This is a genomic window from Lentzea waywayandensis, from assembly GCF_900115955.1.
Classification (GTDB): Bacteria; Actinomycetota; Actinomycetes; order Mycobacteriales; family Pseudonocardiaceae; genus Lentzea; species Lentzea waywayandensis.
The window spans coordinates 401,645-514,409 of sequence record NZ_FOYL01000001.1; the positions used below are offsets into that span (position 1 = coordinate 401,645).

Genomic DNA, 112,765 nt, shown 5'->3' on the forward strand with positions numbered 1-112,765 from the left:
AGTCCAGGATGGACGGTGAACGACAGGTCCTCGACCGCCTTGGTGTCGCCGTATCTCTTCGTCAGGTTCCGCACCTCGATCATGCGGAGAAGGTTGGCTCCCGGCGGCCTTCCGCGGATCGGCCCGTGCTCCGATCCCGGGAATCGGACCGTGGTCCGAGGCGCACCGCGCGGAAGCTCGTTTACCGTCGATGCCGTGATCGCGAAACTGCACCTCTACCTGGTCGACCTGACCGCGGCCGTCGTCATCGGCGTGCTCGTCGGCTACGCCATGGTGGAGAACCAGGACAAGCCGTGGTGGCTCGTCCTGCCCGGCGCCGCGCTGGTCGCGCTGCCGGTCGCGGTGCGCCGCCTGTGGCCGGTGACCACTCTGGTGATCACCACGCTGGCGACGGTGGCGGTGGTGATCGGCCAGCTGCTGCCGGTCCAGGCGCTCGGAGCCCCGATCGGCGCGATCTGCTTCGCTCTCTACACCGTGGCGGTCGAGCGCACCCGTGCGTGGTCGCTGGCCGGGCTCGTGGCCACCGTCGTCGCGGTCTCCGGCGTGTCCGGGGGCGAGCCCGAGAACGTGCTGGTCGGCGTGGCCGTGCTCGGCGCGGTGTGGGTGATCGGCTACACCACCCGGCTGCGCCGGTCGATGCTCGAACGGGAGACGGCCCAGGTCGCCGAACAGATGCTGACCGACGAACGCCTGCGCATCGCCCGCGAACTGCACGACGTGGTGGCGCACAACCTGTCCCTGATCGCCGTGCAGGCCGGCAACGCCGCACACGTGCGCTCACCCGAACACGCCTACGAGGCGTTGGAAGTGATCTCCGAGACGAGCCGCGCGGCGCTGGCCGAGATGCGGGGACTGCTCGGCGTGCTGCGGGCCGACGCCGATCTCGCGCCCTCCCCCGGCCTCGGCGGGCTGGCCGACCTCGCCGACCGGGCGTCGCTCGCCGGGGTGCGCGTGTCGCTGGACGTGCGGGGCGATGCCGTCGTGCCGGAAGGAGTCGGGCTGTCGGCGTACCGGATCGTGCAGGAGGCGCTGACGAACGTCGTGAAGCACGCGGCGCCCGCGTCGTGCACGGTGCTGGTAGAGGTGACGCCGGAAGCCGTCCGCGTCGACGTGGCGGACGACGGGCCTGGGGTGAGGGAGCTCGGAGTGGGACACGGGTTGATCGGCATGCGCGAACGCGTGGCCGTGTACGGCGGCACGTTCAGCGCGGGCCCCGGTGAGACCGGCGGTTTCCGGGTCGTCGCGGAACTGCCGCACCGATGATCCGCGTGCTGATCGCCGACGACCAGGCGTTGCTGCGCGCCAGCTTCCGCCTGCTCCTCGACAACGAACCGGACCTGACCGTGGTCGGCGAGGCCGGCACCGGTGCCGAGGCCGTCGCGCTGGCGTCCGAGGTGAAGCCGGACGTCGTGCTGATGGACATCCGCATGCCCGAGATGGACGGCATCGAGGCCACGCGGCTGCTGGACGGGCCGCGCGTGCTGGTGCTGACGACGTTCGACCTGGACGAGTACGTCTTCGGGGCGTTGCGCGCCGGGGCTTCGGGGTTCCTGCTCAAGGACACGCCCCCCGCCGAACTGCTGGCCGCCGTCAGGGTCGTGGCGTCCGGCGAGTCGCTGCTGTCGCCGACGGTCACGCGCCGGCTGATCTCCGAGTTCGTCCGGCAGCCCGCCTCGCCCGTGGTGCGCGGGCTGGAGCGCGTGACCGAGCGCGAGAAGGAGGTCCTGCTGCTGATCGCCCGCGGCCGGTCCAACGCGGAGATCATGGCCGAGCTGCACGTCAGCCCCGGCACGGTGAAGACGCACATCGGGAACCTGCTGGCGAAGCTGCACGCCCGCGACCGCGCCCAGCTGGTGATCGCGGCCTACGAGTCCGGCCTGGTCTGAAACGGCGAACCGCCCCGGCCGTGTGCAGCGACCGGGGCGGTTCGGTGAAGCGGTACTACAGGTACGTGCCGGTGTTCGTGGCCGTGTCGATCGCGCGGCCGGCGTCCTGGTTCTTCCCGGTGACGAGCGTGCGGATGTAGACGATCCGCTCGCCCTTCTTGCCCGAGATGCGAGCCCAGTCGTCCGGGTTCGTCGTGTTCGGCAGGTCCTCGTTCTCGGCGAACTCGTCGAGGATGGCGGCCTGCAGGTGCCGGACGGAGAGTCCGGGCTGCTTGGTGTCCAGCAGCGACTTGATCGCCGCCTTCTTCGCCCTGTCGACGATGTTCTGGATCATGGCACCGGAGTTGAAGTCCCGGAAGTACAGGACCTCCTTGTCACCGTTGGCGTAGGTGACCTCCAGGAACCGGTTGTCCTCGGACTCCTCGTACATGCGCTCCACGGTGTGCTGCACCATGCCCTCGATGCAGGCCTTCGGGTCCCCGCCGAACTCGGCGAGGTCGTCGGCGTGCAGCGGGAGGTTGGGCGTCAGGTACTTGTTGAAGATGTCCTTCGCGCCCTCGGCGTCCGGTCGCTCGATCTTGATCTTCACGTCGAGTCGGCCGGGGCGGAGGATCGCCGGGTCGATCATGTCCTCACGGTTGGAGGCGCCGATGACGATGACGTTCTCCAGGCCCTCGACGCCGTCGATCTCGGCGAGGAGCTGGGGCACGATCGTCGTCTCGACGTCGGACGACACACCCGAACCACGCGTGCGGAAGATCGAGTCCATCTCGTCGAAGAACACGATCACCGGGGTGCCGTCGGACGCCTTCTCACGAGCCCGCTGGAAGATCAGGCGGATGTGCCGCTCGGTCTCACCGACGAACTTGTTGAGGAGCTCGGGGCCCTTGATGTTGAGGAAGTAGGACTTGGCCTGCTTGTCGGTCTCGCCGCGGATCTCCCGCACCTTCTTGGCCAGGGAGTTCGCCACCGCCTTGGCGATGAGCGTCTTGCCGCAACCGGGAGGGCCGTAGAGCAGCACGCCCTTGGGCGGGCGCAGCTCGTACTCGCGGAACAGGTCGGCGTGCAGGAACGGCAGCTCCACGGCGTCGCGGATCTGCTCGATCTGCCGGGAGAGGCCACCGATGTCGCTGTAGTCGATGTCCGGGACCTCCTCGAGCACGAGGTCCTCGACCTCGGCCTTGGGGACCCGTTCGTAGGCGAAACCCGCCTTCGAGTCGACCAGCAGCGAGTCGCCGGGCTTCAGCGGCGAGTCGAGCAGTGGCTGGGCGAGCCAGACCACCCTCTCCTCGTCCGCGTGGCCGACGACCAGCGCGCGGGAAATGGTGTCCAGACCGTCGTCGTCGGTCAGCACCTCCCGCAGAGAGCAGACCTCACCGGAACGCTCGAACCCGCCGGCCTCGACGACCGTCAGCGCCTCGTTGAGACGCACGGACTGGCCGTAGGCGATCTTCTCCGGCTCGACCGCGGGGGACACGGCTACGCGCATCCTGCGGCCGGACGTGAAGACGTCCACGGTCCCGTCGTCGAAACGTGCCATGAAGACGCCGTACCCGCTGGGCGGTTGCGCCAGCCGGTCGACTTCCTCACGCAGCGCGAGCAGCTGGCTTCGTGCTTCGCGGAGGGTGTCTATGAGCTTCGTGTTTCGCTCGGTCAGCTGGCTGACGCGCTCTGTCGCCTCAGCCAAGCGCTGCTCGAGCAACCGCGTGTGCCGCGGCGACTCGGTCAGCTTGCGACGCAACGACGCGATCTCGTCCTCGAGGAACCTGATCTGCGCAGTCAGCTCAGCAGAATTGTTGCCCTGGTTCAGCTCGCCACCCTCATCGGGTTGGCTGCCGGGATGACCGTGCTGCATGTCGGCACCCTCCTCCCGTGTTCGTACCGATTACGGTACCGGCGATCACCGACAAAATGGGGTACTCACAACATCATCTTCGCTCGTGTGGTGCAACGGTGAACCCTCCAACTGAGGTCAACTGCTCCATCTCGGTGTCCGCTCCGGCCACCCACCCGCTACGGTGCGTCTCAGAAACCACCACCGGCGTTTCGCGCCGCGACACGCCAGACGACCTGCGAGAAGTCCGAGGAGAGGGTCATGGGAGCACCTGGGCGGCAGCCCGGCCCCTACGGTCCGCGACCCCCCTCGGACGACCGTGGACACGCCTGGTATGGCTCACGACCCGGCGACGGGCGGCAATCCGCCGTCGTCCCACCAGGTGGACCAAGGACTGGTCCGATCGGCGGTCACGCACCGCAACCCACCCCGTTCGTGCCCGTCGGAGGACCCGCGCGAGCGAGGCTCCGATGCCTCCGGAGGGCGTGCGGCCAACCGGGTGGTTTCGCCGACGCGACCGGCGCACCACCCCGACAGCGCAGAGCATCGCGCTCGATTCCCGGTGGAGTTGCCACAATCGTTATCAGACACGACCTTGGCGCGGCCAGATCGCGGGTACAGGGCGTGTGCATAACCACTCGTGCGTGTCGATAGACCCCATTCGCCCGCGAGTTGTCCGGCGAAGTACGACAATGTCCAGCGAAAGATCACCTCATCCGCATCGGGGGAAGTTTCATGACCTACCCGCCGCAGCAGCCCGGGCCCTACGGGCAGCAGCCGCCGCAGCCCGGAGGTCCGTACGGGCAGCAGCCGCCGCAGCAGCCGGGGTACGGCCAGCAGCCCCCACCCGGCTACGGCCAGCAGCCGCCACCGGGATACGGGCAGCAGCCCGGTCAGCAGCCCGGTCAGTACGGCCAGCCGCAGCAGGACCCGTTCGGCCAGCAGGGACCGCCCAGCGGCGGCTTCCAGCAGCAGGGCCAGTACGGGCAGCCTGGCCAGTACGGCCAGCCTGGCCAGTACGGCCAGCAGCCCTACGGTCAGCAGCCGTTCGGCCAGCCCGGCGGGTTCGGCGGCCCTCCGCCTCCCAAGAAGAGCAACACCGGCCTGATCATCGGTGTCGTCATCGGCGTGCTGGTCCTCGTCGGCGGTGGCGTCACGGCCGCGGTCATGCTCACCGGCAACAGCTCGAGCAACTCCAGCAGCTCGTCGCCGGACTCGGGTTCGAGCGACAACGGCAGCAGCGGTGGCGACGAGGCCGACGTCAAGAAGGCGGCCGAGGAGTACATCGCGGCGGCGACCGCCAAGAACGAGAGCAAGGCCAAGTCGATGGCCTGCCAGGAGATGCTCGACGAGGCCGCCGAGGCCGAGCGGAAGGCCACCCCCGAGCAGAAGAAGCTCGCCGAGGAGATGAAGAAGCTCCCGGTCCCCAAGATGGTGTACAAGAGCGCGACCGTCTCCGGCAACGAGGCGACCGTCAAGATCACCATCACCGCGGACTACGGCGGCCAGACCCAGACCATCGACTCCGACACGAAGTTCAAGAAGGTGTCGGGCAAGTGGAAGGTCTGCATCCTGGCCAAGGACATCAAGGTGCCGACGACCCGCTAGCCGGGACGCAGTCGGTTCATCCGCTTCGGGGGAAGTCGTCATGACCTGTCCGCCGCAGCAGCCGGGGCCCTACGGGCAACAGCCGCCGCAGCAACCCGGTTACGGCCAGCAGCCGCAGCCGGGGTACGGACAGCAACCCGGCCAGCCCGGCCAGCAGCCCCAGCCCGGCTACGGCCAGCAGCCGCCACCGGGACAGGGGCAGCAGTACGGGCAGCCGCCGCAGGACCCGTTCGGCCAGCAGGGACCGCCCAGCGGCGGCTTCCAGCAGCAGGGCCAGTACGGCCAGCAGGGACCGCCCAGCGGCGGTTTCCAGCAGCAGGGCCATCAGGGGCCGCCCAACGGCGGCTTCGGGCAGCAGGGCCATCAGGGACCGCCCAACGGCGGCTTCGGGCAGCAGGGCCATCAGGGACCGCCCAACGGCGGCTTCCAGCAGGGCCAGTACGGCCAGCCCGGCCCTTACGGCGACCGGCAACCGTTCGGGCAGCCGGGAGGGTTCGGGGGACCCCCGACCTCCAAGCGGAACAACGCCCTGGTCGCAGTGGTCGCCGGATTCGCCGTGCTGCTCATCGGCGGCTTCTTCGCCTACCAGTACCTGCTCGACGCCGGCGACTCGGACAACAGCGACACCGCGGCGACGAACACCGGCACGAGCTCGGAGCCGACGAGCGGCAGCACGAAGCCGGCCTCACCGTCGTCGAAGAGCTCGTCGAACTCCTCGGGCAGCGCCGACGCGGACGCCCAGGAGGTCGCGGAGCTGTTCACCGAGAAGATCCTGCAGGGCGCTCGGTCGGGCAACGGCGACCCGAACGACGTCAAGGACCTGGTCTGCGCCGAGGCGTTCGCCACCATGAAGCCCCAGAACAAGGCCCAGCCGAACGCCAGGGCCACGGTGTCCGACGTCAAGGTGTCCGGCAGCACCGGCTCGTTCAAGCAGTCGCTGGAGGGGCTCGAGGGCCAGGGCACCCAGACCGCCGCCATCATCTACAAGCTGTCCAAGGCGGGCGGCAACTGGCAGGTCTGCGGCATCGACAGAGTCGAGTGACGCGAGAGGGCCCCGCATCGCGGGGCCCTCTCGTCGTTTCAGCCCTTGCTGGGGCGGCGCTGCGGCCGCGGAGCCGTCACACCGTCCGCGAGCTTGCGCGTGGTCAGCAGGAACGCCGTGTGCCCGATCATCCGGTGCTCCGGCCGCACGGCCAGGCCGACGACGTGCCACGGGCGGACGAGCGTCTCCCACGCGTGGGGTTCGGTGAAGCACGTCATCTCCCGCAGCGCCTCGGTGACGACGGAGAGCTGCGTGGTGGTGGCGACGTAGACGACCAGGACGCCGCCGGGGATGAGGTTCTTCGCGATCGTGGGCAGGACCTCCCACGGCGAGAGCATGTCGAGGATGACGCGGTCGACCTCGCCCTCGTGGTTCTTCACGTCGTCGACGGTGATCGACCAGTTGCCGGGGCGTTCGCCGAAGAACGTCTCCACGTTGCGGATGGCGTGCACCGCGTGGTCGTCGCGCACCTCGTAGGACTGGACGCTGCCCTTCTCCCCCACCGCGCGCAGCAGCGAGCACGACAACGCGCCGGAGCCCGCGCCCGCCTCCAGGACACGCGCGCCTGGGAAGATGTCGCCGTACATGCAGATCTGCGCGGCGTCCTTCGGGTAGATGACCTGCGCGCCGCGCGGCATCGACAGCACGTAGTCCGGCAGCAGCGGGCGCAGCGCCAGGAAGTTCGTGCCGCCCACCGACGCGACGACCGAGCCCTCGGGCTGGCCGATGAGGTTGTCGTGCGGGATGGCGCCGCGGTGGGTGTGGTACTCCTTGCCGGGTTCGAGAACGACCGTGTAGTGCCGGCCCTTGGGGTCGGTCAGCTGTACCCGGTCACCCGGCTGGAACGGTCCACTTGCGCTAATCACCGCGCAATGGTGTCAAACACCCTTCTCAATGGCCGCACGCAGGTCCTCCCTGCGCAGCACACCCGCCGGGCGGCCCTCCATGTCGACGACGAGGAACTGCCACGCGGCGGTGCCCTGGACGCGCTCGACGATCTCCTCGCCGGGCTCGTCGGCGAGGAGCACGGTCTCGGGCAGGATCGGCTCGGCCGCCTGCTCCGCCGGTGCGAAAGGACTTGCGGCGGCGAGCTTTCGCGCCAGTTCGGTGTCGAGCAGCCCGGCCGCCACGCCGTCGGCCCGCACCAGCACCACACCCCGGCCGGCCGACGTGCTCAGCGCGTCCGCGACGGGGCTCTCCGCCGGCAGCTGGAGCACGGGGAGGATGAGGTCGCTCAGGGTGACACCGGCCGGCCACGTGCGGCGGCGTTCGCTCGCGAGTTCGCTTCTCGCGCCGGCGACGACGACCCACGCCGTCAGCACGCACACGCCGAAACGAAGCCAACGGTCCTCCGCGCCTTCCGCGACGCCGTACAACGCCCACGCCACCAACGCGATGGCCACGGCGAAACCACCGACGACGGCGACACGCGTGCCCATCGCCCGTTGCCCCGTCATGGCCCACACGCCCGCCCTCACGATCCGTCCGCCGTCCAGCGGCAGGCCGGGCAGGAGGTTGAAGACGGCGACGGCGACGTTCGCGGCGGCGATCTGGAAGACGAGCACCCACACGACGTCGCCGGGTTCCATGACCAGCGCGCCGATGCCGAAGACGACCGCCAGCGCGACGGACACGAGCGGCCCGGCGCCCGCGACCACACCTTCGTGGCTGGGTTTGCCGGGCGTGCGCATGATCTCGGACAGCCCGCCCAGCAGGTACAGCCGCAGTCTTCTGACCGGCAGGCCGAGTCGCAGCGCCGCGACGCAGTGGCCGAGTTCGTGGGCGAGCACGCTCAGGCCGAGGAAGATCGCGAAGAGCGCGGCGAGCAGCAGGCCGATGCCCGGTGGCGTACCGGGGGCGAGGTCGTCGACGAGCGGCGCGTAGAAGGCCACCACGATCGCCGAGCCGATCCACCAGGACGGCGCGAGGATCACCGGGATGCCCGCCACCCGGAACAGCAGCAGGCCGCCCTCTCGTTCGCTGATCCGCGCGGCCACGGGTGCACTGTAGAGCTCCGGGTGTGATCCCGCGGTCTGGTGGGCGTCGCCTTACCGGTGGCGAGAACAGAATTGTCAGACCTCTGTCCTAGGGTGCGAACCATGAGCACCACGTTGCGCAGGCCCGCGCTCTCGCCTTCCCGGGCAGGGGACTTCAAGCAGTGCCCGCTGCTCTACCGGTTCCGCGCGGTCGACCGGCTGCCGGAGAGGCCGACGAAGGCGCAGGTGCGCGGCACGGTGGTGCACGCGGTGCTGGAAGACCTGTTCGCCCTGCCCGCCGTCGACCGCGTGCCCGACCGCGCGCGTTCGATGATCACGCCGGCCTGGGAGCGCGTGAAGGCCGAGCGCCCGGAGTTCTCGACGCTGTTCGAGGTCGAGGGCAGCGAGGAGGAGGCGGAGTGGCTGGCGTCCGCCACGAAGCTGCTCGACGGCTACTTCGGCCTGGAGGATCCCCGGCGCCTGGAACCGGAGTCGCGCGAGCTCCTCGTCGAGTCCGAACTCCCGTCCGGCGTGCTGCTGCGCGGCTACATCGACCGCGTGGACGTGGCCCCGACGGGTGAGATCCGCGTCGTGGACTACAAGACCGGCGCCGCCCCTCGCGAGGTGGGCGAGGCGAAGGCGTTGTTCCAGATGAAGTTCTACGCGCTGGTCCTGTGGAAGCTGCGCGGCGTCGTCCCCCGCCAGCTGCGCCTGATGTACCTGGCCGACCGCCAGGCCCTCGCCTACACCCCGGACGAGTCCGAACTGGCCCGCTTCGAACGCACCCTCGACGCGATCTGGCAGGCCATCATGCGCGCGGCCCCGACGGGCGACTTCCGCCCCAACCCCAGCCGCCTGTGCGACTACTGCGACCACAAGGCCTTCTGCCCGGCGTTCGACGGCACCCCGCCGCCCTACCCCGGCTGGCCGGAGCCCGACGACACCGAGACCCTCCAGGACCGCGACTGATGACGGCCTTCTACCTGCCGCTGGGCAACGACACGTTCCGCTCCACCGAGCACACCGTGGGCCCGTGGGGCCCGGACAGCCAGCACCTCGGCCCACCCTCGGCGTTGCTGGTGCGCTCCTTGCTTGCGCTGGGCAACCCGTCGTCCGCGCTGGCCCGCGTGACGTTCGAGGTGCTGGGCCCGGTCCCGGTGGCCGACCTGACGGTGTCCACTTCGGTCGAACGCCCAGGCCGCTCGGTAGAACTGCTGGCGGCTTCGCTCTCCCACGAAGGCCGTGCGGTGCTGACGGCACGTGCGTGGCGCATCGTCGGCTCGGACACCACAGCCGTTGCGGGAGGCGAAGTCCCCGCGATGGCACCACCCGCTTCCGCCGTACCGATGGAGATCCCGGACTTCTGGGGCGGCGGCTACCTGGCGGCCGTCGAGTGGCTTTCCGTGTCAGGCGGCATCTTCACGCCCGGCGACGCCCAGGTGTGGGCCCGCCCGCGCGTGGCCGTGGTCGAGGGCTTCGAACCCTCCCCGGAAGAGCGCGTGTTCTCCGTAGTGGACTCGGCCAGCGGCGTTTCGTCCCGTGTGGACATTCGCAAGTGGTACGCCATCAACACCGACCTGACGGTCCACCTGCACCGCCGTCCCACCGGCGAGTGGGTGGGCATGGACGCGCGGACGACCATCGGGCCGGACGGGGTCGGGCTCGCGACCAGCGTGGTGCACGACGGAGAGGGGCCGGTGGGCACGACGGCGCAGGCGCTGTTCGTGCGCGAGCGCTGATACCTCACAGGACACAACGGGAGTCGCAGCCTCACCGGCAACCCCAGTGATCGCGACGCCCTGCGATCCCTCTGCCGCCGCACACGTGCGGGCAGCCAGGGTGGAAGCCTGCCGTGCCGGAACGCGGCGAACGGCGTCCAGTTCGGTTGCAGTCAGGCCGGCCAGTTCCGCGCGCACTGCGGCCGACATGAACGCGTCGCGGTCTCCACGCGGCGCGCGGTGGAAGTCGCCGAGCCCAGACGCGCCACCGTGCTGTTCCGGCTCGGTCCCGATGGCCACCGACGTCATCGGTCTGTTCGGCTGAGCAGGAGAAGGCGTAGCGTCAGCGAGACTGTGAAGAGGTTCGCGAACCGGCAGGAAGCGGGCCGCGCCCTGGCAGCGCGACTCGCGGACCTCCCGTGGCACGACCCGCTGATCCTGGGCCTCCCCCGCGGCGGCGTCCCGGTCGCCAAAGAGGTCGCACGACACCTCAACGCCGAACTCGACGTCGTCGTGGCGCGCAAGATCGGCGCCCCGGGCCATCCCGAGTACGGCGTGGGCGCGGTCACCGCGGACAGCGAGCCCATCTACGACCCGAGAGTGCTCCGAGCCCTGAACCTCACCGAGGAGCAACTGGGCCGCACCTGCGACGAGGAACGAGCGGAAGCCAAGAGACGCACCGCCCTCTACCGCGGTGACAAGCCGCTCACGCTCAAGGATCGCGACGTGATCCTCGTGGACGACGGCCTGGCCACGGGCGTCACGGCCAAGGCGGCGCTGCACTGGATCGCCCAGCGCGAACCGCGGACCACGACCCTCGCCGTCCCCGTGGCCGCGAAGGAATCGCTCGCCACCTTCACGACACCGGTGGTCGCCATCCTCGTCCCACGCCGGTTCGGCGCGGTCAGCCGCTGGTACGAGAGCTTCGATCAGACCACGGACGAAGAGGTGCTCAGCGCGCTCTCGTAGTGCTCCACCACGGGGAACGGCGAGTAGAAGCGGTGCAGCAAAGCCGACCACTTCGCATAGTCAGGACCCTGCCGGAAGCCGACGGTGTGCGCTTCGACCGAGTCCCAGCGCACGAGCAGCAGGTAGCGCGACGGCGTCTCCAGGCACCGCAGCAGTTCGAGGCCGCGGAAGCCCGGCGAGGCGGAGATCAGCTCCCGCGCCTCGCCGAACGCCCACTCGAACTCCTCGGCACTGCCCGGCAGCACGTCCAGCAGGGCGTGCTCCGTGATCACAGCCGGCAGAACCTGATGTCCGAGGCCAGCACGGCCTTGGCACCGATCGCGGCCAGCTCGTCCATCACCTGGTTCGCCTCCTTGCGCGACACCATCGCCCGCACGGCCGCCCAGTCGGGGTTGGCCAGCGGCGCGACGGTCGGCGACTCCAGGCCCGGAGTCAGCGCGATGGCGTCGTCCAGGAGCGAACGCGGGCAGTCGTAGTCGAGCATCAGGTACTGCTGCGCGAACACGACGCCCTGAAGGCGTGCTGTCAGCTGCTTCTTGGCGGCCGTGCGCTCCGAGCCGTTGCGGTGGATGAGGACCGCCTCGGACTCGCAGATCGGCTCGCCGAACGGCACCAGGTCGTGCTGGCGCAGGGTGCGGCCGGAGCCCACCACGTCGGCGATCAGGTCGGCCACGCCCAGCTGGATCGAGATCTCCACAGCGCCGTCGAGTCGGATCACCTTCGCGGTGATGCCGCGGGCCTTGAGGTCGCGGCCCACCAGCTTCGGGTACGCGGTGGCGAGGCGCTTGCCCTCGAGGTCGGAGACCTTCCAGTCGGTGCCGCGAGGCCCCGCGTAGCGGAAGGTCGACGAACCGAAGCCCAGTGCCAGCAGCTCCTCGACCGAGTTGCCGTTGTCGTCGGCGCCCGAGTCGGCGGCCAGGTCCCGGCCGGTGATGCCGAGATCCAGGTCACCGGACGCCACGTAGATCGCGATGTCCTTGGGGCGCAGGAAGAAGAACTCGACGTCGTTGTTGTTGTCGAGCACGGTCAGATCGCGCGGCTCGTGCCTCTGCCGGTAGCCGGCCTCGGTGAGCATGGCGGAGGCGCGTTCGGCGAGCGCGCCCTTGTTCGGGACTGCAACGCGCAGCATGTGAAAGTCTTCCGTCAGAGGTATTTGTAGACGTCTTCGAGGGTGAGCCCACGGCCCAGCATGAGCACCTGGAGGCGGTAGAGCAGCTGCGAGATCTCTTCGGAGAGCTTCTCGTCGGACTCGTACTCGGCGGCGATCCAGACCTCGCCCGCCTCCTCCAGGACCTTCTTGCCCTGCGCATGGACCCCGGCCTCGAGCGCGGCGACGGTGCCAGAACCTTCCGGCTTGGTGGCGGCTCGTTCGGTCAGTTCAGCGAACAGGGAATCGAAGGTCTTCACGGCATGACATCCTCCCATCCCGGCGACCCCCGTCCACACCGCGGTCGCATCTGTCCCAGGCGGTGGACGTGATCTGTCCTGCATGGACACCCAGTAGCGTGAACTTCTGTGTCTGAGTTCGCCGAGGTCCTCGAAGCACTCCGCCGGGTGCGCGGAATCAACCCGTTCTTCGCGCTCGACGTGGGCCGCCCGGACGAGTCCTGGCTGCCGGGAACGGCGCTGCTGGAGGGCCCGGCGCTCAAGACCACCATCGACGCGATCGCGATCCGGTACAAAGCGGAGGAACCACGCGTAGCGGCCAGCCTGTTCTTCCTCAGCTACACGGCACGGCTGCTCAGCCCGCTCACGGCCGCGGGCATCCCGATCGACGTCCGCCCGGAGAACCTCTGGTGGCAGCACCACCCCACGAACGGCCTGAGCGTCCGCATCGACCAGCCACGACTGGGCCCGAAGGCCGCCGAGGCACTCGAACCGGTGGTGGAAGCGATCCAGAGCGTCGCTCCAGTGGCGCGCGGATTGTTGTGGGGCAACGCGATGTCGAACATCGCGGGCGCGCTCAAAATGGTTGTGCGCGCACGCATGCTCACCGTCGAGGAAGCGGAAGAACGCGGCGAACGGCTCATGAGCGCCCCGCCGTTCGAACAGGCGGGAGAATTTCTGAGTTTTCCCGGCGAGGTCACGTTCCGGCGTCGGTCGTGTTGTCTCTACTACCGCGTCGCCGCAGGTGGGAAGTGTGGTGACTGTCCACTCGTGAAGTGAGGAACGCAACAACTCTTATGGCCGGTTGTGCTTAACCGATGGATCAACTTACGGTGCACGCGCCGCAGTGACGGGAAGCCGGTGAAAATCCGGCGCGGTCCTCGCCACTGTGACCGGGAAGCGATCCCCGCCGAGCACGTCACTGGTCCTCGCGAGAGGGCTGGGAAGACGCGGGGGCAGCGTTGATCCGGGAGTCAGGAGACCGGCTGCGGCGCCGCAAGGAGAGTTGACCTTCCACGAGGTATGGAGGAGCCCGTCATGACGAGCCCCGCAGCAAGCCTGTCCGCCGTCCGCGTGCCCAAATGGGCCTTCGCCGTCTCAGTGCTCGGCCTGATCGTCACCTACCTGGTCCTGCAGGAGAACGGTCTCGCGCTCGGCGCGGGTTCCGAGTTGCTGCACGAGTTCTTCCACGACGGCCGCCACGCGCTCGGCGTCCCCTGCCACTGATCTCCGATCCCCGGGCAGGGAAGACATGACAACGACGTACAAGTCCCTTGCGCTGCGCGGAGTCGCGGCCGGCGGTATCGCCGGTGTCGCGTCCGCGCTCGTGCAGCTCCTGGTGACCGAGATCCCGATTCGCGCCGCGCTCGCGGTCGAGGAGGCCCGGGCACCCGCCGGTGAGGCCGGCCACACGCACGGCGGCGAGGAAGAGCTCGTCAGCCGCGGCGCCCAGATCGTGGGCGGCATGCTCGGCGTGGTGATCGTCGGCATCGCCGTGGGCCTGGTGTTCGCCACGGCCTACGCGCTGTCGAAGCGCTGGTTCGCCGACCGCACGCCGTTCAGCCGCAGCTTCGCGTTCGGTGCCGCGGTGTTCGGTGCCGTGGCGCTGCTGCCGTGGATCAAGTACCCCGCCAACCCGCCCGCCGTGGGCGACCCGGAGACGGTGAACTACCGGACCGCGCTCTACCTCGGTGTGGTGGTGGCCGGTCTGGTGATCGTGTGGGCCGCGAGCTGGCTCGCCGAGCAGCTGCGCGCGCAGTCGCAGCCGGTGCGGACCACGGCCGTCCTGCTCGCGGTGGCCGCGGCCACCGCGGTGGTGCTGCTGGCGTTCCCCGCGCCGCCGGACACGATCCCCGCGGACATGCCGGTGAACGTGCTGTGGCAGTTCCGCCTCAGTTCGCTCGCCCAGCTCGCCACGCTCTACGTCGGCATCGGCGTGGTGTTCGGTCTGCTGATCGACCCGGCGTCGCGCAAGGCCAAGGCCCCTGAGAAGGCCGCTGTCGCCTGATGGTGCGGGGTGGCCGCGAGGCCACCCCGCACCACCATCGGCTAGATGTGATGTCCAGGGACGTTGTTCCGGGTTGGGTGTGTGACGGCCTGTCGTGAAGACAGGCGAAGGCCTCTGGATGTGAAGTGGAGCTGTCTAGGAACCGCTTCACATGTCCGGAGGCCTTCGTGTCCCACCCTAACGCGGCGCTGACGCCACGTACCCGGCTACGCCTGGCGCGTCTGATCGTCGAGCAGAACTGGCGGCCCGCCGAGGCGGCGAAACTGTTCATGGTCGCGGACAGAACCGCACGCAAATGGGCCCAGCGCTACCGCGACGAGGGCGTAGCCGGGATGAACGACCGCAGCTCGCGCCCGCACCACAGCCCGAACCGGACACCCGAGATCATGACGCGGCGGATCGCGGGTCTGCGATGGCGGCACCGGCTCGGCCCGGTCCAGATCGCCGGCCGGCTAGGTATTCCGGCCTCGACCGTGCACGCGGTGCTGGTGCGATGCCGGATCAACCGGCTCTCCCGCATCGACCGGGTCACCGGCGAACCGTTGCGCCGCTACGAACACCCGCATCCCGGCTCACTGATCCACGTCGATGTCACCAAGTTCGGCAACATCCCCGACGGCGGCGGACACCGATTCGTCGGACGACAGCAAGGCGACCGCAACAAACGCCTCACCCCAGGCCCCAAAGGCAGCAACTACCTGCCACGCAACGGCAAAGCCTTCCCGCACACCGTCGTCGACGACCACTCCCGCGTCGCCTACGCCGAGATCCACACCGACGAACGAGGCGACACCGCGACCGCCGTCCTGCGGCGAGCGGTCACCTGGTTCCGCGAACACGGAGTCGCCGTCGAACGAGTCCTGTCCGACAACGGCTCCGCCTACCGCTCCTTCGCCTACCGCTCCTTCGCCTGGCGCGACGCCTGCTCCGAGCTCGGCATCCGACACAAACGCACCAGGCCCTACCGGCCACAGACCAACGGCAAGGTCGAACGATTCCACCGCACCCTGGCCGACGGCTGGGCCTACGCCCGCCACTACCAGTCAGAAACCGAACGCCGAACCGCCCTCCCCGGCTGGATCCATTTCTACAATCACCACCGAGCCCACTCCGCCCTCGGAGGCCAGCCACCCATCACCCGGCTGACCAACCTCCCTGGACATCACAGCTAGAGGGTGACGCGGACGTAGAACGGGTCGCCGTCAACGATCCGGTCGTACGAGTACCACGCGCTGAGCCAAGTCCCCGCAGCCTCGTTGTCATCCCCCAGGATCGACTTCACCGAGAAGTTGCGCAGCGGGTTGTAGGTCGCGGACGCCCCCTCCCTCGTCGTGGCGAACGGGTACTCGTCGCACTGGTGGTCCGGCTTCGGGTACTCGCCGGGAGGCAGCTCGGTCGTGCAAGCGGCGTTGGCGGTGGCCCGGTTCTCCTTCCGGCGGTCCGTGTCGTAGTAGAGGCGGTGCAGCGGCGAGCCCCCGACGGCACCGGGGATGCTCTTGCCCGCCACTCTCGGATAGGTCTCGCCCGGCCGTTCCATGGCCTGCTCGTAGTGCAGTCCGGACGCCTGCATCGCCGCGAACTCCGGCGTGCCCACCGGGAAGTTGATCACCGCGTTGACGTCGGGGAAGATCGCGCCCTGGCCGCCGGTGAACGCGTTGTACTTGAGGTAGTCGGCGGAGTCGAAACGCACGCGGTTCTTGGGGGTGTCGAGCTCCCGCCGGCTGTTGTTCGGCCCGGTCGCGGTCACGTGCACCCACGCGTTGCCGTACCCGAGCCGGTCGGGGTTGTGCTCCGCGACCGGCGGTTCGGCGCCGACCACCTTCATGCGCGCCTCGTCGTTCGTCTCCCAGTCGGCGATCGAGCGTTCCGCCTGCGAGCCGCTCTCCGGCTTGCAGTCGTCCGGCTGCACCAGGGAGTCGCAGCGCATCTCGACCTTGATCCTGATCAGGCGATCTGCGGGCGTGACGTCCTCGAAGTCCGAGAGGAAGACCCGGTAGAGCGACTCGCGGAAGTGCGTGTTGCCCTCGCCGATCACCGTCACGAGGTAGACGACGCGGCGACCGAAGCACAGCAGCACCCAGCAGTTCGTCTTGTAGCTGATGGAGGCGTTGCCGCTCCAGCAGTACGAGTAGTGGTTCTTGATCTTGCCCGGCGGCTCGGCCCCGGCCTCGGGGTCGCGGCACTGCTCGAAGGTGAAGTGGTCGTACTTGAAGTCCGGCGGTGTCCAGGCCGCACTCTTCTGGGCCGCACTCTTCTGGGCCGCACTCTTCTGGGGTGCCGACGTGGACTGCCCCTCGGCATACGTACCGCTACGGCCGTGTTCAGCCTGCAACGACGCCAGGTCGCGCAGCTTCGGCGCCTGCTGTGGCGGCGTCGCGTCCTTCGCGTCCCCGCCACCGGAGTCGACCTCGGCCAGTGCTCCGCCGTTGTCGAGGTACACCGCGGCCCAGGTGCCGTTCGCCAGCCCGGCGCCGTAGATCTCGTCGTTCCCGCCGGCGAGCGGCGCTCCGTGCTGACCCAGGTCGTCCCAGCCCGCCGTCGCCGTGGGATCGACGCCGAACCGGCCGCGGCTGATCTTGGCGCCGGAGCCGACCGAGAGGACCGTGAGCATCCCGTTGGGTTCGAGAACCACCGCGGGACGCCCGCTACCGGTGTGCCCCGCCAGCGTCTCCCAGTCCTGCCACGGTCCCGCCGGCCTCGCCTGACGGCGAGTCGCGATCGTGCCGTCCGCGCGCCGCAGGACGACCTCGAGACTCCGGTCGGACCGCGTGACCACCTGCGGGTCGTTGCGGTAGCCGTCGGTGAAGCCCGGCTCGCTGAACCGCTGCCACGCCCCGAAGTCACCCCCACCGGTGGTCTGGCCGATCTTCCACACCGCGCCGTCGCTCGCGTTGACGAGCACCTCCAGCGCGTCACCTGCTCCCCGGCCCACGGACGGCGCCGAGGTCAGCCGGGTTCCGCCCAGCGACACCCACGACGACCAGGGCTCGCTGGGACCGCGTTGCGACGACGTCCAGAGCGTGCCGTCCGTGCCGGTGCTGAACAGCGACAGCGCCTCGTTCTTGCCCCTGGTGACGGCGATCGGAAGCCCGTAGGAGTTCCCGCCGAGCAGGCTCCAGCCGGACCACTCGCCGTTGCGGCCCTGTTGCCGCGTCGTCCAGACCGCGCCGTCCGCGGACGCGAACAGCTGGAGCGAACCGTCGTGCGTCTCCACCACGCTCGCGTTGTTCATGCCCACGTCCTCGTGGCTCGGGATCGTGCGATAGGTCGCCGCTCCTCCGACGCCGTCGACCGACGCGTGCAGCCACCGGCTCGTGTGCCGGTAGACGTACTCCAGCCTGTTGTCCGTCGTTCCGATCACCAGTGGCGGATGGCCCGCCGGCCTCATCGGCCTGACCTCGTCGGCGGCAGCCGTGGCGACCGCCGCCGCCAGGGTTCCCGCCCCGAGAGCGGTGACCACGACCATTCGCAGAATGCGCCCAGAAAATGGGCGCGACAAATTCTTTGTTCTCGAAATCACGAGCCCCCCAAATAGAGTGTCGTTGTACTCCGACACCTCCCCCGAACTCATGCTGTTGGCTCGTCACAACAAGATCTACCGCCGTCCGGCGTAACGTCGGCGGTGCCGGTGCGGCATCATGGCGCCATGACGAAGAACGGTCTTCAGCCGTGGGAACGCATCCACAACTGGTTGCGCGTCAACGCATCCCGCACTTTCGACCAGATCACCGCCGGATCCGGGGCGACGGGTTTCCGGGGTCTCGCCGGGGCGGAGAACCTGATTCCGACGCGATACACCCCGTTGTCCTTGGAGGACTCCCAGCGAGAGCGGACCCGGAAGCGGACCGAACTCGAAATCGAGGCGGAACCGGCGGGAACGACGTCGGGAATCTTCCTCGGCGAATTCGTTCCCATCGCCGCGGACGGCATGGGCGACTACCTGTTCGTCGACGAACGTCCGGGGCCGGAGTCCGGGTGCGTCCGCGAGTGGGACGTGGACGAGGGCAGCCGGCTGCCCTCCCTGTGGCCCAGTCTGGACGCGATGCTCACCGACATCGCGCACTCACTCGACACCGGCGAACCGGCTCTCCACTGGCACGCGGACGCCGCCAGGGCCAAGTTCTTCACGGTCTCCGTCTACGTGCCCGAGGTGCACGACGCCAGGCTGAGCTGGCAGCGGTCGCGGAGCTAGAGGGCCTTCAGGACGTCCGCGTCCACGCCCACGAGCGAGTCGCGGAAGATCCGCCGCTCCCCCTCCGCCACCTCGACGTCGCAGGGCACCACCAGCACGGTGCACCCGGCCGCCACCGCCGCGGCCACCCCGGTGGGCGAGTCCTCGATCGCGACACAGCTCGCAGCGTCCACACCCAGCAGCCGGGCGGCCTTCAGGTACGGCTCGGGCAGCGGCTTGTTCAGCCCGTCCACCTCGTCACCGCACACGGTGACGTCGAACAGGTCCCGGCCGATCGTGTCCAGCGCGACCTCGGTCAGCGAACGCTCGGTCGACGTCACGAGAGCCATCGGCACACCGGAGGAACGCACCGCGCGCAGGGCCTCGGCAGCGCCCGGACGCCACGGCAGGCCGGCGCGGAACACCTCCTCGGTGCGGCGCGAGATCCACGCGGCGCCGTCCACCAGGTCGGCCGCGGTGGGCTCGATGCCGATGTCGGCGAACAGCAGACGCATCGTCGTGGGCACGTTGGTGCCGACCATGCTCTCCCGCGTCTCCAGGGAGAGCGTGCCGCCCAGCTTCTCCGCGTACTCGTAGAGCGGGATGTCCCACAGCTTCTCGGAGTCGAGCAGCGTGCCGTCCATGTCCCACAGGACAGCGTGCAGGTCAGACATTGAAGTACTTCGCCTCCGGATGGTGCGCCACGAAGGCGTCGGTGGACTGTTCCGGGTGGAGCTGAAGTTCCTCGGACAGTGAGACCCCGATGCGCGAAGGCTCCAGGAGCTCGACGATGCGCTTGCGGTCTTCCATTTCCGGGCAGGCGCCGTAGCCGAACGAGTAACGCGCGCCGCGGTAGCCGAGTTTGAAGTACTCCTCGACGTCGGCCGGGTCCTCAGCGGCAACAGACTCGCCGCTGGGCCACACGAGCTCCTCGCGGACCCGCTTGTGCCAGTACTCGGCCAGCGCTTCGGTGAGCTGGACCCCCAGTCCGTGGACTTCCAGGTACTCACGATACGCGTTCTTGCCGAACAGCTCGTTCGCGTAGTCGGCGATCGGCTGGCCCATCGTCACGAGGTGGAACGCGATGACGTCGACCTCGCCGGAGTCCCGCGGACGCCAGAAGTCCGACAGGCACAGCCTGCGATCCCTTTTCTGGCGCGGAAAAGTGAACCGGAAGCGCTCCGGAGAGGAGCCGTCGGGCTCTTCCAGGATGACGAGATCGTCGCCGTCGGAGACGCACGGGAAGTAGCCGTAGACGACGGCGGCGTGGGCAAGAACACCTTCGGTGGCAAGGCGTTCCATCCAGTAACGCAGGCGTGGGCGGCCCTCGGTCTCGACCAGTTCCTCGTAGGTCGGGCCGCCACCGCGCGTGCCCTTCAAGCCCCATTGGCCCATGAACGTCGCGCGCTCGTCCAGCAGCGCCGAGTAGTCCGCGACCGGGATGCCCTTCACCACGCGGCTGCCCCAGAACGGCGGCGCCGGGATCGGGTTGTCCACAACGACGTTGGAGCGGCCGGTCACGACTTCTTCTTCCACCGCAACGGCTTTGCGGGCCGCGGCGATGCGCAGGGAACGTTCGCGACGGGCCTTGCGTTCGGCGGCCTTCTCGCGTTCCTCGGCGTCGACGAGAGGAGCATCGCCGCGCTTGGCGCCCATGATCGCGTCCATCAGACGCAGGCCCTCGAAGGCATCGCGGGCGTAGCGGACGTCACCGAAGTACATCTCCGTCAGGTCGTTCTCGACGTACGCGCGCGTCAACGCCGCGCCGCCCAGCAACACCGGCCACCGTGCCGCCACACCCCGGGAGTTCATCTCCTCGAGGTTCTCCTTCATGATCACGGTCGACTTGACCAGCAGGCCGGACATGCCGATCGCGTCCGCGCGGTGCTCCTCGGCGGCCTCCAGGATGGTGTTGATCGGCTGCTTGATGCCGATGTTCACGACCTCGTAGCCGTTGTTGGACAGGATGATGTCCACCAGGTTCTTGCCGATGTCGTGGACGTCGCCCTTCACGGTGGCGAGCACGATCCGGCCCTTGCCGCCGTCGTCGGACCGTTCCATGTGCGGTTCGAGGTGCGCGACGGCGGTCTTCATGACCTCGGCGGACTGGAGCACGAACGGCAGCTGCATCTGGCCGGAGCCGAAGAGCTCGCCGACGGTCTTCATACCCGCCAGCAACGTGTCGTTGATGATCTGCAACGCCGGGCGCTCGTCCAGAGCGAGATCGAGGTCGGCTTCCAGACCGTTGCGCTCGCCGTCCACGATCCGGCGCTGCAGGCGTTCGAACAACGGCAGCGCGGCCAGTTCCTGGGCCCGCGTGGCGGAGTTCGACTTCGTCGTGACGCCCTCGAACAGCTCCATCAGCTTCTGCAACGGGTCGTAACCCTCGCGGCGGCGGTCGTAGACCAGGTCCAGCGCGACGGCGCGCTGCTCGTCCGGGATGCGCGCCATCGGCACGATCTTGGAGGCGTGCACGATCGCGGTGTCGAGGCCCGCCTGCACGCATTCGTGCAGGAACACGGAGTTCAGCACCTGACGCGCGGCCGGGTTCAGTCCGAAGGAGACGTTCGACAGGCCCAGAGTCGTTTGCACGTCCGGATAACGGCGCTTGAGCTCGCGGATCGCCTCGATGGTCTCGACGGCGTCGCGGCGGACCTCCTCCTGGCCGGTGGAGATCGGGAACGTCAGGCAGTCGACGATGATGTCGTCGACGCGCATGCCCCAGTTGGTCGTCAGGTCCTCGATCAGGCGCGCCGCGACGCGGACCTTCCACTCGGCGGTGCGGGCCTGGCCCTCCTCGTCGATGCACAGCGCCACGACCGCCGCGCCGTGCTCCGAGGCGAGCCGCATGATCTTCTGGAACCGGGAGTCCGGGCCGTCGCCGTCCTCGTAGTTGACCGAGTTGACCGCGCAGCGGCCGCCGAGACACTCCAGACCGGCCTGGAGCACCCCGGGCTCGGTCGAGTCGAGCATGATCGGCAACGTCGACGCGGTGGCCAGCCGGGAGGCCAGCGCGCGCATGTCCGTCTCGCCGTCGCGGCCCACGTAGTCGATGCAGAGGTCGATCAGGTGGGCGCCCTCGCGCGTCTGGTCGCGCGCGATCTCGATGCAGTCGTCCCACTTCTCGACGAGCATCGCCTCGCGGAACGCCTTGGAGCCGTTGGCGTTCGTGCGCTCGCCGATCATCAGCACCGAGGCGTCCTGGGTGAACGGGACGGCCTGGTACAGAGAGGACACACCGGGCTCCGGACGCGGCCGGCGCGGCGACGGTCCCAGGTCGCGCACCGCCTCGGCCACCTGCCGCAGGTGCTCGGACGTCGTGCCGCAGCAACCGCCGACAAGCCGCGTGCCGAACTCACGAACGAACCCGGACAGCGCCTGGGCCAGTTCCTCCGGGCTCAGCGGGTAGACCGCGCCGTTCGGGCCCAGCTCGGGGAGTCCGGCGTTCGGCATCACCGAGAGCGGGACGCGGGCGTGCTTGGACAACGTGCGCAGGTGCTCGCTCATCTCGGCCGGGCCGGTGGCGCAGTTGAGTCCGATCAGGTCGATGCCCAGCGGCTCCAGCGCGGTCAGCGCGGCGCCGATCTCCGAGCCGAGCAGCATCGTGCCGGTCGTCTCGACGGTGACCTGGGCGATGATCGGGACGTGGCGGCCCTCGGCGGTCATCGCGCGCTTGGCGCCGACGACGGACGCCTTGGTCTGGAGCAGGTCCTGCGAGGTCTCGACGATGATCGCGTCCACACCGCCGACGAGCAGGCCCTTGCACTGCTCCTGGTAGGCGTCGCGCAACGTCGCATAGGGAGCGTGGCCGAGCGTCGGCAGCTTGGTGCCGGGACCCACTGACCCGAGCACGAACCGGGGTTGCCCGGAGGTGCCGAACTCGTCCGCGACCTCGCGCGCCAACGCCGCGCCGCGCTCGGAGAGGTGGAAGATCTGGTCCGGAATGTCGTACTCGGCCAGGTTTGCGAGGTTCGCGCCGAACGTGTTGGTCTCCACGGCGTCGCAGCCGGCTTCCAGATAGCCGCGATGCACTGCCTTCACGACGTCCGGGCGTGTGACGTTCAGGATCTCGTTGCAGCCCTCTAGACCGTTGAAATCGTCAAGAGAGAGGTCAACGGCCTGAAGCATGGTGCCCATGGCGCCGTCAGCGACGACAACACGGTTCACCAGCGCTTCCAGCAACGGCGACTCTCCGCGATCACGCATGGGCCAAGCCTACGATGAGTTAGATAGGGGAGGCCGTAGTCTGGCGCCGTGAACGATCCGTCCCAGGAATCCCCGACCCCTTCGAACCCGCGCATCCCGCTCACGGCTCCGATCATGGTCTGTGCGTTCGAAGGATGGAACGACGCCGGCGACGCCGCCAGCACCGCGATCGAGCACCTCCAACTCACCTGGGACGCCACCCCGCTCGCCGAGATCGACCCGGACGACTACTACGACTTCCAGGTGACGCGCCCCACCGTGCGCATGGTGGACGGCGTCACGCGAAGGGTCGACTGGCCGACGACGCGGCTGTCGGTGTGCCGCCCTCCCGGCTCTGACGTGGACGTGATCCTCGTGCACGGCATCGAGCCGAACATGCGGTGGCGCAAGTTCGCCGCCGAACTGCTGGGCCACATCGACGCTCTCGGGGTGACGACGGTGGTGACGCTGGGTGCCCTGCTGATGGACACGCCCCACACGCGGCCGGTCCCGGTGACCGGCACGGCCTACGACGCGGACGCCGCCGAGAAGTTCGGCCTGGAGCACTCGAAGTACGAGGGCCCCACCGGCATCGTCGGTGTGTTCCAGGACGCGTGCGTGCAGGCGGGCATCCCGGCGATCTCGTTCTGGGCCGCCGTGCCGCACTACGTGTCGCAGCCTCCCTCCCCCAAGGCCACGCTGGCCCTGCTGCACCGGGTGGAGGAGGTGCTCGACATCGAGGTCCCGCTCGGCGCGTTGCCGGAGCAGGCCGAGGAGTGGGAGCGCACGGTCACCGAGATGGCCGACGAGGACGAGGACGTGCGCAACTACGTGCGCGCCCTGGAGGAGCGCGGCGACGCGGAGCTCCAGATCACCGAGGCGTCGGGTGACGACATCGCCGCGGAGTTCGAGCGCTACCTGCGCCGCCGCGGGCGCGGTCCGGGCTGGCCGTCGACCGGCCCTCGCTAGCACGACCTTCACGCAGGTCAGAAGCCGTCTCGGTCATTTGGACCGGGACGGCTTTTTCACGCTTCCGAGTGATCGAGTTGGGGATTCCAGACGCCGAGGAATGGGTATCAAGATCCACCTCCAGACAGGAACCACCGTGTCTCTCGTGCGCAAGATCGTTGTCGGCCTTGCTGCGGGCGGCGGCGTGCTGTTGGCCGTGTCTCCCGCCAGTGCAGCTCCCCTCTCCTCCGTCGACTCCCTCGGGGAGAACGGCCCTCACACGACCGTCAGCGACGTCAGGGAGTCGTTCCAGGGCAACCTCTTCAGCGTGCAGGAGAAGACGCAGAAGCTCGCCGCAGGACTAGACAGCTAGCGGCGCGGCGTGGAACGTCGGCGGTGAATTCACGCTCAGCAGGGCACCTCGCGGCGCCTGACCGCGAATTCCCACGGCAACGTTCCACACCACACCGCTAAAACTTAGCGACAACAACCACCTTTCGGCACTCTCCGCCGCTCACCCGCCATAGGGTGAGCGGCGGAGGTGTCAGTTGGGACGGTTGGCACGCGCCGGGCTGTACGCGGGCGCATTGATCGGGCCGTTCGGCGGCGCCATCACCACGTCGATCCTGCCGGAGATCGGCGCCAGCTTCGGCCGCTCCGCGGGGTCCGCTGCCTCGACGCTGACGTACTACCTCGTGCCGTTCGCCGTGCTGATGCTGGCTTCCGGCACGCTCGCGCAACGCTGGGTCCACAACGGACTGTCCGGATCGCGTACATCGCCTACGCCGTCACGTCCGCGCTGGCCGCCTCCTCGTGGACGTTCGAGGTGCTGCTCGCCTCCCGCGCGTTGCAAGGCGCGGCGAACTCGTTCACGACGCCGGTGCTGCTGGCCGTGATCGCGGCCTCGACGCCGAAGGAGAAGCTCGGGCGTGCGCTCGGGCTGTTCGGGTCGATGCAGGCGGCCGGGCAGACGTCCGCGCCGCTCGTCGGTGGCCTGACCGCCGAGATCGACTGGCGGCTGGCGTTCGTGGTGATCTCCGTGGTGGCCGTGGGGCTCGCGATCCTGGGTGTGCCGCAGACGGACGCGGAGCCGGAGCGCAATGCCAGTCTGCGCAGTGCCTTCGTGCCCAGCACGCTGTGGCCCGCGCTCGTCGGTTTCATCGGCTGGGGGTGTCTGGGCGGGTTGTCGTTCCTCGTGGCGTTCCGGCTCGACGACGTCTTCGGGCTCGGCGCGGGCGAACGCGGTGTGCTGCTCACGGGGTTCGGCGTCGTCGGCTTCGTCACCGCCCGGTTCGTCGGCAAAGCGATCGACCGGTTCGGTGCCGCGACCACCGCCGTGCTCGGCGCCACGCTCGGAGCGGGCCTCGTCGCGGCGGTCGGCACCACGCCGCTGGCCGCGATCGTCGTCCTCGCGTGGGCGCTGACCGGTGCGGCCGCTCAGGGCGTGCTGGTGAGCATCAACGCGTTGGTGTTGCAGAGCGACAACGCCAACAGGGGCGGCAGCGTCAGTGTCGTGCAGTCACTGCGTTTCATGGGCGCGGCCGCGGCCCCGTTGGCGTTCGTCCCGCTCTACCAGGCCCACCCGTTGCTGGGCTTCCTGGTGCCGGCGGCGCTGCTGATCACGATCCCGGCGATCGTCACGTTGTCAGGTCGCGCCGGCGGAACCCGGCGAACCCCGCAGCCAGAAGCACCACCGCGACCACGGTGAGCCACGCGAGCGGCCCGAAGGTGATGTCCGGGTACTTCGGGACGTGCGTGAACGGCGAGACGTCGATGACCCACTGGTCGAGCTGCAGGGCCGGGCCGAGCAGCGTGATCACCAGCGACGCCGACACCACCGCCCAGCTGACGCCGGTGAGCTGCGGGAACAGTCCGAACAGGACCAGGGCCACGCCCGCGATCACCCAGGCTGCCGGGAGCTGGGCCAGTGCCGCGCCGAGCATCTGAGGCACGACCGTGCCCAGGTCGTCGATCTGCAGCCCGTAGACCAGGCCCAGCCCGAGTCCGGACGCCGCCAGCACGACCGCGCCGCCGACCAGGGCGAACACCACGTGCGAGGCGACCCAGCTCCAGCGCGAGACCGGGGTGGCGAGGATCGGCTCCGCGCGGAACGAGGTCTCCTCCGACCGCAGCCGCAGGATCGCCTGCACGAGGTAGATCGAGGCGATCAGGCCGATCAACTGGGTGACGGTCGCGAAGAACGCGTCCACCATCGCGTCGGCGCCGCCGATCTTGCTGACGATCTGCCCGAGCGTCGGGTTGTCCTGCACCATCTGCCCGACGGCCTGGGCGACGCTGCCGTAGATCACGCCCACCGCGAACAACGCGATGGACCAGCCGATCAGCGAACCCTTCTGCAGCCGCCACGCGAGCCCGAACGGCGTGCTGATCGTGCTGTGCGGCGGACCGAGCCGGGCCGGGAGCAGACCGAGCCCGACGTCGCGGCGGGTCACGATGTACGAGGAGACGCCCACCAGCAGGACGAACGCCGCCAGCGGGAGCAGCAGCACCCAGAACCTGTTGTCCGCGAACGACCGCACGTGCTCGGTCCAGCCGATCGGCGAGAACCAGGTCAGCCACTGCGGGCCCGACTCCCCCGCCGCGTCGCCGGCCGCGCGCAGCAGGTAGGTGACGCCGAGGAACCCGCCCGCGATCGCGTTGGACACGCGCGAGTTCTCCGAGAGCTGCGCGGTGAGCGCGCTGACGCCGGTGAACACCAGCCCGACGCTCGCGGTGGAGAGGCCGAACGCGAAGGCGCCCGCCGGAGCGAGGCCCTTGCCGGTCAGCGCCAACGCCTGAAGCAGACCGATCAGCAGGCTCGTGCCGCCCGCGACGATCACGGCGGCGGCCAGTGGCGCGTGCCGTCCGACGACCGTGGCCGCGACGAGTTCCGTGCGGCCCGCTTCTTCTTCCGCGCGCGTGTGCCGGGTGACGACCAACATGGCCATGATCGCGATGAACAGGCCGGAGAAGACGCCCCAGCGCCACACGACCAGGCCGCCGAGCGACGACCAGTCGTGCAACGGGCCGAGCATCGCCAGGAAGGCGGAGTTCGCGTTCGCGGTGGCGCCGAGCAGGTCCCGCGACTGCTGCGTGTTGTAGAGCTCCTCGAGCGCGGTCGTCGTCGAGTAGGTGACGCCGGCCAGGAAGAGCACCCAGACGGGCAGCAGGATCCGGTCGCGGCGCAGGGCCAGGCGGACCAGTTGCCAGGTGCCGGTCATTTCACGTCCTCGTAGTGGCGCAGGAAGAGCTCCTCCAGGGTCGGCGGCTGCGAGGTCAGCGTGCGCACGCCGGTGGACACGAGCTGCTTGAGCACGAGGTCGAGCTTGTCCGAGTCGACCTCGAACCGAACGCGGTTGCCCTCGGCCACGAGGTCGTGCACACCGGCCATCGACGTCAGCCCGTTCGGCGGCCCCGCGAGCTCCGCGGAGATGGACGTGCGGGTCAGGTGCCTCATGTCGGCGAGCGTGCCGGTCTCGACGATGTGGCCGTTGCGGATGATGCTCACCCGATCGCACAGCGCCTCGGCCTCGGCGAGGATGTGGCTGGAGAGCAGCACCGTGCGGCCGCGCTCGCGTTCGTCGTTGATGCAGGCCTGGAAGACGGACTCCATCAGCGGGTCGAGGCCCGAGGTCGGTTCGTCGAGGATCAGCAGCTCGACGTCACTCGACAGTGCGGCGACCAGCGCGACCTTCTGCCGGTTGCCCTTGGAGTAGGTGCGGCCCTTCTTGCGCGGGTCCAGTTCGAAGCGCTCCAGGAGCTCTTCGCGGCGCTGCTTGTTCAAGCCGCCGCGAAGCCGTCCGAGCAGGTCGATGACCTCGCCACCGGTCAGGTTGGGCCAGAGGTTGACGTCGCCGGGGACGTAGGCGAGACGGCGGTGCAGTGCCGCGGTGTCCTTCCACGGGTCGCCGCCGAGCAGCCGCGCGGTGCCGGAGTCGGCACGCAGCAGGCCGAGGAGAACCCGGATCGTCGTCGACTTGCCCGCACCGTTCGGGCCGAGGAAGCCGTGCACCTCACCGGTCTGGACGTCCAGGTTGAGATCGTCCAGTGCACGCGTCGAGCCGAAGGTCTTCACCAGGCCCGACACGGATATCGCAGATGTCATGCCCGGTAAGCTACACTTCTTTCACAACTTCGTGAAGGACGTAAATTTTGCTCGATCGGCTGACGAAAGGGGAAGATGCCGCCGTGACGAGTACTACGGAGCGTGACACGCAGGCGGTGAGCCAGTTCGTCGAACGGTTCGGCGGGATTCTGGCGGACACCGGCGTTCCGCGCATGCCGGCTCGCATCCTCGCGGCGCTGCTGACGACGGACTCCGGACGGCTCACCGCGGCCGAGATCGCCGACCTGCTGCAGATCTCCCCTGCGGCGGTGTCGGGCGCGGTGCGCTACCTGACCACCGTCCAGATCGTCAGCCGCGAACGCGAGCCCGGATCACGCCGCGACGTCTACCGGATGCGCGACAACGTCTGGTACGAGACGACGTTCCGCAAGGACCAGATGCTGGGCATGATCGACGAGGTGCTCGGCGAGGGCGTCAAGGCGCTCGGGGCGAACTCCGACGCGGGCTCGCGGCTGGACGAGACGCGCGAGTTCTTCCGGTTCTGCCACAGCGAGCTCGGCTCGATGCTGGACCGCTGGCGCGTGCACCGCGAAAAGTGGCTGGAAGAGCGTCAGGGCTAGTCGGTACGGTCGTGTTCGTGGCGTTCACGAGCAGGTTGTTCCACGTGAGCTGAGGGGCATGAGGGCGAAGCCGGACGGAGTCGCCCTCCTTCGCATGCCCATCTCACGACACAACCCTGTCTGGAACGCCCATGTCGCTTTCGCGCGCCCTCGAACTGTCCCTCGACCTGCTGCGCTGCCCGGCCTGCCGGCAGCAGCTGAGCCTCGCTTCCGGCGCTGTGCGCTGCCTGTCAGGCCACACCTTCAACATCGGCCGGCCCGGCTACGTCAGCCTTCTGGCGGACACCCGCGCCACGAGCGGCGACGAACCCGCCATGGTCAGGGCCCGCGACCGGTTCCTGGCCACCGGCCACTACTCCCCCATCCGCAAGACCATCGCGCGACTGGCGGGCGCCACGTCCGCCACGACCGTGCTGGACGTCGGCTGCGGCACGGGCTACTACCTGGCCGGAGTGCTCGACGACCTGCCGGAGGCCCGCGGGCTGGGACTCGACACATCGGTGCGCGCGCTGCGTTCGGCCGCACGTGCCCACGCCCGAGCAGCCGCCGCGACCTGGGACGTGTTCCGCCCGTTCCCGCTGGCCGACGGGGTGGCGGACGTGGTGCTGAACGTGTTCGCACCGCGCAACCCCGCCGAGTTCCACCGGGTGCTGCGGGCGGACGGCCGGTTGGTCGTGGTGCGGCCCACCTGGCGGCACCTGGCCGGGCTGCCGAAGTCGGTCGACGTCGACCCGGCGAAGGAGGAACGCCTGCACCTGGCACTGGACCGGTACTTCGAGGCCGTCGTCACCGAGCACGTGACGTACTCGATGCCGTTGAGCGGGCCGGACGCCGAGGACCTGCTCGGGATGACGCCGAGTGCCCGGCACGCGCGCCGCGCAGCGCACGTGCCGGGCACTCAGGTCACCGTCTCGGTGCTGGCCACGGCCTACCGAGCGAGGTGATCAGCCCGTGGTGAGCGTCAGGCCGTACGTCTGGAGGATCTCGTTGACCGGCTGGTAGTAGGTCGTGCCGCCGCTGGTGCAGTCGCCGGAGCCACCCGAGGTGACGCCCTGCGCCTGCGTGCCGCTGACCCACGAGCCACCCGAGTCACCGGGCTCCGCGCACACGTTCGTGCGCGTGAGGCCGCTGACCGAGCCCTCCTGGTAGTTCACGGTCTGGCTCTTGGCCTGGACCTCGCCGCAGTGCCAGCCCGTGGTCGAGCCGGAACGGCAGATCGAGGCGCCGACCGCGGACTCGGTGTGACCGGACACGATGACGTCGGCGCCGCCGTAGTGGTTCACCTTGGCCGTGGACGTCCAGGACGAGTTGGTGCGCACGAACGAGTAGTCGTTGCCCGGGAAGGAGGACTTCTCGAACTCGCCCATCGCCGTCCTGTCGACGCCGGTCACCGTGTCGCCGGGCGACCCGCAGTGCCCGGCGGAGACGAAGCCGCCCTCGACCGCGAAGCCGACGGAGCAGCGTCCGGCGTTGTTGATGTAGTAGGCGTCGCCGCCGCGGGTGTCCTTGAACAACCGCGGTGCCTCGTCGGTCTCGACGACCTTCGCGACCGCGCCCGCCTTCTCCACCAGAGTCCGTGCCGCCTGGGTCTGGCCGCGCTTGACGGTGATCGTGACCGCGTTCGCCTTGGTGTCGACGAACCAGCCGGTGACCTCGGCCGGAGCCTGCGCCGCGTCCAGCTTCGCCTTGGCCGCGTCGAGGTCACTCGCCTTGTGCGCGACCGTGCGGGGCTCCGCGCCGAGCTTGCGGAGCCGGTCGGCCTTGGCCGCGTCGGTGACGCCCACGACGAGCTTGCCGATGGACGCGTCGAACCACGCGCCGCCGTAGCTCTCGCCGGCGAAACCTTCCGCGACCCGCTGCAGGACCGCGGCCGCGCTCTCCTGGTGCAGCCTCTCCGCCGCCTGCCGGGCGTCCAGTCCGAGGTCGCGCTGCATCGCGGCGAGCAGGTCGGCGGACGGTCCCTCGGCGGCGACGGCGGCAGGGGAGACCGTCGTCGCGAGAGCACCCGCCAACACGGCCACAGCTGCGACAGCCATGCGCTTCATAGGCAATTCTCCTTGATCTTCGGTTCTGTGCAGGGCCGGTGTAACGCCGGACCGGGCAACCGCGATGAGGAGATCAGCTGTGCTGCAACACAGCGCGTACGACACCGGATGAATGGCGTCCCCAGGCGGCGAACTGCCCGATCAGTTCGTTCCTCCGTCTGGGCGACGCTACTTCGGCATGTCTACCGGACGGTAGGGTCGATCGAGGGGTGGACCTCGTGGCGTTCGGGTTGATATAGGGAAAGCAAATGCCTTCTCTCGGCCTATTTCCGTGACTGTCCGCAACTGTCGCTTTGACACGAAATGTCAAATCTGTCAACAGTTCGCACTCCTCGGCGTATCCCTCTGACCTGCGGTTTAGGGCTAGCGTGCTGGACACCCTGTTCCCTGCACGAGGGAGAACCCTGCAATGCGAAGAGTCTTGGGTACGGGACTCGCTGCCGCGGCCGCCGTATGTCTGGCCGCCGCCGTGGTCCCCGCCGCATCAGCTCAAGAAAACGTGGGGACGATTCTCGGCGCCGACCGCGCCGATGTCGTGAAGGACAGCTACATCGTCTCGCTGAAGGCCGACACGGCGTCGAGGGCCGCCGCACCGGGCTTGGCGAGCAAGTACGGCGGCCAGGTCGGTCAGGTCTGGCAGCACGCGCTCAACGGCTTCTCGGTGAAGATGACGGCCAAGCAGGCCGCCAAGCTCGCCGCGGACCCGAAGGTCGCGTTCGTCCAGCAGGACGCCGAGGTGCACGCGCTCGACGTCCAGCAGAACCCGCCGTCCTGGGGCCAGGACCGCGTCGACCAGCGCGACCTGCCGCTGAGCAACAGCTACCAGTACGACACCACGGCGTCCAACGTGACGGCGTACGTCATCGACACCGGTGTGCGCACCACGCACACGACGTTCGGCGGCCGTGCGACGTGGGGCACCAACACCTCCGGTGACGGCAACAACACCGACTGCAACGGTCACGGCACGCACGTCGCCGGCACCATCGCGGGCTCGCAGTACGGCCTCGCGAAGGCCGCCAAGGTCGTCGCCGTCAAGGTGCTGAACTGCTCCGGCTCCGGCACCACCGCCGGTGTCGTCGGCGGTATCGACTGGGTGACGGCGAACGCGGTCAAGCCCGCTGTCGCCAACATGTCGCTCGGCGGCGGCGCCGACGCCACCCTGGACGCGGCCGTGCGCCGTTCCATCGCGGCCGGCGTCACCTACGCCATCGCGTCCGGCAACTCGAACACCGACGCCTGCAGCACCTCGCCGGCACGCGTCACCGAGGCGATCACGGTCAACTCGTCGACGAACACCGACGCCCGTTCGTCGTTCTCCAACTACGGCTCCTGCACGGACATCTACGCTCCGGGTTCGAACATCGTGTCGGCGTGGAACACCAACGACACCGCGACGAACAACATCTCCGGTACGTCGATGGCCACCCCGCACGTCGCGGGCGCGGCTGCCCTGTGGCTCGCCACGCACCCGACCGACAGCCCGGCCGCGGTGTGGAACGGCCTGAACGCCGCCTCCACGCCCAACAAGATCACCAACGTCGGCGCCAACACGCCGAACAAGCTGCTCTACACGCTGTTCGGCGGCGGCCAGCCGGGCGACCCCTCGGTGACGAACCCCGGCACGCAGACCTCCACGGTCGGCACGGCGGCGTCGTTGCAGCTCTCGGCCAGCGGCGGCACCGCGCCGTACACCTGGTCCGTGAGCGGCCTCCCGGCCGGTCTGTCGGCGTCCGCCTCCGGCGCGATCTCCGGCACCCCGACCACGGCGGGCACCTCGTCCGTCACCGCCACGGTGACCGATGCCGCGAACAAGACCGGCACGGCGACCTTCTCGTGGGTCGTCAACGCGGTCGGCGGCAGCTGTGACGCCCGGACCAACTCGACCCCGGTCGCGATTCCGGACCAGGCCACGGTGACCAGCACGATCGTCGTCTCCGGCTGCGCGGGCAACGCGTCGGCCACCTCGTCGATCAAGGTCTCGATCACGCACACCTACAAGGGCGACCTCGTGGTCGACCTGATCGCGCCCGACGGCACGGTCGTCAACCTGCACAACCGGTCCGGCGGCTCGGCCGACAACATCAACGAGACCTACACCAAGAACCTCTCCGGTGAGGCTGCCAACGGCACCTGGACGCTGCGCGTGCGCGACGCGGCGTTCCTGGACTCCGGCACGTTGAACAACTGGACGCTCGACGTCTGAGCAGACCAGCTGTAACCGCTGAACGAGACCGCCCCCGGTGCTTCCGCCTCGGGGGCGGTTTCCTTCACCGGCAGCGTTGCGCCGCGTCGGCCGCGGCCTGGAGCACGACCGGGGGCAGCCCCGGCACGTCCCGCGCCTGCCGCTGCGCCTCGGCGAACACCTCCCGGGCGAGTCCGATCTCCGCGACCCCGGCGAGCAGGTACAGCTCCTTCACGAAATCGCGCCCGAGCCCGACCTCCCGCCAGTCGGCCACGCCCTGCAAGGCCGCCCCGCACTCCCGCAACGCGTCCCAGGCGGAGCGGTGATCGCCGGCCTGGCGTTCGAGCTGGGCCAGAACGCACCACCCGACTGCGCGATCCCAGTCACTGTCCGCGAACGGAAGCGCCTCCCGCTGGGTCCGCGCCGCCTCCGCGAACTCCCCGAGATCCGCGAGCTCGTAGCGCAACTGGTTCAACGTGCCGATGTCCCTCGAACGGCTCAGCGCCCACCGGTCCAGCTCGGCACGGGCCAGCTCCCGCTCCCCCGCCAGCTTCGCGCGCTCGACCCACGTCAGCGGGTCCTCGTCACCGGGATCGCGCGGGAACCACTCGTGGCGGCCCTCCAGCCACTCCCGCACGTCCTCGTCGTCCACCTCCCGGTCGAGGAGGAACTCCAGCACCTCGTCCCGGTCGGGGTGCTCGCTCGCCCGCACGTACGCGACCGTCGCCTCGGCACCGGCGGCGAACACGTGCTCCTGGTCGTAGCCGCACCAGGTGTCGAAGTTGGCGCGCTTGATCGCGTGCTGCCGCCACACGTCCTCGACCTGCCCGTGCACGGCCAGCAGAAAGCCTGCCAGCCGGGCCTCCTCGCCGATGCCCTGGAACGGCGCGTTGCGACGGCACAACGCCTCCTGCTCGGCCAGGAACCGCAGTAGCGGCAGGTCGTCGGGCCGTCGGTCGTACTGCAACGCCCACAGCACCTTCGCGCGCGGCACCTCGTTCGCGTCGCTGCCGTCTTTGGTGCTCTCGTAGCGCAGTTCCTGCCACGCCGCCGCTGACTCCCGCATGCGCGCGAGGTCGCGCCGTGCCGCCTCCATCACGGGTCCATTGTGGCGCTGTCGCATACTTCATCCATGACTTCTGGGGGAAGTTGGCAGGTCGTCGTGCACAACGACGACATCAACACGTTCGCACTCGTGCACTACGTCCTGCGCACGGTGTGCGGCCACGACGATGCGCGGGCACGAGCGAAGACGATGGAGATCCACCTCTCCGGCCGTTCCGTTCTGGGTGACTACGACCGCGCTTCCGCCGAGGCGATGGCCTTGCGCCTGGTGAGGCTCGGGGTGCGCGCGACGGCGGACGGTGCGCGATGACCGAGGTGCACTTCGACGCCTTCCCCGCCGGCGACGGCGTGCTGGCCCGCAGTTCGGACGAGAACCTCACGGCGATGGCGGACCGGCTCGACGAACTGTTGCGCCTGCTCGAGGACGGCGTGGTGCCGCCGGGACGCGCGAAGTGGTGGCGCACTCCGGCCGCGGACGTGCTGCTGAGGCGGATGTTCCCGGTCTCCGACGAGTTCTGGGCCGGGCACCGCGAGAGCCTCACCGATCCCGGACCCGCGAAGAGGGTGCGCGCCAGGATCGACGAGCCGACGCCGTGGCTCATCGGCTTCGACGAGGTCGAGGACTGGCTCATCGCGTTCGGCCTGATGCGCGCGCTCTACCTGACGGGGAGGGCGGCGACGACCTCGGGCGCGCAGGCGTTCAACCACGTCCCCGAGTGCCTGGTGGTGGCGCTGCAACCGAGCAGCGCCACCGGATGGCCTGCGGGTTAGAGGTCCACGCCCAGAAGCGCGTCCACGGCGTCGCGGATCTGCGACGGCCCGTGCTTGTCCGAACCGCCGTGCGTCAACGCCTCGTCAGCCCACGCGTCGATCGCGGCGAGTGCACGGGGCGTGTCGAGGTCGTTGCCCAGGTGGTCGCGCAGCCGCGTCACGGTGTCCACAGCGGACGGTCCGGTGTCGCGGCCGGCGGCCTGGCGCCACTTGTCGAGCCGCGCCAGTGCCGTGTCCAGGAGGTCCTGCGACCACGGGCGGTCTTCGCGGTAGTGGCCGGAGAGCAGGGCCAGGCGGACAGCGTTCGGGTCGACCTTCTGCGAGCGCAGCTTCGAGACGAAGACCAGGTTGCCGCGCGACTTCGACATCTTCTCGCCGTCGAGGCCGATCATGCCCGCGTGCACGTAGTGGCGGGCGAACGGGTGCTGACCGGTCTGCGCCTCGGCGTGCGCCGCGGAGTACTCGTGGTGCGGGAAGATCAGGTCGGAGCCGCCGCCCTGCACGTCGAAGCCGGCGCCGAGGCGGTTGTGGGCGATGGCGCTGCACTCGATGTGCCAGCCGGGGCGGCCCTCGCCCAGTTCGGACGGCCACGCGGGCTCGCCGGGGCGCTTCATGCGCCACAGCAGCGCGTCGAGCGGGTGGCGCTTGCCGGGGCGGTCCGGGTCGCCGCCGCGTTCGGCGAACAGCCGCAGCATCTTCTCGGCGGAGTAGTTCGACTCGTAGCCGAACCGGCCCGTGGCGTCGTGCGCGAAGTAGATGTCCGGGTACTCGGAGTCGTCGGCGCGGTACGCGTGGCCGTCGTTCAGCAGCTTGACGACGACCTCGACGATCTCGGGGACCGCCTCGACGACGCCGACGTAGTCCTGCGGCGGCAGGACGCGCAACGCCTCCATGTCCTCGCGGAACAGGGCGGTCTCGCGCATCGCGAGCACCTCCCAGTCGTCCTTGTCCCGCAACGCCCGCTCCAGGAGCGGATCGTCTACGTCGGTGACGTTCTGGACGTAGTGCACGTTGTGGCCGTTGTCGAGCCACACGCGGTGCACGAGGTCGAACGCCAGATAGGTGGCGGCGTGGCCGAGGTGCGTCGCGTCGTACGGCGTGATCCCGCAGACGTACAACCTGGCGGTGTCTCCTGGAGCCGTCGGACGCACTTCGCCCGTGGCCGTGTCGAACAGCCGCAGCGGGCGGGGGTCCCCCGGAACCCGCGGCACAGGAATTGATGACCAGGTCTGCATGCATCCGACACTAACGCGTGCCGCGGAGTGGAGCGTGATTTCCGGGTGTTGGGACGCGCACGCCCCGATCCGTTCGGACAGAAAGAGCGGACATTCGTTGACGTCGTCAGCACGCCGCCCCTAGCTTCCGAAGGCATGCTTCGTGTCGTCGTAGCCACGGTGGTAGCGCTCTCACTGGCCCCCGCAACCGCGCAGGCCGAACCCCTGGATGCCTTGGCGTATCTGGAGAATCCCAGAATGACCGGGGAGAACCAGGAACCTCCGCACCCGGATCTGAAACCCGAGCGCAAGCTCAGCCTCAACGGCGAGTGGCGCATCCGGATGTTCGACAGGCCGCAGGACGTCAGAGACACGCCCGACGGATGGCGCACGGTCAAGGTCCCCCACACGTGGCAGACCGACTTCCTCGACCACCCGATGTTCCGCAACATCCCCACCGAGATGTACCCGGACAACCCGCCGGCGATCCCGCACGACGTCAACCCCACCGGCGTCTACGAGAAGACGTTCGACCTGCCGTCGAACTGGGACCGCACACTGGTCCGCTTCGAGGGCGTGACCAGCGGATACTTCGTGTGGGTCAACGGCACGTACGTCGGCTACGACCAGGGTGGTTACACGCCCGCCGAGTTCGACATCACCAGCAGGCTCAAGCCCGGCCGCAACACGATCAGGCTCCAGGTCCACCGCTGGGGCTCCGGCTCCCACCTGGAGGACTACGACCAGTGGCGGTTCTCGGGCATCTTCCGCGAGGTCTGGCTCTACTCGACGCCGAGGACGTACCTCCAGGACGTGACGATCAAGACCGACCTCGACGCCCAGTACCGCGACGCCACGATCAGCGCGGACGTCAAGATCGGCGGCCCTCAGGACGGCCACACCGTCCGGACCAGGCTCTTCGACCCGCAGGGCCGTGAGGTCCAGGTCACCGACGGCAAGGTCGCGAACCCGCTGAAGTGGACCGACGAGACCCCGAACGTCCACGAGCTCCGGATCGAGCTGCTCAAGGACGGCCGCGTGATCCAGACCGGCAGGCAGCCGGTCGGGTTCCGGAAGATCGAGATCATCGACCGGCAGTTCAAGATCAACGGCAAGCGCGTCCTGTTCCGCGGCACCAACCGGGCCGAGACCAGCGTGCACGGCAGCCGCTACGTCACCCGCGCCGACCAGGACGAAGACGTCCGGCTGATGAAGCGGTTCAACATCAACGCCGTCCGCACGTCGCACTACCCGAGCGACCCGTACTTCTACGAGCTCGCGGACCGCAACGGACTGATGATCGCCGACGAGGTCGACATCGAGACCCACCACCACGACGGCTGCCCGGCCAACTGCCTCGCCGAACGCCCCGAGTGGCAGGACGCGTTCCAGGACCGGTTCACCGCCATGATGCAGCGCGACAAGAACCACCCGAGCGTGGTCATGTGGGACACCGGCAACGAGGCCGGCCTCGGCAAGGCGCACTACACGATGGCCGAGTACGCGCGGAAGCACGACACCCGCCCGCTGTACCACCAGCCGAACGTGCCGGACGGTGACGCGCCGTTCGCGGACGTGGCCGGCCCGCGCTATCCGTCACCCGCGAGCCTCGAAGCCAAGGCGAAGACCACGACCAAGCCGATCATCATGGGCGAGTACGCGCACGCGATGGGCAACAGCCTCGGCAACTTCAAGGAGTTCTGGGACGTCGTGCGCGCCTATCCGCAGGTGCAGGGCGGTTTCATCTGGGACTGGGCCGAGCAGAACATCGCTCTCCCGCTCTACACCACACCCGATGATGCCAACGGCATCCTGTCCTACCTGTCCGGCAGACCGTCCCAGGTGGACGGACCGCACGGTAAAGCGTTGCAGCTCAGCGGACTCGACGACTTCGTGGAGGTCTACCGCGACCGCAAGCTCGACGAGGTCACCACCGGCCTCACGCTGGACGCCTGGGTCAAGCCCGACACCTGGACCGGCGACTTCACCGTCATCTCCAAGGGCGACCACCAGTACGCGCTGAAGATGTCCAACGCCACCACGCTGGAGTTCTTCATCCACAGCGGCACCTGGCGCACAGTCCGGGCCACGGTCCCGGCGGACTTCTACGGCAACTGGCACCGCGTCACCGGCACGTTCGACGGTGCGAAGCTGCGGCTGCTGATCGACGGCCGCGAGGTCTCCACCACCGACTACAGCGGTGCGATCGACTGGTCGCACTGGCCGGTCAACATCGGCCGCAACGCCGAGACCATGCAGGAGAACGTCGGCACGCGCATGGCGCACGGCTCGGTCGACCAGGTCCGCGTCTACCACCGCGCCCTGACCGACACCGAGCTGGCTCAGGACCCGAGGAAGACCGCCGTGCTGGCGCTCGACTTCGAGAAGCTGGAGGACAAGGGCCGCAAGCAGTCCTACGGCGCGGGCACCGGCGGCGTCGACGGCGTGGTGTGGGCGGATCGCCGGCCGCAGCCGGAGACCACCGAACTGATGGCCGTCCACTCCCCCATCCGGTTCTCCTTCACCGGCAACAAGCTCACGACCGTCAGCGAACGCCAGTTCACCGGCACCGACGACCTAGAACTGCGCTGGCAGGTCCAGGACAACGGCCGCACGATCGCCGAGCACCGCGGCAGGCTCCAGCCGGGAACGATCACGTTGCCCGACTTCACCGCCGAGACCGAGCGTTGGCTGACCGTCCGCGCCACCGATCGGCAGGGCAACGACGTCGGCATCGCCCAGTTCCCGCTGGGCGGCACGCAGATCGCCGGCCTGCACGCACCGGGAGCCCCCGGCAAGCTCACGACCACCCAGAACGACGACGAGATCGTGGTGTCCGGCAAGGACTTCCGCTACGTCGTCAGCAAGAGGTCCGGCACGCTCACGTCGATGCGCGTGCGGGGCACCGAACTGCTCAGGACCGGTCCGGAACTCGACGCGTGGCGCGCCCCGCTGTCGAACGAGTTCATGAGCGAGGACGGTTCCTGGTACCGCAACGGTCTCGACCGCCTCAAGACCACGCCGTCGAGCGTCACGGTCACCCAGAACGCGACGGACACGGTCATCACGGCCAAGTCCACCGCCCAGGCCGTGGCCACCGCGTCCTTCGGTCAGACCTTCACCTACCGGATCACGGGCGACGGCGAGATCAACGTGGGCCATCGGGTCGCCGCCCAGGACCGCATGCGCGACCTGAGCTACCTGCCCGGCATCGGCTTCACGCTGAAGGTTCCCGATGACTACACCAAGTTCACCTGGTACGGCCGCGGTCCGGGCGAGAACTACGACGACCGCAAGGCAGGCAACCCGGTCGGCGTCTACCAGTCCACTGTGGACCGCGAGTTCAACGACTACTACAAGCCGCAGGACTTCGGCAACCACGCGGACACGCGCTGGGCGACGCTGTCCAACGGCCGCGCGGGCCTGCTCGTCGCGGGCGATCTGGACGTCCGGGTCTCGCGGTACGACGACCTCGACCGCGCCGCGTACCCGTTCGCGCTCAAGAAGAACGACGGCTGGACCACCCTGCACGCGGCACACCGCGTGACGGGCGTCAGCGAGACGTTCCACGAGCCGTTGCCGCAGTATCAGGTGGAGGCGGGCAACGAGTACGCGTATTCCGTGCTACTCCGGCCGCTCACGGCAGTCGAGGCCGCGACGGGCAAACTCGGCCGCAACGTCGACTGCGCGCCCACAGCACAACTCAACGCCGCCGACACCGTTCTCGAACCAGGCGAGCAGGTCGAGGCGGAACTGGTGGTGAGCAAACCCTGCCCCGGCAGGACCACGGCCACGCTGACCGCGCCGGACAACTGGTCCGTCACGCCGAGCACCGTCGATCTTTCCAGCGGCTCCGCGAAGGTGACGATCAAGCGTGAAGGCGGGGAGACCGGCACGCGGCCGGTCTTCGCGGAGATCACCACGGGCAAGGCGACGAGCACGATCACCAAGGACTTCACCGCCACCCCGCGTCCTCCGCGGGGCGAGGCACAGGTGTCCGCACTGGAGTTCCTCGACGAGCGCAACGGCTGGGGCCCGATCGAACGCGACCGCAGCAACGGTGAGAACTCGGGCGGTGACGGCAACCCGATGAGCCTTCGCGGAGCGAAGTTCGACAGGGGCGTCGGCACGCACGCCGACTCGGAGTTCCAGATCTACACCGGCGGCAAGTGCTCCACGCTCACCGCCACGATCGGTGTCGACGACGAGACGAACGGCGGCGGCAGCGTCCGGTTCGAGGTCCTCGAGGACGGTGTGTCCGCCTACCAAAGCCCCACTCTCACAGGACAAAGCGCGGCTGTTCCGATCACCGTCGACACGTCTGGAGCAACGGTGCTGACGTTCCGGGTCACAGACAGCGGCGACGGCAACGCCCACGACCACTCCGACTGGGCGAACCCGCTTCTGAGCTGCGTTTGAGGCGTACCGTTGGAGATCAAGGGCATTCGCCGGTGAAGGGCGGGGTCTCATGATCTTCTTCGAAATCCTCGGTGGTCTCGTCGTGCTCGGAGGCCTCGGCCTCGCGATGAGCGCCCGAGTGATCAAACAGTTCGAACAGGGACTGGTGTTCCGGTTCGGCAAGCTCCGGGAGGGCGTGCGCGGGCCGGGGCTGACGATGCTGGTTCCCGGGGTCGACCAGCTCCGGAAGGTCAACCTGCAGATCGTCACCCTGCCCGTGCCGGCCCAGGACGGCATCACGCGCGACAACGTCACCGTGCGCGTGGACGCCGTCATCTACTTCAAGGTGCAGGACGCGGCGAAGGCCATCATCAACATCGAGGACTACCGGTTCGCGATGCAGCAGGTCGCGCAGGCCTCGCTCAGGTCGATCATCGGCAAGAGCGAACTGGACGACCTGCTGTCCAACCGCGAGCGCCTCAACCAGGGCCTGGAGCTGATGATCGACACGCCCGCGCTGGAGTGGGGCATCGACATCGACCGCGTCGAGATCAAGGACGTGGCGCTGCCGGAGAGCATGAAGCGCTCGATGTCGCGGCAGGCCGAGGCCGAACGCGAGCGCCGCGCCCGGATCATCACCGCGGACGGCGAGTTGCAGGCGTCCAAGAAGCTCTCCGAGGCCGCCGGGACCATGGAGGCGACACCCGGCGCGCTTCAGCTGCGGCTGTTGCAGACCATCGTGGAGGTGGCGGCGGAGAAGAACTCGACGCTGGTGCTGCCGTTCCCGGTGGAGCTCCTGAGGTTCCTGGAGAAGAACACGAACCTCGAGCTTCCCAAAGATTCGCCGGAGTAGTCCATGTGAGTTAACCGGAGTAACACCTTCTGCCGCAGAACGACGTCCGGGCAGGGGGTAGTGAGGCATGCAGGAGAGGGTCAGAGGCAGGTTCGTCGGCATCGGCGTCGGCTCCTACGAGCTGGTGCAGCCGTTGCAGCACGCCGTGAGCGACGTGCGGGAGCTGCGCGCCCTGCTCAAGGGCTACGACGGCGAACCGCTGGCCGACCCCACCGAGGCCGACATCCGCGCGCACATGAAAGCGCTGCGCACCAAGCCGCAGGACGGCGGCGCGCTGGTGGCGTTGTGGAGCGGGCACGCGATCCCCGTCGCGGGCAATCTCAGGCTCCTGGCCAGGGACAACGACGGCGTGGTCGACGGGATCATGCTGCACGAGTTCGCGCTGTGGTGTGCCGCGTCGGGTGCGCACCAGGTGCTCATCATCATCGACGCCTGCTATTCCGGTGCCCAGCTCGACGAGGCCGTGCGCACGGTCGCGGCCGTCCAGGAGGAGTTGCTGGCGGGCAAGGTGCACTGGGCGGGCGTGCTGGTGGCGTGTTCGAGCGTCGAAACGGCCCGTGACGGGCTGTTCGGCGGAAAGCTGCGCAAGCTGCTGCGTGCCGGTCCCACGGCCGATGAGGACGCACGGCGGTGGAGCGACCGCATCGCGTTGGTCGACGGCGGCGCGGTCGGTACGGCGCTGCTGAACGCGTGGGACAGCGACATCCAACGGCCGCGCTTCATGCAGTACGGGTCCGCACAACCGATGCTGCCGAACCCTCTCTACGCCGCGAACACGGTCGTGAAGCACCTTCTGCTCGCGGCCCGCGGTGGTGACTCCGCGACCAACCGGTCGTGGTTCACCGGCCGCACCGCCCAGGTCGACAAGGTCGTGAGCTGGGTGAAGTCCGGGGCGGCCGGCCTGCGGGTGGTCACCGGGTCGCCGGGCACGGGCAAGTCCGCGGTCGTCGGCCGAGTTGTCAGCCTGTCCAACTCGGCCGAGCGCGACCTCCTGTTGTCCACCGGGCCGTCGTTCCGGCACGCCGACCCCGGTCCCGAGTCGGTCGACGCCGCCGTGCACGCCCGCGCGATGGACGCCGACCGCGTCGCCGACCTGCTCAGCCGCCAGCTCGTCGCCGCGGGCCTGATCCCCGCACCCGACGGCCCGCGCCGGGGTGCCGCCGAACTGGTGGGCGTGGTCAGCGCGTTGACCACACCGCCGGTGCTGGTGGTCGACGGCCTGGACGAGGCGCGCGGCGAGTCGTTCTCGATCGCCACCTCGCTGCTGACCAAGCTCGCGGGCTACGCCGTCGTGATCGTCTCGACGCGGCAGGCGCACCGGGTCGCGGGTGGCGCTCCCCTGCTGACCGAGCTGTCGCCGGTCGAGGTGCTCGACCTCGACGACGCGGGCAGCGAGACCGACGTGCGCGAGTACGTACTGGCCCGCCTGGGATCCGGCGCTGCGCAGTCCACTGTGGACGAGCTGGCGAAGCTGCCGTTCCTGACCGCGTGGATGATCACCGACCAGGTGCTGGCCGACGGCGGTGGCGACCTCAAGCTCTCGCTGGAGGCGGCGTTCGACCGTGAACTCGCGAAGGTGCCCTCGGCCCGTGCGCTGCTGACCGCGTTGACGTGGAGCTACGGCGCGGGATTCCCCGAGGCCGAGTGGATGGCGGTCGCGCAGGCGTTGTCCGGCGAGGAGTTCACCCGTGACGACATCACCGCCGTGCTCACCGAACTGGGCCGTCACGTCGTGCAGGACGGTGAGGAAGGCACAGCGGTCTTCAAGCTGACGCACCAGACGTTCGCGGACCACCTGCGGCCGCAGTTCGCGCCGAGCCGGGACGTGGTGTTCGCGCCGGGCGCGGAGAAGGTGGCCTGCGCGTTGATCCGGCTGTACCGGCAGCGCATGGAGGCCGGCGTACCGCCGAACGTGCCGGGCTACCTGTGGAAGTACGCGTGGCGGCACTGCGGGCACGCGGGCACGCAGGCGTTGGACGGGTTGCGCGATCTCGCTGGGATGAACCGGATGTTGTTGCCGGACATCGCTCTCGCGGCCACGACGGCGGCGAACGAGCTGATGCACTGGGGTCGCGGCGACGAGGCCATCGCACCGTTGGAGGAAGCCGCCGAGCACTTCCGCGCACTCGTACCGACACTGCGGATGTACCTGGCGGACCTGGCTTTCGTGCTGAACAAGCTCGGCCGGCGGTTCCGCGACGCCGGACGCCTCCAGCAGGCCGTCGCGCCCGCCGAAGAGGCGGCCGTGCGTTACCGCGAGCTGGTGGCGTCGACACCGACGACAGCCGAAAGCCTTACGCACAAACGGCTCGCGCAACGCATCGCGAAGACGACGACCCACGACGGTGACAATCCGACGTACGCGGCGCACCTCAGTGGCGCGTTGGTGGACCTGAGCGAGGTCTACGCGATGCTGGGACGTAGGCGGGAGGCGCTGTCCACGGCTCGTGACGCCGTCGCGGCCGTTGAAACCCATGCACCGCTTGCGCGCGCGATGACGTGTCTCGCCGCACGGTGCAGCGACTCCGGCCTGCGCTATGAGGCCATGCAACGGTCGAAGCAGGCGCGCGAGCTGTACTACCAGCTCGCGCAGACGAACCGGGTGTACTACGCGGACCTGGTGAGCGCCCTGGTCGAGCTGAGCCGCGACTACCTCGCGCTGGGCAGGCTGTCCGACGCCGACGGCATGACCCGGCAGGCAGCGGAGATCAGCGACACGCTCGGCAGGCACGCCGCGTTCCGGCCGCAACTCGCCGACGCGGCGCTGAGCCTGAGCGTCGCGTACAGCATGGTCGGTCGCACGGACGCGGCCATGAACACGGCCCGCCAGGCCGCCGACCTCGCCGACGGCTCGCGGATCCACGCCCAGGCGCTGCACAACCTGATGCGCCGCCAGCGTGACGCGGACAAGCCCAGGGAGGCGCTGGCCACCGGTCTGCGCACCGTCGAGGTCTGCCTGCTGCCGGAGAACACCGACCGGCTCTCGACGCTGGCCGCCGCGTTGTTCACGCTCGACACCCTCTGCGCGGGGCTCAAGCAGCCCGAGATCGTCGAGGAGACCTGGCAACGGGTGATCGCGCGGTTCAACGGCCCGCACCTCGCCACGTTGCTGATGCTGCGGGCGGCTGCCACGAGAGCCGGTGATCCGGCTGCGGCGAAGTGGCTGTGCCAGGCGCTCACGCACGTCGGCCAGTCGCGCCAGGCGATCCACGACGTGCACGACATCGCCCGCCGCCACTACGACTCCGGCCCGTGGCCGTGGGACTCCACACCGGACTGGCTGACGGTCGACCGTGCGTTGCTCAGGACTGCCCGCGCGTGGGTGTTCGCGCGTTCGTACGCCGAGGAGCGCGCGCTCCTGGTCTCACACCCCGAGTTGTTGTCGACCGACGCCGATGTCGCGGTCACGGAGGCGTTGTACGGGACGAGCCTGATCGAGGCGCAGGTCATCCAGTCGCGCCGCACGACCGCGCAGCAGCAGGGCGTCGCGCTCGCCTATCGCCCGTGGCTGCTCGCGAGTCTCGCGGACGAGTTCATGGACGCCACGCCCGCGCGCCGTCGCGAACTCCTCGCCACGCGGCGGGAGGAGTTGCTGGACAAGGAAGTGCTGAAGAACGTCCGCGACAACCGGCCCGTGCACGCGTTGCTGCTGCTGGCCGACGAGGACGCCGACGTGCTCGACCTCGTGCTGGACGCCGTGGAAGACCCTTCGCGCGTGATCGAGATCCTGCGGGGGCTCGCCGCCGGTGCGTCACCGCAGGCGTTGACCCAGGCCGTGACGGCGTTGGAGCCGCACGCGTTAGCGGCGCTGTACAAGGCGGTCGCGCGCGCTCGGGCCGGTGACGAACGTCTGGCGTTGCCCGCGGCGGAACAGCGTCTGGTGTGGATCCACGAGCTGACCTACCTGGTGCCCGCGAACCTCGCGTTGCTCTCCCTCATCCGCAAGCTCGCCGAGGAGACCTGATGACCGATCTGGTGGTGGTTCTGCCCGGCATTCTCGGCAGCACGCTGCGCAACGCGGACGGCATGGTCTGGGAGGTGTCCGGCAGGGCCGCTTTGCGCGCGGTGCTCACGCTCGGCCGCAGCCTGGGACGGTTGAAGCTGCCGGCGGGCATCGGCGACGAGCATCCCGGGGACGGCGTCGAGCCCGTGGCGTTGATGTCGGACCTGCACGTCATCCCCGGCATCTGGACGCCGTTGAAGGGCTACGACCGGGTGACGCGCCGGATGAACTCGCTCGGCTACACCGTCGAGAAGGGCAACCTGCTGCTCTTCGCCTACGACTGGCGACTGTCGAACCGCTACAACGGCGCGTTGCTCGCCCGGCGGGTGGACGAGGCGCTGGACCGGATCGGGCCGGACGCCAAGGTCAGCTTCGTGTGCCACTCGATGGGCGGGCTGGTGGCGCGGTGGTGCGTCGAACAGTGCGGGATGGCCGAGCGCACGGACAAGCTGATCACGATGGGCACGCCGTATCGCGGGGCCGCCGCCGCGTTGGACCAGCTGGTCAACGGCGTGCGCAAGGGGCTCGGGCCGTTGGCGATCGACCTGACGGAGTTCGCGCGGTCGATGCCGTCGCTGCACCAGCTGCTGCCCGAGTACGCGTGCATCGAGTCGCCTGGTGGCCTGCTCAAGACGACTGAGACGTCGTTGCCCGAGCTCGACACGAAGATGGTCGAGGACGCGATGGCGTTCCACGGCGCGTTGACCGACTCGTTCGCTGATCAGACGTACGCGATCCTCGGCGGTAAGCAGCCCACGGCCACCACCGCGCGTATCGCCGACGGCAAAGTCACCTGCTACCGGACGTACGAGGGTGAGGACCTGTACGGCGATGCGACCGTGCCCATGGTCGGCGGCGCACGGCGGGGGCTGGCGTTGTCGTCGAACACGCTGCACCGCGTGACGGAGCAGCACACGTCGTTGCAGGACAACGCCGCCGTACTGGACGCGGTGGAGTCGTTCCTGACCGCGAAGGCCGTCGTCCCGCGCAACGTGACCGCGACGGAGCCTCAGGTCACCGTGCCCGACCTCGTGCTGATCGGGGAGGACCTGGAGGTCACCGTCGAGCTGAAGGACACGGCGGCGCGGGCGTTGAAGATCGCGTTGCTCGACGAGAACGGCAAACAGGTCGAATCGCGCAGTCCGGCGATCTCCGAGAGGATGACGATCAAATTCGATGAATTGGCCCCCGGCGCCTACTACGTGCAGGTCAGCGGCATTTCGACCGGCGCTCCGGTGGTCCCGGTGACCAGTGCGGTGCTCGTCATGGATTGCCCCCCGGTCTGACCGGGAGGACGATTCACGTCTGGCACGGAGGAGGCGCGATGACCACGATCAAGCCCACGCCTGTGGTGCCCCATCCGGGGGCGGCGCGTGCACGGCCGAAGGGTTCGTACTTCCTCTCGCTGTTCAAGACGACAGATCCCAAGCAGATCGGGATCATGTACCTGACCACGTCGTTCGCGTTCTTCATGATCGGCGGCGTGATGGCGCTGCTGATGCGCGGCGAACTGGCGCGGCCGGGCCTGCAGTACCTGTCGAACGAGCAGTTCAACCAGCTGTTCACCATGCACGGCACGATCATGCTGCTGCTGTACGCGACGCCGATCCTGTTCGGGTTCGCGAACTACATCCTGCCGTTGCAGATCGGCTCGCCGGACGTCGCGTTCCCGCGGCTGAACGCCTTCTCGTACTGGCTGTACCTGTTCGGCGGCATCACCGTGCTCGCCGGGTTCGTGACGCCGGGCGGCGCCGCGGACTTCGGCTGGTTCGCCTACACGCCGCTGTCCTCGGTGGTCCACTCACCGGGTGTCGGCGCGGACCTGTGGATCATGGGCCTCGCGGTGTCCGGCCTCGGCACGATCCTCGGCGCGGTCAACATGACGACCACGGTGGTGTGCCTGCGGGCGCCCGGCATGACGATGTTCCGGATGCCGGTGTTCACCTGGAACATCCTGGTGACGTCCATACTGATCCTGCTGGCGTTCCCGATCCTCACGGCCGCGTTGATGGGCCTGGCCGCGGACCGGCACCTCGGGGCGCACGTGTTCGACCCGGCCAACGGCGGCGTGATCCTGTGGCAGCACCTGTTCTGGTTCTTCGGCCATCCCGAGGTGTACATCGTCGCGTTGCCGTTCTTCGGGATCGTGACGGAGATCTTCCCGGTGTTCAGCCGCAAACCGTTGTTCGGCTACAAGGGCCTGGTGTTCGCGACGCTGGCGATCGCGATGCTGTCCGTGGCCGTGTGGGCGCACCACATGTACGCGACCGGTGCGGTGCTGCTGCCGTTCTTCTCGCTGATGACGTTCCTGATCGCGGTGCCGACCGGCATCAAGTTCTTCAACTGGATCGGCACGATGTGGAAGGGACAGCTGACGTTCGAGACGCCGATGCTGTTCTCGATCGGCTTCCTCGTGACGTTCCTGTTCGGCGGCCTGACGGGCATCCTGCTCGCGGCGCCGGCCGTCGACTTCCACGTGTCCGACACGTACTTCGTGGTGGCGCACTTCCACTACGTGCTGTTCGGCACGATCGTGTTCGCCACCTACGCGGGCATCTACTTCTGGTTCCCGAAGATGACCGGGCGGATGCTCAACGAACCGCTGGGCAAGCTGCACTTCTGGACGACGTTCCTCGGGTTCCACGCGACGTTCCTCGTGCAGCACTGGCTGGGCAACGAGGGCATGCCGCGCCGGTACGCCGACTACCTCGCCTCGGACGGCTTCACGACCCTGAACACGATCTCCACGATCGGCTCGTTCCTGCTCGGCGCGTCCGTGCTTCCGTTCGTGTGGAACGTCTTCCGCTCCTACCGCTACGGCGACCCGGCCCCGCACGACGACCCGTGGGGCTACGGCAACTCGCTGGAGTGGGCCACGACGTCGCCCCCGCCGCGGCACAACTTCAAGGAGCTGCCGAGGATCCGCTCGGAGCGTCCGGCGTTCGAGCTGCACTACCCGCACATGGTCGAGCGGATGCGGGACGAGGCGCACTTCTCGCTGACCCATCCCGGAAAGCACCGGGCGGGCAAGGACGAGGCCACCGAGAAGGCGCTCGCGTCCACCGACCGCGACGGGACCGACTAGGCCGGGTCCCGCAAGTCTCGTCCGCGACAGTCGCGGCCTAGCGGCGGCCGGGAAGGAGGCCGCCCTCGACGACCGCCTTGCTCAGCGGCGCCGCGAGTTCGACGAACCGCTGCTTCTCCTGGTCCGACAGGACGTCGTAGGCGTATGCGGCCATGCGGTCCGTGTCGTCCTCGATGCCGTTCCGCAGCTCGCGCCCCTTGTCGGTGAGGAGCTGGTCCTCGCCGACGAGCCCACGCTGTTGCAGGTCCGCCACCGTCGCCGCCCACTGCTCCTCGGACCACGCACGCGTCTTGCGCAACACCTCGGCCGGGTAGTCGCCCGTCGCGGCGTGCAGCACCAACGCCTCGATGCCGGTGATGCCGTGCCGGAGCAGAGCCGCGAGATGCCCGTCGCCGCGGAACTCACGCAACAACGTCTGGGCGTGGAACAGCTGCAGACGGGGCTCGTCCGGCCACGGCAGACGCGCGTGCGCGGCGAACAACGGGCGGCCGCTCAGCATCTCCTTCGACCGCTCGGCAGCGCGTTTCGCCAGCTCGGTGATCTCCTTCAGATCGTCCGGCAGGACCTTCCCGAGCGCCTCGTCCGCCGCCTCCCAGCGCAGTTCGAGCATGCGCTGCGGCGTGACCTTCTCCCACACCTGGGGAATGCGCGCCCGCACGATCGCGGGGTTGAAGTTGTAGAACGTCGCGATCACGACCTCGGCACCGACCGCCCCCAGCGCCGCCGCCCGTGACGCGAAGTACCCGCCGGGCCGGTCGAGCCCGGCACTCGCGTACCGGGAGTCCGCCTCGGGGGCGAAGTAGATCATTCCGTGCACGGGTTCGAGCGAACGAAACAGAGTCCTGATCATCTCCCCAACCTAGAACGTCCAGGCTCGTAAGTCAGGCGCCAAAAATTGTCAGACCCCTCTGTCAAGCTTTCTGACGTGGACCCGAACACCTTCTGGAAGCTCATCGCCGACGCCCGCGCGAGCGTCTCCGACCCCTCCGACGGCGACGCGGTGGCCGCCGCCGCCTCGACCCTGCTGGCCGCCCGTCCGCCCGCCGAGATCGTGGCGACGCAGCAAGTCCTGTGGGACCTGCTGGCCGCGTCGTACCAGAACCCGCTGTGGGCGGCGGCCTACCTGATGAACGGCGGCTGCTCGGACGACGGCTTCGACTACTTCCGCGGCTGGCTCCTCACCCAGGGCGAAGAGACCTACAGCGCCGCCGTCGCCTCCCCGGACTCGCTGGCGTCCCTGCCGGCGGTCGTGGAAGCCGCCGAGTCCGGCATGGAGTTCGAGTGCGAGTCGGCCCTGTCCATCGCCTGGAACGCCCACATCAAGGCCACCGGCATGCAGTTACCGCAGGACGCCTTCCGGATCCGCTACCCCGATCTCGACCCGGACTGGGACTTCGACTTCGACGACAGCGCCGAACTGGCCACCCGGCTGCCCCGCCTCACCGCGCTCTACGAGTCGTGACGGCTTCTGGCGCCTGATCGAGTCAGCCCGCACCGGCACCACGACGTGCTGTGAGGTGGGCGCGAACGCCACCGCGCGCCTCGCCACCTGTCCACCGGTGGCCGCGAACGCCACGGCGCCGCTCACCACCCGGCCACCGTCCGAGATCGTGGCGCCCCATCAGGCGCTGTGGCGGCTGGTGGACGCCTCCTACCTCGACCCTCTGTGGGCGGCGGTCTTCCTGATCCGCGGAGGACAAGGCCGAGATGCGCCGTCGCTCACCCCGCCTCGCGGCCGTCCACCCGAGTTGAACGGGGTAGCCGGGCGGCGACGAGCACGCCGAACGCCACGTGGTCCAGCCACTGCGGAACCCTGGGCAGAGCCCGGATCTGCGTGTTGTGCCGCCCGATGACCTCCAGGTCGAGAGCGGCGATCACCAACCCGGCCGCCGCCCCACCGACCACGCCACGCACCCGAAGCCGTGTCAGCACGAACGCCCAGAACGCGGACACGGCAAGGTGCACCACAACGCCGGAACGAACCCCACCGCCGGCCAACGACCCGGCAGCCCGAGTGGCGCGCAACAGGTCGTCACCCGCCACCAGAGCGTGCACGGTCGAAGGCACGCCACTGAGCACAACGGCAAGGAGGAACCGACGCACCATCAACGACGCCGGCGCCGAGACCTCAGGTAGTCGCTGACCACGGCGGCCCCGAGACCTTCCTCGTCCGCCGACACCACGCGCCCACCGCCACGCCGAGCCACGATGTCGACGAACGCCGCCAGCCGAGGATCGTCGCCCAGCTTGAACACCGAGATCGTCGCGCCGAGCCGAGCCAGCGCGTCGACCTCGTTCAAGGTCTTGGCCAGGGTCCGGGGCAGCGGCGGGTAGTTGAACTCCGCGTCTCCCTCGGGCTCCAGGTGTGCCGTGGGCTCACCATCGGTCACGACCAGCACCACGGGCTGTGCGTCGGGATGACGACGCACGTGGCGACCGGCCAGCAACAGAGCGTGGTGCAGGTTCGTGCCCTGCTCCCACACGCCTTCCAGCGCGGTCAACTGGCCGATGTCCACGGTCTCGGCGTAACGCCCGAAGGTCACCAGTTGCAGAGCGTCCGTCCGGAAACGGGTGCGCACGAGGTGATGCAGGGCGAGAGCCGTGCGTTTCATCGGCACCCAACGGCCGTCTTGCACCATCGACCAGGAGGTGTCCACGCACAACGCAACAGCCGCACGGGTGCGGTGTTCGGTTTCGGACACTTCCAGGTCGACGACGTCGAGGGACATCGAGCCGGAGCGCAGCACGGAGTTGCGCAGGGTTCGTGGCACGTCCCAGGGTTCGGTGTCGCCGAACTGCCAGGGTCTGGTCGAGCCGATCAGTTCACCTGCCGCGCCGGCGGACGTGGTCTCGCGTGAGCCCTGCGACGAACGGAGCTGGTCCACGACGCCGCGCAGGGCCGTTTCGCCCAGGCGCCGCAACGCTTTGGGCGTCAGGCGCAACGAGCCGTCCGGGGCGCGTTCCACGATGTTCTGCTGGCGCAGCGCCCTTTCCAGCTCCGCCAGACGACGGGCGTCGACCGAGGCCGACTCGCCGAGCTGGCGTTCCAGGGCTTCGAGGTCGATGTCCTCCAGGCGTGCGCCCGGATACGACTGGGAGAGCTGTTCGGCCAGGGCGTCGAGCTCGGCGAGGTCCGCCATGGCCTGCGCGCCCTCGCCCAGGCCCAGCGGGTCCTGGCCGCGGAAGCGGGCCGACGACGTCCAGTCCTCACCCGGCCGCAGCCGCTGCAACAAAGAATCCAAGGTGGACAGAGAGGAGCCGATGCCACCGAAGGCCTGCTGGGACAACGCGGACAGCTCGGCGCGCTGAGCGTCGGTCATCGAGTTCATCATGCGTTGCGCGGCGGCCGAGCGAGCGGCCAGCGCGTCGATGAGCTCGTCGACGTTGCGGGGCTTCTCCGGGAAGAACTCCCCGTGCTTGCGCATGAAGTCGTCGAACATGCGCGGCGTGTCCGGGGAGCCGGCCGCGTGCGCCTCCAGCAACGCGTTGAGGTCGCGGAGCATGCGCTGGATGCGCTTGACGTCCTCGGCGTCCACGTTGGACATGGCTTCCTTGATGCCCTGGAAGCGCTGGTCCAGCAGTTCGCGGCCGAGCAGGTCGCGGATCTGCTCGAACGCCTCGCGGGCCTCCTGCGAACGCCAGTCGTAGGAGGAGAGCTCCTGCACGGCCGCCGCGGTGCCCGGCGGCAGGGCGTCGAGCTGGGCCTCGCGGAAGCGCGCGTCGTCGGACGGGTCCGGGAACAGCGCGCGCCGCTCGGCCTCGACGGCCTTGTCCAGCAACTGTTTGACCTCGGTCAGCGTGCCGTCCAGGCGGTGCCGGCGCTGGATGGCGGACCTGCGCTGCCACAAGCGTGAGGTCAGGTCGTCGAGGCCGCGGGTGCCGTCGACGCCACGGCGCAGCAGTTCGCGCAGGGCGGACGACGGTGAGGCGCCCTCCATGATCTCGCGGCCGAGCTCGTCCACGGCCGCGCGGAGATCCACCGGAGGCGCCAGCGGATCGGCGCCGCCGCCCCAGCGTCCGTAGCGGTATCTCATCCGTACACCGATCGGTCGTCGTCGGAGGAGTTGTCCTTCGACAGGTGGCGAGTCAGGTACAGCGACTCCAGGGCCAGTTCCACGGCCGAGGCGATGCGGCCGACGGGGTCCTTCGGGCCCGCGCCCATGCGTGCCGCCACCTCGTGCAGGATCGGGAGCTCCGGCAACGCCGCGAGCAGGTCGCCCGCGTGCACGCGGTCGCCGGTCGCGACGGGGTGGCCGTCGGAGACGACCTCGGCCAGCGCGCGCAGGTTCAGCCCGGCCAGGCGGGCGCGGGCGGTGTCGGCGATCGAGCGGCGCAGCAGGTGGATCAGGACCTCGTCCTCGCGGCCCTCCTCCCCCGCCTCGAACTCGAGCTTGCCGCGCAGCACGTCCGGCACCGACTCGAGGTCGACCGGGCGGGCGATGGCCGGGGTCTCGCCGATCAGCGCGGACCGGCGCAGTGCCGACGCCGCGACGGTCTCCGCCGCCGCGACCGCGAACCGGGCGGAGACGCCGGAACGCTGGTCGATCGACGACGACTCGCGCAGGTTCCGGACGAACCGGGCGATGATCTCCAGCAGGTGGTCGCCCACCTCGGCGACGAGGTCGGCCTCCTGGCGAACCAGGTCGACCTCGGCGTCGATCTCCAACGGGTAGTGCGTGCGCACCTCGGCGCCGAAGCGGTCCTTCAAAGGCGTGATGATGCGGCCGCGGTTCGTGTAGTCCTCGGGGTTCGCGGTCGCCACGAGCAGCACGTCCAGCGGCAGCCGCAGCGTGTAGCCGCGGACCTGGATGTCGCGCTCCTCCATGACGTTGAGCAGCGAGACCTGGATGCGTTCGGCCAGGTCGGGAAGTTCGTTGATGGCGATGATGCCGCGGTGGGCGCGCGGGAGCATGCCGTAGTGGATCGTCTCCGGGTCACCGAGCGAACGGCCCTCGGCGACCTTCACCGGGTCGACGTCGCCGACCAGGTCACCGACGGACGTGTCAGGGGTCGCGAGCTTCTCGGCGTAGCGCTCGTCGCGATGCCGCCACACCACCGGCAGGTCGTCGCCGAGCTCGGCGGCGCGCCTCTTCGACTCCGGCGTGATCGGGTCGAGCGGGTGTTCGCCCAGCTCGGAGCCCTCGATGACGGGCGTCCACTCGTCGAGCAACGACACGATGGTGCGCAGCAGGCGGGTCTTGCCCTGCCCGCGTTCGCCGAGCAGGACGACGTCGTGGCCGGCCAGCAGCGCGCGTTCGAGCTGCGGGAGCACCGTGCGGTCGAAACCGACGATGCCGGGCCACGGGTTGCGTCCTTCGCGCAGGGCCGCGAGGAGGTTCTCCCTGATCTCGGTCTTGACGCCGCGCGGCAGGTGCCCGGCGGCGCGCAGTTCGCCCGCCGTGCGGGCCAGGTTCTGGGTCACGCAGACGACGCTACGCACCGAATCGGGACCCGTCGATGTGGAGCAACTCCAGGCGCGGGCCGGGCTCGTGCGCCAGAATGCGGGGCGATATGAGTGACAGCGTTGTTTTCAAATGGGCCCCTTCACCGGCGGACTGGCGGGCGAGCCTGCGCGCGATGGTGCCGATGTTCAGATGGGCGCCGTGGTTCGCGCTCGCGTTCGCGGTGATCTCGCTGGTGCAGTTGTTCGCCCTCGACGACGGCTCGATCGTCGTGGCGGTCTTCGGCCTGGTCTGTGCGCTGGTCGTCGCGTTCCTGGAGCCGATCGCGGTGTGGTGGCGCTTCTCGTCCGACGAGATGATCAGCCAGACCGTGGTGGGCAGCGCCGACCACCAGTCGTTCCGGATGGCCGTGGGCGTCGCGGTGCGCGAGGAGATCGCCTGGGCGGAACTGCCGGGCTGGACCGAGACGAAGCAGGGTTTCCTGCTGGAGACGCTCGACGAGGGCGCGGCGTCGCTTTCCGTGCCGCACCGGGCTTTCGCGTCCGATGAGGACACCGCGTCGTTCCGCACTCTCCTCGAGAAGCACATCGGTCCGGCCAATTAGTCGTCTCGGATCGGGCACACCGGGTGGGGCTCTTGGGGCTGGGCCACGTAATCTCGTCGGGTGTCCTGTGCAAGTGCCACGCTGGTCGTGTGGACGTCGGGATGGCTGCACGGTCTAGCCGCCGCCGACGACGTCCTCGACGCCCTGCACATGTGGGCCGAGCAGCACGAGGTGGTGGCCGACGACGACGGCACCGCCACGGCGCTCGACCTCCCCGGTCCCGACGAGGCCCCCGTGGGGCCCGCTCTGCTGCTGGCCGCTCTGCGGCGCGCGGGCGCGACCTCCGCCCGGCTGGTGCTGCCAGTGCCGGGCGACGTACGAGGTCTGGGCGGCAAGGGCCCGCTCTCGACGTGCGCGCTGCGGTCCGGCGAGGCCCTCGTGGTGCCGTCCGTGCACATCGGGCTCGTGCCGAAGATCGTGGCGGACGGTGTGATGCGCTGGACGGTGTTCGACCTGCCGTCGTCCAACGGCCTGGAGCACATCCCGATCGGCGAGGCCGAGCACGGCCTGGGCGCGGCGCTGCGCGAGGCGACGGCGGCCCTGGCGTCGCTCGACGTGGCCAAGCACCGCCCGAACGTCCGCAAGGAGATCACCGACCTGGCGGCCGAGAACTCGGCGCTGCCGTGGCCGGACGCGATGCCGCCCCGTTCGCTGCGGGTGCTGCAACGGGCCGCCGAAGTGGCCGCGATCGTGTCCGTGGCGAGCTCCGACTCCCCCGGCGGCGCGATGTCGGCGTCGGCGATGACCGCGCGCACCGAGGCGCTGCGGCCGGTGTCGGAGGCCGTGCGACGCGCACGGTGCGCGGCGGTCGACGAGGCCGTGCGCGTGCTGGCGGACAGCGGTGCCGGCCGGCACTGACGTCAGGTGACGACCTGGAGGAACTCCTGGTCGATCTCGCGGTGGGTGTAGTTGATGCCGCGCGCGGCCTGGTCCATCGTCCAAGTGATGGGGCGGAAGTCCGGGCCGGTGCGGTACCCGCCGGAGAAGACCTCGTTGCGGTTGCCGGACGGGTCGAAGAAGTAGATGGTGCCGCCGCGGGTGATGCCGTGGCGGGCGGGCCCGAAGTCGATCGGCACGTCGTCCATCGACATGACGTCGCCCGCCCGCAGCAACGCGCTCCAGTCGTCGATCTCGTAGGCGAAGTGGTGGAGCTTTCCGTTGGCGCCCTTGACGAACGCGATGTCGTGCGGCTGGTCGCCGCAGGACATCCACGACCCGACGAGGTCGGAGTCCTCGTGGCTCGCGACCAGCCGCTCGGACGGGCGGAAGGCCAGCACGTCGGAGAAGAACCGCTCCAGCAGGGCCGGGTCCTCGGTGGTGATCAGGGCGTGGTTGATCCGGGGCACGCCGATGCCGCGCAGGTCGCGGGGCCACGGGTCGGGGTTGAGCTTGCCGACCCTCGTGCCCAGGTAGTCCACGTCGGAGTAGAGCTCCAGCACGTGTTCGGACGGCAGCGTGACGCGCAGGCCGTCGCCGACGCCGACGTTGTCCCCCTTGGACATCCGCTCGCAGGTGGCGCCGAACGACCGCGCCTTCGACTCGATCGCGTCCAGCGCGCCGTCCGCGGTGACCTTGTAGCCGAACTTGACCAGCCCGACCCCGCCTTCCTCGAGCACGACGGAGTGGTGGTCGTCCTCGTCCCACGACTTGAGGTAGACCCTGCCGTCCTCCTCGTGGACGGCGTCCATGCCCAGCGTCTCCTGGTAGTGCTGCCGGGCCTGGGCCAGATCGGTGACACGGACGTGCACGTAGCCGAGTCTGATGACCGCCATGGTCACAGTCCTTCCTGCGGACGGGGATCGGGAGAGGGAGTGCTGGCCAGCACCGCGCGGAGCGGGTGCGGGCCGATGTCGAGCACCACGTCGGTGACGGGGACGGCGCGGCAGGGCAGGCACTGTCCGGCCGCCTGCTCCGCCGGGGTGAGCACGGATTCGGCCACCGGCAGCGGATAGCGGATCCGCCCGGAGAGCAGCCGGGCGCGACATGCTCCGCAGCCACCACGCCGGCACCGGTACGGGCTGCGCCAGCCGTGGCGGCGCAGCGCGTCGACCACCGACTCACCCGCCCGCGCCCTCACCTGGACGTCCTGGGGAACCACCGTGACGACGAGCATGACCGGCCTTCCGGCAAAGTTTCGAAAACTTCCGCAATGTTTCCAGCTCGTCAGCAGCATAGGCGCACTTTGGGCGTTAGTTCAAGTTTGAACGAGCTAGATTGTTCCTGAAAGTTATGCAACTATCCGGCCATGCGTGAGACCAACGAGGAGATCGGCCGGAGCGTCGACGTCTGCGGCGTCGCGACGAACTACCACGACCTCGGCGACGGGCCGCCCGTGCTGCTGATCCACGGCTCCGGTCCCGGCGTCTCGGCCTGGGCGAACTGGCGAACGGTGCTGCCCCGGCTGTCCGAACGGCACCGGGTCCTCGCGCCGGACGTCGTCGGCTTCGGCTACACGGCAAGGCCGGCGCACCTCGCCTACAGCCCGCAGGTGTGGCTCGACCACCTGATCGGGTTCCTGGACGCGCTGGACGTGCCGAAGGTGTCGGTGGTGGGCAACAGCTTCGGCGGCGCGCTCGCGCTGCGCCTGGCGGACGCGGCTCCCGGACGGGTCGACCGGCTGGTGCTGATGGGCAGCGTCGGCGTGCCCTTCGAGCTCACTCCCGGACTCGACGCCGTGTGGGGGTTCGAGCCGTCACTGGAGGCGATGCGCGATCTCCTGCGGGTGTTCACCTTCGACGGTTCCGCCGTGAGCGACGACCTCGCCCGGCTGCGCCTCGACGCGGCCACCCGTCCCGGCGTGCACGAGGCGTTCGCGAGCATGTTCCCCGAGCCCCGGCAGCGCGGTGTCGAAACGCTCGCGCTGCCCGACGACGTCATCGCGGCACTGCCGCACGAGGCGTTGATCGTGCACGGACGCGACGACCGCGTGATCCCGATGGCCACCTCGCTGCGCCTGCTCGAGCTGATCGACAGGGCTCAGCTGCACGTGTTCGCGCGCTGCGGGCACTGGGTCCAGATCGAACAGGCGGAGCGGTTCACCGCGCTGCTGGAGGACTTCCTGGCCGACCGGGTGAGCGCGACGGCTCGGTGAGGCGGACGAGGTCCGTGCGGTGGTCGGTGATCGCGGCAGCGAGCAGCTCGCGGTCACCCGAGGTGATCGCCTTGATCAGCCGTGCGTGCACCTCGATGTTGTGGTCCAGCGCCTCGCCCGGGTCGGCCACCGCGAACTCGGCCCGCACCAGCGCGCCCCGCAGCAGCGTGACGATCGACTCGTACATGGCCGCCAGCACCGGAACGCGGGCGGCGCGGGCGATCACGGCGTGCAGCCTCATGTTGGCCTCGAGGTAGAGCCGCGGGTCGTCGCGCCGGTCGCGCAGTTCCTCCAGCGCCCAGCCCAGGTCGCGGGCGTCCTCCGGGGTCGCCCGCTCGGCCGCCACCTCCGCGAAACCGTCCTCCAGCAGGGAACGCGCCTCGAACAGGTCGACGGCGTCCACCAGCAGCCCGCGGAACCACAGGTCGATCACGCCCAGCCTGACCTGGGGCGGCGGCTGGGCGATGAACACTCCACCCTGGACACCGGGCTTCACGACGACGACACCGCGCTCCCGCAGGATGCGCAGCGCCTCGTTCATGGCGTTGGCGCTGACGCCGTACCGCTCGATCAGCTCCGTGCGCAACGCGTAGCGCGCGCCGGAGTCCAGCCGCTGCTCGAGGATCTCCTTCTCCAGCTCGGCGGCGATCCGGTCGGGAACGGACGTCATGACCGGCAGTTTTCCACAGTTCCGCGCCGGCCCCGGACAACCACTGATCCAAACGAGTGGTTCTCCCCCGGCCACCGCCTCGGAGCCCCCAACTGCCCCAGAACTGTCGGTGCGCCCACATATGGTGCCAAATGGGGAGGAACGCCGGATGGAGGACGTCGACCAGCGCCGGTCGAGCACAGCGCCCAGGTACGCGGGCGCCCTCATGCTGGCCGCGGTAGCCGGGCACCTGCTGTCCGAGACGGCCACCGGGGCGCTCTCGACCTGGCAGTCGTGGGTGCTCTACGGCATCGGCGCCACGCTCCTCGTGCTGTCCGCGTCCGCGATCGACCGGCTGAACCAGTTGGTCAAACGCATCCGGCTGCGCTGGGTGGTGTTCACGGCCGTGCTGGTGGTCGCGGCGGGACTGATCGCGCTCGCGGCACCGCCGGTGATCGCGTACGGCAGGGTGCTGCTGCTCGGCTGTCCACAACCGACCGAGGTGCGGGTCCTGACGTCGCAGGACGCGTTGCCCGCGATCGGCGAGGTGGCGCGGAAGTTCGAACAGCACACGGCGGCGGAGAACCACGGCTGCCGCACGGCGCGGCTCTACGTGTTCTCGGCGCCGGGCAACCGGGGTGCGATCGCGCTGCGGTCCTCGTGGTCGTCGCCGGAACTGCGGGAGATCGGGCCGCACCCGGACGTGTGGCTGCCGGACTCGACCACGGAGACGAACGAGGTGGTGCGCCGCACGGGCGGCATCGGGTCGGCGGTGCGCATCACGCCGGGCGACTCGGTCGCGTTCTCGCCCGTCGTGCTCGCGGTGCCCACGCCGATCGCGCAGGACGTCGTCTCCGGCTCCCCCGAGACGTGGGGCGAGCTGATGACCAAGGTCGGCAAGAACGAGATCGCGATCGGCAGGCCGAACCCGCTGATGGCGATCGACGGCAGGCTCGCCACGGTGGCGTTGTACGAGACCCTCACCCCGGCCGTCGTCGAGCGCCGGGTCACGGAGACCGACAAGCCGCGGCCGAACGCCGCGATGATCACGACCGAACAGGTCCTGTTGCGGCACAACAGGACCAGCTGCGCGCAGAAGCCGTGCCTGACCGCGCTGTACCCGTCGGACACCTACCGCGCCGACTACCCGCTGAACCTCGTCGAGTGGGACGCGCCGGACGTGTCGAACTTCGCCGCCCGCGCGCCGGCGAAGGCGTTCCAGGCGTGGCTCGGCACGCAGGAGGGCATGACGGCGCTCAACGCCGCCGGGCTGCGTCCGGCACGGCAGGCCGCGGGGGCCGAGTTCCGCGAGGAGTTCGGGGTGCGGGCCGGTCTGGCGCTCGACCGCGCCGAGGCCGCACCCGGCGAGGAGGCGCAGACCGCGTTCCTCAAGAAGTACGAGGAGGCCAAGAGGGACGGCCGGGTCTGGCTCACGCTCGACGCGTCCGGGTCGATGGTCGAGCCGACGGCCACCGGCGAGAAGCGGTTCGACGTGGCGGTCGAGGGCGTCCGCAAGGCGCTCACGCAGATGGGCGCCGAGGACACCTACGGCCTGTCGGTGTTCAGCGACAACGAGGTCCGGCCGCTCATCCCCCTCGGCAGGCGCGACAAGGAGGCCGCCACCGCCGCGCTGAACACCGTGCGGCCTTCCGGTGGCACGCCGCTGCACCAGGCGATCGTCGACAGCCTCGACCGGGTCGGCGCGAACGACGCGGACCACGTCAGTGCGGTGATCGCGTTGACCGACGGCGAGGACACGACGAGCCCGCAGACCCGGCAGGACGTGGTGAACGCGGTGCGGCAGAAGGGGATCCGGGTGTTCGTGATCGCTGTCGGCGAGGCCAGCTGTGCGGCCCACGCGCTGACCGCGATCACGGACGCGTCCGGCGGTGAGTGCCGTGACTCGACCACGGACACGCTCGGCGACGACCTGGCGGCGTTGTTCCGCCGGGTGTGGGGAGGTGCCGGATGAGATGGGCGCGACGCACGTGGGCGGCCCTGCCGAGGCTGGGCCCGCCGGGCGTGGTGTGGGCGAACCGGTCCTGGCTCGCGATGGGCGTGGCCGTCGGCATCGTGCTGACGATCCTGTTCACCAGCGGGATCCAGCCGCTCTTCCGCGAGTCGGCCGAGTGGGAGAAGGGCAAGCTCGTCGTGCTCAGCGGCCGCGACCAGAGCGACGGCGGCCAGCGGCGCGCGTTGATCAACCAGTGGAACGCCGAGCACCCCGAACAGCCCGCGGAGATCATCGAGCTGCCGGCGGAGGCGGACGGCCAGCGCAGCGAGATGGTCGCGCGAGCCAGGGAGAAGGCCGACAACGCCGACGTCTTCAACCTCGACGTCACCTGGACCGCCGAGTTCGCCCAGTCCGGCTACCTGCGTCCATTGTCCTCTGTGGACACCAGCGGGTTCCTGCGCCGTCCGCTGGAGAGCTGCCGCTACCAGGGCGTGCTGTGGGCGTTGCCGTTCAACACGGACGCGGGCCTGCTCTTCTACCGCAAGGACCTCGTCCAGGACGAACCTCTCGGCCTCGACGACATCGCCGACACCTCGACCCGCGCGCTGCGGGCCGCGCAGGACGCCCGCCTCACCGCCGGCTACGCGGGCCAGCTCCTCGACTACGAGGGCCTCACCGTGAACGCACTGGAGCTGATCTGGGCCGAGAAGGGCGACGTCGTCGACGAGAGCGGCAAGGTCGTGATCGACTCCGACCGCACCCGCCGCGCCCTGCGCTGGCTCGCCGACGGCCTCAAGGGCGAGAAACCCGTGGTGCTGCCCGAATCCCGCACGCAGAACGAACAGCTGACCACCCAGGCGTTCCGCGACGGCAAGGTCGCCTTCATGCGCAACTGGCCCGTGGCCCACCGCACCCTGCAGGGCAACCGCGGCGAGTCCGCGGGCCGCCCCGCCATCGACTTCGAGGTGGCACAGCTGCCCGGCCCGAGCGTCCTGGGCGGCCAGAACCTCGCGATCTCCGCGAAGTCCACGAAACCCCGCGCCGCCCAGGCCCTCATCGAGTTCCTCACAGGCCCGCGCAGCCAGCAGCTCCTGTTCGAACGGGGAGGCCTCGCCGCCACCCGCGGCATCGTCTACCAGGACAGCCGCGTCGCCACCGAACACCCTTACGCGCGCACGCTCCTGAAGGCGATCGAGGACGCGCGATTACGACCGGTCACCCCGTACTACTCGCGCTTCAGCGACGAGTTCCGCAGCATCGTCCGCTACGCCCTCGACCACGACGGCGCCTTACCCGGCAACGCCGAGGAGTCGCTGACCGCGGCTCTTCAGGGCCGGTGATCAGGGCGTGCGCCTGCGCAACGTCACCGCGCCCAGCACCAGCGCCAGGAGTCCGCACGCCGCCACGATCGCGAGGTTGCGCACCAGTTCACCCGTGATGTCGGACGACTTGGTCACGGCCGTGAGCGCGTCAACGGCGTACGACAGCGGCATGACGTTCGACAGCCACTCCAGCACGGGCGTCATGGCCTCTCGTGGCGCGAACAGCCCGCACAACAACACCTGTGGCATCACGAACAACGGCATGAACTGCACGGCCTGGAACTCGGTGCGCGCGAAGGCACTCGCGAACAGACCCAGTGCCGTACCCAGCAGCGCGTCCAGCCCGGCGATGACCACGAGCAGCCACACCGAGCCGCCGATCTCCAGGCCGAGCCACGTCAGTGAGATGCCGACCGCGACCAGCACCTGGACCAGCGCCACGATCCCGAACGCCAGCGCGTAGCCGAACAACAGGTCCAGCTTGCCCATAGGCATCGTCATCAACCGTTCCAGCGTGGCCGTGGTGCGCTCGCGCAGGGTCGTGATCGACGTGACGATGAACATGATCGCGAACGGGAAGACCGCCAGCAGGGCCGGTGCGGCGCGGCTGAAGGCCTGGTCGGAGTTGAAGACGAACCGCAGCAGGATCAGCAGCAGCGACGGCATGAGCACCATCAGCGCGACGGTGCGGCGGTCGTGGCGGAACTGGGTGAGGATCCGCGCGGTCGTGGCCAGCAGGATCGAGGTGTTCACGCCGCCTCCTTCGCCCGGACCAGCGAGAGGAACGCCTGCTCCAGGTCGCTCGTGCCGGTCTCCGACAGCAACGCGGCCGGGGTGTCGTCGGCCAGCAGCACGCCGTCGCGCATCAGCAGCAGCCGTTCACAGCGTGCGGCTTCGTCCATGACGTGGCTGGAGATGAGCAGTGTGACGCCGCGATCAGCGAGTTCCCGGAACAACGTCCACAGCTCGTCGCGCAGCAACGGGTCGAGGCCGACAGTCGGCTCGTCGAGGACGAGGAGTTCTGGCTTGCCGAGCAACGCGACCGCGAGGCTCGTCCGCGACAGTTCACCGCCGGACAACGACGACACGAGTTGCGACTCGTGGCCGCCGAGCCCGACCTCGTCGATCACCCGCCGCACGTCGGACCGGGGAGCCCGCAGCACCGCGCAGAAGTAGCGGAGGTTCTCGGCCACGCTGAGGTCGGCGTAGACGGCGGGGTTCTGGGTCGCGTACCCGATCCGGTTCCGCAGCCCGGGACTGCCGGCGGGGACGCCGAGCACCGTCACCTCGCCGGACTCGACGATCTGCACGCCGACGACCGAGCGCATCAGCGTGGTCTTGCCGCAGCCGGACGGGCCGAGCAACCCGGTGACACTGCCCCGCGGGATCGTGCAGCTCACGTCCCGCAGGACCAGACGCTTGCCCCGGCTCACCCGGAGCCCGGTGACCTCAACGGCCGCGGAACTGGTCATGTGACCAATTCTGCGCCCGTTGAAAAATCGCTGTCTAGGTTCGGGCGGGCCTCTTGGCCGGTTCGCAACACAACGGCGCACACGGCGCGCCGTTCACCGTGCAGCCCGCCACCACGAACGACGACAGCTTCCGCACCGGAGCGTCGGAGATGTGTTCGGCGACCAGCTCGACCACGAGCTCGGAGAAGCGCGGGTCCGAGTTCGGAGTGGCGGCGCGGGCGAACTCCATGCCCAGCTCGGCGGCACGGTCGCGGGCCTCGGTGTCGAGGTCCCACACGACCTCCAGGTGGTCGGACACGAACCCGATCGGGCACACGACGACCCCGGTGACACCCTTGGCGTGCAGGGCGTCGATGTGGTCTACGACGTCCGGCTCCAGCCACGGGATCTGCGGCGGGCCCGAACGCGACTGCCAGACGACGTCGTACTCGGTGACGCCCAGTTCCGCGGCCACGAGCCGGGAGGCCTCGACGATCTGGCGCGAGTAGCGGTAGCCGCCTTCCGCAGGCGGTCCGGCGGCCTTGTCCGCGGACACCGGCACCGAGTGCGCGGTGAAGACCAGCCGGTACTGGCCGTTCAGGGATGCGGCGGCGGCACGGATGCCGTCCGCGAACGCGGCGATGAACAGCGGGTGGTCGAAGAACTGGCGCAGCTTCACGAGTTCGGGGCCGTCCGGCACGGCCTGGAGCGCGCGCACGATGTCCTCGTCGTACTGGCGGCACGCGGAGTAGCCGCCGTACGCGCTCGTGGGGAACACCAGGGCACGCTTGACGCCGTCGGCCTTCATCCGCGCGACGACGTCCTCGACCATCGGGTGCCAGTTGCGGTTGCCGAAGTAGATCGGCAGTTCGAAACCGGTGGCCCGCACGGCCTCGATGGCCTCGAGGTTCAGGCGGTTGATCGGCGACACGCCGCCGAAGTGCTGGTAGTGGGCCTCGACCTCGTCCAGCCGCTCCGGCGGCACGCCACGTCCGCGAACCACGTTCTCCAGGAAGGGACGGACGTCCTCAGGACCTTCCGGTCCACCGAAAGACAGCCAGAGCAGCGCGTCGAAACTCACCACTCCATCCAATCAGACGCCCGATCGCCTCACATGACGAACAGATGTGACGTCAGAGACCGAGGAAGTGCACGCCGCCGTCGACGAAGACCATCGAACCGGTGGTGGCCGGGAACCAGTCGGACAGCAGGCCGCAGACGGACTTCGCGACCGGCGTGGGGTCGTCGACGTCCCAGCTCAGCGGAGCCTTCTCGCCCCACATCTTCTCCAGTTCGCCGAAGCCGGGGATGGACTTCGCGGCCATGGTGCGCACCGGGCCGGCGGAGATCAGGTTCACGCGGATGCCGTCCGGGCCGAGGTCGCGCGCCATGTAGCGGTTGATCGACTCGAACGCCGCCTTCGCCGCACCCATCCAGTTGTAGGCGGGCCACGCCTGGCGTGCGTCGAAGTCGAGGCCGACGACCGACGCGCCGTGCGACAGCAACGGGCGGGTGGCCTGCACGAGCGCCTTGTACGAGTACGCCGAGACGTGCATCGCGACGGAGACGTCCTCCCACGGCGCGTCCATGAACGGCGCGCCGAGGCAGCTCTGCGGGGCGAAGCCGATGGCGTGCACGACACCGTCGAGGCCGTCGACGTGCTCACGCACGCGGTCGGCGAGCGTGTCGAGGTGCTCCTGGTTCTGCACGTCGAGCTCGACGACCGGCGCGGGCTTGGGCAGGCGCTGGGCGATGCGCGTCACGAGGCTCATCCGGCCGAACCCGGTCAGCACGACCTCGGCACCCTGCTCCTGGGCGACGCGTGCGACGTGGAAGGCGATCGACGCGTCGGTGATGACACCGGTGATCAGCAGTCGCTTGCCTTCGAGCAGTCCGGTCACTTGATCCAACCCTTTCGCAGTACGGGACAGCAGTCGTGGAGAAAGCTCAGTGGCCCATGCCGAGGCCGCCGTCGACCGGCAGCACGGCACCGTTGATGTAACCAGCCTCGTTCGCCGCGAGGAACGTGACGGCGCGCGCGATCTCGTCGGCCGCGCCGTAACGGCCGGCCGGGATCTGCTTGAGCGCTGCCTCGCGGACGGCCTCGGGCAGTTCCGCGGTCATGTCCGTGGTGATGAAGCCGGGCGCGATGACGTTCGCGGTGATGTTGCGCGAACCGAGCTCCAGCGCGATCGACCGCGCCATGCCGACCATGCCGGCCTTGGAGGCGGCGTAGTTGACCTGGCCGGGGCCGCCGGTCAGGCCCACGACCGACGAGATGAAGACGATGCGGCCGAACTTCTTGCGCAGCATGCCGCGGGAGGCGCGCTGGGCGAAGCGGAACGCACCGGTCAGGTTCGCGTCGATGACCTGGGTGAACTGCTCCTCGCTCATGCGCAGCAGCAGCGTGTCCTGCGTGATGCCCGCGTTGCAGACGAGCACCTCGACGGGACCGTGCGCGGCTTCGACCTCGGTGAACGCGGCGTCGATCTCTTCCGAGTTCGTCACGTCGCACTTCACGCCGAGCAGGCCTTCGGGAGCGCCGGACCCGCGGTGCGTCACCGCGACCTTGTCGCCCTGCGCCGCGAACGCCTGCGCGATGGCGAGGCCGATGCCGCGGTTGCCTCCGGTGACCAGAACGGACCGACTCACTAGCTCTCCTGAGAATCGCTGCTGGTTGACCGGGTGAGGTTATCGGCTACCGGTAGGTAGATCGGCATCGGCGGAGGCATGTCACACCAAGGCGGGCATGATCAGGTGATGCGGGCCTTTCTCGATCAGCTCCGACGCGATGTGGACGGCGACGTGCTCGACGACCCGGCCAGCCGGGCGCTGTACTCGGCGGACGCGTCGAACTACCGGCACGTACCCCGCGTGGTCGTCCGTCCGCGCACGACGGACGCGGTGGTCGCGGCCGTCGCGCTGGCGGCGGAGCACCGGGTGCCGATCACGAGCCGCGGCGCGGGAACGTCCATCGCGGGCAACGCGTGCGGCACCGGCCTGGTGATCGACTTCAGCCGGTACCTGAACGCGTTCGAGATCTCCGGGGACCGCGCGTTCGCCCAGCCGGGTGCCGTGCTCGACAAGATCAACGCGCAGGCCGGCGACTACCTCTTCGGCCCGGACCCGTCAACGCACTCCCGCTGCACGATCGGCGGGATGATCGGCAACAACGCGTGCGGCGCGCACTCGGTGAAGTGGGGCAAGACCAGTGAGAACGTCACGAACCTCCACGTCCTGACCGCCGACGGCCGCACGTTCGACACGACGAACCCTCCCCCGCTCGCCCTGCCCGCCCACGACCCGGCGTGGTTCCCACGGCTGAGCCGCCGGGTCAGCGGGTACGCGCTGGACGCCCCGACGCTGACGCGGCAGCTGGTCGGCACCGAGGGCACGTGCGTGGTGCTGCTGGGCGCGGAACTGAAGCTCGTGCGCAGGCCGGAGCGCCGCGTCCTGGTCGTGCTGGGCTTCGCGGACACCTACGAGGCCGCCGACCAGGTCACCCAGATCGAGAACGCGCTCGCGATCGAGGGCCTGAACGAGGCGCTGGTGCACGGCGTCCGCACCCGTCCCGACCTGCCGGAGGGCCGCAGCTGGCTGTTCGTCGAGGTCGAGGACGACCCTGAACGCGTCGCCGCGATCACCGGGAACTCGATGATCATCCACGACCCCGCGCACCAGCGGGCGCTGTGGCGGATCCGCGAGGACGGCGCCGGCCTCGCCACGCGCATGGCCGACGGCAGCGAGGCCTGGTCCGGCTGGGAGGACGCGGCGGTCCCACCGGAGCGCCTCGGCACCTACCTGCGCGAGTTCGACCAGCTGCTGACCGGGTACGGCCGCCGCGGCGTCACCTACGGCCACTACGGCGAGGGGTGCATCCACGTCCGCATCGACTTCGACCTCGCGCACGGCTACCGCGAGTTCCTTCAGGACGCCGCCGACCTGGTCGTCAGCCACGGCGGCAGCCTGTCGGGCGAGCACGGCGACGGCCAGGCGCGCTCCGAGCTGCTCAGCCGCATGTACCCGCCGGCGGCGATCAAGGCGTTCCGCGAGTTCAAGCACGCCTTCGACCCGCAGAACCTGCTCAACCCCGGCCGGATCGTGGAGCCGCTGAAGCTCGACGACGACCTGCGGATCCTGGTGGCACCACCGAAGATCCCCACCCGCGCGGAGTTCGCGAGCGACACGCGGAGGTGCGTCGGCGTCGGCAAGTGCCTGAACACCCAGGGCGGCGTGATGTGCCCGAGCTATCGCGTCACCAAAGAAGAGAAGCACTCCACGCGAGGCCGCGCGCACCTGCTGTTCGAGATGCTCAACGGCGACGTGGTCAAGGGCGGCTGGAGGTCGCCCGAGGTCGCGGAGGCCCTGGACCTCTGCCTGGGGTGCAAGGGCTGCAAACGCGACTGCCCGGTCGACGTCGACATGGCGAGCTACAAGGCCGAGTTCCTGCACGAGCACTACAAGAGGCGGATCCGGCCGCGTGCGCACTACGCCATGGGCTGGCTGCCGACGTGGCTGAAGTACGGGCTGGTCAACAGGTTCACCGCGAAGTTCGGCAGGTTCGCCGGGATCACCCCGGAACGCGAGCTGCCGACGCAGACCACCCGCCTCGTCCGCCAGCTGCACCCGATCGGCACGGGCGATCCGGTGTTGCTGTTCCCCGACACGTTCACGAACTTCTTCGAGCCGGGCATCGGTCTCGACGCCGCGAACGTGCTGGCGCACCTGGGAAACCGTGTCGAAGTGCCGTCCGCGAACGTCTGCTGTGGACTGACGTGGCACTCGACGGGCCAGCTGTCCAAGGCCCGCCGGGTGATCGAACGCACCGCGCGGGCGCTGCACCCGTGGACGAGCCAGGGCGTTCCGGTGATCGGCCTGGAGCCGAGCTGCACCGCGTTCCTGAGGAGCGAGGCCCCGAAGCTGTCCCAGGAACCGGCCGTCCAGGCGCTGGCGCGGGCCACCCGCACGTTCGCCGAGCACGTCGCGCCGAAGCTGCCCGCACTCGAGGGCACCCGCGAGGCCGTCGTGCAGACCCACTGCCACCAGTACGCGGAGCTCGGGTTCGATCCGGACCGCGAGGCGATGGCCAGGGCGGGCCTGAAGCCGAAGATCGTCGAGGGCTGCTGCGGGCTGGCCGGCGACTTCGGTTTCGAGAAGGGCCACTACGACGTCTCGATCGCGTGCGCCGAACAGGACCTGCTGCCGGCGTTGCGGGCCAACGAGGACGCGCTGGTGATCGCGGACGGCTTCAGCTGCCGCACGCAGATCCGCCACACCACCGAACGCGAGCCGGTCCACCTGGCCAGCGCGCTCGCGGCCCGCCTGGGTGTGATTCACCGCTGACCAACCGCGCCCCGCCATCGTCGCTCGACGGCCATCGCGTCGGTCGACAGCCGCTACGGGGAGAACGCCTTCACCGACCTGCTAGCGCGGAAGGCAGGAGGGCGGTCGCCGCAAGACCGCCCTCCTGCGGGAGATGCCGGCCTTCAGTCGCGGTCCAGCACCGAGTCCTTCGAGGTCTCGCGCATGAACCCGTAGACCAGCAACGAGATCAGCACACAGCCGGCGATGTAGTAGAAGAACACCGACTCCATGCCGGCCTGTTTGAACCACAGCGCCACGTACTCGGCCGTGCCGCCGAAGATCGCCACGGTCAGCGCGTACGGCAGGCCCACGCCCAGCGCGCGGATGTTCGTCGGGAACAGCTCGGCCTTCACGATCGCGTTGATCGACGTGTAGCCGGTGACGATCACCAGGCCGCCGAGCATCAGCAGGAACGCGGGCAGCGCCTCGGATGTGCGCGCCAGCGTCGACAGCAGCGGCACGGTGGCGAGCGTGCCCAGCACACCGAACCCGAGCAGCAGCGGACGCCGCCCGATCCGGTCGGACAGCGCGCCCGCGACCGGTTGCAGCACCACGAACACCAGCAGCGCGGCGAAGTTGATCCAGCTGACCGTCGCGGCGTCGATCTTGCTCGTGTTCACCATGAACTTCTGCAGGTAGGTCGTGAACGTGTAGAACGCGACCGTGCCGCCCAAGGTCAGGCCCACGACGAGCAGACATTCCTTGGGGTGCTTGAGCAACGCCCGGAACGTGCCCTTCTGGTCGGGGCTGTCCTTCTGCTTCTCGAAGTTCGCCGACTCGTCCATGCCGCGGCGCAGCCACATCACGATGATCGCCCCGGTCGCGCCGATGACGAACGCGATCCGCCAGCCCCACTCCATCATCTCGGTCCTGGAGAGGAACTGCTGCAACACGATCTGCACGCCCAGTGCCACGAGCTGACCGGCCGTCAGCGTCACGTACTGGAAGCTGGAGTAGAAACCACGCCGCGCCGGAGAGGCCACTTCGGACAGATAGGTCGCCGAGGTCGCGTACTCACCGCCGACAGACAGGCCCTGCAACAACCGCGCGAGCACCAGCATCACCGGCGCGGCGACACCGATCGACGCGTACGACGGCGTCAAAGCGATGATCAGCGACCCCAGTGCCATCAGCGTGACCGACAACGTCAGAGCGGCACGACGGCCGGCGCGGTCGGCGTAACGGCCGAGCAGCCAGCCGCCCAGCGGGCGCATGAGGAAGCCGACGGCGAACACGGCGGCGGTGTTGAGCAGCTGCGCGGTCTGGTCGCCCTTGGGGAAGAACGCGGCCGCGAAGTAGATGCTGAACGCGGTGTAGGCGTACCAGTCGTACCACTCGATCAAGTTCCCGACTGACCCGCGCAGCACGTTCGCCACCACACGGCGCTCGCTGCTCTTCTCCTGAACGACTGTCATGCCCGACACCATCTCGGCGGCCTCGCACCCGTCACAACCTGGGCCGAGGCTTCTTTACAGTCACTTAGGCGCGTCGCCACACGCACGAAACGACCTTCTGGGGCGATACTGCTCCCATGCGGGTGCTGTTGGTCGAAGACGACGACGGTGTCGCCGACGCCCTGGTGGAAGCGCTGCGGGCGAACGGCCACCGGCCTTCCCGCGTGCGCCGGGGTGCCGACGCGCTGATCGCCCACCGCGACGCGGACGTCGTGCTGCTCGACCTCGGACTGCCCGACCAGGACGGCCTGGAGGTGCTGCGCAAGCTCCGCAAGATCGACCCGGTGCCGGTGCTCGTGCTGACTGCTCGCGGTGACGAGCGCACGGTGGTGCGGGGGCTCCGGCTCGGCGCGGACGACTACCTGGTCAAGCCGGTGCGGCTGGCCGAGTTGCTGGCGCGCATCGACGCGGTGGCGCGGCGCAGCGCGGCCCGGTCGCAGGAGCCGGAGGACGTCGTGCGGGTGTCCGATGTGGAGATCGACCTGCAGAGCCGTCAGGTCGTGGTCGGCGGGCGGGAGATCTCGTTGACCACCAAGGAGTTCGACGTGCTGGCGGTGCTCGCGCGACGACCGGGAACGGCGGTGAGCCGGCAGCAGCTGATGGACGAGGTGTGGGGCAACGCGTTCGTCGCGGTCTCGCGCACGCTCGACGTGCACCTCACGCAGTTGCGCGCCAAGCTCGACCGGCCGGGGCTGCTGCACACGATCCGCGGTTTCGGCTACCGGCTCGGTGAATAGATGCGGCAACGGCTTCTGTTGGTGCTGCTGCTGTTCTCGCTCTCGGCCGTGACGGCGTTCGCCTTCCCGTTGCTGATGAGCACGGCCTCGGAACGCACCCAGCAGTTCGTGATCAGCCGCACCGCCGACCTGGACCGCTTCGCCACGCTGCCCGTCGACGTCGTGGTGTCCGAGGCGGAGCGCTACGCCGAGGTCTACGGCGAGGAGATCGTGGTCGTCGACGCGGCCGGCACACCCGTCGTGGAGTCGGGCATGACGGCCGGGGACGTGTCCGCGCAGATCGACGCGGCCCTGCGCAACCAGCCCGCCGCGCCCGTGCCGACCGTGCTGCCGTGGAGCGGCGGCGACGTCCTGTTCGCCCGGCCGGTCGGCATCGGCACGAAGGTCGCGGGCGCCGTGGTGCTGCGGGCGTCGACCCGCGTGGCCGCCCTGGACGTGGCGCGGCGGTGGGCGATCGTGCTGGCCGGGGCGTTGCTGGCGGCGTGCGCGTGCGTGCTGCTGGCGTTCGTCGTCTCCCGCTGGCTGATTCGGCCTCTCAAGGAACTGGACCGGGGCGTGCGGGCGGTCGCGGAGGGCCAGCGACGCACACACGTCGCCGACACCGCCGGACCGGCAGAGCTGCGGGCGTTGTCGGAGTCGTTCAACCGCATGTCCGACGCCGTCGCCGAGGCCGCCGACCAGCAACGACGGCTGATCGCCGACGCCTCGCACCAGCTGCGCAACCCCATGGCGGCACTGCGGTTGCGCGTCGACATGCTGCCCTCCAACGGGTCGCTGCTGACCGAGGTCGAACGCCTGGAGTCGTTGCTGGACGGGCTCCTGGCGCTGGCCTCCGCCGAGAGCACCGCCACCGAACGCGCGGCGGGCGGCGTCGAACCCGAACTCGCCGACCTCCAGGTCGTGGCCCACGACCGGGTCGACGCGTGGCGCGCCGCGGCCCAGTCCGAAGGCGTCACGATCACCGTGGACGACCGCGCGCCCGGACTGGTGCGGTGCGCGGTGTCGGACCTCGCGCAGGTGCTGGACGTGGTGCTGGACAACGCCATCAAGTACGGCGGAACGGAAGTCACCGTGGTGTGCGACCGCGCCACGCTCACCGTGCGGGACAACGGACCCGGCTTGTCCAAAAAGGACATCAAGCACGCCACCGAACGGTTCTGGCGCGGCGACGACACCCGGCGCGGAACGGGCCTGGGCCTCGCCATCGCGGAACGCATCGTCACCGCGCACGACGGCAAGCTGAAGCTGCACAGCGACAACGGCCTGGTCGTGACGGTGGAACTGCCGAAGGAGCCGCTGCTGTGAGGCGCCGGACGTTCCTGCTGGGCGCCCTCGCCCTCACCGCCTGCGGTTCCTCGGAGCCGGAGGGCACCATCAGGATCGCGGGCGGCGAGCCCGGCGGTTTCTACAACGACTTCGCGGCGCTGATCTCGCGCCTCTCCCCCGCCCCGCTGACGATCACGCCGATCCAGACCGGCGGCAGCGCCGACAACCTCAAGCACCTCCGCGAAGGCACCGCCGACATCGGGCTGTCCCTGAGCGACAGCGCCCATATGGAGCCCGGCCTCGTCGCACTGGGCCGTGTCTACGAGAACTACTTACAACTCGTGGTCCTGAAGTCCTCGCCGTACACGACAGCCACCGACCTGATCGGCAGGCCCGTGTCGCTGGGCGCGGACGGATCCGGTGCCGCCCTGCAGGGCAGCAGACTCGCGCTGGGCGTGCAGGAAGCGCACTACCCGCTGCGCAACGCCGTCGACGCCCTCAAAGCGGGCGAGATCGCCGCCCTGCTGTGGTCCGGCGGCGTCCCGACCCCGGAGCTCGACAAGGCCAGCGGGATCAGGCTGCTGCCGCTGGACGGCTTCCTGCCGAGGCTGCGCCAGGACTACGGCAAGGTCTACGAACGCGTGGACGTCCGCATGGGCGTCTACGGCTCCCCGGTCGACGTTCCCACGATCGGCACGCCGAACCTGCTGGTGTGCCGGCCGGACCTCAGTGCCGAGTACGCGAGCGCCGTCGTGCGGCTGCTCGTGGGCAGGGCCGCCGAACTGGTGCCGGAACAGGCGCTCGGCACGCAGTACCTCGACGTGCGCAGTCTGATCGACACAGGCAAAGTGCCCCTGCATCCAGGCGCGGCAGCGGAATACCGGAGGCTCCACGGATGATCATCACGATGGCGTCGGTCTCGCTGGACGGGTTCATGGAGGGACCCGGTCACGACATCAGCTGGCACGTTGTCGACGACGAGATGCACGAGCACTTCAACGCCGGGCTCGCGCGGATGAGCAGGTTCATCGACGGCCGCCGCAACCACGAGACGATGCTCGACGCGTGGCCGCACACCGACGAGCATCCCGAGTGGCCACAGCCGATGCACGACTTCGGCCGGATCTGGCGGGACATGCCCAAGATCGTCTACTCGCGGACGCTGGAGACCACCGAGTGGAACACCACGGTCAGGCGCGAGGTCGTTCCCGACGAGATCAGGGCGTTGCCCGGCGACAGCATGGTCGGCGGCGCACAGCTGGTGGGGTCGTTCTTCGAGCACGACCTGATCGACGAGGTCCGGCTCTACCTCAACCCGATCGCGATCGGTGCGGGCACACCGTTCTTCAAGAAGCCGATCGCCCTGGCGCTCAAGAGCACCAGGGCGTTCGGGACAGGTGTGGTCGAGCTGATCTACGGCAGGCGCTAGGGAAGTCTCTGCCCCAGCAGCAACGCCGCCGCAGCAGCGAACATCGCCGTCATCGTGCCGAGCAACAGCCACGGCTTCGAAGCGTCGGCCTGCTTCTTCTCGTAGCCGATCTGCTCGCCGAGCGTGTCGTAGACCCGGCGCAGCTCCTCGGCGGACGCGGCCTTGAAGAACTCGCCGCCGGAGAGCTTCGCGATCTCCTTCATCGAGTCGTCGTCGACCGGCACCGACTGCTGCCGGCCCTCGATGTCGACCACGCCGTCCTCGGTGCCGAACGAGATCGTGGAGATCGGGACGCCCGCCTTCTTCGCCTCCTCGGCGACGTCGAACGCCTTGCGGGTACCGACGGTCTCCTTGCCGTCCGTCATCAGCACGATGCGGGCGGGGGGTGGCCCCTCGGCGCCACCGACGACCTTGCCGAACGAGTCGATCGACGCGAGCGCCGCCGCCAGCCCGTCACCGGTGGCGGTCGACTGGGCGAGCTTCAGCCCGTCGATCGACTGCGACACCGCGGAACGGTCAGTGGTCGGCGCCACCAGCACGGTGGCCGACCCGGCGAAGGAGATCAGCCCCAGGTTGATGCCTGGCGTGAGGCCTTCGGTGAACGACTTCGCGGCCACCTGCGCGGCCTCGAGGCGGGACGGCTTGACGTCCGTCGCCTTCATCGACAGCGACACGTCGACCACCAGCATCACGGTCGCCCGGTTGCGCGGGACCCGCTGCTCGGACGTCGGACCGGCCAGCGCGACCGTCAGCAGCGCCAGCGCGGCCAGCAGGAACGCCGCCGGAACGTGCCGCGACCAGCGTTCCCGCCTGGGCGCGACCTTCTCCAGCAGCTCCAGGTTCGTGAACCGCAGCACCCGCTTGCGCCGGACCCGTTGCGCCACCACGTATCCGGCGCAGAGCAGCCCCACCGCGAGCAGCAGCAGGAACCACCACGGGGCGACGAAGTTCGAGAAGCTCATGCGACACCCCCAGACCAGCGGCGCTTGCGCGCCACCACGAAACGAACCGTGTCCGCGATCCAGTCCGAGTCGGTCCGCAGCACCAGGTGCCCGGCGCCCGCGCGGCGCAGACCCGCCGCCACCTCGCCCCGGTGTTCCGCGGCCGCGGCGCCGAACTCCTTGCGCAGCAAGGCGGACGCGGTCACCTCGCGCTGCCGGCCGCTCTCCGGGTCGGACAGCACCACGGTGCCGACGTCGGGCAGGTCGACGTCACGCGGGTCGACGACCTCGATGGCCACGATGTCGTGGCGCGCGGACAGGGCGCGCAACGGCCTTTGCCACTCCATGCCGCCGAGGAAGTCGGAGACCACGACGATCAGGCCGCGCCGGCGCGGCGGGCGGCGCAGTTGTTCCAGCAACTCCGCCAGGTCTCCGCGCGTGCCCTCGGGCGCGCGGTCGATCTCGGCGATCTTGCGGATCATGCCGCGCGCGTGCGCCAGGCCGCCGCGGGCCGGGATCCGGACGTTCTCGGCGCCCGTCGAGACGGCGGCGCCGATCCGGTTGCCGCCGCCGCGCGTCAGGTGCGCGACCGCGGCGGTCGCGGCGATGACCAGGTCACGCTTCTCGCAGGCCGCGGTGCCGAAGTCGAGCGACGGCGACAGGTCGATCGCCATCCACGTCTCCAGCTCGCGGTCCGCGACCGTCTCCCGGATGTGCGGGATCGTCGTGCGGGCCGTGACCGCCCAGTCCATCCGGCGCACGTCGTCACCGGGCTGGTAGGTGCGCGCCTCACCCGGTTCGGTGCCCGGCCCCGGCACGAGGCCGAGGTGGTTGCCCTGGAGCAGACCGTCGAGACGGCGCCGGACGTCGAGCTCCAGCATGCGCAGCGCGGCTTCCATCCGGACGCCGCGCAGGACGGGCGGCGCCCAGGACGGGCGCTCTTCGGCTTTGTCTCGGCTCACGGCCTACCAGCCGGAACCGGCTGCTGCGGACGGGCCGACACCTGCGGCAACGGCACGATCTGCAGCACGCGGGTGATGATGTGGTCGAGAGGCACGCCGTCGGCCAGCGCGTCGTAGGAGAGCACCAGGCGGTGGCGCAGCACGTCCGGAACGACGTCCACGACGTCCTGCGGCAGCACGTAGTCGCGGCCGCGCACGAGCGCGAGGCCACGCGCGGCGGCGATGATGCCGAGCGACGCACGCGGCGAGGCACCGTAGGCGACCCAGCCGGCGACGTCGGTGAGGCCGTGCTCGCCGGGCGCGCGGGTCGCGATCACCAGGCGCACCACGTAGTCGACGAGTGCGTGGTGGACGAAGACGCGCGACGCCACGCCCTGCAGGCGCACCAGTTCCTCCGGGGAGAGGACCTGGTTCGGCGTGGGCGCCTCGACGCCCATGCGGTAGACGATCTCGCGCTCTTCCTCGGCGGTCGGGTACTCGACCTGGATCTTGAACAGGAACCTGTCGCGCTGCGCCTCCGGCAGCGGGTACACGCCCTCGTTCTCGATCGGGTTCTGCGTCGCCAGCACCAGGAACGGGTTCGGCATCGGGAACGTGCGGCCACCGATGGACACGTGCCGCTCGGCCATGACCTCGAGCATCGCCGACTGCACCTTGGCGGGCGCGCGGTTGATCTCGTCGGCGAGCACGAAGTTCGCGACGACGGGCCCGAGCTCGACGTCGAACGTCTCGGTGGACTGGCGGTAGATGCGGGTGCCGAGGATGTCGGCGGGCACCAGGTCGGGGGTGAACTGCACGCGGGAGAACGAGCCGCCGACCACGCGGGCGAACGTCTCCACCGCGAGCGTCTTCGCGACGCCCGGCACACCTTCGAGCAGCAGATGGCCCTTGGCCAGCAGACCCACGAGCATCCGCTCGACGAGCCGGTCCTGGCCGACGATGACCCGCTTCACCTCGAACACGGTGCGTTCGAGCAGCTGGGCGTCACGAGCCGGGGTGACGGGCGCCGATGCGTTCGGCGTTGCCTCGGCGGCGGGCTCGGTCACGTGCGGGCCTCCATGCGGAACAGGGTTTTACCGATAGTGGAACAGTCTTACTCTTCGCCTGTTCAACCGCTGTGAAGGGTGTCCAGGTCGGCGGGCGTGTCGACGTCCTGGGCCTCACCGGGCAAAGCGGACACTTCGACGGGGTCGAGCTTCAGCAGAGTCTTGCGCAACGGCTGGTTCCGTGGCTCTTCGGGGAGGGCTTCGCGCAGCTCAGCGGCGTTCCAGAAGCCGATCAGCCACTGCACGCGGTCGTCTTTGAGCACGGCGTTGCGTCCGGCGCCGCGCAGCCTCGCGATGGTGTTCCTCGTGAGGCCGGGCTGGTCGACGGCGAGCACCGCGACCCACTCCTCGGTGATCTTCGCCAGTCCGGCGGCCAGTCCGGCGAGCGGTCCGCCGCCGGGCGGGTCCTCTCGTGCCCAGACGACACCGGACAGGTCCTTCTCCGGTCCCACAACGACTTTCTGACTCGCGTCGTCCACAACGGACAGCACGTGGTCGAGCAACGTGGCGTCCCGATAGGACAGTGCCGCCTTGTCGACGCCGCCGAGCCGTTCGCCCCTGCCGCCGGTGAGAATGATCACCGCGTACGTCATGCCCTGCCTCCGATGTGCGCGGCGATGCCTTCCAGGAACAGGTGCAGCCCGAAGTCGAACTCCGCCTCGACGTCCTCGGCGGCGGCCACGTCGTCCAGGTCGAACACCCCGGAGTCGAGGATCTCGGCGAGCGCGGGCATCCGGCGCGGGTCGACGATCTCACGCAGCGCCTTGCCGTACCGGCTGCCGAACGCGGCGGGATCGTCCTCGAAGCCCTGCGCCAGCGTGACGCCCAGACGCGCCTCGCCGTGCACGAAGGTCATCAGGCCCATCACGATGCCGACCTTCTCCCCCGCCACCAGCGGCGTGTCCTTGAGGGCGCCGAGCGCGCTGTCGAACCACGCGAGGCTCTTGAGCCCGGTCGGCGGCCCGCTGATCGGGATCTGCAGGAACCACGGGCGCTTGCGGATGGCCTTGAGCACCGCTTTCGACCAGAACGCGAGCTGGTCGCGCCACTCGCCGTCAGGCAACGGGGGCGGGCTGTCCATCGCGGCGTCGCCCATCAACGTGAGGAGCTCGTCCTTGCTCTTCACGTGCCGATAGAGGGCCATCGTCGCGTTGCCCATCTCCTGCGCGACGCGTGCCATCGAGACGGCGGCGAGCCCCTCGGCGTCCGCGACCGCCATGGCGGCCCGCGTGATGTCGGCGGCGTCGATGGTCGGCTTGCGCCCCCTCTTCATACCCCCTAGTCAAACAGATGCGTATGCCATACGCTAATTCAGGTATTGCGTATGAGGTACGCATAAAAGGGGGTTCCATGATCGTCGAGACAGAGGGTCTGACGAAGAGATACGGCCCGAACACCGTGCTGAGCGGCCTTGACCTGAAGGTCGCGGAAGGGTCCGTGCTCGCGCTGCTCGGGCCCAACGGCGCCGGCAAGACCACCGCGATCCGCATCCTGAGCACGCTGACCAGGCCTGACGGCGGTGCGGCCCGCGTGTGCGGGTTCGACGTGGTGCGGGAGGGCGCCGCCGTGCGCGGCGTGATCAGCCTGACCGGCCAGTACGCGGCGGTGGACGAGGAGCAGACCGGCCGGGAGAACCTGGTCATGATCGCCCGGTTGCACCGTTTCACCCGGTCGGCGGCTCGCGCGAGGGCTGTCGGCCTGCTGGAGCGGTTCGACCTCGTCGACGCCGCGGACCGGCGGGTGCGCACCTACTCCGGTGGCATGCGCCGGCGCCTGGACCTCGCGATGAGCCTGGTGGCGCGGCCGCGGCTGTTGTTCCTGGACGAGCCGACCACCGGCCTGGACCCGGTCAGCCGCACGACGATGTGGGACGCGATCGGCGACCTGGTGCGCGACGGCGTGACGATCTTCCTCACCACCCAGTACCTGGAGGAGGCCGACCGGCTCGCTGACCGGATCGTGGTGCTGCACAACGGAGGCGTCGTCGCGGACGGCACCGCGGACGCGTTGAAGAACTCGGTCGGCGGTACCCGCCTGGACCTGACCTTCTCGTGCGCCGAGGATGCGTCGCGAGCGCAGGCCGTGGTCGGCGGGGTGACCGACGGGCCGACGCTGAGCGTGCCGTCCGACGGCAGTGCCGTTCACCTGCACCGCGTGCTGGACGACCTGCTGGCGGCGCGGGTGAGCGTGTCGCGGGTGTCCACGCACCGCCCGACCCTGGACGACGTCTTCACGTCCCTGACGGCGGTGGCGGCATGACCGTCTCGCTGACGATGATCGGCCGCGGCGTCCGCCTGAGCCGCCGCAACCTCGACACGCTGATCATGGCGGTCGTGTTGCCGGTGCTGATGATGGCGTTGTTCGTCTACGTGTTCGGCGGTGCGATCAGCTCGACGCAGTCCTATGTGGATTACGTGGTGCCGGGCATCCTCGTGCTGTGCACCGGTTACGGCGCCACGTCCACCGCGATGTCCGTGGCCGACGACATGAAGAAGGGTGTGGTCGACCGGTTCCGCTCGATGCCGATCAGCGGTTTCTCCGTGCTGACCGGCCACGTCGCCGCCTCGGTCGCCCGCAACGCCCTGGCGACGTTCGCGGTGGTGCTGGTGGCTTTGCTGATGGGCTTCCGGCCCACGGCCTCGTTCGGTTCGTGGGTACTCGCGATGGGTCTGCTGCTGCTCTACGTGCTGGCGCTGTCCTGGCTCGCGGCAGGCTTCGGCGTGATCGCGCGCAGCGTCGAGTCGGCCAGCCTGCTCGGCTTCTTCATGCTGTTCATCCCGTACCTGAGCAGCGCGTTCGTGCCGGTGGCGACAATGCCGTCCTGGCTGCGCGCGGTCAGCGAACACCAGCCGATCACGCCGGTCATCGAGACCGTGCGCGCTCTGCTGACCGATCAGCCCGTGGGGTCCGGCTGGCTCGCGCTGACGTGGTCGGGCGGCCTGCTGGTCGTGGCCTTCGGGTGGGCCACCTGGCTGTTCCGGCGGATCAGCTCCCGTTGAGGTGCGCGGCGTCGAGGCGGGTGAGCTCGTCCGTGGTGAGGCTCAGCCGTCCCGCCTCGACGTTCTGCCGCAGGTGCTCCGGGTCGCCCGTGCCCGGGATGACCAGCACGTGCGGCCCCCTGGCGAGCGTCCACGCCAGCCGGATCTGCGCGGGCGAGGCGTTGCGGGCGTGGGCGATCTCCGTGACGACGTCGTCGTCGGCCGACGTCCCGGCCTCCTGGTTGGCGCCGGTGAGCGCGAAGAACGGCACGTACGCGATGCCCCGTTCCCCGCAGACGCCGACGAAGTCGTCCTGCTCGGGGTGGTGCCCGAGCCCGTAGGAGTTCTGCACGCACACCACGGGCGCGATCCGCTGTGCCTGGTCGAGGTGGTGCGGCCTGATGTTGGACAGCCCGAGGTGCCTGATCAGCCCGTCCTGCTGGAGCGCCGCGAGCTGCTCGAAGTGCGCGCTGAGGTCGTCCAGCCCGCTCACCCGCAGGTTGACCACGTCGAGGTGGTCGCGGCCGAGCTGCCGCAGGTTCTCCTCGACCTGTCCCCGCAGCTGCCGCGGCGTCGCGAGCGGCAGCCACTCCCCCTGCGGCGTGCGGCCCGGCCCGACCTTGGTGACGATCACCAGGTCCTCCGGGTACGGCGAGAGCGCGCTGTTGATCAGCTCGTTCGCCGATCGCGTGGCGGAGAAGTAGAAGGCGGCCGTGTCGACGTGGTTGACCCCGAGCTCGACGGCCCTGCGCAGCACCTCGATCGCCTGCCCGCGGTCGCGCGGCTCGGCGCGGCGATCGAACGCCGTCCCCCGCTGCGGCAGCCGCATCGCGCCGAACCCGATCCGGTTCACGGTGAGGTCACCCAGTCGCCACGTCATTCCGACCACTGTGCCAGCCTTGTGGCCGTGCCACTGTTCAGCCTTTCCGAAGCCAGGACCGAACTCGCGCGCCTGCTGCCGGCGCTGGACGAGATCGTGCGCCTGCGGGCCGACGCCGCCGAGCTCGCCGCGGGTGAGTCCTCCCTGGGCGGGCTGCCGGAGTTCAAGGCCGCGCAGGCCCGGCTGGACGAGCTGATGGAGACCGTGCAGCACACCGGGGCGGAGCTGAAGGGCTTCGCGCCGTTGCTGGTGGACTTCCCGTCGGAGATGGACGGTGTGCCCGTGCTGTTGTGCTGGCTCGAAGGCGACCGTGAGCTGGCCTGGTACCACCGGACGGATCTGGGGTTCGCGGGCCGCCGCCCGCTCTAGCCGGGAGCGAGGAAACCCGCGAGCAGCAGCACGCCGATCAGCCCGGTGATGAGCCCCAGTGCGGTGAGGTAGTGCTTGGCGCCGGTCCGGCCGGGCATGCGGTTCAGGATGACCCCGGCGGCCACCGTGACGGCGGCGATGATCGGCACCAGCGCCCGCCACGCGCTTTCCCACGTGAACGGCAGGTAGTCGTCCGCCCCGTACAGCGACAGGATCACGGCGGGCAGGCCGAGCCCCGCCGCGGCCGCCGCGGCGACCATGTTGAACCGTTGCTGCGCCTCGCCCTCCTGTGCGACCGCGAACGTCGACACGCTGGTGAGCAACGACTGGAGCCGGGTCACCTCGTCGCCCAGCTCGACGTCCATCGCCTCGCAGTGCCGCACCACGCCGGGGTCGCGGACCTCGCGAATCGTGTCGCGGGCGTGGTCGCGGGCACGGCTGAAGGCCATCGACAGCTCGACGAGCTGGGCCATCACGGGGCGCAGCAGCACCGTGTTCTCCCGCTGTGCCAGCAGATCGGCGACGCGCTGTTCCATCTCGTAGCGAAGGCCGCGCAGTTCGGCGATGGCGTTGCGCGACCCCTCGGCGATGGCCTTGGCGATGACGCCCGCCCTGGGACTGCCGTCGCCGACCGCGTGGGCGGGATGCCTGAGCAGCTCGGCGATGCCGTCGCCGTGCCACGGTTCCTGGTGCCAGCCGCCGTGCTCGCTCCAGGCCGCGCGGACCAGCACGTCGATCTGGGCACCGTCCGTGCGCACCTCCCCGACCAGGATTCGGCGCGACTTGCCGGCCGTGACCCGCACGAACGGCACGCAGAACCCGGCCAGGCCCTCCACTCCGACCGACACCGTCACGCGCGCGCCCAGATTGGGGTCCGCAGGATCGCCCGCCAGCACGTGTAAGTCCACGTCCTGATCTTCGCACGGTGACCGGATCCGTCCGTTCCTCGGCCGGGTCGTGCCTCGTGCCCGGTGCCGGCGCCGACCAGGCTGATGGTCATGAAGCGAGCATTGATCGTCATCGACGTGCAGGAGTCGTTCCGTCAGCGCCCCAACTGGGCCGAGGTGTCCAACCCGGATGTCGTGGGCAAGGTGAACCAGCTGGTCGACCTGAGCCGCGACGCCGGCGACCTGGTGGTGTGGGTGCTGCACTCCGAGCCCGGCTCCGGCGACGTGTTCGACCCCGCGCTGGGGCACGTGCGGCTGATCGACGGACTCAAGCCGCTCGACGACGAGCCGGTGCTGACCAAGACCGCGCACAACGCGTTCACCACGACGAACCTCCAGCAGACGCTGACGACCCGGGGTGTGCGGGAGTTGCTGATCAGCGGCATCCGGACCGAGCAGTGCTGCGAGACGACCACCCGCGTCGGGTCGGACCTCGGGTTCGACATGACGTTCGTGACGGACGCGACCGCCACCACGCCGCTGCCGCACTGGCGGACCGGGAAGGTGCTCGGGGTCGAGGAGATCATCGAGCGGACCGAGTACGTGCTGGCGGGCCGGTTCGCGCGGATCTCGGATGTCGCTACGCTGACCGGATCGTGACCAGAGTCGTCTTCCTGCTCGTTCCTGGAGTGCACCTGCTCGACCTCGCGGGGCCGGCGCAGGTGTTCTCCAGCGCCGCCGACCTCGTGGACGGGTACGCGCTGTCCTACGTCGGCGACATGGACACCGTGCTCAGCCATCAGGGCGTGCCGCTGGGTGCGTCGCGTGAGTTGCCCTCTCTCGACGTGGACGACCTCGTGTTCGTGCCGGGGTGGCGGTCGCCGAAGATCGTGGGCACCGGACACCTGAGCGAACGTGCGTTGGCGTGGGTGCGCACGCACCACGACAACGGCGGCACAGTGGCGAGTGTGTGCGCCGGCGCGGATGCGTTGGGGCGCGCCGGTTTGCTCGACGGACGGCGTTGCACCACGCATCACGAGTTGCAGGAGGAGCTCGCACGGCGCTACCCGGCCGCACACGTCGTGCGTGACGTCTTGTTCGTGGAGGACAACAGGGTCGTGACATCCGCGGGCATCGCGAGCGGTATCGACCTCGCGTTGCATCTCGTCGCCGTACGCCACGGGCCTACGGTTGCCGCCGCGATCGCACGCACGATGGTCATCTACGCGCGCAGGAACGGTGACGACCAGCAGGCGAGCGTGCTGCTGCGGCACCGTTCGCACATCAACGAGACGGTGCACCGCGTTCAGGACGTCATCGAGTCACGCCTCGCCGACCGACTCTCGCTCGCGGAACTCGCTGTCCACGCCGGTTGCAGTGAACGGACCGTGACGCGGCTGTTCGGCCGTGCGACGGGCATGACGCCGTTGAGGTACCAGCAGGCGTTGCGCGTCGAACGGGCCGAACACCTGATCGGTCAAGGCGCCACGGTGGAGACCGCCGCGCGCAACGTCGGTTTCGAGGACGCCCGGATGTTGCGGCGGCTGCGTTCCCGCTGAGCCGCACGCGTGCGGCCGTCCACAGTCGACGGAACGCCCTTGCACACCACCGGAAGCGGCCTAAGCTGGCCGCGTGACGACTCTGGCGAACCGCCCCAGCACCGCGTTGCTCGTGATCGACGTGCAGAACGGCGTGGTCAATCACGCCCACAACCGCGACGAGGTCGTCGCCAACGTCGCCGCCCTCGTCGACAAGGCGCGCGCGGCCGGCGTCGACGTCGTGTGGGTGCAGCACAGCAACGCCGAGCACATGCCCAAGGAGTCCGACGGCTGGCAGTTCGTGCCCGAGCTCAAGGTCGCCGACGGCGAACCCGTGGTGCACAAGACCTACGCCGACTCGTTCGAGGCGACGGACCTCGAGGAAGTGCTGGCGGGCAAGGGAATCGGCAGCCTCGTGGTGTCCGGCGCGCAGACCGACGAATGCATCCGCTCGACCCTGCACGGCGCCATCGTGCGCGGTTACGACGCTCTGCTGGTCAGCGACGCGCACACGACCGAGGACCTCTCGGAGTGGGGCGCGCCCACCCCGGACAAGGTCATCGCGCACACCAACCTGTACTGGGAGAACCACACGGCGCCGGGCCGTACCGCAGGCGTCGTGAAGACCGAGGACGCGTTCAAGCCTGCTGAATGAGGTGCCTGCTCGGCATGTAGTCGATCTTCCAGTCCTCGTACACGCCGCACAGCCCGCACTTCAGGCACCGCAGTCCGACGGTCAGCCAGCGCACCTCGCCGTCCGGGCGGCACGACGACCCGAGCGCGGCGGCGAACTCCTCGCCGCCGCAGGTGCACTCGCACTCCTCCGCGTCGTCGTCCTGCCAGTGTTCCTCGGAGTCGGCGATGAACTCCGCGAGTCCGCAGCCGAGGCAGGTCCGCCGCAACGCCTGGTCCTCGGTCATCTGCACGTGGAACGACTTCTCGCCACACTCGCCGCACACGGACTCCACGACGTGCGTGACCTCGTAGCCGTCCTCCTGGTACTCGCGGATGGCCTCTTCGAGCGTCATCCGGCCAGCCTGTTGATCTCGTCGCTGCGCAGCACCTTCGCCGCCTGAGCGCCTTTGGCCAGCGCCACCATCGCGCGCCCGAGCTCGTCGGTGCTCGTGACGAACTTCGGCGCCACCTTCTTCAGCAACGGCATGAGCCACGAGGACCACGAGTAGATGTAGCGGTAGATGCGGGTGCGCGACGTGATCCCGTGCCGTGGCTGGATGAACCCGGGCCGCACGACGAACACCGGCCGGTCCAGCGCCAGCAGCTCGTTCTCCGTGCGCCCCTTCACCCGCGCCCATATCGTCTTGCTCTCGGCGTCGGCGCCCTCACCGGACACGTACACATAGGTGCCACCGACGACGCGTGCGGCCTCAACCGCGTAGTCGTGCGTCACGGGCGTGTACTCGGCCTCGGTCAGGCCCGCGGACGTCACGCCCATGCAGTAGAAGCACGCATCGGCATCGGCCAGGTCCGACGCGACCGGCGACAGGTCAGCGAAGTCGGCGTGCACCACGTGCAGCAGCTTGGGATCCGCCACGGCCGACGGCGAACGCCCGACCGTGACCACAGAATCAACCGCCGGGTCGAGCAGGCACTCCCGCAACGCGCCCTGACCGACCATTCCGGACGCACCGAACACCACGATCTTCACCCGGCAAAACTAGCCCCCACCGCTGAGGTGACGCGCTCGCCGTCCCCCGTCGCGAGCAGGTCCAGCAACGCACCTCGCAGCAACGCGAGCTCACGCGTACGTGACGCCAGCCCGGCAGCGGTGTCGCGCACGTCCTCGGGCTGAGCGGCGCGCAACACCTCCAGCCAGTCCTCCACGGTCGCGCGCGCGAAGCCCGCCCACGGCCCGTCAGGCTCCACGAGAGAGCGCGCGTAGGCCTCCAGCCACAACGTCAGCAACGGCCGGTGTGCGGGCGCGGACAGCCACTCCCACAGCCGAGCCACGACGCCAGGCCCGGTGCCGATGTCGGCGAGCAGCACCAGTTCGTCGGCACGTGCCCGCGCCAGCAACGCCTTGACCAGGCCTTCCTTGCTGCCGAACAGGTAGAGCAGCACGCGCGTGCTCGACCCGATGGCCGCCGCCAACGGCCGTAGCGACACGTCGGCGAGGCCGTGGGTGAGCACGTACCGGTAGGCGGCTTCGAGCAGTTCGGTCTCGCGGGCGGACGGCATGGCAGTATCTTGACATGACTGAAACAGTCGTGTCAGTGGAGGAGACCATGCTGATCCGCCCGCTCGGCCACCCCGGCGACCTGGGCTGGGTGGTCCAGGCGCACGGCGAGCTCTACGCGTCCGAACTCGCCTGGGACACCTCGTTCGAGGCGTTGGTCGCCAAGATCGTCGGCGACTACGCGGCCGACCACGACCCCACGAGAGAGGGCGCGTGGATCGCCGAGCTCGACGGCCAACGCGTCGGATGCGTGTTCTGCGTCCGTGAGGACGACACGACAGCGAAGTTGCGCGTGCTGCTCGTGCACCCGGACGCGCGTGGTCACGGCGCGGGCAACAAGCTCGTCAGCACGTGCATCGAGTTCGCCCGGAACGCGGGCTATGAACGCATGGCGTTGTGGACGGTCGCCGGTCTCGCCTCCGCCAGGAAGATCTACGAGGCTCAGGGGTTCGAGCTCGAAGAGGAGACACCGCAGCACAGCTTCGGCCACGACGTGACCGGCCAACTCTGGGCACGTGATCTCTGAGCTGCGGATTTCATGATCGCCGAACAGTCCCGCAATCGCCCGCTGCCACCTTCTCCCCAGCAACACCCAAGAGAGGGGAACGAGCATGAAGGTGGCAACCACCGCGGTCGTCGGCGTTCTCGCCGCGGCGTTCGCCGGCACGCTGGCCATGGGCACCGCCCAGGCCGCTCCGGGGCAGTACCGCATCGAGGTCCGGACCTGCAACGTGGACAAGGCGGGCACGGACTCCCGCGTCGAGGTGCGCCTGAACGGCACCACCTCGTCCGGCTGGATCAACCTCGACAATCCCGGCGACGACCGCGAGCGCGGCAAGACCGACGTCTACGACTTCACGCTGTCCGAGGTCGGCCCGCTCACGTCGTTCGACATCGCGTTCGACAACAAGGGCGACAGCTCGCACTGGTGCCTGGAGGAGGTCGTCGTCCGCGGTCCGCAGGGCGTGACGATCCACCCGCACCACAACTGGCTGCGCAGCGCCACCACGAAGACGAACCCGCTCCGGCTCGGATCGGCCTGAGCAACGGAACCGGTGGCCCGCTCGCGAGCGGGCCACCGGTTCGGTCACAGCATCCGGGTCACGTACGGCATGATGCCGCCGTACCGCACAGGGGAGATCCGCACCACGGCACCGGAATGCGGCGCTTCCACCATCATCCCGCCGCCCAGGTACAACGCCACGTGCGTGCCGCCGCCGGGTCCCCAGAAGATCATGTCGCCGGGGGCCATCTGCGACAACGGCACCTTGCGGCCGGAGTTGTACTGGTAGCCGCTGTAGTGCGGCAGGTACACGCCGGCGCCCGCGAAGGCGTACATCATCAGGCCGGAGCAGTCGAAACCGATCTTGCGGTAGTCGCCGTACGAGTCGGCGACGCCGCCGTCGCGCACGCCGTACGTCGGGCCGTAGTGGTTGCCGCCGCCCCACGCGTAGATGACACCGCGCTGAGCCAACGCCCGGTTGATCACGGTCTGCACGCGGTTGCCGGACGGCGCGGGTGCCGAGGCGGCCGGGCGGGGCGCCTGAGCCTGCGGGGCGGAGGCGGCAGCGGCCGCCGCGGCGGCCCGGCGGGCGTTCTCCTCGTCCTCGCGCTTCTTGGCCTCGGTCCACTGGTCGTACTGCCGGCGTTGCGCTTCCAGCCCGGTGACCGCACCTCGTGCCGAGGCGAGCTCTCGTTCGACGGCGTCCTTGTTGGACTGCAGTTCCTCGGTCGCCGCGGCCTGCGCCGAGTGCGCGTGCACGGCCACCTGCTGGGCCTGCTCGGCGACCTTCTTGGCCTCGTCCGCGGCAGCCTGCTTCGCGTCGGCCTTCTGCAGCGCGGCGCGGGCGGCGGAGTCGAGGTTCGCGGCCGTGCCCTGGTCGCGGGTCACCTGGTCGAGCCGGTTCAGGCTGGACGAGGACACCGCCTCCAGCATCTGGGCGCGGGCCAGCAGGTCCTCGGGCGACTTGGCGCCGATGTACGCGGAGAACGAGCCGACGGTGGTGCCCTGCGCGTAGGAGGCGGCGGCGAACTCGTCCAGTTCGAGGCGGCTCTTCTCCACGGCCTTGGAGGCCGCGTCGGCCTCGACACGGGCGGCCGCGGCCTCGCGACGAGCGGCCTCGGCCTCCGAGATCGCCGTCTCCAGGTCCACTCGGGCCTTGTTGGCGAGCTCGCGCTTGTACGAGACGTCGTCGAGCAGCTCCTGCAGGCGTGACTCCGCCTGCGTGAGCCGCCCGGTCAGCTCGCCGACCCGGGCCGCCTTCGCGTCCGCTTCCGCCCGTGACGCCGAGATCTCCGCGTCACTGGGGTTCGGCGGCGGAGGCGGCACAGCTCCGGCCGTCCCCGTGAGGACGACCGTCATCAACACCAACACGGCGGAGAGTCGTGTCAACACTGGACATCACCTCCGACCGCATTAGACCAATCTGGCTCATTCGGCGCATCCGGAACTAACGCACCGTCAGCCACACGTGTCACAGTGGAACACGCCCGGTGGTCCTTTTGGGACGATCGAAGTCCGGCGTGTCGCCGGTTCGGCCTAGTTGACGCCCCGGCCCCTGCCCGCCCAGTACGGCTCGCGGAGCTTGAACTTCTGGATCTTGCCGGTCGCCGTGCGCGGGATCGAGTCGCGGAACTCGATCGTCGTCGGCGCCTTGTACCCGGCGAGCCGCTCCTTGCAGTGCTTGATCAGCTCGGCCTCGGTGGCCTCGCCGGAGAGGACGACCAGCGCCTTGATCGTTTCACCCCATTTCTCGTGGGGCACGCCGATGACCGCGACCTCGGCGACGGCCGGGTGCGAGAACAGGCAGTCCTCGACCTCGATGGACGAGACGTTCTCGCCACCGGTGATGATCACGTCCTTCTTGCGGTCGGAGATCGTCAGGTAGCCGTCGTCGTCGAAGTAGCCGCCGTCTCCGGTGTGGAACCAGCCGTCCTCGATCGCGTCCGCGGTGGACTCCGGGTTCTCCCAGTAGCCCTCCATGACCACGTTCGAGCGCGCGAGCACCTCGCCGTTCTCGGAGATCCGCAGCTGCGCGCCCAGGGCCGGCGCACCCGCCCGTGACTGCTTCTTCGCCTTCTCCTCACCCTCCGGCCCCGGCTGGGCGCGGTTGAAGGTGAGCAGCGGCGCCGTCTCGGTCAGGCCGTAGATCTGGAGGAACTCCCAGCCGAGCTCCTCGGTCACGCGCTGGATCGTGCGCGAGGGCGGCGGCGCACCGGCGCACACGATCCGTACGCGGTCACGGCCCGGGATCTCGCCGTCCCACGTCTGCGCGGCGTCCAGCACGGCGTTCCACACGGCCGGCGCACCGCACATGAGCGTGACGCCGTGGTCGCGCACACGGCGCAGGATCTCGGCGCCGTCGACCTTGCGCAGCACCACCTGCGGCACGCCGAGGCCCGCGAGACCGAACGGCATTCCCCAGCCGTTGCAGTGGAACATCGGCAGCACGTGCATGTACACGTCGCCCTCCCACGCACGGGTGTGCATGGCGAACGTGACCGCGTTCAGCCAGATGTTGCGGTGCGTCAGCTGCACGCCCTTGGGACGCGCGGTCGTACCGGACGTGTAGTTGATGGTCGCCGTCGCGTCCTCCGAGGGCGCGCTCCACGGCCGTGGCTCCACATCGAACCGCAGCAGCGACTCCGACTCCTCGCCGAGCGTGAACCGGTGGCGCGCCACGACGTCGTCCAGTTCCAGCTCGGGGTCGACGAACAACGCCGAGGCACCGCTGTGCTCGACGATGTACTTCACCTCGTCGGGGCGCAGGCGGAAGTTCACCGGCACGCAGATGCGTCCACTGCCGGGCAGCGCGTGCAGCAGCTCCAGCATCCGCGCGGAGTTGTGGCTGACGACGGCGACGCGTTCGCCCTCGCCGACGCCCAGTGCGTCGAACCCGGCCTGCCACGCGCGCACACGGGCCGCCATCTCGGCGTACGTCGTCGTCGCGACCGGCTTCGCGGGCTGGTCCGGTTCGTCGATGGTCGCCGTCGTCGCTCCGAACGCGAACGACGCGCGGTCCAGGAAGTCCGTGGTGATCAGCGGTACGCGCATGAAGCGACCCTACGACCAGGTGCTCGGATCTCCCCAGGACGAGAATCGTCCTCCCCCGGATGGAGGAACGGAACTGAGGTCGGGAAGCACGTCGGCGACGGGTTCGTGCAGCACAACGGCCGCCACGGAGTCGTACGGCGTCGGCTCGGCGTTGCAGATGATGACCTGGGCGCCTGCTTTGGCCGCCAGCGGCACGAGGCCCGCGGCGGGCTGCACCGAGAGTGATGTTCCCGCCACCAGCAGCACGTCGCAATCCAGGGCGGCGAGGCGGGCGCGGCGCAGCACCTCGCCGTCGAGCTCCTGCCCGAACGAGACAGTGGCGGACTTGAGGATTCCCCGGCAGCGCGGGCAGTCCGGCTCCTGCTCGCCGTCGGCCACGCGCTTCAACGCGTCCCTCATCGGGCCCGTGGCACCGCATCCGAGGCACACGGTGGCGTGCAACGTGCCGTGCAGCTCCAGCACGCGATGCGGATCGGAGCCCGCTTTCTGGTGCAGGCCGTCGATGTTCTGCGTGACCACGGTGCGCAACCGGCCGGACCGTTCCAGTTCGACCAGCGCGAGGTGCGCGGCGTTCGGCTTCGCCGTCCACACGGGACTGTCCAGCTTCGCCCGCCAGGATCGCCTGCGCACGGCGGGGTCGGAGAGGTAGGCGTCCAGCGTCGCCCCGAGGCCGGCGTCGGCGTCGCGCGTCCACAGCCCGTCCGGTCCGCGGAAGTCCGGGATGCCCGAATCCGTGGAGACTCCGGCCCCGGTCAGCACCGTGATCCGGTGGGCGGACGCGACCAGCGCCCGTGCCGCTGCGCACGCCTCCGAGGCCATCGGTTCACACTAGTCCCCGTGCGCAGCGCAGTGGGAGCCGCGATCGCGGCAGTGGGCTTGGTCACCACCATCACCGGGACGTTCTTGCCGTGGCTGAAATCCGGATCGACCACGAGGGACAGTTACGAGGTGCTTTCGCTCCGTGATCTCGCCGGGTTGGACGGGGTGGCGGGCACCGTCGTGACGTCGATCTGGGTGGGGCTGACGCCACTGGCCATGGTCGCGATCGGTCTCTACGTGGTCCGATTTCCACGATTTGCCGCGTGCGTCGGCCTTCTCTTTGGCACGATCGGGGGAACCGTGGCCCTACTAGCCACAGTCCAAGGGGATAGCAAGGGTGCATTGGTCGGAATCAGCATCTCCGGACCAGTCACGACTCTTGCCGGTGCCGTACTGACGATCGTGGGGGCGATCACGGTGCTCACCTCGACAAGGCGCAGCGCAGTGAGAACCTCAGGAGGGAACCCGTGAGCTACCCAGGTGGTGGCGGCCCGTGGCAGCCGCAGAACAACCCGTACGGGCAGCAGCCCCAGCAGGGCGGCCACCCGCAGCAGGGTGGATACCCCCAGCAGCCGCAGCAGCCGGGTGGCTACCCGCAGCAGGGCGGCTACCCGCAGACCGGGCCGCAGGGTTTCCCGCAGCCGCCGCAGACCGGGCCGCAGGGCTACCCCCAGCAGGGCTACCCGCAGACTGGCCCGCAGGGCTTCCCGCAGCAGGGCTTCGAGCAGCAGCCGTTCGGCTACGCGCCGATGGGCGGCGAGCCGCCGAAGAAGAAGCGCACCGGCCTGGTCGTCACGGCCGTGGTCGCGGTGCTGCTGCTGATCGGCGGCGGCGTCACGTTCTTCGCGCTGAAGAAGGCCGACCCCGGCACAAACGCGGGCCAGGACACTCCGGCCGTCGCGGCGAAGAACCTCATCGAGCAGCTGGGCAGCGGTGACGTCGTCGGCATCATGGCGTCGCTGGCGCCCGCCGAGGCCGCGCTGTCCAAGGACTACATGGACTCGATGACCAAGGAGATGAAGCGTCTCGAGATCCTCAAGCCCGACGCCGACCCGAACAAGCTGACCGGCGTCGAGTTCAAGAGCGAGAACATCAAGTTCGACGAGGCGGCCGCCGAGAAGATCAACGACCACCTCACGATCAACAAGCTGGTCGAGGGCAAGATCACGATCACCTCGGACGCGTCGAAGATCCCGCTCACCGACAAGCTCGTGGACGCGCTCGGCACCGAGTTCAGCACGACCACGTCGAAGTCCGAGACCGTCGACATCACCGCCGAGGTGAAGAAGCGCGGCACCCCGATCGGCATCGCGTCGATCAAGGTCGGCGACAAGTGGTACCCGAGCGCCTTCTACACGATCGCCAACGCGATCCTGGAGGAGGAGAAGCAGAAGTGGCCGTCGCAGGGCATCGCGGCGCAGGGCGCGGGCTCGGCCGAGGAAGCCGCGAAGCAGATGGTGAACGCGGCGCTCGACGGCGACCTGACGAAGGTCATCGCGCTGCTGCCGCCCGACGAGGCCGGTGTGCTGCAGGACCTCGGCCCGCTGCTGCTGGACGAGGCCGGCCCGATGAAGCCGACCGGTGCCAAGCTCAACGCGCTGGAGACCGACGTCAAGAACGTGACCGGCGGCAAGCAGGTCACGATCAAGAAGCTGTCGATCACCGCCGAGGGCGAGACCATGACGATCACCCGCGAGGGTGACTGCTACGCGGCCGACGTGCCCGGCCAGGGCTCGCAGAAGCTGTGCGCGAGCGAGATCACGCAGCTGCTGAAGCAGCAGGGCGGCAAGCAGATCCCCGCCGAGGCCATCGACATCATCGGCCGGGTGGCCGGGTCGGTCATGAAGTCCGGTGTCGGTGTCGTCTCCACCGAGGTCGACGGCAAGTGGTACGTCAGCCCGGTCCGCTCCTACTACGAGCTGGCCCTGACGCTGTTCCGCGGCTTCGAGCCGAAGGACGTCGACGCGCTGATCGAGCTGCTGAAGAAGTAAGTTCTCGCTGGTCGTCCAGGGCCCTGTCACCCGCAACAGCGCGGTGACAGGGCCCTGGCAGTTCGTGAGCCGAACGTGGTCGTCATGGACACACAGGTTCTGATCATCGGCGCCGGCCCGACCGGACTGACTCTCGCACTCGACCTCTCCCGCCGCGGCGTCCCGTTCCGTGTCGTAGATGCCTCACCGGCGCCGTTCGCCGGCTCGCGCGGCAAGGGCCTGCAGCCGCGCAGCATGGAGGTCTTCCACGACCTGGGCGTGATCGAGCCGGTGCTGGCGTCCGGGCGGTTCCACCTGACCATGCGCGCCTACCAGGGCCGCGAGGTGCTGCGCGAGTGGGACGTGCACGAGGGCCGCCACGCGACCGTCGAACGCCCGTACGCGAGCACGATGCTCATCCCGCAGTTCCGGGTCGAGCAGATCCTGCGCGAGGCGCTCCCCCAGCCCGTCGAGTACGGGATGGCGCTGACGTCGTTCACCCAGGACGACTCCGGGGTGACCGCGGTCGTCGGCGGGGAGACCGTGCGGGCCAGGTACCTCGTCGGTTGTGACGGCGGAAAGTCGTTCGTGCGCAAGGAACTCGGCGTCTCGTTCGTCGGCGAGACCCACGAGGACCAACGGATGCTCGTCGGCGACCTCCGGATCTCCGGTCTCGACCGCGACCACTGGCACCAGTGGGGCGGCCGCGTCGACCAGTGGCTCGCCCTGTGCCCGTTGCCCGGCACGGACCTCTTCCAGTTCCAGGCGACCGGTGACGGTGAGCCGTCCCTGGAGCTGTACCGGGAGATCGTCCGCGACCGCACCGGGCGGGACGACGTGGTCGTGAAGGACGCGACGTGGACGTCGTTGTACCGCATGAACGTCCGCATGGTCGACAGGTTCCGCGTCGGCCGGGTGTTCCTCGCGGGCGACGCCGCTCACGTGCACTCCCCCGCCGGCGCGCAGGGCATGAACACCGGCATCCAGGACGCCTACAACCTGGGCTGGAAACTCGCGATGGAGACGCTGCTCGACACCTACGAGGCCGAGCGCAAGCCCGTCGCGGAGTGGCTGCTGGGCATGACGACCGCGATCATGATGTCCGGCAGCCCGTTCGAGCGTCGCGGCGACGAGACGCTGCAGCTCTCGCTCTCGTACCGGACCACCGAAGGCGAGGGCCTGCACGCGGGCGACCGCATGCCGGACGGGATCACCGAGCAGGGCCGGATCTTCGACCTGTTGCGGGGCCCCGACTTCGTGACGCTCGACTTCCCGGACGGCCCGGTGCTCGTGCGCCCGGACGGGTACGTCGCCGCGATCGGCAGGTCAGCGATCGACGCCTACTTCGGCGCGAACCCGGTCACGCAGCTGCACCACCGCCGGGTCGCTGCTCGGACCGCCGCGTAGCCGTTCGGCGTCGTCCAGGGCCTCCCTCGCGCCGCGGGGGTCGCCCTGGGCGAACAGCCAGTCCGCGTACCACTCCAGCACCAGCGCCCTCGCCGGTCCGTCCGCGCTCCTGTTGACGGTGTCGAGCGCGCGGCCGTGGTGCTCGCCCGCCTCACCGAGATGACCGAGGCGGGTCAGCGCCAGTCCCAGTCCGGCGTGGACGGTGGCGCGGAACTGGTTCGCGGGCGAGTCCTCCGTGGCGTCGAGCGCCTGCCGGTACAACGCGACGGCCTGCTCGAAGTCACCGCTGAAGTACGCCATCTCACCGTAGGCCTGCGTGACCCGTGCCCGATCCAGGTCGAACGGGGAGGCCGGCACCAGCTCCAGATCCTCACGAGCGCCCGCGAGGTCACCGATCCTGATCTTGATGCGCGCCGCCTGCATGAGCACGGACATCGGCACCAGCACGGACTCCGGCTCGCCCAGCTCGGCGGCCACCTGCCTCGCCTCGGAGACCGCCTTGAACCCCTCGGCGAACGCACCTCGGTTGATCAGCACCATGACCAGGCAGGACAGCCCGAACACCACGGCCCACCGGTCCCCCACCGCCCGGAACCCGCGCAGCGCCTCCCGGTAGGCCGCCTCCGCCCGCGGCGCGGAACCCTCGCTGAACTCCCCGGCCACCAGCCCCCGCACGAGCGCCGCGAACGCGCGCATCCACGCGTCCGGCGACCGTTCCAGCCGCCCGGCCAGCACCTCGAGCCGTTCCGCCAGCGCGGTCTGCCCCCAGACCTGACCGCTCGTCAGCATCAACGCGCACAGCGCCGTCGGGAGGTCCTCCTCCCACAACCGCTCCGCCGCGGGGAGGGCGGCCGGCGTGCCGAGCGAGGCCAGCACGTCCGAGAGCGGGTCGTCGGGCGTGAGCGCGGCCCAGCGGCGGATCTCCTCGAACCGCTTGGTCATCACCAGCCAATGCCACGTGCGCGCGGCCATCATGCGCCGTGCGACGGTCAAGTCGTGCCGGACCGCCCACGCCTGCGCCGCGTCGAGGTTGGACCGTTCCACGTCGAAGACCTTCAACGCGTCCAGTTGCTCCGGGCCGCGCAGCAGCGGCTCGTTCCGCTCGGCCAGCGCGACGTAGTAGGCGGCGTGCCTGGCGGGATCGGTTTGGCCCTGCTCCAACGCGTACTCGCGCACGGTCTCCAGCAGCCGATAGCGCTCACCCGCGCGCACGACCAGCGACTTCTCCACGAGCGCGGCCAGCAAGTCCTCGGTGTCCCAGAGATCCTGATCTTGTCGGACCTCCTGAGTACGTTGAGATGTAGGGGTTCCCGGCAAGGGGGTACCCCTGCGCGAGCCTGCCCCGCACACGAAATGCACCGCCGCGGCCGTCGCCCCACCCACGAACACGGCCAGCCGCGCCAGCAACGCGCGCTCGGCGTCGTCCAGCAGTTCCCAGCTCCAGTCGATCACCGCACGCAGCGTCCGATGCCGCGCCGGCCCGGTCCGCGCGCCGCGGTCCAGCAGCCGCAGCCGACTGTCCACCCGCGACTCCAGCTGCGCCGCCGACAGCGACCGGGCCCGTGCCGCCGCGAGCTCCAGCGCGAGTGGAATCCCGTCCAGGGCAGCACAAACCCGCCGCACGACGCCGGGATCCAGCGGCGCACCGACCCGTGCGGAGAACAGTCCGACCGCGTGGTCGAGGTCGAGCGGCGCGACCGGGTGCACGACCTCGCCCGGGATCCCCAACGGCTCGCGCGACGTCGCCAGCACGCGCGCGTCCGGTGCCTCGGCCAGCAACCGCACGCACAACGCGGCGGCCGCGTCCACGACGTGCTCGCAGTTGTCCAGCAGCACGAGCGACGACCCGAGCCGCGAGAACACCGGGGCCGCCAACGGGTTCGGGCCCAGGGCGGCGTCCAGCGCCGCGAGCGGTTCGGCCGCCGAGTCCAGCTCGACGAACCACGCCTGCGGCACCGACGCGGCATGCGTCAGCGCGAGGCGCGTCTTGCCCACGCCGCCGAACCCGGTCAGCGTCACCAACCGGTTGTCCCGCAACAGCTCCGCCAGCGAGGCCAGGTCGCCGGCACGCCCGACGAACGACCCGACCGGCGCCGGCAGGTTGCCCCGCGAGACGCGCTCGCGCAGCACCGTCAGATGGGCGGCCGCCAGTGCCTCACCGGGATCCACGCCCAGCTCGTCCGCCAACGCCGAACGAACGCGCGCGAACACCGCCAACGCGTCCGACCGCCGTCCGGCGGCGTTCAGCGCCAGCATCAACCGGGCCTGGACGTCCTCGCGCAACGGATGCGCGGCCGCCAAAGCCTCCAGCCCCGCGAGGTCGTCGCGCAGCAACGCCAGCCGCACGGCCTCGTCGAGAGCGAACGGCGCCTCCTCGAACGCCGCCCCGCGCCACAACGCCGCGTCGCGCGTCCGCACGAAGGCCTCGACGTCGGTCGACGCCTCCAGCCGGTAACCCGACGCGTGCGACGAGATCACCTCGGCACCGACCGCCCGCCGCAGCCGGGACACCAGCGACTGCAACGCGGCAGGACCGTCGACCGGTGGCTCGTCCGGCCACAGGTCCGCGATCAGCCGGTCCGGCGCGACGACGTGGCCAGGTTCCATCGCCAGCCGGATCAACAACCAGCGCAACCGCTTACCGCGCACCTCGACCGGTGCGCCGTCCGCGGCCACGACCTGGAGCGGCCCGAGCACGTTGACCCTCATCAGGCCCGCCGCACCCCGGCCACCACCGCGGCCGACACCAAGGCGACACCGACCGCCACCGTCCCCAGCAGGGACAGCGACGCCCTGTTGTGCCCCAGCGCGTCCAGCACCCACCCGAGCGGGGTGGCCCGTCCGAGCGGATAAGTCAGCACCACCACCGAGAACACCGCCAGCACGGTGCGCCCGATGGAGTCGAAAACCGGGCGGGCGAACATCAGGCCCACACCGACGCCGAGCAACGCACATCCAGTATGCGCGGCGAGTCCGACAAAAAATTCGCCCGCCGTGTACGGGTGCGGGTTCGTCACCACCGGCCACACCGCCGCCAGCAGTGCCATCGCCAGCGCGAACAGCACCGAGACCAGGGCGGCCGCCGTCAGCACCCGAGACCACCCGCCAGCGGACACCACGGTGATCTCGCGCCGCACCACGTCCTCGGACGTCGCCACCACGACGGCCATCCACGCCGCTATCGGGTACAGCAACGCCGACGACCCCGAATACGCCTCCAGCGGCTGCCCGGCGTCGGAGGAGAACAGCATCCCCATCACACCGAGGAACACCAGCAGCGGCGCCAAATACCGTTGCCCGCGAAAGACATCGACCGCCAGGTACCGAACAAGAGAGATCACCGCACACTCCGCACCGAGCATCCGAGCCGCAACGCCTCCGCGAGCACCTGATCACTCCGGTCCGGAGCCACGACCACCCGCACCGACGACCCGCGGGCCTGCACGGACCGCACGCCTTCCAACGCCCCCAACGCATCGGGCTCCGCGACCCGGCTGAGCTCGATCGTCACGTGCCCGCCGGAGAGGTCCACGCGCGTCGCCGAGGCAAGGTGTCCCTCGTGGTCGGACACCAGTGCCGTCCGTCCCTCCAGCAACGACACCAGCTCGGCGGCCGCCGAGGCGTCGAGGCCGGTCCACGGTTCGTCGAGCACCAGCACGTCCGAAGCCAGAAAAGCCTGCGCCAGCGCGACCTTCTGCGCGTTGCCCTTGGACAGCTCCGACATCGGCGCCGTCATCGAACCGACGAACCCCAGCCGTTCCAGCACATCGCCGGACTCTGCGCGCCGGATCCGTCCCATGTGCGCCAAGTACGCCGAAGCGGACATCTTGACGTCGGAGGGGAAACGCTCAGGCACATAGCCGACCGAAGCAGGCCGCGAGACACGTCCGGACGTCGGCTTCAGGACCCCGGCGGCGATCTTGAGCAACGTCGACTTGCCGGTGCCGTTCGCGCCGGTCAGCACGGTCAGGCCGGAGACCTCCAGGGTGAGGTCGCGCAGCACCCAGGGCCCGCGCCCGTACCGCTTGGAAACCTGATCGAGGAGCACCACGCCAAGATAACCACCCCTGACGTCGCGTCCGCTCGCTTTGGCCCGCATCCGGCTCGGCACAGTGCCGGCGATCTCGATCGAGGCGCCGGTGAAGTTCCGCGCGCCCGGCATCGCCGGAATGCGCGAAACGGCTGACGCCGGCCATTCGGAATCATTCTCATGTTCGCCGACTGAAACTCCACTTCACGCTGCATGCATATCCAATGGATATTGTTATTTCACAGTTCACACGATCGAGTGAAGCGTGGCGACAAACCGTCACCCGAGCAACAAAGATGAGTTGTCTCAAGCCCCAGTTCCACGAAATGCGGGTGACACCCCTGAAAACCGGTACGCAGCTCTCCTTCGACCTGCTTGCGGGCGCGTTGACCGGACGAGATGCCGCGCGCGCCACGGGCACCCTGCACGTCCTGGGAAATCCCGGCGGAATAGTCCATCTGCACGACGGCGGCATCACCTGCATCGAAAGCGCGGGGGCACCCGGCACCGACGCGCTGTTGTTGCGGACGGGCCGTCTCAGCGAATCCGAGTGGACCTCGGCACTCACGACGGGCACCCTCGGCACCCTCGGCGAGACCGAGCTGCACGTCGTCACGATGATGGCCACGCACGACGCCGCGTTCAGCATCGTCGCGGGTGATGTCGAGGAGTGCTCGTTCACCCCGCAGGTACTCGACGCACCGGTCACGATGACCGCCGCGATCGACCCGGTCGACCTGCTCCAGGAGACGTCCCGCCGGATCACGTCGCTGCAGGCGCTCGAGCATCCGCTCTGCCCGCATCGCGAGCGCCTGGCCGCAGCCCGTGCCGCCACCGTGCGCGATCTGGGTCCGGTGCGCGGGGAGATCGTCGCGCACGCCACCGGCAGGCGCACCACGCGCGACATCGCGTTCGCGGCGGGCCGCAGCGTCTACCCGGTGACGGTCGAGGCCTGCCGGATGGTCGCCGACGGCCTGCTGACCGTCGTGCCCGGCACGTCGGCCGTCGTCCGGGGCCCACAGCCCGCGATACCGCTGCGCCCGCGCCGGCCACCGCCCCCGTCACCCGTGCCCGGACCACCGGCCGACGACGACGGCGACGACGTCCCGCTGCCCCGGTCGCTGAGGCACCAGCTGCTCCCGAAACTCTTCAAACAACCAGAGAGGAAAAAGCCGTGAATCACGACGTGCTGGCCGCCGAATTGCACGGTCTGCGCGAACGGGTCGCCGGGATAACGGACACCCTGATAGCCGCCAACGACGGTGTTCTGATTCTTGCGGACATGTCAGAGGGAATCGACACGGAGGTCATCTCCGCTTTGGCCGCCGCAGACCTCGGAATCGCGCGAAGAACCAGCGAGATAGCCGGCCACGGCGCATTTCGGCAGGCCGTCGTCCACAGCAGCGGAGGGTACATGGCCGTGTACGCGGTCGGCTCTCTGGCATTGATGGTGGTGCTCGGCGACGAAGGCCTGAACGTGGCCCGGCTGCACCAGGAGTCACAGCCCGCGCTCGAACGGATCAACTCCATCCTCTCCGCCGCCTGAAAGAAATGTGAAGTGACTACGCCGAAGATGAGCGACAGACCGATGTCAGATCAGATGACCGCGATGGTCAAGCACCTGCGGCAGGAGGTGCCCACCTGCCTGGCCGCCGGTGTCGTGGACATGGCCACAGGCATGCTGCTGGCGTTCGAGACGACCGACAGCCACCCGTCCGAGGTGCTCGATCTGCTCGCCGGTGCGACGCTGGACCTCTTCCAGGGCCGCACGGTGACCATGATCGAGGACATCTTCAAGGAGCGGCGCGGCATCGCGACCGCCGAGCACTACTTCCAGGAAGTCCTGGTCAACAGCAGCAACCTCACCCACCTGTTCATCCGCAGCAACCACGACGAGGACGTCGTCACCGTCGTGGTGTGCCCCAAGTCGGTCAACATCGGCATGCTCTTCGCCTCGACCCGCCGGGTCGTCAAGGACCACGGCGGCGCCTAGCCACGCCGCCCTCCCGCGGGTAGCCCGGCGACTTCCCCCAGCCCCGGCCGGGCTACCCCTCGGCGATCACTCGGCCGATTCGGCCGGTTCGCGACAGGAACAGCGAGTGCGACCCCGGCACCGATCGGCGAACACCGGCTGCAAGCTCACGTCCTCCAGGCACACGACCGACGTGGTCGACACCTTCCGCCTCGCTGCCGTCGGCACCCATTCCTCGAACGAGCGCGCCCCTGCGGCAGCAACCGCTCGATCGCCGCGGACGCCGGATAGCGCACCGAACGCGCGTTCATGAGATTCACCGGACGCTCGCCCGGTGCGTACCGGGACGACCCAGTGACTTAGGGCAACCTGGGTTGAACCGGCTTACAGGACAAGCGTACTGTTTGGGGTCGAGGGGCAGGGCTCAACCAGGTGAGGAAGACTCTCCCCCATCCCGAACTGACCACAGCGCTGTCACCAGTTATGGAGTTGCACGTGACTGCACCAGCTAGCAAGGACAGCTTCGGCGCCCGCGGCACGCTCAACGTCGGCGACGCCTCGTACGAGGTGTTCCGGCTGAGCGCCGTGGAGGGCGCCGAGCGTCTTCCGTTCAGCCTGAAGATCCTGCTGGAGAACCTGCTGCGGACCGAGGACGGCGCGAACATCACCGCCGACCACGTGCGCGCTCTCGCCAACTGGGACCCGGCCGCCGAGCCGAGCACCGAGATCCAGTTCACGCCGGCCCGCGTCGTGATGCAGGACTTCACCGGTGTGCCCTGCGTCGTCGACCTCGCCACCATGCGCGAGGCCGTGACCCAGCTCGGCGGCGACGCCGAGAAGGTGAACCCGCTCGCTCCCGCCGAGCTCGTGATCGACCACTCGGTCATCGCCGACATCTTCGGCCGCCCGGACGCGTTCGAGCTGAACGTCGACCTCGAGTACGAGCGCAACCGCGAGCGCTACCAGTTCCTGCGCTGGGGCCAGACGGCGTTCGACGAGTTCAAGGTCGTCCCGCCCGGCACCGGCATCGTGCACCAGGTCAACATCGAGCACCTCGCGCGCGTCGTGATGGTCCGCAACGGCCAGGCGTACCCGGACACCCTCGTGGGCACCGACTCCCACACCACCATGGTCAACGGCATCGGCGTGCTGGGCTGGGGCGTCGGCGGCATCGAGGCCGAGGCCGCGATGCTCGGCCAGCCGGTCTCCATGCTGATCCCGCGCGTCGTCGGCTTCAAGCTGTCCGGCGAGTTGCCCCCCGGCGCCACCGCCACCGACCTCGTGCTCACGATCACCGAGATGCTGCGCAAGCAGGGCGTCGTCGGCAAGTTCGTCGAGTTCTACGGCGAGGGCGTCAGCGCCGTGCCGCTGGCCAACCGCGCCACGATCGGCAACATGTCGCCGGAGTTCGGCTCCACGGTCGGCATCTTCCCGATCGACGGCGAGACCATCGACTACCTGCGCCTGACCGGCCGTTCCGAGGAGCAGATCGCGCTCGTCGAGGCCTACGCCAAGGAGCAGGGCCTCTGGCACGACGCGTCCCGCGAGCCGGTGTTCTCCGAGACGCTGGAGCTGGACCTGGCGACGGTCGTGCCGTCCATCGCCGGCCCGAAGCGCCCGCAGGACCGCATCGAGCTGACCAACGCCAAGGAGTCGTTCCGTCAGGCCCTGGGCGCCTACGTCGCGCACACCGAGTCCCCGGCGCTGTCCGGCGTGGACGAGGCCGTCGACGAGTCCTTCCCGGCGAGCGACCCGGCCGCCATCCACGAGGGCGGCAACGGCTCTGGCACGCCGAAGGTGTTCCAGTCCGCCGCCGAGGGCGCGACCGGCCGCGTGTCGAACCCGGTCAAGGTCTCCCTCGACGGCAACGAGTTCGAGCTGGACCACGGCGCCGTCGCGATCGCCGCGATCACGTCGTGCACCAACACCTCGAACCCGTCCGTGATGCTCGGCGCGGCCCTTCTCGCGAAGAAGGCCGTCGAGCGCGGTCTCGAGCGCAAGCCGTGGGTCAAGACGACCCTGGCGCCCGGCTCGAAGGTCGTCATGGACTACTACGAGCGCGCCGGTCTCATGCCGTACCTGGAGAAGCTCGGCTTCCACCTGGTGGGCTACGGCTGCACCACCTGCATCGGCAACTCGGGCCCGCTGCAGGAGGAGATCTCGGCGGGCGTGCAGGAAGGCGACCTCGCGGTCGTCTCGGTGCTGTCCGGCAACCGCAACTTCGAGGGCCGGATCAACCCGGACATCAAGATGAACTACCTCGCGTCGCCGCCGCTGGTCGTGGCGTACGCGCTGGCCGGTTCGATGGACAAGGACATCACCACCGAGCCGCTCGCGCTGGACCCGGACGGCAAGCCGGTGTACCTCTCCGAGATCTGGCCGACCCCGGCCGAGATCGCCGAGGTCATCTCGACCTCGATCTCCGCGGAGGGCTTCACCAAGGGCTACACGAACGTGTTCTCCGGTGACGAGCGCTGGCAGTCCCTGCCCACGCCGACCGGCAACACGTTCGAGTGGGACAGCGAGTCCACCTACGTGCGCAAGCCCCCGTACTTCGAGGGCATGGAGATGGAGCCGAAGCCGGTCACCGACATCTCGGGTGCCCGCGTGCTGGCGCTGCTGGGCGACTCGGTCACCACGGACCACATCTCCCCCGCCGGTTCGATCAAGGCCGACTCGCCCGCGGGCAAGTACCTGACCGAGCACGGCGTGGAGCGCAAGGACTTCAACTCCTACGGCTCCCGCCGCGGCAACCACGAGGTGATGATCCGCGGCACGTTCGCGAACATCCGCCTGCGCAACCTGCTGCTCGACGACGTCCAGGGCGGCTTCACCCGCGACTTCCTGGCCGACGGCGCGCCGCAGACGACGATCTACGACGCGTCCGTGTCCTACGCGGAGGCCGGCGTTCCCCTGGTCGTGCTGGCGGGCAAGGAGTACGGCTCCGGATCGTCGCGTGACTGGGCGGCCAAGGGCACCTCGCTGCTCGGCGTCCGCGCCGTCATCGCCGAGTCCTACGAGCGCATCCACCGCTCGAACCTCATCGGCATGGGCGTGCTGCCGCTGCAGTTCCCGGCGGGCGACAACGCGTCGTCGCTGGGCCTCGACGGCACCGAGACGTTCGACTTCACCGGCGTCACGGAGCTGAACAACGGCACCACGCCGTCGACGGTGCACGTCGTCGCCACGAAGACGGACGGCACGAAGGTCGAGTTCGACGCGGTCGTCCGCATCGACACGCCCGGTGAGGCCGACTACTACCGCAACGGCGGCATCATGCAGTACGTGCTGCGCAAGATGGTCCGCAGCTAGTCCCCGCTGTACCGAAAGGGCCGCTCACCGCGTGGTGGGCGGCCCTTTCGCCGTCAATGCTCTCGTAACGGTGGACGCGCACCCCGCGATGCCAAGTCACCCTGATCACCGCGGGAGACCCCACATGAGCTTGACCGTGCTCGGCGACCTGAACTGGTTAGCCGTCATCGTGGCCACGATCGCCTACTTCGCGCTGGGCATGGTCTGGTACGCGGAGTACGCCTTCGGCAGGGCCTACCAACACGCGTCCGGCCAGGACCTGAGCCCTCCGGAGAACCAGAGCGCGGCCGTCTACGCCATCCCGCTGCTGACCTGCTTCGTCATCACGCTCGCGACCGCGATGATCGGCAACGCCTCGAACACCGACAACATCATGGAAGGCATCCTGCTCGGGCTCGTCGTCGGCGTCGGCGTCGCGTTGCCGGTCAGGTTCGTGACGGGTGCCTACGACATGACGAAGCCCGCCCCGATCACCTTCGCGGCCATCGGAGCGGGCTATCACATCGTCGGACTCACGCTCGCGGGCGCGATCCTCGGCTTGTGGGTCTAGACGCGCGCGGCCTTGTGCAGCTCACGCAACGCGCGCACGGACGAAACGGCGTACTCACGGTCCACGGCCTGCACGGCCATCACCGAGATGTACTCGTCCTCCGGCAGCTCCAGACGGGCCCACGCGGCGCCGTCCGGGAAGCTGACCGACAGCACGTCGTTCCAGTCGAAGTGGTGGGACGTCACGACGTTGCGCACGTCGACACCCTCGGCGTCGGCGGTGACGCGCGGACGGGTCAGCAGCAGCACACCACCCGCCAGCAGGAAGCCCAGCACGATCATGGCGACCTGGTCGGACGTCCGGAAGATCACGCCGGTCGGCGTGTCACCCAGCAGCAGACCCACGATCGTGAACACGACCACGAGACCGACCGCGCACGCCCACGCGACGCGGCGGATCTTCTTGGGACGCAACACGATGGACGTCATCACTCGAAACCCCGCTCGGTCCAGGGCTGACGCAGGCCGCGCAGCACCAGTGCCGTGTCGATCGCGGCCACGGTCGCCTCGTAACCCTTGTCCTCCACCGAGTCCGGCAGGCCGGCGCGCGCCAGTGCCTGTTCCTCGGTGTTGGTCGTCAGCACGCCGTTCCCGACCGGCGTCGACTCGTCCAGCGCGACGCGCGTGAGCCCGTCCGTCACCGAGTCGCACACGTACTCGAAGTGCGGGGTCCCACCGCGGATGACCACGCCCAGCGCGACCACTGCGTCGTGGTGACGCGCGAGTTCCTGCACCACAACGGGAAGCTCGATCGCCCCCGCCACGCGCACCACGGTCGTGTCGACGCAACCGGCGTCCTGCGCGGCCTTGAGCGCGCGCTCGACGAGCTGGTCGGTGATCTTGGTGTGCCAGCGCGTCGCCGCGATCGCGACGCTCAGGCCCTTGCCGTCGAGCCTGGCCTGATCCGGACGGCCCTCGCCGCTCATTCCTGGTCCTCCGTAGCGGAAACAACGGTCTCGTACTGCTCGAGCTGGTGCAGTTCGTGGCCCATCCGGTCGCGCTTGGTGCGCAGGTACCGGAGGTTCTCCGGGTTCGGGGAGATCGGCAGCGGCACCCGGTCGAGCACCCGCAGACCGTATCCGGCCTCCAGACCGACGCGCTTGGCCGGGTTGTTCGTCAGCAGCCGCATGGACTTGATGCCGAGGTCCACGAGGATCTGGGCGCCCGTGCCGTAGTCGCGTGCGTCGGCGGGCAGCCCCTGCACCAGGTTCGCGTCCACGGTGTCCGCGCCCTGGTCCTGGAGCTGGTAGGCCTGCAGCTTGTGCATCAGGCCGATGCCACGGCCCTCGTGGCCGCGCATGTACAGCACGACGCCACGGCCTTGTGCCGCAACGGCTTCCAGCGCCGCGTCGAGCTGCGGGCCGCAGTCGCAGCGCAACGACCCGAGCACGTCGCCGGTGAGGCACTCGGAGTGCACGCGCACCAGCACGTCCTCGCCGTCGCCGATCTCGCCGTACACCATCGCGACGTGCTCGATGCCGTCGAGCAGGCTGTCGTAGCCGAAGGCGGTGAACACGCCGTGCGCGGTCGGGATGCGGGCCTCGGCGGCGCGTTCGACCTGGGTCTCGACCCGGCGGCGGTACGCGATGAGGTCGGCGATCGTGATGATCGCGAGGTCGTGGTCCGCGGCGAAGACCTCGAGCTCGTCGCGGCGGGCCATGTCCTCCTCGACCTTCTGCGACACGATCTCGCAGAGCACGCCGGCGGGCGACAGACCCGCGAGACGCGCGAGGTCGATGGAGGCCTCGGTGTGACCGGGCCGCCGCAGCACGCCGCCGTCCCTGGCACGCAGCGGAACCACGTGACCGGGCCGGTTGAAGTCGTTGGCCTTCGACGTCGGGTCGGCGAGCAACCGGATCGTGCGGGCGCGGTCGGCGGCCGAGATGCCGGTGCTGATGCCCTCCCGCGCGTCCACCGTGACCGTGTACGCGGTGCCGCGCTGGTCCTGGTTCGTGTGGTACATCGGCGGCAGGTCGAGACGGTCGCAGTCGGAGTCCGTCAGCGCCACGCAGACGTACCCGGACGTGTAGCGGACCATGAACGCGAGCAGCTCCGGCGTCGCCTTCTCGGCGGCGAAGATCAGGTCGCCCTCGTTCTCGCGGTCCTCGTCATCGACGACGACCACGGGCCGTCCGGCGGCGATGTCCTTGATCGCGCGCTCGATGTCGGCGAAGTCGGTGCTCACTGGGCCTCCTCGCCCGCGATGGCCCGCAGGTGCGGGATCGCCAGTCGTTCAACGTACTTCGCCAGCACGTCGACCTCCAGGTTCACCAGGTCGCCGGGCGAACGACGCCCGAGCGTGGTGAGTTCAAGGGTCGTCGGGATCAGGCTCACGGTGAACTCGTCCTCGGAGACGGTCACGACCGTCAGCGAGACTCCGTCGACCGTGATGGAGCCCTTCTCCACGACATAGCGGGCGAGGGTCGGCGGGAGTCCGATGTGGACGATCTCCCAGTGCTCGGCCTTCTCCCGCGCGAGAATCGTGCCGGTGCCGTCGACGTGGCCCTGCACGATGTGGCCGCCGAGGCGCTGGCCGACCGCGGCCGCGCGCTCCAGGTTGACCCGGTCGCCCTGGGCGACCTTCGCGAGACTGCTGCGCAGGAGAGTCTCGCGCATCACGTCGGCGGTGAAGGTGTCGTTCTCCACCTCCACGACGGTGAGGCAGACGCCGTTCACCGCGATGGAGTCGCCGTGCTTCGCGTCGCTGGTCACGATCGGCCCGGCAACGCGGATCCGTGCCGCGTCCGGCAGGTCCTCCGTCGCTACGACGTGGCCGAGTTCCTCGACGATCCCGGTGAACACCGCTCCTCCTAATTTTCCGGAACCGCGCTGATCCGCACGTCCGGCCCGCTCATGGTGACGTCTTGCACGGTCAACCGGACAGCGTCCGTGATGGTCGACACGCCCGCGCCCAGCACCGCCGCGGGACCGTCCCCGAGCAGCGCCGGCGCGATGTAGGCGAGCACGCGGTCGATCCTGCCCGCGCGCCAGAACGCGCCGGCCAGCGTCGGTCCGCCCTCCAGCAGCACGTCGACCACCCCCTGCTCGACAAGTGCGGTCAGCACGTCGTCCGGGTGGTGCGTGCGCAGGTGCAGCGCGGTGTCCTGGAGCTTCGCTCCGACCGGCAGGTCGCTCATGCCCACGACCACCGGCAACGGCTGGCGGGGCAACGGCATTCCATCGGCGTCCCTGGCCGTCAGCGCGGGGTCGTCCTTCCGGACCGTACCGGTGCCGACGATGATCGCGTCGAGCTTCGCGCGCATCTCGTGGACCTCCTTGCGGGAGGTCTCCGAGCTGATCCACTGGCTGGTGCCGTCACTCGCCGCGATCCGGCCGTCGAGCGAGGCCGCGTACTTCCACGTGACGTGCGGACGGCCCGTGCGCATGTAGTGCAGCCACGCCCTGAGGGGTCCGCGGCTGACTTCGGTCGCGAGGAGCCCACTTTCGACGGTGATCCCGGCTTTTGCCAGCCGGTCGGCTCCGCCCGCCGCCCTCGGGTTCGGGTCGCTGACGGCGTGGATGACGTGCTTGATGCCCGCCTCGATGAGCGCCTCGGTGCACGGCGGCGTGCGGCCGTAGTGCGAACACGGTTCGAGGGTGACCACGGCGGTGCCGCCCTGGGCTTTCACGCCGGCTTCCTTGAGCGCCATGACCTCGGCGTGCGGACCGCCGACGGGTTGCGTGCCGCCGAACCCGGCCGCCTTGCCGCTCTCGTCGAGGATGACGCAGCCGACCGGCGGGTTGGGGCTGGTGATGCCCCGCACCCGCTCGCTCTCCGCGATGGCGAGCACCATCGCGTCCTCGGGGGTCACGGGGTCCTGGTTCCCTGGGCGCCGGCCGCCTGGGCGCGCAACGCCTCGACGGCCTTGCCGGGGTCGGCGGCGTCGTACACGGCGGACCCGGCGACGAAGCAGTCCACTCCGGCCTGCGCGGCCTGTTCGATCGTGTCGGCGTTGATGCCGCCGTCGATCTCGACCAGCAGCGTGAGGTGCCCGGTGTCGACGAGGTGACGGGCCTGGCGCACCTTGTCCAGCACGTCGGCCATGAAGCTCTGGCCGCCGAAGCCCGGCTCGACCGACATCACCAGCAGCGTGTCGTAGTGCTTCAGCACGTCGACGTACGGCTCCAGCGGAGTGCCGGGCTTGATGCTCAGCCCCGCCTTGGACCCGGCCGCCTTCAGGTTCTTGGCCAGCGCGATGGGGTCGTCGGCCGCCTCGACGTGCACGGTCACGTTGTACGCGCCCGCTTCCGCGTAGCCGATGGCCCAGCGGTCCGGGTCCTCGATCATCAGGTGGCAGTCGATCGGGATGTCGGTCACCTTGAGCAGCGACTTCACCACCGGCAGGCCGAGCGTCAGGTTCGGCACGAAGTGGTTGTCCATGACGTCGACGTGGATCCAGTCCGAGGTGGGCACCGCGGCGAGCTCGTCGGCGAGGCGCGCGAAGTCGGCGGACAGGATGCTGGGGGCGATCATCGGCGTGTGGACCACAAGGGTGAAGTCTAGGTGTCCAGCAGGTCGAGCAGCCTGCCGGGAGGCTCGTCGGTGACCACTACGACACCCGCATTGGTGAGCGTCGTGACGTGCGTCTCCCACATCGGGTGACGGCGCTTGTCCGCGTTGGCCTGGGGCAGGACGACGACCTTGCAGTGCTCCACGCCGATGGCCTCGTTCAACGCGGTCAGCGCCTGGTTGTCGCCGATGCCCAGGGCCAGCTTGGCCACCGAGTTCGCGCTGGCGGGGGCGAAGATGAACGCGTCAGGCGTGGGATAGGGCTTGGGCTGGCTCGGCATCCTCGGCTCCCAGCGGATCGGGAGGTCGGTGAGCGCCTGGAGCTCGTCCAGCTCGCCGGCCTCCTCGAACCACGGCACGACCGTCGGGGTGAACGTGATGGCCAACCGCCACCCTCGTTGCGCGGCAGGCTCGGCGAGCTCGGTGCGGAACCAGCTCTCGACGCCGCCGCAGCCGCTTGCGACCAGTCCGAGCAGCCCACGTGTCATGTGGACGATCTTAGGTCGGGTGCTCCCGCCAGGGCGGCGAGCTGGTCGAGCACGGCGTTCAGCGGCTGCCTGGTGTCGATCTCGGCGGTGGCCGGCCCGCGCAGCAGCGGCTCGATCTCGCGCGTGTCCGCGATGATCCGGTTCCGCTCTTCCTCGGTCTTGCCGAACGGGTTGCCCGTTCTGCTCGCGACGCGTTCCAGGATCGTGTCGATCGGTGCGCTGAGCAGGACGATCTCGTCGAACCTGGCGTAGAACACCGCCTGGTTCGCGACCGTGCCCGCGATGAACAGCGGGCGGCCGGACCGTTCGTGCTCGGCGATCAGCTCGCCGAGCAGGTCCTCGCGCCACAGCGGCTCGCCGGTGCGGTCGATCCAGTCGCCGTGGTCGGTGTCGACCGTGCGGTATCCGTTCTGCGCCAACAGGTCGAGCACCGTCGACTTGCCCGTGCCCGACATGCCGGTCACCAGGATCACCGCCACGCCGCGCCCCCGTTCGTCACCCGGACAGGTGAACTCCGGACCCGTTGTGCGGCCTGCGGGCGACGAGGCCCGAGAACTGTCGGACCCCGTCGCTAGCGTCCTTCACGAGCGCTCAAACAGGGCGTCGCAGCACCGCGCAGAACATCGCGTCGGTGCCGTGCAGATGGGGCCACAGCTGAACGTGCGGTCCTTCCCCGAGGTCCGGAACTCCAGGGAAGAGCTCCCGCGTGTCCAGCACCTCGGCCCCGGTCCGCCGCGCGACGTCCGTCACCACCCCTACGGTCTCGGAGAGATGAGGTGAGCACACGACATAAGCCACGACGCCGCCAGGACGCACCAGTCGCAACGCCTCGGTGAGCAGCTCGCGCTGCAGCTTCGTGAGCGTGCCGACGTCGGCGGGCTGGCGCCTCCACCGCGCCTCCGGGCGCCTGCGCAGCGCACCGAGACCGGTGCAGGGCGCATCGACCAGCACGCGGTCGAACGCTCCTTCGACGAAGCCGGTCTCGAGGCCGTCGGCCACCTCCACGGTGACCGGCAGGCCTGAGGTGAGCTTGCGCACGAGCTCGGCGCGGTGGGGTGCCTTCTCGACGGCGATCAGTTCGCCGCCTTCGAGGCCGACCAGCGCGGCCAGCAGGGCGGCCTTGCCACCGGGGCCCGCGCAGAGGTCCAGCCAGCGGTCATCCGTACCACCGTTGTCACCGCCCTCGAGCGACGCGCGCGTCAGGGCCAAGGCACACAACTGGCTGCCCTCGTCCTGGACGTTGGCGAGGCGTTCCCGGACGGGCTCGAGATCGCCCGGGTCGCCCGCGCCGGCTTCCAGGTGCACGCCGTAAGGCGAGTACGGCGCCACGTCGCCGCCGGTGATGGCGGCGAGCTCGTCGGCGCTCACCTCGCCAGGACGTGCCACCAGGTGCACGGCCGGGCGCGCGTCGTCAGCCGCGAGGGCCAGCTTCAGCGGTTCCTCGCGGCTGCCGAGGGCCTCCGCGAACGCCTGCGCGATCCAGCGCGGGTGGGCGTGGGTGAAGGCCAGGTTGCCGATCGGGTCGGTGTCCGGGTCGGGCGCGAGCTCGTCCACCCACGCGGCCTCGTCCTGCTCGGCCACCCGGCGCAGGACGGCGTTGACGAAGCCCGCGACGCCGGACCCGAGCTCGGCCCGCACGAGGTCGACGGTCGAGGCGACCGCGGCGTGGGACGGAATCCGGGTGCGCAGCAGCTGATACGTGCCCAGCCGCAACGCGTCGAGCGCCGAGCCGTCCACTTCGGACAGCGGCCGGTCCGAGCACGCCTCGATCACGGCGTCGAGCAGTCCCTGGGCCCGGGACGCGCCGTAGGTGAGCTCGGTGGCGAGCGCGGCATCACGGCCGGTGATGCGGCGGTCGCGAAGCATCTGCGGCAGCACCAGGTTCGCGTACGCGTCACGCTGCCGCACGGCGCGCAGGGTCTCCAGCGCGGCGAGGCGTGCCGGGTCCTCCACGGGTGGCCGGGAGGGTCCGGTGCGCCGCTTCGGCGGGTGCGGCCTGCTCGGGCGGGAAGGCTTCGAGGCGCCTCGCGAGTGGCCGGTCATGCGTTGTACTCCACTGTCTCTGGCTCCCCTGCGGCCGCGCGGATCACGCGCGCCGTGTTCCTGTCCTGCCGCTCACAGGCGACGCCTGCCGAGCTCGTTCGGGAGCGCGTCATGCGATGCGCTCCCCTGATTCGATCCGCACGCCGCGTGCCCAGTCGGTGGCGGCCATGCGCTTCTTGCCTTGCGCCTGGACCTCACCGAGGGCCACGGCGGTGGTGGCGGTGCCCACGAGCACGCGTTTGCGCTCGACGAGCACCTCGCCGGCCGGCAGCGTCACGTCGGCGACCGGCGTGACGGGGCCGAGCTTGAGTCGTTCTCCCCGGAACTCGGCCCACGCGCCGGGCTCCGGTGTCACGGCGCGCGCCAGGCGGTCGACGGCCGTGGCGGGCGTGGTGAAGTCGAGGCGCGCGTCCTCGACGCTGATCTTCGCGGCGTAGGTCACACCGTCGTCGGGCTGGTCGACGGCGCGCAGGGTTCCGTCCTCGATGCCGTCCACAGTGGACAGCAGCAGGTCGGCTCCCGAGAGGGACAACCGGGTCAGCAGGTCGCCGGAGGTGTCGCGGTCGCGCACCTTCTCGGTCACCACGCCGAACACCGGGCCCGCGTCGAGTTCCTTCACGATGCGGAACGTCGAGGCACCCGTGATGTCGTCGCCGTTGCGCACGGAGGCCTGCACCGGCGCGGCGCCGCGCCACGCGGGCAGCACGGAGAAGTGGAGGTTGACCCAGCCGAACTTCGGGACGTCGAGCGTGCGCTGCGGGAGCAGGTTGCCGTAGGCGACGACCGGGCAGAGGTCGGGTTCCAGCGCGCGCAGGCGCTCCAGGAACTCGGGTTCGCCTGCCTTGGCCGGGGTGAGGACCTCGATGCCGTGCTCGTCGGCGAGCGCGCCGACCGGGGAGCGTTCGAGCCTGCGGCCTCGGCCGGAGGGGGCGTCGGGGCGGGTGACCACGGCGACGACGTCGTGGCGGGAGGAGTCGATGAAGGCGCGCAGCGAGGGCAGTGCGACCTCGGGCGTACCGGCGAACACGAGTCGCATGGTCAGCTGGACCTGCCGAAGAGTGGGTGCGGGCTCTGCTTCAAGGTGGGGACCGTACCGTCGAACCACTCGGCCTGCCGGATTTCCCGCATGGCCTGCTTGCGGGTGTCGGCGTCGAGGCGGTCGAGGAAGAGCACTCCGTCGAGGTGGTCCGACTCGTGCTGGATGCAGCGGGCCAGCGTCTCGGTGCCTTCGACCTCGACGGGCTCACCGTGCATGTTCCAGCCCTTGGCCACGACGTGCAGGTGGCGTTTGCAGTCCCACGACATGCCGGGGATGGACAGGCAGCCTTCAGAGCCGTCCTGCATCTCCTCGCCGACCACGTCCCACGTGGGGTTCACGAGGTGGCCCGCGAAACCGTCGCAGTGATAGGTGAACACGCGCAGTCCAACACCGAGCTGAGGCGCGGCGAGTCCCGCTCCGCCGGCGTCCTGCATCGTGTCCCACAGGTCCTTGACCAGGGTGCGCAGTTCCTTGTCGAAGTCGGTGACCTCGGTGGCCGCGGTGCGCAGCACTGGGTCGCCGAACAGGCGGATGGGCTGGACGGTCACGCAATGCTCCTCGTGTGGACTGGAGGCCAGTCTACGAGGAGCGCGGTCAGTGCTCGGACGCGCTGCCGAGGAAGATCACGCCCACCAGCGCCACGACGAAGTGGCCGGTGAAGCGCAGCGCCGTCAGGACGGGCCGGAACAGAGCGTGCAAGTCGATGTGGGTTGCCGGGGCGCTGGTGACAGTGGTCGTCGTCATGGCGTCCACTGTGCCGTTCGCGCAGGTCAGATCACATCGGCTCGGGGTATCGACCCTGTGTCAGCCCGAAGTAGGAAGATCGGGTGCAACACTCGGCCGGAAGGTGGACACCTCCAGGTCATGAGGCTGATGCGACCGATCTGGGAGGGGGCGGCCGGCGTGCGCGACGACGCCCCGTCGGACGCCGAACTGTGGACCCGCGGCGACGAGCACGCGTTCAGCGCGCTCTACGACCGCTACGCCGAGGCGGTGTGGAACCACGCCTACCGCCTGACCGCGTCGTGGTCGACAGCGGAGGACCTGACGTCGGCGACGTTCATGACCGCGTGGCGCCGCCGCGCCGAGATGACGCTCGTGCGGGACAGCGCGCTGCCGTGGCTGTTCACCGTCGCGGGCTTCCTGGCACGCTCGGAGTTCCGCCGCAAAGCGCGGTTCACCCGGCTGTTGCACCGCGTGCCGCGCAACGAGGTGCAGCGCGACCACGCCGACGACGTCGCGGCGTCGCTCGACCACGAGGCCCGGCTGCGCCAGGTGCTGGAGGCGGTCGAACGACTCCCCCGCGCCGAACGCGAGGCCGTGGAACTCGTGCTGTTCGGCGAGCTGCCCGTCGCGCAGGCCGCCGAGGCCCTGGGGGTCGCCGAGGTCAGCGTCCGTTCCCGCATCTCCCGCGCCCGTGCCCGCCTGCGCAAGCAGCTCTCCTACGACACCCTGGAGGTGGAGTGATGGCCTTCGACCTGCCGCCCCGCCGCGAACTCCCCACCGACGTCAAGGAGCGCATGCGCCCGGACTTCGTCGCCACCCGCGAGTCCCCTGAGCGTCGCGGCCGCGCCCCGCTGGCCGTGGCCGCCGCGGTACTCCTGATCGCGGGTGGTGTCGCCGCCACCCAGTTCGTCACGCAGCCGTTCGTCGACAAGGCCCGCCCCGGCCACGAGCGCGTGGTCCGGCCTTCAGGCCAGGACCTGGCGCGATGTCGCACGGCCCTGGGCGACCAGAACTGGCAGTCCTCCGAGACGGTGGAGTTCGGCCTGAGCAAGGTCCTGGTCGGCCAGGACGGCCGCTTCTGCGAGCTCACCCGTACCAAGGCCTATGTGGCGTCGCAGAGCTTCCGGCCCACAGATCTGCGGGAGGGCACGGTCACCTTCCGCTCTCACGGGATCATCGCGGGGATTCCCCCGAAGGACGCGCGGACGCTGAAGACCGGCCCGAAGCCGGAGTTCCGCGACCAGGACTTCAAGGCCAGCGACGGCGTCGTCACGCCACACTTCTTCGTCGTC

The 112,765-nt window shown here is 69.6% G+C and carries 110 protein-coding genes, 1 pseudogene and 1 riboswitch (2 of these 112 cut by a window edge); of the genes and pseudogenes, 55 read left to right on the forward strand and 56 right to left on the reverse strand.

Annotated elements, in window-relative coordinates:
- Positions 1 to 83 (reverse strand): annotated as a pseudogene (locus tag BM417_RS01830) (ABC transporter ATP-binding protein); its annotated part reaches 559 nt to the left of the window's first position; the annotation flags it as partial.
- Positions 84 to 195: 112 nt separating this feature from the next.
- Here BM417_RS01830 and BM417_RS01835 point away from each other — a divergent pair.
- Both BM417_RS01835 and BM417_RS01840 read left to right on the forward strand, forming a co-directional pair.
- Positions 196 to 1,263, forward strand: coding sequence for a sensor histidine kinase (locus BM417_RS01835; RefSeq protein WP_245821618.1), 1,068 nt, complete (start codon positions 196 to 198; stop codon positions 1,261 to 1,263).
- Positions 1,260 to 1,886, forward strand: a complete 627-nt coding sequence (locus tag BM417_RS01840; RefSeq protein WP_093587964.1) for a response regulator — start codon at positions 1,260 to 1,262, stop codon at positions 1,884 to 1,886. The genes BM417_RS01835 and BM417_RS01840 overlap by 4 nt, the downstream gene beginning before the upstream one ends.
- 55 nt (positions 1,887 to 1,941) lie before the next feature.
- On the opposite strand, the gene arc is transcribed toward BM417_RS01840, so the two are convergent.
- Positions 1,942 to 3,741: a proteasome ATPase gene (arc, locus tag BM417_RS01845; protein WP_093587965.1), complete on the reverse strand. Its 1,800-nt coding sequence runs from the start codon at positions 3,739 to 3,741 to the stop codon at positions 1,942 to 1,944.
- A gap of 714 nt (positions 3,742 to 4,455) precedes the next feature.
- On the opposite strand from arc, the gene BM417_RS01850 reads away from it, so the two are divergent.
- A complete protein-coding gene (locus BM417_RS01850) occupies positions 4,456 to 5,328 on the forward strand; it encodes an Rv0361 family membrane protein (RefSeq protein WP_093587966.1) in 873 nt (290 codons plus the stop codon).
- Positions 5,329 to 5,368: 40 nt separating this feature from the next.
- The gene (locus tag BM417_RS47495) at positions 5,369 to 6,370 is read left to right on the forward strand and encodes a hypothetical protein (RefSeq protein ID WP_177320232.1); all 1,002 of its coding nucleotides are present in this window, start codon (positions 5,369 to 5,371) and stop codon (positions 6,368 to 6,370) included.
- Positions 6,371 to 6,408: 38 nt separating this feature from the next.
- On the opposite strand, the gene BM417_RS01860 is transcribed toward BM417_RS47495, so the two are convergent.
- Positions 6,409 to 7,236: a tRNA (adenine-N1)-methyltransferase gene (locus BM417_RS01860; RefSeq protein WP_093587967.1), complete on the reverse strand. Its 828-nt coding sequence runs from the start codon at positions 7,234 to 7,236 to the stop codon at positions 6,409 to 6,411.
- Between the two features lie 12 nt (positions 7,237 to 7,248).
- Positions 7,249 to 8,367, reverse strand: coding sequence for a site-2 protease family protein (locus tag BM417_RS01865; RefSeq protein WP_093587968.1), 1,119 nt, complete (start codon positions 8,365 to 8,367; stop codon positions 7,249 to 7,251).
- A gap of 102 nt (positions 8,368 to 8,469) precedes the next feature.
- Here BM417_RS01865 and BM417_RS01870 point away from each other — a divergent pair, with 102 nt between their 5' ends.
- The 3 genes from BM417_RS01870 (at position 8,470) to BM417_RS01880 (ending at position 11,033) form a co-directional block, all read left to right on the forward strand.
- Complete coding sequence (locus BM417_RS01870) at positions 8,470 to 9,315, forward strand: RecB family exonuclease (protein WP_093587969.1); 846 nt, start codon at positions 8,470 to 8,472, stop codon at positions 9,313 to 9,315.
- Entirely contained in the window at positions 9,315 to 10,085 is a 771-nt protein-coding gene (locus BM417_RS01875; protein ID WP_093587970.1) for a thioesterase family protein, read from the forward strand. The genes BM417_RS01870 and BM417_RS01875 overlap by 1 nt, the downstream gene beginning before the upstream one ends.
- A gap of 333 nt (positions 10,086 to 10,418) precedes the next feature.
- Complete coding sequence (locus tag BM417_RS01880; protein WP_093587971.1) at positions 10,419 to 11,033, forward strand: phosphoribosyltransferase; 615 nt, start codon at positions 10,419 to 10,421, stop codon at positions 11,031 to 11,033.
- Here the strand turns inward: BM417_RS01880 and BM417_RS01885 are convergent.
- Genes BM417_RS01885 through BM417_RS01895 form a run of 3 tightly spaced genes read right to left on the reverse strand, consistent with a single transcriptional unit; the run spans position 10,994 to position 12,440 of the window.
- Positions 10,994 to 11,305 carry an antibiotic biosynthesis monooxygenase family protein gene (locus tag BM417_RS01885; RefSeq protein ID WP_093587972.1) on the reverse strand — a complete coding sequence of 104 codons (312 nt, stop codon included), beginning with the start codon at positions 11,303 to 11,305 and terminating at the stop codon, positions 10,994 to 10,996. The two genes, BM417_RS01880 and BM417_RS01885, sit on opposite strands and share 40 nt — an antisense overlap.
- A complete protein-coding gene (hisG, locus tag BM417_RS01890; RefSeq protein ID WP_093587973.1) occupies positions 11,302 to 12,162 on the reverse strand; it encodes an ATP phosphoribosyltransferase in 861 nt (286 codons plus the stop codon). Before hisG ends, BM417_RS01885 begins: the two co-directional genes overlap by 4 nt.
- 14 nt (positions 12,163 to 12,176) lie before the next feature.
- Positions 12,177 to 12,440 carry a phosphoribosyl-ATP diphosphatase gene (locus BM417_RS01895; protein WP_089912086.1) on the reverse strand — a complete coding sequence of 88 codons (264 nt, stop codon included), beginning with the start codon at positions 12,438 to 12,440 and terminating at the stop codon, positions 12,177 to 12,179.
- Between the two features lie 108 nt (positions 12,441 to 12,548).
- Here BM417_RS01895 and BM417_RS01900 point away from each other — a divergent pair, with 108 nt between their 5' ends.
- From BM417_RS01900 to BM417_RS01915, 4 genes are all read left to right on the forward strand, one after another.
- Positions 12,549 to 13,199: a (2Fe-2S)-binding protein gene (locus tag BM417_RS01900; protein WP_093587974.1), complete on the forward strand. Its 651-nt coding sequence runs from the start codon at positions 12,549 to 12,551 to the stop codon at positions 13,197 to 13,199.
- A 48-nt stretch (positions 13,200 to 13,247) separates the two neighbouring features.
- Positions 13,248 to 13,424: riboswitch (cobalamin riboswitch) on the forward strand.
- Between the two features lie 33 nt (positions 13,425 to 13,457).
- Complete coding sequence (locus BM417_RS01905) at positions 13,458 to 13,646, forward strand: CbtB domain-containing protein (protein WP_093588538.1); 189 nt, start codon at positions 13,458 to 13,460, stop codon at positions 13,644 to 13,646.
- 25 nt (positions 13,647 to 13,671) lie between these two features.
- The gene (locus BM417_RS01910) at positions 13,672 to 14,427 is read left to right on the forward strand and encodes a CbtA family protein (RefSeq protein ID WP_093587975.1); all 756 of its coding nucleotides are present in this window, start codon (positions 13,672 to 13,674) and stop codon (positions 14,425 to 14,427) included.
- A gap of 167 nt (positions 14,428 to 14,594) precedes the next feature.
- A complete protein-coding gene (locus BM417_RS01915) occupies positions 14,595 to 15,599 on the forward strand; it encodes an IS481 family transposase (protein ID WP_143138463.1) in 1,005 nt (334 codons plus the stop codon).
- Here the strand turns inward: BM417_RS01915 and BM417_RS01920 are convergent.
- Positions 15,596 to 17,893, reverse strand: a complete 2,298-nt coding sequence (locus tag BM417_RS01920; protein WP_177320233.1) for a NucA/NucB deoxyribonuclease domain-containing protein — start codon at positions 17,891 to 17,893, stop codon at positions 15,596 to 15,598. The genes BM417_RS01915 and BM417_RS01920 overlap by 4 nt on opposite strands.
- A 180-nt stretch (positions 17,894 to 18,073) precedes the next feature.
- Between BM417_RS01920 and BM417_RS01925 the strand changes: the two genes are divergently transcribed.
- Positions 18,074 to 18,619: an SMI1/KNR4 family protein gene (locus tag BM417_RS01925; protein WP_093587978.1), complete on the forward strand. Its 546-nt coding sequence runs from the start codon at positions 18,074 to 18,076 to the stop codon at positions 18,617 to 18,619.
- Here the strand turns inward: BM417_RS01925 and BM417_RS01930 are convergent.
- Both BM417_RS01930 and metH read right to left on the reverse strand, forming a co-directional pair.
- Positions 18,616 to 19,272 carry an HAD family hydrolase gene (locus tag BM417_RS01930; RefSeq protein ID WP_245821619.1) on the reverse strand — a complete coding sequence of 219 codons (657 nt, stop codon included), beginning with the start codon at positions 19,270 to 19,272 and terminating at the stop codon, positions 18,616 to 18,618. The two genes, BM417_RS01925 and BM417_RS01930, sit on opposite strands and share 4 nt — an antisense overlap.
- The gene (metH, locus tag BM417_RS01935) at positions 19,265 to 22,804 is read right to left on the reverse strand and encodes a methionine synthase (protein WP_093587979.1); all 3,540 of its coding nucleotides are present in this window, start codon (positions 22,802 to 22,804) and stop codon (positions 19,265 to 19,267) included. Before metH ends, BM417_RS01930 begins: the two co-directional genes overlap by 8 nt.
- 48 nt (positions 22,805 to 22,852) lie before the next feature.
- Here metH and BM417_RS01940 point away from each other — a divergent pair, with 48 nt between their 5' ends.
- The 4 genes from BM417_RS01940 (at position 22,853) to BM417_RS01950 (ending at position 25,439) form a co-directional block, all read left to right on the forward strand.
- Positions 22,853 to 23,752 (forward strand): PAC2 family protein, encoded by a 900-nt coding sequence (locus BM417_RS01940; RefSeq protein WP_093587980.1) that lies wholly within the window; start codon positions 22,853 to 22,855, stop codon positions 23,750 to 23,752.
- Between the two features lie 145 nt (positions 23,753 to 23,897).
- Positions 23,898 to 24,104, forward strand: coding sequence for a hypothetical protein (locus tag BM417_RS01945; RefSeq protein ID WP_143138464.1), 207 nt, complete (start codon positions 23,898 to 23,900; stop codon positions 24,102 to 24,104).
- 175 nt (positions 24,105 to 24,279) lie between these two features.
- Positions 24,280 to 24,627 (forward strand): hypothetical protein, encoded by a 348-nt coding sequence (locus tag BM417_RS48945; RefSeq protein ID WP_245821716.1) that lies wholly within the window; start codon positions 24,280 to 24,282, stop codon positions 24,625 to 24,627.
- On the forward strand, positions 24,531 to 25,439 hold the full coding sequence (locus tag BM417_RS01950) for an MFS transporter (protein ID WP_245821708.1): 909 nt from the start codon (positions 24,531 to 24,533) through the stop codon (positions 25,437 to 25,439). The genes BM417_RS48945 and BM417_RS01950 overlap by 97 nt, the downstream gene beginning before the upstream one ends.
- Here BM417_RS01950 and BM417_RS01955 read toward each other — a convergent pair.
- Together BM417_RS01955 and BM417_RS01960 are read right to left on the reverse strand one after the other, a co-directional pair.
- A complete protein-coding gene (locus BM417_RS01955; RefSeq protein ID WP_093587982.1) occupies positions 25,369 to 26,952 on the reverse strand; it encodes an ABC transporter permease in 1,584 nt (527 codons plus the stop codon). The genes BM417_RS01950 and BM417_RS01955 overlap by 71 nt on opposite strands.
- A complete protein-coding gene (locus BM417_RS01960) occupies positions 26,949 to 27,836 on the reverse strand; it encodes an ABC transporter ATP-binding protein (RefSeq protein ID WP_093587983.1) in 888 nt (295 codons plus the stop codon). Before BM417_RS01960 ends, BM417_RS01955 begins: the two co-directional genes overlap by 4 nt.
- 83 nt (positions 27,837 to 27,919) lie before the next feature.
- Between BM417_RS01960 and BM417_RS01965 the strand changes: the two genes are divergently transcribed.
- Entirely contained in the window at positions 27,920 to 28,417 is a 498-nt protein-coding gene (locus BM417_RS01965; protein WP_093587984.1) for a GbsR/MarR family transcriptional regulator, read from the forward strand.
- A gap of 131 nt (positions 28,418 to 28,548) precedes the next feature.
- On the forward strand, positions 28,549 to 29,361 hold the full coding sequence (locus BM417_RS01970; protein WP_093587985.1) for a methyltransferase domain-containing protein: 813 nt from the start codon (positions 28,549 to 28,551) through the stop codon (positions 29,359 to 29,361).
- Here BM417_RS01970 and BM417_RS01975 read toward each other — a convergent pair whose 3' ends face one another.
- Positions 29,362 to 30,462: a S1 family peptidase gene (locus tag BM417_RS01975; RefSeq protein WP_093587986.1), complete on the reverse strand. Its 1,101-nt coding sequence runs from the start codon at positions 30,460 to 30,462 to the stop codon at positions 29,362 to 29,364.
- Positions 30,463 to 30,961: 499 nt separating this feature from the next.
- Here BM417_RS01975 and BM417_RS01980 point away from each other — a divergent pair, with 499 nt between their 5' ends.
- Positions 30,962 to 32,668 (forward strand): S8 family peptidase, encoded by a 1,707-nt coding sequence (locus tag BM417_RS01980; protein WP_322788930.1) that lies wholly within the window; start codon positions 30,962 to 30,964, stop codon positions 32,666 to 32,668.
- A 64-nt stretch (positions 32,669 to 32,732) separates the two neighbouring features.
- Here BM417_RS01980 and BM417_RS01985 read toward each other — a convergent pair whose 3' ends face one another.
- Positions 32,733 to 33,746, reverse strand: a complete 1,014-nt coding sequence (locus tag BM417_RS01985) for a hypothetical protein (RefSeq protein WP_143138465.1) — start codon at positions 33,744 to 33,746, stop codon at positions 32,733 to 32,735.
- Positions 33,747 to 33,779: 33 nt separating this feature from the next.
- On the opposite strand from BM417_RS01985, the gene BM417_RS01990 reads away from it, so the two are divergent.
- Both BM417_RS01990 and BM417_RS01995 read left to right on the forward strand, forming a co-directional pair.
- A complete protein-coding gene (locus tag BM417_RS01990; protein ID WP_093587989.1) occupies positions 33,780 to 34,022 on the forward strand; it encodes an ATP-dependent Clp protease adaptor ClpS in 243 nt (80 codons plus the stop codon).
- A complete protein-coding gene (locus tag BM417_RS01995) occupies positions 34,019 to 34,483 on the forward strand; it encodes a hypothetical protein (protein ID WP_093587990.1) in 465 nt (154 codons plus the stop codon). The genes BM417_RS01990 and BM417_RS01995 overlap by 4 nt, the downstream gene beginning before the upstream one ends.
- On the opposite strand, the gene mshC is transcribed toward BM417_RS01995, so the two are convergent.
- Positions 34,480 to 35,718, reverse strand: coding sequence for a cysteine--1-D-myo-inosityl 2-amino-2-deoxy-alpha-D-glucopyranoside ligase (mshC, locus tag BM417_RS02000; RefSeq protein ID WP_093587991.1), 1,239 nt, complete (start codon positions 35,716 to 35,718; stop codon positions 34,480 to 34,482). The two genes, BM417_RS01995 and mshC, sit on opposite strands and share 4 nt — an antisense overlap.
- A 237-nt stretch (positions 35,719 to 35,955) precedes the next feature.
- Between mshC and BM417_RS02005 the strand changes: the two genes are divergently transcribed.
- The 5 genes from BM417_RS02005 to ctaD all read left to right on the forward strand — a co-directional run bounded on the left by BM417_RS02005 (position 35,956) and on the right by ctaD (position 48,036).
- Entirely contained in the window at positions 35,956 to 40,116 is a 4,161-nt protein-coding gene (locus tag BM417_RS02005; RefSeq protein ID WP_245821621.1) for a glycoside hydrolase family 2 TIM barrel-domain containing protein, read from the forward strand.
- 52 nt (positions 40,117 to 40,168) lie between these two features.
- Positions 40,169 to 40,948: a slipin family protein gene (locus BM417_RS02010; protein WP_093588540.1), complete on the forward strand. Its 780-nt coding sequence runs from the start codon at positions 40,169 to 40,171 to the stop codon at positions 40,946 to 40,948.
- 67 nt (positions 40,949 to 41,015) lie between these two features.
- Positions 41,016 to 44,912 carry an AAA family ATPase gene (locus BM417_RS02015; protein ID WP_093587993.1) on the forward strand — a complete coding sequence of 1,299 codons (3,897 nt, stop codon included), beginning with the start codon at positions 41,016 to 41,018 and terminating at the stop codon, positions 44,910 to 44,912.
- Positions 44,912 to 46,237: an esterase/lipase family protein gene (locus BM417_RS02020; protein WP_093587994.1), complete on the forward strand. Its 1,326-nt coding sequence runs from the start codon at positions 44,912 to 44,914 to the stop codon at positions 46,235 to 46,237. The genes BM417_RS02015 and BM417_RS02020 overlap by 1 nt, the downstream gene beginning before the upstream one ends.
- A 38-nt stretch (positions 46,238 to 46,275) precedes the next feature.
- Positions 46,276 to 48,036 (forward strand): aa3-type cytochrome oxidase subunit I, encoded by a 1,761-nt coding sequence (ctaD, locus tag BM417_RS02025; protein ID WP_093587995.1) that lies wholly within the window; start codon positions 46,276 to 46,278, stop codon positions 48,034 to 48,036.
- A 37-nt stretch (positions 48,037 to 48,073) separates the two neighbouring features.
- On the opposite strand, the gene BM417_RS02030 is transcribed toward ctaD, so the two are convergent.
- A complete protein-coding gene (locus tag BM417_RS02030) occupies positions 48,074 to 48,886 on the reverse strand; it encodes an SCO6745 family protein (protein WP_093587996.1) in 813 nt (270 codons plus the stop codon).
- Between the two features lie 75 nt (positions 48,887 to 48,961).
- Between BM417_RS02030 and BM417_RS02035 the strand changes: the two genes are divergently transcribed.
- Positions 48,962 to 49,498, forward strand: coding sequence for a DUF4240 domain-containing protein (locus tag BM417_RS02035; RefSeq protein ID WP_093587997.1), 537 nt, complete (start codon positions 48,962 to 48,964; stop codon positions 49,496 to 49,498).
- Between the two features lie 257 nt (positions 49,499 to 49,755).
- Here BM417_RS02035 and BM417_RS02040 read toward each other — a convergent pair whose 3' ends face one another.
- From BM417_RS02040 to BM417_RS02050, 3 genes are read right to left on the reverse strand one after another with little or no spacing between them, the layout of a single operon-like run.
- Positions 49,756 to 50,103: a hypothetical protein gene (locus BM417_RS02040; protein ID WP_245821622.1), complete on the reverse strand. Its 348-nt coding sequence runs from the start codon at positions 50,101 to 50,103 to the stop codon at positions 49,756 to 49,758.
- Between the two features lie 38 nt (positions 50,104 to 50,141).
- Positions 50,142 to 52,070, reverse strand: a complete 1,929-nt coding sequence (locus tag BM417_RS02045; protein WP_093587999.1) for a vWA domain-containing protein — start codon at positions 52,068 to 52,070, stop codon at positions 50,142 to 50,144.
- Positions 52,067 to 53,458 (reverse strand): sigma 54-interacting transcriptional regulator, encoded by a 1,392-nt coding sequence (locus BM417_RS02050; RefSeq protein WP_093588000.1) that lies wholly within the window; start codon positions 53,456 to 53,458, stop codon positions 52,067 to 52,069. The genes BM417_RS02045 and BM417_RS02050 overlap by 4 nt, the downstream gene beginning before the upstream one ends.
- 155 nt (positions 53,459 to 53,613) lie before the next feature.
- Between BM417_RS02050 and BM417_RS02055 the strand changes: the two genes are divergently transcribed.
- Both BM417_RS02055 and BM417_RS02060 read left to right on the forward strand, forming a co-directional pair.
- Positions 53,614 to 54,042, forward strand: a complete 429-nt coding sequence (locus BM417_RS02055; RefSeq protein WP_093588001.1) for a YcxB family protein — start codon at positions 53,614 to 53,616, stop codon at positions 54,040 to 54,042.
- Between the two features lie 60 nt (positions 54,043 to 54,102).
- Positions 54,103 to 54,900, forward strand: coding sequence for a hypothetical protein (locus BM417_RS02060; protein WP_093588002.1), 798 nt, complete (start codon positions 54,103 to 54,105; stop codon positions 54,898 to 54,900).
- 2 nt (positions 54,901 to 54,902) lie between these two features.
- On the opposite strand, the gene BM417_RS02065 is transcribed toward BM417_RS02060, so the two are convergent.
- On the reverse strand, positions 54,903 to 55,814 hold the full coding sequence (locus BM417_RS02065; protein ID WP_093588003.1) for a catechol 2,3-dioxygenase: 912 nt from the start codon (positions 55,812 to 55,814) through the stop codon (positions 54,903 to 54,905).
- 2 nt (positions 55,815 to 55,816) lie between these two features.
- Positions 55,817 to 56,155 (reverse strand): 2Fe-2S iron-sulfur cluster-binding protein, encoded by a 339-nt coding sequence (locus BM417_RS02070; protein WP_177320234.1) that lies wholly within the window; start codon positions 56,153 to 56,155, stop codon positions 55,817 to 55,819.
- 132 nt (positions 56,156 to 56,287) lie between these two features.
- On the opposite strand from BM417_RS02070, the gene BM417_RS02075 reads away from it, so the two are divergent.
- Entirely contained in the window at positions 56,288 to 57,133 is an 846-nt protein-coding gene (locus BM417_RS02075) for an alpha/beta fold hydrolase (protein ID WP_093588005.1), read from the forward strand.
- Here the strand turns inward: BM417_RS02075 and BM417_RS02080 are convergent.
- On the reverse strand, positions 57,078 to 57,803 hold the full coding sequence (locus tag BM417_RS02080; RefSeq protein ID WP_093588006.1) for a FadR/GntR family transcriptional regulator: 726 nt from the start codon (positions 57,801 to 57,803) through the stop codon (positions 57,078 to 57,080). The two genes, BM417_RS02075 and BM417_RS02080, sit on opposite strands and share 56 nt — an antisense overlap.
- 148 nt (positions 57,804 to 57,951) lie before the next feature.
- Between BM417_RS02080 and BM417_RS02085 the strand changes: the two genes are divergently transcribed.
- Complete coding sequence (locus BM417_RS02085; RefSeq protein WP_177320235.1) at positions 57,952 to 59,754, forward strand: vWA domain-containing protein; 1,803 nt, start codon at positions 57,952 to 57,954, stop codon at positions 59,752 to 59,754.
- A complete protein-coding gene (locus BM417_RS02090) occupies positions 59,751 to 61,076 on the forward strand; it encodes an extracellular solute-binding protein (RefSeq protein WP_093588008.1) in 1,326 nt (441 codons plus the stop codon). Before BM417_RS02085 ends, BM417_RS02090 begins: the two co-directional genes overlap by 4 nt.
- Here the strand turns inward: BM417_RS02090 and BM417_RS02095 are convergent, their stop codons facing one another.
- Genes BM417_RS02095 through fabG form a run of 5 tightly spaced genes read right to left on the reverse strand, consistent with a single transcriptional unit; the run spans position 61,077 to position 65,161 of the window.
- A complete protein-coding gene (locus BM417_RS02095) occupies positions 61,077 to 61,811 on the reverse strand; it encodes an ABC transporter permease (protein WP_093588009.1) in 735 nt (244 codons plus the stop codon). It lies immediately after the preceding gene.
- On the reverse strand, positions 61,808 to 62,530 hold the full coding sequence (locus BM417_RS02100; protein ID WP_093588010.1) for an ABC transporter ATP-binding protein: 723 nt from the start codon (positions 62,528 to 62,530) through the stop codon (positions 61,808 to 61,810). Before BM417_RS02100 ends, BM417_RS02095 begins: the two co-directional genes overlap by 4 nt.
- 34 nt (positions 62,531 to 62,564) lie before the next feature.
- On the reverse strand, positions 62,565 to 63,590 hold the full coding sequence (locus BM417_RS02105) for a ferrochelatase (RefSeq protein WP_093588541.1): 1,026 nt from the start codon (positions 63,588 to 63,590) through the stop codon (positions 62,565 to 62,567).
- A gap of 52 nt (positions 63,591 to 63,642) precedes the next feature.
- Positions 63,643 to 64,410, reverse strand: coding sequence for an enoyl-ACP reductase FabI (fabI, locus tag BM417_RS02110; protein ID WP_093588011.1), 768 nt, complete (start codon positions 64,408 to 64,410; stop codon positions 63,643 to 63,645).
- 46 nt (positions 64,411 to 64,456) lie between these two features.
- Complete coding sequence (gene fabG / locus BM417_RS02115) at positions 64,457 to 65,161, reverse strand: beta-ketoacyl-ACP reductase (protein WP_093588012.1); 705 nt, start codon at positions 65,159 to 65,161, stop codon at positions 64,457 to 64,459.
- 108 nt (positions 65,162 to 65,269) lie between these two features.
- On the opposite strand from fabG, the gene BM417_RS02120 reads away from it, so the two are divergent.
- Positions 65,270 to 67,852, forward strand: coding sequence for an FAD-binding and (Fe-S)-binding domain-containing protein (locus BM417_RS02120; protein WP_093588013.1), 2,583 nt, complete (start codon positions 65,270 to 65,272; stop codon positions 67,850 to 67,852).
- 143 nt (positions 67,853 to 67,995) lie between these two features.
- Here BM417_RS02120 and BM417_RS02125 read toward each other — a convergent pair whose 3' ends face one another.
- The gene (locus BM417_RS02125) at positions 67,996 to 69,288 is read right to left on the reverse strand and encodes an MFS transporter (protein WP_093588542.1); all 1,293 of its coding nucleotides are present in this window, start codon (positions 69,286 to 69,288) and stop codon (positions 67,996 to 67,998) included.
- Positions 69,289 to 69,404: 116 nt separating this feature from the next.
- On the opposite strand from BM417_RS02125, the gene BM417_RS02130 reads away from it, so the two are divergent.
- Genes BM417_RS02130 through BM417_RS02145 form a run of 4 tightly spaced genes read left to right on the forward strand, consistent with a single transcriptional unit; the run spans position 69,405 to position 72,759 of the window.
- Entirely contained in the window at positions 69,405 to 70,064 is a 660-nt protein-coding gene (locus BM417_RS02130) for a response regulator transcription factor (RefSeq protein ID WP_093588014.1), read from the forward strand.
- A complete protein-coding gene (locus BM417_RS02135) occupies positions 70,065 to 71,369 on the forward strand; it encodes a sensor histidine kinase (RefSeq protein ID WP_093588015.1) in 1,305 nt (434 codons plus the stop codon). It abuts the gene before it with no gap.
- Entirely contained in the window at positions 71,366 to 72,229 is an 864-nt protein-coding gene (locus BM417_RS02140; RefSeq protein WP_093588016.1) for a TAXI family TRAP transporter solute-binding subunit, read from the forward strand. The genes BM417_RS02135 and BM417_RS02140 overlap by 4 nt, the downstream gene beginning before the upstream one ends.
- Positions 72,226 to 72,759, forward strand: coding sequence for a dihydrofolate reductase family protein (locus BM417_RS02145; RefSeq protein WP_093588017.1), 534 nt, complete (start codon positions 72,226 to 72,228; stop codon positions 72,757 to 72,759). The genes BM417_RS02140 and BM417_RS02145 overlap by 4 nt, the downstream gene beginning before the upstream one ends.
- Here BM417_RS02145 and BM417_RS02150 read toward each other — a convergent pair.
- From BM417_RS02150 to BM417_RS02170, 5 genes are all read right to left on the reverse strand, one after another.
- Positions 72,756 to 73,721, reverse strand: a complete 966-nt coding sequence (locus BM417_RS02150; RefSeq protein WP_093588018.1) for a VWA domain-containing protein — start codon at positions 73,719 to 73,721, stop codon at positions 72,756 to 72,758. The two genes, BM417_RS02145 and BM417_RS02150, sit on opposite strands and share 4 nt — an antisense overlap.
- Entirely contained in the window at positions 73,718 to 74,599 is an 882-nt protein-coding gene (locus BM417_RS02155; protein WP_177320290.1) for a DUF58 domain-containing protein, read from the reverse strand. Before BM417_RS02155 ends, BM417_RS02150 begins: the two co-directional genes overlap by 4 nt.
- A gap of 59 nt (positions 74,600 to 74,658) precedes the next feature.
- Entirely contained in the window at positions 74,659 to 75,708 is a 1,050-nt protein-coding gene (locus BM417_RS02160; RefSeq protein WP_093588020.1) for an AAA family ATPase, read from the reverse strand.
- 62 nt (positions 75,709 to 75,770) lie between these two features.
- Positions 75,771 to 76,301, reverse strand: coding sequence for a molybdenum cofactor guanylyltransferase (gene mobA, locus BM417_RS02165; RefSeq protein WP_093588021.1), 531 nt, complete (start codon positions 76,299 to 76,301; stop codon positions 75,771 to 75,773).
- Positions 76,298 to 76,981, reverse strand: a complete 684-nt coding sequence (locus BM417_RS02170) for a TetR/AcrR family transcriptional regulator (protein ID WP_093588022.1) — start codon at positions 76,979 to 76,981, stop codon at positions 76,298 to 76,300. Before BM417_RS02170 ends, mobA begins: the two co-directional genes overlap by 4 nt.
- Before the next feature lie 77 nt (positions 76,982 to 77,058).
- On the opposite strand from BM417_RS02170, the gene BM417_RS02175 reads away from it, so the two are divergent.
- Together BM417_RS02175 and BM417_RS02180 are read left to right on the forward strand one after the other, a co-directional pair.
- Entirely contained in the window at positions 77,059 to 77,967 is a 909-nt protein-coding gene (locus tag BM417_RS02175; protein ID WP_093588023.1) for an ATP-binding cassette domain-containing protein, read from the forward strand.
- Positions 77,964 to 78,707, forward strand: coding sequence for an ABC transporter permease (locus tag BM417_RS02180; RefSeq protein ID WP_093588024.1), 744 nt, complete (start codon positions 77,964 to 77,966; stop codon positions 78,705 to 78,707). Before BM417_RS02175 ends, BM417_RS02180 begins: the two co-directional genes overlap by 4 nt.
- On the opposite strand, the gene BM417_RS02185 is transcribed toward BM417_RS02180, so the two are convergent.
- Positions 78,694 to 79,566 (reverse strand): oxidoreductase, encoded by an 873-nt coding sequence (locus BM417_RS02185; protein WP_093588025.1) that lies wholly within the window; start codon positions 79,564 to 79,566, stop codon positions 78,694 to 78,696. The genes BM417_RS02180 and BM417_RS02185 overlap by 14 nt on opposite strands.
- Positions 79,567 to 79,593: 27 nt before the next feature.
- On the opposite strand from BM417_RS02185, the gene BM417_RS02190 reads away from it, so the two are divergent.
- A complete protein-coding gene (locus tag BM417_RS02190) occupies positions 79,594 to 79,935 on the forward strand; it encodes a DUF2203 domain-containing protein (protein ID WP_093588543.1) in 342 nt (113 codons plus the stop codon).
- On the opposite strand, the gene BM417_RS02195 is transcribed toward BM417_RS02190, so the two are convergent.
- The gene (locus tag BM417_RS02195) at positions 79,932 to 80,843 is read right to left on the reverse strand and encodes a hypothetical protein (protein WP_143138466.1); all 912 of its coding nucleotides are present in this window, start codon (positions 80,841 to 80,843) and stop codon (positions 79,932 to 79,934) included. The two genes, BM417_RS02190 and BM417_RS02195, sit on opposite strands and share 4 nt — an antisense overlap.
- 90 nt (positions 80,844 to 80,933) lie before the next feature.
- On the opposite strand from BM417_RS02195, the gene BM417_RS02200 reads away from it, so the two are divergent.
- From BM417_RS02200 to BM417_RS02210, 3 genes are all read left to right on the forward strand, one after another.
- Complete coding sequence (locus tag BM417_RS02200; RefSeq protein ID WP_093588544.1) at positions 80,934 to 81,482, forward strand: cysteine hydrolase family protein; 549 nt, start codon at positions 80,934 to 80,936, stop codon at positions 81,480 to 81,482.
- On the forward strand, positions 81,479 to 82,381 hold the full coding sequence (locus BM417_RS02205; RefSeq protein WP_093588027.1) for a GlxA family transcriptional regulator: 903 nt from the start codon (positions 81,479 to 81,481) through the stop codon (positions 82,379 to 82,381). The genes BM417_RS02200 and BM417_RS02205 overlap by 4 nt, the downstream gene beginning before the upstream one ends.
- 73 nt (positions 82,382 to 82,454) lie before the next feature.
- Positions 82,455 to 83,015, forward strand: a complete 561-nt coding sequence (locus tag BM417_RS02210; protein WP_093588028.1) for an isochorismatase family protein — start codon at positions 82,455 to 82,457, stop codon at positions 83,013 to 83,015.
- Here the strand turns inward: BM417_RS02210 and BM417_RS02215 are convergent.
- From BM417_RS02215 to BM417_RS02225, 3 genes are read right to left on the reverse strand one after another with little or no spacing between them, the layout of a single operon-like run.
- On the reverse strand, positions 82,999 to 83,388 hold the full coding sequence (locus BM417_RS02215; RefSeq protein WP_093588029.1) for a hypothetical protein: 390 nt from the start codon (positions 83,386 to 83,388) through the stop codon (positions 82,999 to 83,001). The genes BM417_RS02210 and BM417_RS02215 overlap by 17 nt on opposite strands.
- Entirely contained in the window at positions 83,385 to 84,026 is a 642-nt protein-coding gene (locus BM417_RS02220; protein ID WP_093588030.1) for a Rossmann-fold NAD(P)-binding domain-containing protein, read from the reverse strand. The genes BM417_RS02215 and BM417_RS02220 overlap by 4 nt, the downstream gene beginning before the upstream one ends.
- Positions 84,023 to 84,556, reverse strand: a complete 534-nt coding sequence (locus BM417_RS02225) for a TetR/AcrR family transcriptional regulator (RefSeq protein WP_093588031.1) — start codon at positions 84,554 to 84,556, stop codon at positions 84,023 to 84,025. Before BM417_RS02225 ends, BM417_RS02220 begins: the two co-directional genes overlap by 4 nt.
- Before the next feature lie 14 nt (positions 84,557 to 84,570).
- On the opposite strand from BM417_RS02225, the gene BM417_RS02230 reads away from it, so the two are divergent.
- Positions 84,571 to 85,080 carry a GNAT family N-acetyltransferase gene (locus tag BM417_RS02230; RefSeq protein ID WP_093588032.1) on the forward strand — a complete coding sequence of 170 codons (510 nt, stop codon included), beginning with the start codon at positions 84,571 to 84,573 and terminating at the stop codon, positions 85,078 to 85,080.
- Between the two features lie 85 nt (positions 85,081 to 85,165).
- Positions 85,166 to 85,597 carry a PLAT/LH2 domain-containing protein gene (locus tag BM417_RS02235; protein WP_093588033.1) on the forward strand — a complete coding sequence of 144 codons (432 nt, stop codon included), beginning with the start codon at positions 85,166 to 85,168 and terminating at the stop codon, positions 85,595 to 85,597.
- Positions 85,598 to 85,641: 44 nt separating this feature from the next.
- Here the strand turns inward: BM417_RS02235 and BM417_RS02240 are convergent, their stop codons facing one another.
- The 3 genes from BM417_RS02240 to BM417_RS02250 form a co-directional block, all read right to left on the reverse strand.
- Positions 85,642 to 86,949: an NlpC/P60 family protein gene (locus BM417_RS02240; protein ID WP_322788931.1), complete on the reverse strand. Its 1,308-nt coding sequence runs from the start codon at positions 86,947 to 86,949 to the stop codon at positions 85,642 to 85,644.
- Positions 86,950 to 87,093: 144 nt separating this feature from the next.
- Positions 87,094 to 88,608, reverse strand: coding sequence for a class I adenylate-forming enzyme family protein (locus BM417_RS02245; RefSeq protein WP_093588034.1), 1,515 nt, complete (start codon positions 88,606 to 88,608; stop codon positions 87,094 to 87,096).
- Between the two features lie 9 nt (positions 88,609 to 88,617).
- Positions 88,618 to 89,427 (reverse strand): SIR2 family NAD-dependent protein deacylase, encoded by an 810-nt coding sequence (locus tag BM417_RS02250; protein WP_093588035.1) that lies wholly within the window; start codon positions 89,425 to 89,427, stop codon positions 88,618 to 88,620.
- Positions 89,428 to 89,445: 18 nt separating this feature from the next.
- On the opposite strand from BM417_RS02250, the gene BM417_RS02255 reads away from it, so the two are divergent.
- From BM417_RS02255 to BM417_RS02265, 3 genes are all read left to right on the forward strand, one after another.
- Positions 89,446 to 89,898: a hypothetical protein gene (locus BM417_RS02255; RefSeq protein ID WP_143138467.1), complete on the forward strand. Its 453-nt coding sequence runs from the start codon at positions 89,446 to 89,448 to the stop codon at positions 89,896 to 89,898.
- Positions 89,895 to 91,418 carry a proline-rich domain-containing protein gene (locus tag BM417_RS47500; RefSeq protein ID WP_177320236.1) on the forward strand — a complete coding sequence of 508 codons (1,524 nt, stop codon included), beginning with the start codon at positions 89,895 to 89,897 and terminating at the stop codon, positions 91,416 to 91,418. Before BM417_RS02255 ends, BM417_RS47500 begins: the two co-directional genes overlap by 4 nt.
- Before the next feature lie 84 nt (positions 91,419 to 91,502).
- Entirely contained in the window at positions 91,503 to 92,804 is a 1,302-nt protein-coding gene (locus tag BM417_RS02265) for an FAD-dependent monooxygenase (RefSeq protein ID WP_177320237.1), read from the forward strand.
- Here BM417_RS02265 and BM417_RS02270 read toward each other — a convergent pair.
- The 3 genes from BM417_RS02270 to BM417_RS02275 are packed head-to-tail and all read right to left on the reverse strand — an operon-like array spanning position 92,724 to position 96,966.
- On the reverse strand, positions 92,724 to 95,513 hold the full coding sequence (locus tag BM417_RS02270; RefSeq protein ID WP_177320238.1) for a BTAD domain-containing putative transcriptional regulator: 2,790 nt from the start codon (positions 95,511 to 95,513) through the stop codon (positions 92,724 to 92,726). The two genes, BM417_RS02265 and BM417_RS02270, sit on opposite strands and share 81 nt — an antisense overlap.
- A complete protein-coding gene (locus BM417_RS47505; RefSeq protein WP_177320239.1) occupies positions 95,513 to 96,145 on the reverse strand; it encodes a hypothetical protein in 633 nt (210 codons plus the stop codon). The genes BM417_RS02270 and BM417_RS47505 overlap by 1 nt, the downstream gene beginning before the upstream one ends.
- Entirely contained in the window at positions 96,142 to 96,966 is an 825-nt protein-coding gene (locus BM417_RS02275; RefSeq protein WP_093588039.1) for an ATP-binding cassette domain-containing protein, read from the reverse strand. Before BM417_RS02275 ends, BM417_RS47505 begins: the two co-directional genes overlap by 4 nt.
- Positions 96,967 to 97,166: 200 nt before the next feature.
- Between BM417_RS02275 and BM417_RS02280 the strand changes: the two genes are divergently transcribed.
- From BM417_RS02280 to BM417_RS02300, 5 genes are all read left to right on the forward strand, one after another.
- On the forward strand, positions 97,167 to 98,012 hold the full coding sequence (locus tag BM417_RS02280; protein ID WP_093588040.1) for a hypothetical protein: 846 nt from the start codon (positions 97,167 to 97,169) through the stop codon (positions 98,010 to 98,012).
- Positions 98,009 to 98,380: a roadblock/LC7 domain-containing protein gene (locus BM417_RS02285; protein ID WP_093588041.1), complete on the forward strand. Its 372-nt coding sequence runs from the start codon at positions 98,009 to 98,011 to the stop codon at positions 98,378 to 98,380. Before BM417_RS02280 ends, BM417_RS02285 begins: the two co-directional genes overlap by 4 nt.
- Positions 98,381 to 98,422: 42 nt before the next feature.
- Entirely contained in the window at positions 98,423 to 98,827 is a 405-nt protein-coding gene (locus BM417_RS02290; protein WP_245821624.1) for a hypothetical protein, read from the forward strand.
- 474 nt (positions 98,828 to 99,301) lie between these two features.
- Positions 99,302 to 102,118 (forward strand): aconitate hydratase, encoded by a 2,817-nt coding sequence (locus tag BM417_RS02295; protein WP_093588546.1) that lies wholly within the window; start codon positions 99,302 to 99,304, stop codon positions 102,116 to 102,118.
- Between the two features lie 124 nt (positions 102,119 to 102,242).
- On the forward strand, positions 102,243 to 102,668 hold the full coding sequence (locus BM417_RS02300; protein WP_177320241.1) for a DUF1761 domain-containing protein: 426 nt from the start codon (positions 102,243 to 102,245) through the stop codon (positions 102,666 to 102,668).
- Here the strand turns inward: BM417_RS02300 and BM417_RS02305 are convergent.
- From BM417_RS02305 to BM417_RS47510, 12 genes are all read right to left on the reverse strand, one after another.
- A complete protein-coding gene (locus tag BM417_RS02305) occupies positions 102,665 to 103,096 on the reverse strand; it encodes a PH domain-containing protein (RefSeq protein ID WP_093588044.1) in 432 nt (143 codons plus the stop codon). The genes BM417_RS02300 and BM417_RS02305 overlap by 4 nt on opposite strands.
- Positions 103,096 to 103,593, reverse strand: a complete 498-nt coding sequence (gene ribH, locus BM417_RS02310) for a 6,7-dimethyl-8-ribityllumazine synthase (RefSeq protein WP_093588045.1) — start codon at positions 103,591 to 103,593, stop codon at positions 103,096 to 103,098. Before ribH ends, BM417_RS02305 begins: the two co-directional genes overlap by 1 nt.
- Complete coding sequence (locus tag BM417_RS02315) at positions 103,590 to 104,852, reverse strand: bifunctional 3,4-dihydroxy-2-butanone-4-phosphate synthase/GTP cyclohydrolase II (RefSeq protein WP_093588046.1); 1,263 nt, start codon at positions 104,850 to 104,852, stop codon at positions 103,590 to 103,592. Before BM417_RS02315 ends, ribH begins: the two co-directional genes overlap by 4 nt.
- Positions 104,849 to 105,469, reverse strand: coding sequence for a riboflavin synthase (locus BM417_RS02320; RefSeq protein WP_093588047.1), 621 nt, complete (start codon positions 105,467 to 105,469; stop codon positions 104,849 to 104,851). Before BM417_RS02320 ends, BM417_RS02315 begins: the two co-directional genes overlap by 4 nt.
- Before the next feature lie 8 nt (positions 105,470 to 105,477).
- Positions 105,478 to 106,461 (reverse strand): bifunctional diaminohydroxyphosphoribosylaminopyrimidine deaminase/5-amino-6-(5-phosphoribosylamino)uracil reductase RibD, encoded by a 984-nt coding sequence (gene ribD, locus BM417_RS02325; protein ID WP_093588547.1) that lies wholly within the window; start codon positions 106,459 to 106,461, stop codon positions 105,478 to 105,480.
- A 14-nt stretch (positions 106,462 to 106,475) separates the two neighbouring features.
- Positions 106,476 to 107,141, reverse strand: a complete 666-nt coding sequence (gene rpe, locus BM417_RS02330; RefSeq protein ID WP_093588548.1) for a ribulose-phosphate 3-epimerase — start codon at positions 107,139 to 107,141, stop codon at positions 106,476 to 106,478.
- A 26-nt stretch (positions 107,142 to 107,167) separates the two neighbouring features.
- A complete protein-coding gene (locus tag BM417_RS02335) occupies positions 107,168 to 107,665 on the reverse strand; it encodes a flavoprotein (protein ID WP_093588048.1) in 498 nt (165 codons plus the stop codon).
- Positions 107,662 to 108,144 carry an AAA family ATPase gene (locus tag BM417_RS02340; RefSeq protein WP_245821626.1) on the reverse strand — a complete coding sequence of 161 codons (483 nt, stop codon included), beginning with the start codon at positions 108,142 to 108,144 and terminating at the stop codon, positions 107,662 to 107,664. The genes BM417_RS02335 and BM417_RS02340 overlap by 4 nt, the downstream gene beginning before the upstream one ends.
- 112 nt (positions 108,145 to 108,256) lie before the next feature.
- Positions 108,257 to 109,708, reverse strand: coding sequence for an RsmB/NOP family class I SAM-dependent RNA methyltransferase (locus tag BM417_RS02345; protein WP_093588049.1), 1,452 nt, complete (start codon positions 109,706 to 109,708; stop codon positions 108,257 to 108,259).
- A 109-nt stretch (positions 109,709 to 109,817) separates the two neighbouring features.
- Entirely contained in the window at positions 109,818 to 110,744 is a 927-nt protein-coding gene (fmt, locus tag BM417_RS02350) for a methionyl-tRNA formyltransferase (RefSeq protein WP_093588050.1), read from the reverse strand.
- Between the two features lie 2 nt (positions 110,745 to 110,746).
- Positions 110,747 to 111,295 (reverse strand): peptide deformylase, encoded by a 549-nt coding sequence (gene def, locus BM417_RS02355; RefSeq protein WP_093588051.1) that lies wholly within the window; start codon positions 111,293 to 111,295, stop codon positions 110,747 to 110,749.
- A 46-nt stretch (positions 111,296 to 111,341) separates the two neighbouring features.
- Positions 111,342 to 111,491, reverse strand: coding sequence for a hypothetical protein (locus tag BM417_RS47510; protein WP_177320242.1), 150 nt, complete (start codon positions 111,489 to 111,491; stop codon positions 111,342 to 111,344).
- Positions 111,492 to 111,611: 120 nt separating this feature from the next.
- On the opposite strand from BM417_RS47510, the gene BM417_RS02360 reads away from it, so the two are divergent.
- Positions 111,612 to 112,214, forward strand: coding sequence for an RNA polymerase sigma factor (locus BM417_RS02360; RefSeq protein WP_245821628.1), 603 nt, complete (start codon positions 111,612 to 111,614; stop codon positions 112,212 to 112,214).
- Positions 112,214 to 112,765, forward strand: partial view of a hypothetical protein gene (locus BM417_RS02365; RefSeq protein WP_093588052.1) — the 5' portion only. The gene runs 603 nt beyond the window's last position; 552 of the gene's 1,155 nt are visible here — the first part of the coding sequence; it begins with the start codon at positions 112,214 to 112,216; its stop codon lies beyond the right edge, outside the window. Before BM417_RS02360 ends, BM417_RS02365 begins: the two co-directional genes overlap by 1 nt.

What these genes read in the sequence shown, in the direction of transcription:
- BM417_RS01840 (WP_093587964.1), top strand. Translation starts at nt 1,260, where the DNA reads ATGATCCGCGTGCTGATCGCCGACGACCAGGCGTTGCTGCGCGCCAGC.
- arc (WP_093587965.1), bottom strand. Translation starts at nt 3,741, where the DNA reads ATGCAGCACGGTCATCCCGGCAGCCAACCCGATGAGGGTGGCGAGCTG.
- BM417_RS01850 (WP_093587966.1), top strand. Translation starts at nt 4,456, where the DNA reads ATGACCTACCCGCCGCAGCAGCCCGGGCCCTACGGGCAGCAGCCGCCG.
- BM417_RS47495 (WP_177320232.1), top strand. Translation starts at nt 5,369, where the DNA reads ATGACCTGTCCGCCGCAGCAGCCGGGGCCCTACGGGCAACAGCCGCCG.
- BM417_RS01870 (WP_093587969.1), top strand. Translation starts at nt 8,470, where the DNA reads ATGAGCACCACGTTGCGCAGGCCCGCGCTCTCGCCTTCCCGGGCAGGG.
- BM417_RS01875 (WP_093587970.1), top strand. Translation starts at nt 9,315, where the DNA reads ATGACGGCCTTCTACCTGCCGCTGGGCAACGACACGTTCCGCTCCACC.
- hisG (WP_093587973.1), bottom strand. Translation starts at nt 12,162, where the DNA reads ATGCTGCGCGTTGCAGTCCCGAACAAGGGCGCGCTCGCCGAACGCGCC.
- BM417_RS01905 (WP_093588538.1), top strand. Translation starts at nt 13,458, where the DNA reads ATGACGAGCCCCGCAGCAAGCCTGTCCGCCGTCCGCGTGCCCAAATGG.
- BM417_RS01910 (WP_093587975.1), top strand. Translation starts at nt 13,672, where the DNA reads ATGACAACGACGTACAAGTCCCTTGCGCTGCGCGGAGTCGCGGCCGGC.
- BM417_RS01920 (WP_177320233.1), bottom strand. Translation starts at nt 17,893, where the DNA reads ATGGTCGTGGTCACCGCTCTCGGGGCGGGAACCCTGGCGGCGGCGGTC.
- BM417_RS01925 (WP_093587978.1), top strand. Translation starts at nt 18,074, where the DNA reads ATGACGAAGAACGGTCTTCAGCCGTGGGAACGCATCCACAACTGGTTG.
- BM417_RS01930 (WP_245821619.1), bottom strand. Translation starts at nt 19,272, where the DNA reads ATGTCTGACCTGCACGCTGTCCTGTGGGACATGGACGGCACGCTGCTC.
- metH (WP_093587979.1), bottom strand. Translation starts at nt 22,804, where the DNA reads ATGCGTGATCGCGGAGAGTCGCCGTTGCTGGAAGCGCTGGTGAACCGT.
- BM417_RS01955 (WP_093587982.1), bottom strand. Translation starts at nt 26,952, where the DNA reads ATGACCGGCACCTGGCAACTGGTCCGCCTGGCCCTGCGCCGCGACCGG.
- BM417_RS01960 (WP_093587983.1), bottom strand. Translation starts at nt 27,836, where the DNA reads ATGACATCTGCGATATCCGTGTCGGGCCTGGTGAAGACCTTCGGCTCG.
- BM417_RS01970 (WP_093587985.1), top strand. Translation starts at nt 28,549, where the DNA reads ATGTCGCTTTCGCGCGCCCTCGAACTGTCCCTCGACCTGCTGCGCTGC.
- BM417_RS01975 (WP_093587986.1), bottom strand. Translation starts at nt 30,462, where the DNA reads ATGAAGCGCATGGCTGTCGCAGCTGTGGCCGTGTTGGCGGGTGCTCTC.
- BM417_RS01990 (WP_093587989.1), top strand. Translation starts at nt 33,780, where the DNA reads ATGACTTCTGGGGGAAGTTGGCAGGTCGTCGTGCACAACGACGACATC.
- BM417_RS01995 (WP_093587990.1), top strand. Translation starts at nt 34,019, where the DNA reads ATGACCGAGGTGCACTTCGACGCCTTCCCCGCCGGCGACGGCGTGCTG.
- mshC (WP_093587991.1), bottom strand. Translation starts at nt 35,718, where the DNA reads ATGCAGACCTGGTCATCAATTCCTGTGCCGCGGGTTCCGGGGGACCCC.
- BM417_RS02005 (WP_245821621.1), top strand. Translation starts at nt 35,956, where the DNA reads ATGACCGGGGAGAACCAGGAACCTCCGCACCCGGATCTGAAACCCGAG.
- BM417_RS02015 (WP_093587993.1), top strand. Translation starts at nt 41,016, where the DNA reads ATGCAGGAGAGGGTCAGAGGCAGGTTCGTCGGCATCGGCGTCGGCTCC.
- BM417_RS02020 (WP_093587994.1), top strand. Translation starts at nt 44,912, where the DNA reads ATGACCGATCTGGTGGTGGTTCTGCCCGGCATTCTCGGCAGCACGCTG.
- ctaD (WP_093587995.1), top strand. Translation starts at nt 46,276, where the DNA reads ATGACCACGATCAAGCCCACGCCTGTGGTGCCCCATCCGGGGGCGGCG.
- BM417_RS02030 (WP_093587996.1), bottom strand. Translation starts at nt 48,886, where the DNA reads ATGATCAGGACTCTGTTTCGTTCGCTCGAACCCGTGCACGGAATGATC.
- BM417_RS02045 (WP_093587999.1), bottom strand. Translation starts at nt 52,070, where the DNA reads ATGAGATACCGCTACGGACGCTGGGGCGGCGGCGCCGATCCGCTGGCG.
- BM417_RS02055 (WP_093588001.1), top strand. Translation starts at nt 53,614, where the DNA reads ATGGTGCCGATGTTCAGATGGGCGCCGTGGTTCGCGCTCGCGTTCGCG.
- BM417_RS02065 (WP_093588003.1), bottom strand. Translation starts at nt 55,814, where the DNA reads ATGGCGGTCATCAGACTCGGCTACGTGCACGTCCGTGTCACCGATCTG.
- BM417_RS02070 (WP_177320234.1), bottom strand. Translation starts at nt 56,155, where the DNA reads ATGCTCGTCGTCACGGTGGTTCCCCAGGACGTCCAGGTGAGGGCGCGG.
- BM417_RS02075 (WP_093588005.1), top strand. Translation starts at nt 56,288, where the DNA reads ATGCGTGAGACCAACGAGGAGATCGGCCGGAGCGTCGACGTCTGCGGC.
- BM417_RS02080 (WP_093588006.1), bottom strand. Translation starts at nt 57,803, where the DNA reads ATGACGTCCGTTCCCGACCGGATCGCCGCCGAGCTGGAGAAGGAGATC.
- BM417_RS02085 (WP_177320235.1), top strand. Translation starts at nt 57,952, where the DNA reads ATGGAGGACGTCGACCAGCGCCGGTCGAGCACAGCGCCCAGGTACGCG.
- BM417_RS02090 (WP_093588008.1), top strand. Translation starts at nt 59,751, where the DNA reads ATGAGATGGGCGCGACGCACGTGGGCGGCCCTGCCGAGGCTGGGCCCG.
- BM417_RS02100 (WP_093588010.1), bottom strand. Translation starts at nt 62,530, where the DNA reads ATGACCAGTTCCGCGGCCGTTGAGGTCACCGGGCTCCGGGTGAGCCGG.
- BM417_RS02120 (WP_093588013.1), top strand. Translation starts at nt 65,270, where the DNA reads ATGCGGGCCTTTCTCGATCAGCTCCGACGCGATGTGGACGGCGACGTG.
- BM417_RS02125 (WP_093588542.1), bottom strand. Translation starts at nt 69,288, where the DNA reads ATGACAGTCGTTCAGGAGAAGAGCAGCGAGCGCCGTGTGGTGGCGAAC.
- BM417_RS02130 (WP_093588014.1), top strand. Translation starts at nt 69,405, where the DNA reads ATGCGGGTGCTGTTGGTCGAAGACGACGACGGTGTCGCCGACGCCCTG.
- BM417_RS02135 (WP_093588015.1), top strand. Translation starts at nt 70,065, where the DNA reads ATGCGGCAACGGCTTCTGTTGGTGCTGCTGCTGTTCTCGCTCTCGGCC.
- BM417_RS02145 (WP_093588017.1), top strand. Translation starts at nt 72,226, where the DNA reads ATGATCATCACGATGGCGTCGGTCTCGCTGGACGGGTTCATGGAGGGA.
- BM417_RS02150 (WP_093588018.1), bottom strand. Translation starts at nt 73,721, where the DNA reads ATGAGCTTCTCGAACTTCGTCGCCCCGTGGTGGTTCCTGCTGCTGCTC.
- BM417_RS02155 (WP_177320290.1), bottom strand. Translation starts at nt 74,599, where the DNA reads ATGGAAGCCGCGCTGCGCATGCTGGAGCTCGACGTCCGGCGCCGTCTC.
- mobA (WP_093588021.1), bottom strand. Translation starts at nt 76,301, where the DNA reads ATGACGTACGCGGTGATCATTCTCACCGGCGGCAGGGGCGAACGGCTC.
- BM417_RS02170 (WP_093588022.1), bottom strand. Translation starts at nt 76,981, where the DNA reads ATGAAGAGGGGGCGCAAGCCGACCATCGACGCCGCCGACATCACGCGG.
- BM417_RS02175 (WP_093588023.1), top strand. Translation starts at nt 77,059, where the DNA reads ATGATCGTCGAGACAGAGGGTCTGACGAAGAGATACGGCCCGAACACC.
- BM417_RS02180 (WP_093588024.1), top strand. Translation starts at nt 77,964, where the DNA reads ATGACCGTCTCGCTGACGATGATCGGCCGCGGCGTCCGCCTGAGCCGC.
- BM417_RS02185 (WP_093588025.1), bottom strand. Translation starts at nt 79,566, where the DNA reads ATGACGTGGCGACTGGGTGACCTCACCGTGAACCGGATCGGGTTCGGC.
- BM417_RS02200 (WP_093588544.1), top strand. Translation starts at nt 80,934, where the DNA reads ATGAAGCGAGCATTGATCGTCATCGACGTGCAGGAGTCGTTCCGTCAG.
- BM417_RS02215 (WP_093588029.1), bottom strand. Translation starts at nt 83,388, where the DNA reads ATGACGCTCGAAGAGGCCATCCGCGAGTACCAGGAGGACGGCTACGAG.
- BM417_RS02225 (WP_093588031.1), bottom strand. Translation starts at nt 84,556, where the DNA reads ATGCCGTCCGCCCGCGAGACCGAACTGCTCGAAGCCGCCTACCGGTAC.
- BM417_RS02230 (WP_093588032.1), top strand. Translation starts at nt 84,571, where the DNA reads ATGACTGAAACAGTCGTGTCAGTGGAGGAGACCATGCTGATCCGCCCG.
- BM417_RS02235 (WP_093588033.1), top strand. Translation starts at nt 85,166, where the DNA reads ATGAAGGTGGCAACCACCGCGGTCGTCGGCGTTCTCGCCGCGGCGTTC.
- BM417_RS02245 (WP_093588034.1), bottom strand. Translation starts at nt 88,608, where the DNA reads ATGCGCGTACCGCTGATCACCACGGACTTCCTGGACCGCGCGTCGTTC.
- BM417_RS02250 (WP_093588035.1), bottom strand. Translation starts at nt 89,427, where the DNA reads ATGGCCTCGGAGGCGTGCGCAGCGGCACGGGCGCTGGTCGCGTCCGCC.
- BM417_RS02265 (WP_177320237.1), top strand. Translation starts at nt 91,503, where the DNA reads ATGGACACACAGGTTCTGATCATCGGCGCCGGCCCGACCGGACTGACT.
- BM417_RS02270 (WP_177320238.1), bottom strand. Translation starts at nt 95,513, where the DNA reads ATGAGGGTCAACGTGCTCGGGCCGCTCCAGGTCGTGGCCGCGGACGGC.
- BM417_RS02275 (WP_093588039.1), bottom strand. Translation starts at nt 96,966, where the DNA reads ATGCCGGGCGCGCGGAACTTCACCGGCGCCTCGATCGAGATCGCCGGC.
- BM417_RS02290 (WP_245821624.1), top strand. Translation starts at nt 98,423, where the DNA reads ATGTCAGATCAGATGACCGCGATGGTCAAGCACCTGCGGCAGGAGGTG.
- BM417_RS02300 (WP_177320241.1), top strand. Translation starts at nt 102,243, where the DNA reads ATGAGCTTGACCGTGCTCGGCGACCTGAACTGGTTAGCCGTCATCGTG.
- BM417_RS02305 (WP_093588044.1), bottom strand. Translation starts at nt 103,096, where the DNA reads ATGACGTCCATCGTGTTGCGTCCCAAGAAGATCCGCCGCGTCGCGTGG.
- ribH (WP_093588045.1), bottom strand. Translation starts at nt 103,593, where the DNA reads ATGAGCGGCGAGGGCCGTCCGGATCAGGCCAGGCTCGACGGCAAGGGC.
- ribD (WP_093588547.1), bottom strand. Translation starts at nt 106,461, where the DNA reads ATGGTGCTCGCCATCGCGGAGAGCGAGCGGGTGCGGGGCATCACCAGC.
- rpe (WP_093588548.1), bottom strand. Translation starts at nt 107,141, where the DNA reads ATGATCGCCCCCAGCATCCTGTCCGCCGACTTCGCGCGCCTCGCCGAC.
- BM417_RS02335 (WP_093588048.1), bottom strand. Translation starts at nt 107,665, where the DNA reads ATGACACGTGGGCTGCTCGGACTGGTCGCAAGCGGCTGCGGCGGCGTC.
- BM417_RS02345 (WP_093588049.1), bottom strand. Translation starts at nt 109,708, where the DNA reads ATGACCGGCCACTCGCGAGGCGCCTCGAAGCCTTCCCGCCCGAGCAGG.
- fmt (WP_093588050.1), bottom strand. Translation starts at nt 110,744, where the DNA reads ATGCGACTCGTGTTCGCCGGTACGCCCGAGGTCGCACTGCCCTCGCTG.
- BM417_RS47510 (WP_177320242.1), bottom strand. Translation starts at nt 111,491, where the DNA reads ATGACGACGACCACTGTCACCAGCGCCCCGGCAACCCACATCGACTTG.
- BM417_RS02360 (WP_245821628.1), top strand. Translation starts at nt 111,612, where the DNA reads ATGAGGCTGATGCGACCGATCTGGGAGGGGGCGGCCGGCGTGCGCGAC.